Annotated in this window: 113 protein-coding genes and 10 pseudogenes (1 of these 123 running past the window's edge); 89 read left to right on the forward strand and 34 right to left on the reverse strand. The window is 38.3% G+C overall.

Translation table 11 applies throughout. From position 1 onward, the window contains the following. Nucleotides 1-163 (reverse strand): annotated as a pseudogene (locus EAL87_RS08410) (helicase); the annotation flags it as partial. 154 nt (nt 164-317) lie between these two features. On the opposite strand from EAL87_RS08410, the gene EAL87_RS03580 reads away from it, so the two are divergent. The 5 genes from EAL87_RS03580 to EAL87_RS03600 are packed head-to-tail and all read left to right on the forward strand — an operon-like array spanning nt 318 to nt 7,558. After that, the gene (locus EAL87_RS03580) at nt 318-1,355 is read left to right on the forward strand and encodes a hypothetical protein (RefSeq protein WP_120913015.1); all 1,038 of its coding nucleotides are present in this window, start codon (nt 318-320) and stop codon (nt 1,353-1,355) included. Next, complete coding sequence (locus EAL87_RS03585) at nt 1,356-2,750, forward strand: hypothetical protein (RefSeq protein WP_120913016.1); 1,395 nt, start codon at nt 1,356-1,358, stop codon at nt 2,748-2,750. Nucleotides 2,751-2,810: 60 nt separating this feature from the next. Further along, complete coding sequence (locus tag EAL87_RS03590) at nt 2,811-4,967, forward strand: competence protein (protein WP_120913017.1); 2,157 nt, start codon at nt 2,811-2,813, stop codon at nt 4,965-4,967. A gap of 3 nt (nt 4,968-4,970) precedes the next feature. Continuing rightward, complete coding sequence (locus tag EAL87_RS03595) at nt 4,971-6,356, forward strand: hypothetical protein (RefSeq protein ID WP_120913018.1); 1,386 nt, start codon at nt 4,971-4,973, stop codon at nt 6,354-6,356. Beyond that, nucleotides 6,356-7,558, forward strand: a complete 1,203-nt coding sequence (locus tag EAL87_RS03600) for a hypothetical protein (RefSeq protein ID WP_120913019.1) — start codon at nt 6,356-6,358, stop codon at nt 7,556-7,558. The genes EAL87_RS03595 and EAL87_RS03600 overlap by 1 nt, the downstream gene beginning before the upstream one ends. 63 nt (nt 7,559-7,621) lie before the next feature. Here EAL87_RS03600 and EAL87_RS03605 read toward each other — a convergent pair whose 3' ends face one another. The 3 genes from EAL87_RS03605 to EAL87_RS03620 all read right to left on the reverse strand — a co-directional run bounded on the left by EAL87_RS03605 (nt 7,622) and on the right by EAL87_RS03620 (nt 10,933). Then, the gene (locus EAL87_RS03605; RefSeq protein ID WP_120913020.1) at nt 7,622-8,698 is read right to left on the reverse strand and encodes a tyrosine-type recombinase/integrase; all 1,077 of its coding nucleotides are present in this window, start codon (nt 8,696-8,698) and stop codon (nt 7,622-7,624) included. A 508-nt stretch (nt 8,699-9,206) separates the two neighbouring features. Continuing rightward, entirely contained in the window at nt 9,207-10,085 is an 879-nt protein-coding gene (locus EAL87_RS03615) for a YihY/virulence factor BrkB family protein (protein WP_120913022.1), read from the reverse strand. After that, nucleotides 10,085-10,933 carry a biotin synthase gene (locus EAL87_RS03620; RefSeq protein ID WP_120913023.1) on the reverse strand — a complete coding sequence of 283 codons (849 nt, stop codon included), beginning with the start codon at nt 10,931-10,933 and terminating at the stop codon, nt 10,085-10,087. The genes EAL87_RS03615 and EAL87_RS03620 overlap by 1 nt, the downstream gene beginning before the upstream one ends. A 309-nt stretch (nt 10,934-11,242) precedes the next feature. Here EAL87_RS03620 and EAL87_RS03625 point away from each other — a divergent pair, with 309 nt between their 5' ends. From EAL87_RS03625 to EAL87_RS03635, 3 genes and pseudogenes are all read left to right on the forward strand, one after another. Next, on the forward strand, nt 11,243-13,681 hold the full coding sequence (locus EAL87_RS03625) for a DEAD/DEAH box helicase family protein (protein ID WP_240444238.1): 2,439 nt from the start codon (nt 11,243-11,245) through the stop codon (nt 13,679-13,681). After that, nucleotides 13,675-15,512, forward strand: a pseudogene (locus tag EAL87_RS03630) (DNA methyltransferase). The gene EAL87_RS03625 and the pseudogene EAL87_RS03630 overlap by 7 nt, the downstream one beginning before the upstream one ends. A gap of 166 nt (nt 15,513-15,678) precedes the next feature. Then, complete coding sequence (locus tag EAL87_RS03635; RefSeq protein ID WP_240444234.1) at nt 15,679-16,500, forward strand: DNA/RNA non-specific endonuclease; 822 nt, start codon at nt 15,679-15,681, stop codon at nt 16,498-16,500. A 462-nt stretch (nt 16,501-16,962) separates the two neighbouring features. Here the strand turns inward: EAL87_RS03635 and EAL87_RS03645 are convergent, their stop codons facing one another. From EAL87_RS03645 to EAL87_RS03655, 3 genes are read right to left on the reverse strand one after another with little or no spacing between them, the layout of a single operon-like run. After that, on the reverse strand, nt 16,963-17,790 hold the full coding sequence (locus tag EAL87_RS03645) for a prephenate dehydrogenase (protein ID WP_120913026.1): 828 nt from the start codon (nt 17,788-17,790) through the stop codon (nt 16,963-16,965). Nucleotides 17,791-17,798: 8 nt separating this feature from the next. Next, nucleotides 17,799-20,309: an endopeptidase La gene (gene lon, locus EAL87_RS03650; protein ID WP_120913027.1), complete on the reverse strand. Its 2,511-nt coding sequence runs from the start codon at nt 20,307-20,309 to the stop codon at nt 17,799-17,801. Nucleotides 20,310-20,350: 41 nt separating this feature from the next. Next, a complete protein-coding gene (locus EAL87_RS03655; RefSeq protein WP_120884274.1) occupies nt 20,351-21,013 on the reverse strand; it encodes an outer membrane protein assembly factor BamD in 663 nt (220 codons plus the stop codon). Between the two features lie 423 nt (nt 21,014-21,436). Here EAL87_RS03655 and fliW point away from each other — a divergent pair, with 423 nt between their 5' ends. Further along, nucleotides 21,437-21,826, forward strand: coding sequence for a flagellar assembly protein FliW (gene fliW, locus EAL87_RS03660; protein WP_120913208.1), 390 nt, complete (start codon nt 21,437-21,439; stop codon nt 21,824-21,826). On the opposite strand, the pseudogene EAL87_RS08380 reads toward fliW, so the two are convergent. Next, nucleotides 21,784-21,950, reverse strand: a pseudogene (locus tag EAL87_RS08380) (flavoprotein oxidoreductase). The gene fliW and the pseudogene EAL87_RS08380 overlap by 43 nt on opposite strands. A 47-nt stretch (nt 21,951-21,997) precedes the next feature. On the opposite strand from EAL87_RS08380, the gene fabZ reads away from it, so the two are divergent. Genes fabZ through mreC form a run of 5 tightly spaced genes read left to right on the forward strand, consistent with a single transcriptional unit; the run spans nt 21,998 to nt 26,476 of the window. Continuing rightward, nucleotides 21,998-22,477 carry a 3-hydroxyacyl-ACP dehydratase FabZ gene (fabZ, locus tag EAL87_RS03670; protein ID WP_120913028.1) on the forward strand — a complete coding sequence of 160 codons (480 nt, stop codon included), beginning with the start codon at nt 21,998-22,000 and terminating at the stop codon, nt 22,475-22,477. A gap of 2 nt (nt 22,478-22,479) precedes the next feature. Next, a complete protein-coding gene (lpxA, locus tag EAL87_RS03675) occupies nt 22,480-23,292 on the forward strand; it encodes an acyl-ACP--UDP-N-acetylglucosamine O-acyltransferase (RefSeq protein WP_120913029.1) in 813 nt (270 codons plus the stop codon). A 1-nt stretch (nt 23,293) separates the two neighbouring features. Beyond that, nucleotides 23,294-24,640, forward strand: coding sequence for an ATP-dependent protease ATP-binding subunit ClpX (gene clpX / locus EAL87_RS03680; protein WP_120913030.1), 1,347 nt, complete (start codon nt 23,294-23,296; stop codon nt 24,638-24,640). A gap of 42 nt (nt 24,641-24,682) precedes the next feature. After that, the gene (locus EAL87_RS03685; protein ID WP_120913031.1) at nt 24,683-25,726 is read left to right on the forward strand and encodes a rod shape-determining protein; all 1,044 of its coding nucleotides are present in this window, start codon (nt 24,683-24,685) and stop codon (nt 25,724-25,726) included. A gap of 3 nt (nt 25,727-25,729) precedes the next feature. After that, a complete protein-coding gene (mreC, locus tag EAL87_RS03690) occupies nt 25,730-26,476 on the forward strand; it encodes a rod shape-determining protein MreC (RefSeq protein ID WP_120913032.1) in 747 nt (248 codons plus the stop codon). 265 nt (nt 26,477-26,741) lie between these two features. Here mreC and EAL87_RS03700 read toward each other — a convergent pair whose 3' ends face one another. From EAL87_RS03700 to EAL87_RS08340, 3 genes are read right to left on the reverse strand one after another with little or no spacing between them, the layout of a single operon-like run. Continuing rightward, a complete protein-coding gene (locus tag EAL87_RS03700) occupies nt 26,742-29,594 on the reverse strand; it encodes a DEAD/DEAH box helicase family protein (protein ID WP_120913033.1) in 2,853 nt (950 codons plus the stop codon). 9 nt (nt 29,595-29,603) lie between these two features. Then, a complete protein-coding gene (locus EAL87_RS08335) occupies nt 29,604-30,629 on the reverse strand; it encodes a site-specific DNA-methyltransferase (RefSeq protein ID WP_341457615.1) in 1,026 nt (341 codons plus the stop codon). Between the two features lie 5 nt (nt 30,630-30,634). Further along, nucleotides 30,635-32,056: a DNA methyltransferase gene (locus EAL87_RS08340; protein WP_276205125.1), complete on the reverse strand. Its 1,422-nt coding sequence runs from the start codon at nt 32,054-32,056 to the stop codon at nt 30,635-30,637. 284 nt (nt 32,057-32,340) lie between these two features. Between EAL87_RS08340 and EAL87_RS03710 the strand changes: the two genes are divergently transcribed. From EAL87_RS03710 to ung, 19 genes and pseudogenes are all read left to right on the forward strand, one after another. Next, nucleotides 32,341-33,165: a DNA methyltransferase gene (locus tag EAL87_RS03710; protein WP_120913034.1), complete on the forward strand. Its 825-nt coding sequence runs from the start codon at nt 32,341-32,343 to the stop codon at nt 33,163-33,165. Continuing rightward, nucleotides 33,158-33,859: a DNA methyltransferase gene (locus tag EAL87_RS03715; protein WP_240444235.1), complete on the forward strand. Its 702-nt coding sequence runs from the start codon at nt 33,158-33,160 to the stop codon at nt 33,857-33,859. The genes EAL87_RS03710 and EAL87_RS03715 overlap by 8 nt, the downstream gene beginning before the upstream one ends. Beyond that, nucleotides 33,835-35,061: pseudogene (locus EAL87_RS03720) on the forward strand (restriction endonuclease subunit R). The gene EAL87_RS03715 and the pseudogene EAL87_RS03720 overlap by 25 nt, the downstream one beginning before the upstream one ends. Before the next feature lie 85 nt (nt 35,062-35,146). Beyond that, nucleotides 35,147-35,788, forward strand: coding sequence for a copper response regulator transcription factor CrdR (crdR, locus tag EAL87_RS03725; protein ID WP_120913036.1), 642 nt, complete (start codon nt 35,147-35,149; stop codon nt 35,786-35,788). Beyond that, nucleotides 35,754-36,956, forward strand: a complete 1,203-nt coding sequence (gene crdS, locus EAL87_RS03730; protein ID WP_120913037.1) for a copper-sensing histidine kinase CrdS — start codon at nt 35,754-35,756, stop codon at nt 36,954-36,956. The genes crdR and crdS overlap by 35 nt, the downstream gene beginning before the upstream one ends. Before the next feature lie 2 nt (nt 36,957-36,958). Further along, nucleotides 36,959-38,353: an NAD(P)H-hydrate dehydratase gene (locus EAL87_RS03735; RefSeq protein ID WP_120913038.1), complete on the forward strand. Its 1,395-nt coding sequence runs from the start codon at nt 36,959-36,961 to the stop codon at nt 38,351-38,353. An 11-nt stretch (nt 38,354-38,364) separates the two neighbouring features. Continuing rightward, nucleotides 38,365-39,831 carry a replicative DNA helicase gene (locus EAL87_RS03740; protein WP_120913040.1) on the forward strand — a complete coding sequence of 489 codons (1,467 nt, stop codon included), beginning with the start codon at nt 38,365-38,367 and terminating at the stop codon, nt 39,829-39,831. Beyond that, on the forward strand, nt 39,828-41,141 hold the full coding sequence (locus EAL87_RS03745; protein WP_162972579.1) for a ComEC/Rec2 family competence protein: 1,314 nt from the start codon (nt 39,828-39,830) through the stop codon (nt 41,139-41,141). Before EAL87_RS03740 ends, EAL87_RS03745 begins: the two co-directional genes overlap by 4 nt. 26 nt (nt 41,142-41,167) lie before the next feature. After that, nucleotides 41,168-42,052, forward strand: coding sequence for a menaquinone biosynthesis prenyltransferase MqnP (gene mqnP / locus EAL87_RS03750; RefSeq protein ID WP_120913042.1), 885 nt, complete (start codon nt 41,168-41,170; stop codon nt 42,050-42,052). After that, nucleotides 42,045-42,539, forward strand: coding sequence for a hypothetical protein (locus tag EAL87_RS03755; protein ID WP_162972581.1), 495 nt, complete (start codon nt 42,045-42,047; stop codon nt 42,537-42,539). The genes mqnP and EAL87_RS03755 overlap by 8 nt, the downstream gene beginning before the upstream one ends. Before the next feature lie 12 nt (nt 42,540-42,551). Further along, nucleotides 42,552-43,058, forward strand: coding sequence for a DUF6115 domain-containing protein (locus EAL87_RS03760; RefSeq protein WP_000953107.1), 507 nt, complete (start codon nt 42,552-42,554; stop codon nt 43,056-43,058). Beyond that, nucleotides 43,052-43,855, forward strand: coding sequence for a phosphatidylserine decarboxylase (locus EAL87_RS03765; RefSeq protein WP_120913046.1), 804 nt, complete (start codon nt 43,052-43,054; stop codon nt 43,853-43,855). Before EAL87_RS03760 ends, EAL87_RS03765 begins: the two co-directional genes overlap by 7 nt. Continuing rightward, a complete protein-coding gene (gene nadA, locus EAL87_RS03770; protein WP_120913048.1) occupies nt 43,845-44,855 on the forward strand; it encodes a quinolinate synthase NadA in 1,011 nt (336 codons plus the stop codon). The genes EAL87_RS03765 and nadA overlap by 11 nt, the downstream gene beginning before the upstream one ends. Further along, nucleotides 44,855-45,676: a carboxylating nicotinate-nucleotide diphosphorylase gene (nadC, locus tag EAL87_RS03775; RefSeq protein WP_120913050.1), complete on the forward strand. Its 822-nt coding sequence runs from the start codon at nt 44,855-44,857 to the stop codon at nt 45,674-45,676. The genes nadA and nadC overlap by 1 nt, the downstream gene beginning before the upstream one ends. Before the next feature lie 24 nt (nt 45,677-45,700). After that, nucleotides 45,701-49,313: pseudogene (locus tag EAL87_RS08345) on the forward strand (type ISP restriction/modification enzyme). 103 nt (nt 49,314-49,416) lie between these two features. Next, nucleotides 49,417-50,796, forward strand: a complete 1,380-nt coding sequence (locus tag EAL87_RS03785; RefSeq protein WP_162972586.1) for a S41 family peptidase — start codon at nt 49,417-49,419, stop codon at nt 50,794-50,796. Between the two features lie 6 nt (nt 50,797-50,802). After that, nucleotides 50,803-51,978, forward strand: coding sequence for an SH3 domain-containing protein (locus EAL87_RS03790; RefSeq protein ID WP_120913054.1), 1,176 nt, complete (start codon nt 50,803-50,805; stop codon nt 51,976-51,978). After that, the gene (locus EAL87_RS03795) at nt 51,965-52,678 is read left to right on the forward strand and encodes a 1-acyl-sn-glycerol-3-phosphate acyltransferase (protein ID WP_120913056.1); all 714 of its coding nucleotides are present in this window, start codon (nt 51,965-51,967) and stop codon (nt 52,676-52,678) included. The genes EAL87_RS03790 and EAL87_RS03795 overlap by 14 nt, the downstream gene beginning before the upstream one ends. Beyond that, the gene (gene ung / locus EAL87_RS03800) at nt 52,675-53,376 is read left to right on the forward strand and encodes a uracil-DNA glycosylase (protein WP_120913058.1); all 702 of its coding nucleotides are present in this window, start codon (nt 52,675-52,677) and stop codon (nt 53,374-53,376) included. The genes EAL87_RS03795 and ung overlap by 4 nt, the downstream gene beginning before the upstream one ends. Before the next feature lie 177 nt (nt 53,377-53,553). Here ung and EAL87_RS03805 read toward each other — a convergent pair whose 3' ends face one another. Both EAL87_RS03805 and EAL87_RS03810 read right to left on the reverse strand, forming a co-directional pair. After that, nucleotides 53,554-54,813: a hypothetical protein gene (locus EAL87_RS03805; RefSeq protein ID WP_120913060.1), complete on the reverse strand. Its 1,260-nt coding sequence runs from the start codon at nt 54,811-54,813 to the stop codon at nt 53,554-53,556. After that, nucleotides 54,810-55,520 (reverse strand): toll/interleukin-1 receptor domain-containing protein, encoded by a 711-nt coding sequence (locus EAL87_RS03810; RefSeq protein ID WP_120913062.1) that lies wholly within the window; start codon nt 55,518-55,520, stop codon nt 54,810-54,812. The genes EAL87_RS03805 and EAL87_RS03810 overlap by 4 nt, the downstream gene beginning before the upstream one ends. A 196-nt stretch (nt 55,521-55,716) precedes the next feature. Between EAL87_RS03810 and gap the strand changes: the two genes are divergently transcribed. From gap to EAL87_RS03830, 4 genes are read left to right on the forward strand one after another with little or no spacing between them, the layout of a single operon-like run. Beyond that, nucleotides 55,717-56,709, forward strand: a complete 993-nt coding sequence (gene gap / locus EAL87_RS03815) for a type I glyceraldehyde-3-phosphate dehydrogenase (RefSeq protein ID WP_120913064.1) — start codon at nt 55,717-55,719, stop codon at nt 56,707-56,709. A 15-nt stretch (nt 56,710-56,724) separates the two neighbouring features. Then, nucleotides 56,725-57,933: a phosphoglycerate kinase gene (locus EAL87_RS03820; protein WP_120913066.1), complete on the forward strand. Its 1,209-nt coding sequence runs from the start codon at nt 56,725-56,727 to the stop codon at nt 57,931-57,933. A 15-nt stretch (nt 57,934-57,948) separates the two neighbouring features. Continuing rightward, nucleotides 57,949-58,905: a magnesium/cobalt transporter CorA gene (corA, locus tag EAL87_RS03825; protein WP_000248519.1), complete on the forward strand. Its 957-nt coding sequence runs from the start codon at nt 57,949-57,951 to the stop codon at nt 58,903-58,905. 6 nt (nt 58,906-58,911) lie between these two features. After that, entirely contained in the window at nt 58,912-59,643 is a 732-nt protein-coding gene (locus tag EAL87_RS03830) for a TerC family protein (RefSeq protein WP_120913068.1), read from the forward strand. A gap of 137 nt (nt 59,644-59,780) precedes the next feature. Here EAL87_RS03830 and EAL87_RS03840 read toward each other — a convergent pair. From EAL87_RS03840 to exbB, 4 genes and pseudogenes are all read right to left on the reverse strand, one after another. Further along, nucleotides 59,781-60,257 (reverse strand): annotated as a pseudogene (locus EAL87_RS03840) (outer membrane protein); the annotation flags it as partial. Nucleotides 60,258-60,447: 190 nt separating this feature from the next. Then, on the reverse strand, nt 60,448-61,302 hold the full coding sequence (locus tag EAL87_RS03845; protein ID WP_120913072.1) for an energy transducer TonB family protein: 855 nt from the start codon (nt 61,300-61,302) through the stop codon (nt 60,448-60,450). After that, nucleotides 61,268-61,657: a TonB system transport protein ExbD gene (gene exbD, locus EAL87_RS03850; RefSeq protein ID WP_120913074.1), complete on the reverse strand. Its 390-nt coding sequence runs from the start codon at nt 61,655-61,657 to the stop codon at nt 61,268-61,270. The genes EAL87_RS03845 and exbD overlap by 35 nt, the downstream gene beginning before the upstream one ends. After that, nucleotides 61,654-62,091, reverse strand: coding sequence for a TonB-system energizer ExbB (gene exbB, locus EAL87_RS03855; RefSeq protein WP_120913076.1), 438 nt, complete (start codon nt 62,089-62,091; stop codon nt 61,654-61,656). The genes exbD and exbB overlap by 4 nt, the downstream gene beginning before the upstream one ends. A gap of 338 nt (nt 62,092-62,429) precedes the next feature. Here exbB and nikR point away from each other — a divergent pair, with 338 nt between their 5' ends. After that, nucleotides 62,430-62,876 (forward strand): nickel-responsive transcriptional regulator NikR, encoded by a 447-nt coding sequence (nikR, locus tag EAL87_RS03860; protein WP_120913078.1) that lies wholly within the window; start codon nt 62,430-62,432, stop codon nt 62,874-62,876. Beyond that, the gene (gene nadD, locus EAL87_RS03865) at nt 62,869-63,384 is read left to right on the forward strand and encodes a nicotinate (nicotinamide) nucleotide adenylyltransferase (RefSeq protein ID WP_162972599.1); all 516 of its coding nucleotides are present in this window, start codon (nt 62,869-62,871) and stop codon (nt 63,382-63,384) included. Before nikR ends, nadD begins: the two co-directional genes overlap by 8 nt. Here the strand turns inward: nadD and EAL87_RS03870 are convergent. Next, on the reverse strand, nt 63,381-64,142 hold the full coding sequence (locus EAL87_RS03870; RefSeq protein ID WP_120913083.1) for a J domain-containing protein: 762 nt from the start codon (nt 64,140-64,142) through the stop codon (nt 63,381-63,383). The two genes, nadD and EAL87_RS03870, sit on opposite strands and share 4 nt — an antisense overlap. 142 nt (nt 64,143-64,284) lie before the next feature. Between EAL87_RS03870 and mnmA the strand changes: the two genes are divergently transcribed. After that, on the forward strand, nt 64,285-65,313 hold the full coding sequence (mnmA, locus tag EAL87_RS03875) for a tRNA 2-thiouridine(34) synthase MnmA (protein WP_120913085.1): 1,029 nt from the start codon (nt 64,285-64,287) through the stop codon (nt 65,311-65,313). 41 nt (nt 65,314-65,354) lie between these two features. Here mnmA and EAL87_RS03880 read toward each other — a convergent pair whose 3' ends face one another. Next, nucleotides 65,355-66,485: a hypothetical protein gene (locus EAL87_RS03880; protein WP_120913087.1), complete on the reverse strand. Its 1,131-nt coding sequence runs from the start codon at nt 66,483-66,485 to the stop codon at nt 65,355-65,357. 124 nt (nt 66,486-66,609) lie between these two features. Here EAL87_RS03880 and dnaJ point away from each other — a divergent pair, with 124 nt between their 5' ends. Genes dnaJ through EAL87_RS03895 form a run of 3 tightly spaced genes read left to right on the forward strand, consistent with a single transcriptional unit; the run spans nt 66,610 to nt 68,757 of the window. After that, on the forward strand, nt 66,610-67,719 hold the full coding sequence (dnaJ, locus tag EAL87_RS03885) for a molecular chaperone DnaJ (protein ID WP_120913089.1): 1,110 nt from the start codon (nt 66,610-66,612) through the stop codon (nt 67,717-67,719). A 10-nt stretch (nt 67,720-67,729) separates the two neighbouring features. Then, nucleotides 67,730-68,416 (forward strand): azaleucine resistance protein AzlC, encoded by a 687-nt coding sequence (gene azlC, locus EAL87_RS03890; RefSeq protein WP_120913091.1) that lies wholly within the window; start codon nt 67,730-67,732, stop codon nt 68,414-68,416. Next, a complete protein-coding gene (locus EAL87_RS03895; RefSeq protein WP_120913093.1) occupies nt 68,410-68,757 on the forward strand; it encodes a branched-chain amino acid transporter permease in 348 nt (115 codons plus the stop codon). Before azlC ends, EAL87_RS03895 begins: the two co-directional genes overlap by 7 nt. A gap of 2 nt (nt 68,758-68,759) precedes the next feature. Here the strand turns inward: EAL87_RS03895 and EAL87_RS03900 are convergent, their stop codons facing one another. From EAL87_RS03900 to crdA, 4 genes are read right to left on the reverse strand one after another with little or no spacing between them, the layout of a single operon-like run. Beyond that, entirely contained in the window at nt 68,760-71,867 is a 3,108-nt protein-coding gene (locus tag EAL87_RS03900; RefSeq protein WP_120913095.1) for an efflux RND transporter permease subunit, read from the reverse strand. After that, nucleotides 71,868-72,866, reverse strand: coding sequence for an efflux RND transporter periplasmic adaptor subunit (locus tag EAL87_RS03905; RefSeq protein WP_120913097.1), 999 nt, complete (start codon nt 72,864-72,866; stop codon nt 71,868-71,870). Further along, nucleotides 72,863-74,101 (reverse strand): copper resistance outer membrane protein CrdB, encoded by a 1,239-nt coding sequence (gene crdB / locus EAL87_RS03910; RefSeq protein WP_120913099.1) that lies wholly within the window; start codon nt 74,099-74,101, stop codon nt 72,863-72,865. Before crdB ends, EAL87_RS03905 begins: the two co-directional genes overlap by 4 nt. A gap of 4 nt (nt 74,102-74,105) precedes the next feature. Continuing rightward, a complete protein-coding gene (gene crdA, locus EAL87_RS03915) occupies nt 74,106-74,483 on the reverse strand; it encodes a copper resistance determinant CrdA (protein ID WP_120913101.1) in 378 nt (125 codons plus the stop codon). A 175-nt stretch (nt 74,484-74,658) separates the two neighbouring features. On the opposite strand from crdA, the gene fumC reads away from it, so the two are divergent. The 3 genes from fumC to EAL87_RS03930 are packed head-to-tail and all read left to right on the forward strand — an operon-like array spanning nt 74,659 to nt 76,972. Then, nucleotides 74,659-76,050, forward strand: coding sequence for a class II fumarate hydratase (gene fumC / locus EAL87_RS03920; RefSeq protein WP_120913104.1), 1,392 nt, complete (start codon nt 74,659-74,661; stop codon nt 76,048-76,050). 22 nt (nt 76,051-76,072) lie between these two features. Beyond that, entirely contained in the window at nt 76,073-76,324 is a 252-nt protein-coding gene (locus EAL87_RS03925) for a hypothetical protein (RefSeq protein WP_120913106.1), read from the forward strand. A 30-nt stretch (nt 76,325-76,354) separates the two neighbouring features. Next, on the forward strand, nt 76,355-76,972 hold the full coding sequence (locus EAL87_RS03930; RefSeq protein ID WP_162972588.1) for a ribonuclease HII: 618 nt from the start codon (nt 76,355-76,357) through the stop codon (nt 76,970-76,972). On the opposite strand, the gene EAL87_RS03935 is transcribed toward EAL87_RS03930, so the two are convergent. Further along, complete coding sequence (locus tag EAL87_RS03935) at nt 76,946-77,524, reverse strand: hypothetical protein (RefSeq protein ID WP_162972590.1); 579 nt, start codon at nt 77,522-77,524, stop codon at nt 76,946-76,948. The genes EAL87_RS03930 and EAL87_RS03935 overlap by 27 nt on opposite strands. A gap of 296 nt (nt 77,525-77,820) precedes the next feature. Then, entirely contained in the window at nt 77,821-78,909 is a 1,089-nt protein-coding gene (locus EAL87_RS03940; RefSeq protein WP_162972591.1) for an ATP-binding protein, read from the reverse strand. A gap of 209 nt (nt 78,910-79,118) precedes the next feature. On the opposite strand from EAL87_RS03940, the gene rpsJ reads away from it, so the two are divergent. The 29 genes from rpsJ (at nt 79,119) to rplQ (ending at nt 92,960) form a co-directional block, all read left to right on the forward strand. Continuing rightward, nucleotides 79,119-79,433: a 30S ribosomal protein S10 gene (gene rpsJ / locus EAL87_RS03945; RefSeq protein WP_000411561.1), complete on the forward strand. Its 315-nt coding sequence runs from the start codon at nt 79,119-79,121 to the stop codon at nt 79,431-79,433. 36 nt (nt 79,434-79,469) lie between these two features. After that, a complete protein-coding gene (gene rplC / locus EAL87_RS03950; RefSeq protein ID WP_000395323.1) occupies nt 79,470-80,045 on the forward strand; it encodes a 50S ribosomal protein L3 in 576 nt (191 codons plus the stop codon). Nucleotides 80,046-80,079: 34 nt separating this feature from the next. Then, the gene (rplD, locus tag EAL87_RS03955) at nt 80,080-80,727 is read left to right on the forward strand and encodes a 50S ribosomal protein L4 (protein WP_000030143.1); all 648 of its coding nucleotides are present in this window, start codon (nt 80,080-80,082) and stop codon (nt 80,725-80,727) included. Between the two features lie 3 nt (nt 80,728-80,730). Then, nucleotides 80,731-81,012 (forward strand): 50S ribosomal protein L23, encoded by a 282-nt coding sequence (locus EAL87_RS03960; protein WP_000763611.1) that lies wholly within the window; start codon nt 80,731-80,733, stop codon nt 81,010-81,012. Nucleotides 81,013-81,027: 15 nt separating this feature from the next. Further along, entirely contained in the window at nt 81,028-81,858 is an 831-nt protein-coding gene (gene rplB, locus EAL87_RS03965; RefSeq protein WP_120913114.1) for a 50S ribosomal protein L2, read from the forward strand. 10 nt (nt 81,859-81,868) lie between these two features. Beyond that, nucleotides 81,869-82,150, forward strand: coding sequence for a 30S ribosomal protein S19 (gene rpsS / locus EAL87_RS03970; RefSeq protein WP_000091385.1), 282 nt, complete (start codon nt 81,869-81,871; stop codon nt 82,148-82,150). A 9-nt stretch (nt 82,151-82,159) separates the two neighbouring features. Beyond that, the gene (gene rplV / locus EAL87_RS03975) at nt 82,160-82,528 is read left to right on the forward strand and encodes a 50S ribosomal protein L22 (protein WP_000030375.1); all 369 of its coding nucleotides are present in this window, start codon (nt 82,160-82,162) and stop codon (nt 82,526-82,528) included. Nucleotides 82,529-82,531: 3 nt separating this feature from the next. Continuing rightward, nucleotides 82,532-83,236 (forward strand): 30S ribosomal protein S3, encoded by a 705-nt coding sequence (rpsC, locus tag EAL87_RS03980; RefSeq protein WP_000529972.1) that lies wholly within the window; start codon nt 82,532-82,534, stop codon nt 83,234-83,236. Nucleotides 83,237-83,238: 2 nt separating this feature from the next. Then, the gene (gene rplP, locus EAL87_RS03985; protein WP_000928961.1) at nt 83,239-83,664 is read left to right on the forward strand and encodes a 50S ribosomal protein L16; all 426 of its coding nucleotides are present in this window, start codon (nt 83,239-83,241) and stop codon (nt 83,662-83,664) included. Further along, nucleotides 83,651-83,851: a 50S ribosomal protein L29 gene (gene rpmC, locus EAL87_RS03990; protein WP_000877895.1), complete on the forward strand. Its 201-nt coding sequence runs from the start codon at nt 83,651-83,653 to the stop codon at nt 83,849-83,851. Before rplP ends, rpmC begins: the two co-directional genes overlap by 14 nt. Before the next feature lie 14 nt (nt 83,852-83,865). Then, complete coding sequence (gene rpsQ / locus EAL87_RS03995; RefSeq protein WP_001092746.1) at nt 83,866-84,126, forward strand: 30S ribosomal protein S17; 261 nt, start codon at nt 83,866-83,868, stop codon at nt 84,124-84,126. A 2-nt stretch (nt 84,127-84,128) separates the two neighbouring features. Further along, a complete protein-coding gene (gene rplN, locus EAL87_RS04000; RefSeq protein ID WP_000616110.1) occupies nt 84,129-84,497 on the forward strand; it encodes a 50S ribosomal protein L14 in 369 nt (122 codons plus the stop codon). Beyond that, complete coding sequence (gene rplX, locus EAL87_RS04005; protein ID WP_000834236.1) at nt 84,497-84,718, forward strand: 50S ribosomal protein L24; 222 nt, start codon at nt 84,497-84,499, stop codon at nt 84,716-84,718. The genes rplN and rplX overlap by 1 nt, the downstream gene beginning before the upstream one ends. A gap of 11 nt (nt 84,719-84,729) precedes the next feature. Then, nucleotides 84,730-85,275 carry a 50S ribosomal protein L5 gene (gene rplE / locus EAL87_RS04010; protein ID WP_120913116.1) on the forward strand — a complete coding sequence of 182 codons (546 nt, stop codon included), beginning with the start codon at nt 84,730-84,732 and terminating at the stop codon, nt 85,273-85,275. 9 nt (nt 85,276-85,284) lie between these two features. Beyond that, nucleotides 85,285-85,470: a type Z 30S ribosomal protein S14 gene (locus tag EAL87_RS04015; protein WP_001085694.1), complete on the forward strand. Its 186-nt coding sequence runs from the start codon at nt 85,285-85,287 to the stop codon at nt 85,468-85,470. 9 nt (nt 85,471-85,479) lie between these two features. Beyond that, on the forward strand, nt 85,480-85,875 hold the full coding sequence (rpsH, locus tag EAL87_RS04020; protein ID WP_000245802.1) for a 30S ribosomal protein S8: 396 nt from the start codon (nt 85,480-85,482) through the stop codon (nt 85,873-85,875). 10 nt (nt 85,876-85,885) lie between these two features. Further along, nucleotides 85,886-86,422, forward strand: coding sequence for a 50S ribosomal protein L6 (gene rplF / locus EAL87_RS04025; RefSeq protein ID WP_000086603.1), 537 nt, complete (start codon nt 85,886-85,888; stop codon nt 86,420-86,422). A gap of 13 nt (nt 86,423-86,435) precedes the next feature. Further along, a complete protein-coding gene (rplR, locus tag EAL87_RS04030; protein ID WP_120913118.1) occupies nt 86,436-86,792 on the forward strand; it encodes a 50S ribosomal protein L18 in 357 nt (118 codons plus the stop codon). A 14-nt stretch (nt 86,793-86,806) separates the two neighbouring features. Further along, the gene (gene rpsE / locus EAL87_RS04035) at nt 86,807-87,250 is read left to right on the forward strand and encodes a 30S ribosomal protein S5 (protein WP_001860543.1); all 444 of its coding nucleotides are present in this window, start codon (nt 86,807-86,809) and stop codon (nt 87,248-87,250) included. A gap of 16 nt (nt 87,251-87,266) precedes the next feature. Beyond that, complete coding sequence (gene rplO / locus EAL87_RS04040; protein ID WP_000522162.1) at nt 87,267-87,668, forward strand: 50S ribosomal protein L15; 402 nt, start codon at nt 87,267-87,269, stop codon at nt 87,666-87,668. A 42-nt stretch (nt 87,669-87,710) separates the two neighbouring features. After that, the gene (gene secY, locus EAL87_RS04045) at nt 87,711-88,973 is read left to right on the forward strand and encodes a preprotein translocase subunit SecY (protein ID WP_001030183.1); all 1,263 of its coding nucleotides are present in this window, start codon (nt 87,711-87,713) and stop codon (nt 88,971-88,973) included. Then, a complete protein-coding gene (gene map, locus EAL87_RS04050; protein ID WP_120913120.1) occupies nt 88,973-89,734 on the forward strand; it encodes a type I methionyl aminopeptidase in 762 nt (253 codons plus the stop codon). The genes secY and map overlap by 1 nt, the downstream gene beginning before the upstream one ends. Continuing rightward, complete coding sequence (gene infA, locus EAL87_RS04055; RefSeq protein ID WP_000090248.1) at nt 89,734-89,952, forward strand: translation initiation factor IF-1; 219 nt, start codon at nt 89,734-89,736, stop codon at nt 89,950-89,952. The genes map and infA overlap by 1 nt, the downstream gene beginning before the upstream one ends. A 78-nt stretch (nt 89,953-90,030) precedes the next feature. Next, complete coding sequence (gene rpmJ, locus EAL87_RS04060; RefSeq protein ID WP_000868340.1) at nt 90,031-90,144, forward strand: 50S ribosomal protein L36; 114 nt, start codon at nt 90,031-90,033, stop codon at nt 90,142-90,144. A 3-nt stretch (nt 90,145-90,147) separates the two neighbouring features. Beyond that, nucleotides 90,148-90,510, forward strand: coding sequence for a 30S ribosomal protein S13 (gene rpsM, locus EAL87_RS04065; protein WP_000090809.1), 363 nt, complete (start codon nt 90,148-90,150; stop codon nt 90,508-90,510). A 22-nt stretch (nt 90,511-90,532) separates the two neighbouring features. Next, complete coding sequence (rpsK, locus tag EAL87_RS04070) at nt 90,533-90,928, forward strand: 30S ribosomal protein S11 (protein WP_001129289.1); 396 nt, start codon at nt 90,533-90,535, stop codon at nt 90,926-90,928. A 9-nt stretch (nt 90,929-90,937) separates the two neighbouring features. Further along, complete coding sequence (gene rpsD / locus EAL87_RS04075; protein ID WP_000135247.1) at nt 90,938-91,564, forward strand: 30S ribosomal protein S4; 627 nt, start codon at nt 90,938-90,940, stop codon at nt 91,562-91,564. An 11-nt stretch (nt 91,565-91,575) separates the two neighbouring features. Then, complete coding sequence (locus tag EAL87_RS04080; RefSeq protein WP_120913122.1) at nt 91,576-92,610, forward strand: DNA-directed RNA polymerase subunit alpha; 1,035 nt, start codon at nt 91,576-91,578, stop codon at nt 92,608-92,610. Continuing rightward, nucleotides 92,610-92,960 (forward strand): 50S ribosomal protein L17, encoded by a 351-nt coding sequence (gene rplQ / locus EAL87_RS04085; RefSeq protein WP_001216111.1) that lies wholly within the window; start codon nt 92,610-92,612, stop codon nt 92,958-92,960. The genes EAL87_RS04080 and rplQ overlap by 1 nt, the downstream gene beginning before the upstream one ends. 601 nt (nt 92,961-93,561) lie before the next feature. Here rplQ and EAL87_RS04090 read toward each other — a convergent pair. The 4 genes from EAL87_RS04090 to EAL87_RS04105 form a co-directional block, all read right to left on the reverse strand. Beyond that, a complete protein-coding gene (locus EAL87_RS04090; RefSeq protein WP_120913124.1) occupies nt 93,562-94,176 on the reverse strand; it encodes a thiamine diphosphokinase in 615 nt (204 codons plus the stop codon). Then, complete coding sequence (pnuC, locus tag EAL87_RS04095) at nt 94,164-94,826, reverse strand: nicotinamide riboside transporter PnuC (protein ID WP_120913212.1); 663 nt, start codon at nt 94,824-94,826, stop codon at nt 94,164-94,166. The genes EAL87_RS04090 and pnuC overlap by 13 nt, the downstream gene beginning before the upstream one ends. A gap of 121 nt (nt 94,827-94,947) precedes the next feature. Then, nucleotides 94,948-95,604, reverse strand: a complete 657-nt coding sequence (gene tenA / locus EAL87_RS04100; RefSeq protein ID WP_120913126.1) for a thiaminase II — start codon at nt 95,602-95,604, stop codon at nt 94,948-94,950. Between the two features lie 601 nt (nt 95,605-96,205). Then, nucleotides 96,206-96,754 (reverse strand): YceI family protein, encoded by a 549-nt coding sequence (locus EAL87_RS04105; RefSeq protein ID WP_120913128.1) that lies wholly within the window; start codon nt 96,752-96,754, stop codon nt 96,206-96,208. A gap of 123 nt (nt 96,755-96,877) precedes the next feature. Here EAL87_RS04105 and EAL87_RS04110 point away from each other — a divergent pair, with 123 nt between their 5' ends. The 3 genes from EAL87_RS04110 (at nt 96,878) to EAL87_RS04120 (ending at nt 100,277) form a co-directional block, all read left to right on the forward strand. Continuing rightward, entirely contained in the window at nt 96,878-97,615 is a 738-nt protein-coding gene (locus tag EAL87_RS04110; protein ID WP_120913131.1) for a 5'-nucleotidase, lipoprotein e(P4) family, read from the forward strand. A gap of 67 nt (nt 97,616-97,682) precedes the next feature. After that, on the forward strand, nt 97,683-98,729 hold the full coding sequence (locus EAL87_RS04115) for a glycosyltransferase family 9 protein (RefSeq protein ID WP_120913133.1): 1,047 nt from the start codon (nt 97,683-97,685) through the stop codon (nt 98,727-98,729). Between the two features lie 90 nt (nt 98,730-98,819). Then, nucleotides 98,820-100,277: a glycosyltransferase family 9 protein gene (locus EAL87_RS04120; RefSeq protein ID WP_120913135.1), complete on the forward strand. Its 1,458-nt coding sequence runs from the start codon at nt 98,820-98,822 to the stop codon at nt 100,275-100,277. 35 nt (nt 100,278-100,312) lie between these two features. Here EAL87_RS04120 and EAL87_RS04125 read toward each other — a convergent pair whose 3' ends face one another. Then, complete coding sequence (locus EAL87_RS04125; RefSeq protein ID WP_240444236.1) at nt 100,313-100,570, reverse strand: DNA methyltransferase; 258 nt, start codon at nt 100,568-100,570, stop codon at nt 100,313-100,315. A gap of 24 nt (nt 100,571-100,594) precedes the next feature. Here EAL87_RS04125 and EAL87_RS08385 point away from each other — a divergent pair. From EAL87_RS08385 to EAL87_RS04140, 3 genes and pseudogenes are all read left to right on the forward strand, one after another. Next, nucleotides 100,595-101,056 (forward strand): annotated as a pseudogene (locus EAL87_RS08385) (DNA methyltransferase); the annotation flags it as partial. A gap of 176 nt (nt 101,057-101,232) precedes the next feature. Continuing rightward, nucleotides 101,233-101,568, forward strand: a complete 336-nt coding sequence (locus tag EAL87_RS04135; protein ID WP_240444237.1) for an EcoRV family type II restriction endonuclease — start codon at nt 101,233-101,235, stop codon at nt 101,566-101,568. Next, nucleotides 101,568-102,271: pseudogene (locus tag EAL87_RS04140) on the forward strand (Dam family site-specific DNA-(adenine-N6)-methyltransferase); the annotation flags it as partial. The gene EAL87_RS04135 and the pseudogene EAL87_RS04140, both read left to right, overlap by 1 nt. Nucleotides 102,272-102,349: 78 nt before the next feature. On the opposite strand, the gene EAL87_RS04145 reads toward EAL87_RS04140, so the two are convergent. Together EAL87_RS04145 and tnpA are read right to left on the reverse strand one after the other, a co-directional pair. Beyond that, nucleotides 102,350-103,498, reverse strand: coding sequence for an RNA-guided endonuclease InsQ/TnpB family protein (locus tag EAL87_RS04145; RefSeq protein WP_120913140.1), 1,149 nt, complete (start codon nt 103,496-103,498; stop codon nt 102,350-102,352). Then, on the reverse strand, nt 103,467-103,934 hold the full coding sequence (gene tnpA, locus EAL87_RS04150; RefSeq protein WP_120913142.1) for an IS200/IS605-like element ISHp608 family transposase: 468 nt from the start codon (nt 103,932-103,934) through the stop codon (nt 103,467-103,469). The genes EAL87_RS04145 and tnpA overlap by 32 nt, the downstream gene beginning before the upstream one ends. Before the next feature lie 171 nt (nt 103,935-104,105). Between tnpA and EAL87_RS08220 the strand changes: the two are divergent. Further along, nucleotides 104,106-104,309, forward strand: a pseudogene (locus EAL87_RS08220) (DNA adenine methylase); the annotation flags it as partial. Nucleotides 104,310-104,525: 216 nt separating this feature from the next. Here EAL87_RS08220 and EAL87_RS04160 read toward each other — a convergent pair. Beyond that, complete coding sequence (locus EAL87_RS04160; protein ID WP_120913144.1) at nt 104,526-105,788, reverse strand: glycosyltransferase family 9 protein; 1,263 nt, start codon at nt 105,786-105,788, stop codon at nt 104,526-104,528. Nucleotides 105,789-105,949: 161 nt separating this feature from the next. Here EAL87_RS04160 and EAL87_RS04165 point away from each other — a divergent pair. From EAL87_RS04165 to trpA, 7 genes and pseudogenes are all read left to right on the forward strand, one after another. Beyond that, nucleotides 105,950-106,723: pseudogene (locus EAL87_RS04165) on the forward strand (glycosyltransferase family 9 protein); the annotation flags it as partial. 250 nt (nt 106,724-106,973) lie between these two features. Next, complete coding sequence (gene trpE, locus EAL87_RS04170; RefSeq protein WP_120913146.1) at nt 106,974-108,476, forward strand: anthranilate synthase component I; 1,503 nt, start codon at nt 106,974-106,976, stop codon at nt 108,474-108,476. After that, the gene (locus EAL87_RS04175; protein WP_120913148.1) at nt 108,473-109,057 is read left to right on the forward strand and encodes an aminodeoxychorismate/anthranilate synthase component II; all 585 of its coding nucleotides are present in this window, start codon (nt 108,473-108,475) and stop codon (nt 109,055-109,057) included. Before trpE ends, EAL87_RS04175 begins: the two co-directional genes overlap by 4 nt. Further along, entirely contained in the window at nt 109,054-110,061 is a 1,008-nt protein-coding gene (trpD, locus tag EAL87_RS04180) for an anthranilate phosphoribosyltransferase (RefSeq protein WP_120913150.1), read from the forward strand. The genes EAL87_RS04175 and trpD overlap by 4 nt, the downstream gene beginning before the upstream one ends. Then, nucleotides 110,054-111,412, forward strand: coding sequence for a bifunctional indole-3-glycerol-phosphate synthase TrpC/phosphoribosylanthranilate isomerase TrpF (gene trpCF, locus EAL87_RS04185; protein ID WP_120913152.1), 1,359 nt, complete (start codon nt 110,054-110,056; stop codon nt 111,410-111,412). The genes trpD and trpCF overlap by 8 nt, the downstream gene beginning before the upstream one ends. 1 nt (nt 111,413) lies before the next feature. After that, nucleotides 111,414-112,595 carry a tryptophan synthase subunit beta gene (trpB, locus tag EAL87_RS04190; RefSeq protein WP_120913154.1) on the forward strand — a complete coding sequence of 394 codons (1,182 nt, stop codon included), beginning with the start codon at nt 111,414-111,416 and terminating at the stop codon, nt 112,593-112,595. After that, nucleotides 112,592-113,380 carry a tryptophan synthase subunit alpha gene (gene trpA / locus EAL87_RS04195; RefSeq protein ID WP_120913156.1) on the forward strand — a complete coding sequence of 263 codons (789 nt, stop codon included), beginning with the start codon at nt 112,592-112,594 and terminating at the stop codon, nt 113,378-113,380. The genes trpB and trpA overlap by 4 nt, the downstream gene beginning before the upstream one ends. A gap of 248 nt (nt 113,381-113,628) precedes the next feature. Here trpA and EAL87_RS04200 read toward each other — a convergent pair whose 3' ends face one another. After that, a protein-coding gene (locus EAL87_RS04200) for a hypothetical protein (protein WP_120913158.1) crosses the window boundary here: on the reverse strand, nt 113,629-113,666 show its end. The gene runs 241 nt beyond the window's last position; only the last 38 of its 279 coding nucleotides appear in the window; its start codon lies off the right edge, out of view — the gene reads right to left on this strand; the stop codon is at nt 113,629-113,631.

Consider the following 113,666-nt stretch of genomic DNA (forward strand, 5'->3'; position numbering starts at 1 on the left):
TCATGCTTGCTTTATTGATTTGCGTTTTCACGACATAAGGGAGTGGATCTTGTATTTCATTGATCTTGTCTGATTCTTTAGTAGGGTTGTTTGTTGTAATATTGCCATTATCTAAGATACTGAATAAATTCGGTTGTGGGTTTTTAGCTTTCTTTTTTTGCATGTGTAGTCCTTTAGAGTGGATTTTTACTATTAGGACATAAGTTCAGTAACTAAAACATACGGATTTTTAGAATAAAAATCTTTAAAAAACCCGTATTGTTTAGTTTTTAAAAATATGGTTATATTTAAAAAATTTTTATTTTTAGGGGTTTTATATAAACCAAAATACAGAGCAAGTATCACAAAACAAGGGGCTAAATGAGTTTGAAAGGGCTAAGGTGTATTACACAAAAAAAGTTGCAGACAATCTCTTGTATATAGCAAACCCAAGCAACAAAGTGGAAGCACCCTATAAAAGTGATGCTAAATTAGAAAAGATGGGTATTGGTAAAGATGATTACAAACAAAGCATAGCTCAAAATATCCGTAATTTTTGCGCTTACTCAGGCGCTCCTTATAACAATGTAAATGATTTTAACCTTGATTTAGAAAAGGCTATACACAACTATAATTCAAGCGCATGGATAGGGCTTAGTGATGCTGCAATTAAACTAGAAATAGGAAAACTTGCCAATGAAGAACCACAAAAAGCCAATGAACTTAGAAACGCTTTAAGAGAAATTAAAAACAATGAGCCTTGCGTGGAAGTTATGTTCATTAAACACTCAAAAGATAAAATTCTAAGAAATGAAAATAACGAAATTATTTATGCAAAAAACAATCAAGGCGAATACATTCTAAATGCTAAAGGCGAAAAAATCCCCTTGTATGAAACTCAAGAAAAAACTAACTCAATGGGTGAGACTTATTTTGAAAGGGTGCAAGAAAAATGCGAACCTTATGTAAAAATTGAAAAGTTATATAATTTAGAAGCGTTTTCTAAATATTTAAGCGAACAACAAATGGATAATTTCGTTGAGACCCTAAAACCCCTTAGTAACGCTCATTTTGAGAAATCTACAAACGCCATGATAAGGCTAGAACATGATAAAGATTATCCTATAGAAAAACGAGCCACTTCTAATCTTGTATTAAAAGATGTCAAAGATAGGATTTTAAACGATATAGATAAAAATAATGTTTTTAGTGATGAGCAAAAAAGCGCTTATAAAAACAATATTGATAAATTGTTTGAGACTATCAATGACTATTGCACGACTAAAAATGAAAAATACCAGCAAATCTTTTTTGAAAATCAAAAACAAAACCAAACACAAAAGCAAGTAGATCAATACTCTACAATGGAGTTTTAAATGTTATTTGATAGTTTATTTTCCATCAATGAGCAACAAAAAGCAAAAGCTTGGAGTGATTTTTTTAGAGAGTTAAAAAAAGATATGAAAGAAATTTATAATAAATTTGGAGGCAATGCAGAGTGGACAACTTTTTTAACTAGGTTTTCTAATGATTTAAGCCGTGCGTCTAATTATGCGGAATTTGAAACTTTACAATCTATCTATTCTAAAGAGTTCGAAGAGTTACAACAAACAATCGCAACAGACAAAACGCAACAGCAACTTTTAGAACAATATAATATTGATTTTGAATTACAAAGTGCTTTACAAAATGACTTAAAAGATTTAGATCATTTAAGCGACAATAAAAACAAAGACGATGAAGAACAAGCCATTCAAAAGTCTTTTGAACAAGATTTAGATGATTTACAAAATGATAAACTTAACTTGGAGATAAAAAAGTCTATCAACGAGCAAGACGATAAAGATTATCAAAATAAAGAACAATTAAACACAGAAATAAAGGAAAATATTAGGGAAAATTCTAAAAACTCTCATTTGATACCTATAACAAATTTAAAAAATTTTTTACATAATAGAAGAGAAAATTTTAAGATTTCACAACAAGATTTACCTAGTGAAAAACAAAAAAAATACTCTGATCAATTATTCAAAAAAGAGCTTTTAGAATACGCTAAACACAATATGAGTGCCAAGGAATTGCAAGTTTTAGCCATGCTGGTTAATAAAAAACCAAGCGCTATGAAGACAAAGCACAAAGAATTTTTACATGAAGTTTTAATGACAGCTCTAATCAATAATAAAAATTTAAAAGAAAATGACCCCATAAAACTTGCCCTAACTTATAATATTAAAAATTCAAAAACCAATCAAACTCCTTATAGCATTTTTAACAATCAAAAAGAAAATCATATTCCCCCACTCAATGAAGAGCAACATAAAATCTTACAAAATGCTATTGCTAATAACGAAGTGGATAAAAGAGCTTTGGGTGTTTGGAAGTTTAATAGCGAAAATAAAAATAATTTAACTCAAAATAATGCTAATGTTAATGAAATGGTTACAAATACTACTAATGATAATCTAATTAAGGACAATAATATTAAACAAAATAACATTATTGAAAATAATAATGTAAAAAATAACAATGATTTGTCTTTTTTAGATGATGAACCTGTTGATTTTAATCAAGGTAATCATTCTGTTGATTTTAATAGTAAAAAATCTGTAAAAAATAACACTGAGAAAAAGCTATTAAGTCCTAAACTACAAGCTTTTGAAAATAAATCAAAGCAAAACATACAAAACGCATTAACAAAGTCTAAAGAATTAAAAAATAATCAAAGATTAGCAAATGATGGCGTGTCTATACCTATGGAGATGAGTTTTTAAACACAAGTTAGTCAAGTGATTAAAGCTTTTGGTGGAATTGAAATAAAGGAGCAAAAACAAATGAAAACTTATCCATATAACCATTTTTTATTTTTCTGCTTTATTCTAGGAGCGTTTTTATTAGGTTTGCTCAGTCCAGCTTATGCTTTGAGTGTTATCACCACTAAAGAAATTGATGCTAATTTGCCTAATGGAGCGATAGAAAGCAGGGTGGTGTTAGGTAAGAGGGTGTTTAAAGTAGAAGCTCATGGGTTTTATTTTAGAAACAATGCAACTAACAGCATAGATATAGAAATCACCAGTCTTTTAAGAGACAATCAATCGTTTCCTTTGACTAGCAGCGCTAAAACCAGTTTAAAAATACCTCCTAACGCCAAAATTAAAAAATCCACTATCCTTGTTTTAAAAGGCGAGAACGCTGAAGAAGTGGCTAAGATTTTAGGTGTTAGCAAAGAAGAATACCAAAAGCTAGAAAACATCTCTCAAACCAAAGCGGTTAATGACCCTATGTATGCTAACACGCCTTTTAACAACAATCCTAATAGCCCTAGCAATAACGCTATCAATGGTAAAGATGGCGCAAATGGGAGTAACGGCTATGGGGTAAATGGAAATAATGGAAATAATTCAAATAATAATGCAATAGGCAGTGGTATTGATGCAGATGGCGTGTTAGGGGTGGATGGAGTGAATGGCTCTAGCTCTTCAAGTGGCGGCTCTGTAGGGGGTTATGAGAACAATTTCACTAACCATGGCTCTATTAACAATAACACAGGAGGGTATGACAATTTTAATAATGGCAGCTCAAGTGGTGGGGGGTTAGGGAATGGGGGGCTTTTCCCTATTCCTTTTGGTAATAGCGACACAAACAATTCCAATAATCCCACTAACACCACTAGCCCAACTAATGGCAGTAGTTCTAATAACGCCACTAATCCTAACTCGCAAGAAAACAATTACTCTAGCCAGTATTGTAAAGCGCCCAAATTAAGCCCCAACAACACAATGAAACTAGATGTTATCGCTAAAGATGGTTCTTGTATTTCTATGAACGCTTTAAGAGATGACACTAAATGCGCTTATAGATACGATTTTGAAGCCGGCAAGGCTATCAAGCAAACGCAATACTACTATGTAGATAGGGAGAATAAAACGCAAAATATCGGTGGTTGTGTGGATTTACAAGGCGCTCAATACGCCATGCAACTTTACAAAGATGACAGCAAATGCGCCTTACAAACCACGAGCGATAAAGGTTATGGTATGGGGAAAACTCAAACCTTCCAAACTGAAATCGTGTTTCGTGGGATGGATAATCTAATCCATGTCGCTGTGCCTTGCAGCGATTATGCAAGGGTGCAAGACAAGATTGTTAGGTATGAAAAAAATGATAAAACCCAAACCTTAACGCCTATCGTGGATCAGTATTACAATGATCCCAGTAACCCTAACAAACAACAGATTTTAAATCGTGGGATTGCTACCCAATTAAGCTCGCAATATCAAGAATTTGCATGCGGTCAATGGGAATACAATGACGCTAAATTAGAAGCCAAAAGACCTACAATGTTAAAAAGCTATAACAAGCTTAATGGCGAATGGGTAGAAGTTACGCCTTGTAATTTTGAAGCAGGGATTAAAAGCGGTGCGGTTGTTAGCCCTTATGTGATGGGCGTGTCTAGCTCTAAAGTCTTAAGCGATATTACTACAAGCCATTATTTTAAGATAGAAAGGAAAAATTATGGTGAGAGAGAACAATGCCAAAAACCTTATGGAGTCAATCGTTGCCAACCGCAATATTTCCATACTAATCCTAGTATCACCGATTGGAGCGCCACTTACAAAACCACTACCACTCAAACCACTCAACCTTATTTGCGCCCAGCCCAAGATAATGAAAGCCCCACAACCTATAATCTTATCACCACTCAAACCACCATCAACAGGACTCAAAGCGTTTTAAAAAACGAATTGAATTTGAGTAATGATTATTTGAAGTATGTAGAAATCCATCAAGGCTATTACAAGGATAATGATCTTAAACAATCGCAAGGCTATATTGATTGGTCTAATTACTATCTCAATCAGAATGAAGGCTTTTGCTCTCAATACAGCATTTGGAGTGAAAACACAAAGATTGGTAAGAATTGGTATCGTTGGCATGATAATAAAATTTCTTGCACTCAAAGACTGATTTATAGACCCTTTCAAGGATAAGGCATGAAAGCGTTGAAGACTTTTTTAAAAAAATCCTTTATTTTGTTACTAGTAATTGCTTTAAACCACTTAAACGCTGTAGCTATGATTGTGGATAATCCTACGCAGAATATCTGGCAACAAGCAAAAGACGCTATAGACAAGTCTCGCTTTGTTCAACAGGTCAATCACTGGGCTGACCAAATCAAAAAATACCAAGATATGATAGAAAAAGCTCAATCAACCATTAACCAACTAAATAAAGTGAATGATATTTTACTGAAAACCAATCAGTTTATGAATGGCTCTATCTTAAATATCCCTAACCCTATGGGTTTAGTAGAAAATGCAACTCAAATTGCCAAGAATGTAAAATCAAACGCTCTCGCCCTACAAGAAAGCGCTAAAAACTACAATCTGGCCGAAAAATTTTTATTACGAAATATTGCTAGCAAATGCCCTGAATTAGATATGAATAAAATTAACCCAAAAACAAAAGAGATTTTTTTCTCTGATAAGGGAAAAGAAAAGAGTATCGCTAGACAAGCTTTAGAAAATTTAGCTAATGCGCTTGGAAATACACAAATTACAACCACCCAAGATATAACAACAAGTTTAAGTGGTAGGGTCTTAGCAGACTTTATTTGCAAAACAAAAGAGCGAGAACTTTTAGGGATAAAAAAGCAGCAATACCTAGCTCAAGCACAAACTTGTCTAATATCAAAAAATTTTCAGTGCTATGGAGATTTTTTATCTCAATCAAAACAAATTGATTTAAAAATATTCAAAGAAGCTCAAGCTAGAACCTTTAAACTTTTTTCATCTTTACAGAATAGGGGTGCAAGTTTCACACAAGAGCTTTCCGTTAAAAATCCTATTTATGCGAAAGAAGGGTATTGCTCTAAACAAAATATTGATGGTAAGGATTATTGTTTTAGTAATACACTTGAAATTGAGCGATTGATAAACACTTTTGAGAAAGACAATAGCTCATATATAGAAAGGCTTAAAGGAGCAACAAATCAAGAAACTAAAGCAAAAGTCTATGCAGACTTTAAACAAAAATTTGAAATGTTAAACACGCAAATTCTACTTAATATTGCTAATAACCTAAACTTTATGAATCAAACCCTGTCTCTTATGGCAAGTGCCTATTCAGACACTTATTATAAACAACAAAATATCATTATGCCATCATTTTTAAACCCTCCTGAAAGCGTTAAAAAAGAGTTTTTAGAAATAAATAAAAAGACAAGTCAAGCTTTTAAAGCAAATTTAAATAAATTTGGACTACCCACTTCACAATTGCCTGATGTTGAAAAATCTTTTATGATGACACAAGGTGGGAATATAGCAACAGAAAGTTTTGAACAAATGAAAAACAATATTACACAAGGATGGGATGAATAATGCCTTATTTGGTTTGGGGTGGTATTTCTCTTGCTATTGGTATTATTTCTTATTTCATACCAGCTGATAATCTCAATGTGGCTACTGATGGGCTTTATAGTAGTATTATAGGCGTATTTCAAAATTTCACCAATGAATTTAAAGACAAATACAACAATATTGCAAAAACAATCGCACCTACTATGGTTTCTATAGGAACAATACTTATTTTTGCATATTCTGTAAAAAAATACAAAAATAATGAATTTTTTGAAATAAAAACTTTCACGCAATTTGCTTTTTTTCTTGCTCTTCTATCCTTGATGCACTTTGCTTTGAGTAGTCCTAAAAAATTCCATTCATATGTAGAGTTTTTTGTAGAAGCGCCTGCAGTCATTCTTAATAACGCCATTGAAGAAACAACAAAAACTTTTTACAAAAAAGCTCAACAACAATCAAATCAATCCCAAAATAAAACAAATCAAAGTTTTATAAGTTTTAATGGGAATATACAAGGAATCATAAAAAATCAAACTAAGCAACTTTTTGCTTTTTATGAAAGCTTTAGAGAAAATAACGCAGGTTTTAGCAAACCATTTGTTTTCATTATGCAGTCTCTATCTTTTGTGGCTATTGTGTTTTTTCAAATCTTACTTATATTTAAAACAATTTACCTTATTTGTATTATTTTTATAGAAAAAACTTTTTATTTACTATGCTTTATTTTTATGACGCCTTGTTTATTTTTTAAACAAACTCAAGGATTTTTCTTTTCTTACATTAAAAAAGTCTTTTCTCTAACCTTTTATGCGCCTCTTGTGTTTTTATTTGCCATGCTAAACTCTATTGGGTTAGAATTATTTAACCCTACTCAAAATATCATAGAAACTATCGGCATTATTATCATTTCAGCGATTACTTCAGCTTTAATTAGCAATATTCCAAATATTATCAATACCATTTTTGGCACACAAGGTGGCTCGGTTGATTTAGCTAACTTCTTAAAAGCTGGATCGCAAAGTTTTTTAAGCTTTGCTAGTAATGTAGGTAGTGCAGTAAGCGGTGGCGTTAAAGGCGCCTCTGTAGGAACTAGCAATTTTCTTGTAAAAACAGAAGGTGCAATAGGCAATGCTGTAAATAACATCAAAAACAGAGCCTCTCAGCCTGAAAATATAAGAACTTCGGTTGGTTTTGTTAATGTTGGTTCTAAAGCAACGAGATAAGCTACAAAAAAACATCAAAAAACAACCCTTTAAAGAACTTTTAAATAAGGGATCAATCATCTTTCACTCACTCAACAAATTATCAAAAATGCTTGCTACTTGTTTATTATATTCTTGTGCGGTGTGAATGTAGATTTTTGTGGAGCTTAAGGACTGATGCCCTAATGCTCTTGAAGTCAAAACAATATCCCTACTCTCAGCATAGACTAAAGTGGCAAAACTATGCCTAAATAGGTGCAATCCTGTGCCATATTGTTTAAAATTTTCAATACCACTCAACATAAAAATCTTCAACACAAAATTACTGATTGAACAATGCTTTTGAGTATAGTTAGACAGAGACTTCTTAAATACAAAACGCCCATTAAAACTACTCAATCGTTTGCTATCGCTCAACCACTCATCTAAAGATTTTTCTAGCATTTCTCGTTTAATGAACGCTTTTCGCTCTTTATTGTTTTTGCCTTTTATAAGCAAGATATAATGCTCTTTCTCTAAAACAATATTTCTCAATTCTAAATTAAAAACCTCAGATTTTCTCAAACCACCCAAAATAATTAAGAGCAAAATACACTTATTTCTCTTTTCATAACTGCTTCTAGTTCTATAGTTTATAAGAATATATATAAAAGATTTTAAATCTTTTGAATTTAGATGTTTAGGCAAATTATCCTTGTGTTTAGCAAAGGCTATATTTTTAAGACTAAAATAAAATTCATAATGTTTAGTCCTATCCAAGTAATCAAAAAATTGCCTAATATACATCACATATTTCGCCATTGAATTAATCTTTCTTTGTTTAGCTAACTCAAATAAAAAATTCACCAGCATTTCTTCATTGAATAATCTCAATCGCTTAACTTTCAAATGCTTGCAAAAATAGTCAAAGAACAAAAACAATACACGCATCATCAAAATATGCTTTGTGCCTTGATTATAAATTGTATGACATAATTTTTCCAAATCTTTAATATTTTCGCATTTTTCTAATTCTATTGACAAAAATCTCATTTTTGTAAAATCCCTTACCCCATTAAAAACAACCATACGCTTAAATTTGAAAACAACAAAATCCCTAATCCCTACAAATAACTCCCTTTGACTTCTAGCGAGTGCGTTATTGTCATTTGATTTTTTCATAAAAGTCCTCTTAATATTAAATTTTTTAATAGAAATTAAAAAGAATGTAATTTATAAAAAATCAAAAACAAGGAGCCTATTTATAAAAAAATAATAAAAAGATATATATAATATAGTAATTGCAATTATATAAATATCTCTCCCCTATTAATAATAAAATTGTAAAGAAAAATTTTTCCGATTTTATTTTATAAACAAAATTTCAAAATTTATGGTAGAATACAGAAATAGTTTTAAAAAGTCAGCATTAGAAAATTAAGAAGCTTAGAGCTAGCTAAATAATTACATTCTTTATTCTTTAAAAAGTTATCGCTTTATAACCAAGCTCTTTAGTTTGATTGTAAAAAACGCTTTTAGCGTTTTAGATTTTTATTCTTTTATTTTGCTGGTGTTGCTTTTTATTTCTTTTGTTCTTAACTTTTTTAGTTGGGGTTGGTATGGGGTTGTGTTTGAATGGTTTTATGTGTTTTTAGATTTTTAGAACCGATCTAAAAGAAAACTTTTTTCATCAAGTTTCTTTTTTAAAAAAGCCTAAAAATTTCTTAAACACTTCTTTAGGATCGAATGTGTCGCACACCTTGCACCCATACATGCCAATTAAAATCACAAGCCAGCTCACATACACCCAGCTCATCAAAAACCACAAAATAGAAACGCTCCCATAAAGCTCATGGTAAGTGCGGTTATACAGCACATAATAAGTGAAAGCCCATTTTAACACATGCCAAGAAACGCTCGTAAAAAACACCCATAAAAACACCCAAAAATAATGTTTAAACACCTTATTCGTGGGAATGGTAAAAAGGATCAAAAAAAACGCGTAAGTGCCTATCCATCTTAAAACATGCAACAAATTTGAATTTTTATCTTCAAAAAACACTTGGATCTTAATATCAAAAAACACCACCAAAGGCAGAGCGAATAAAAACACTAAAGTCGTGCCAAAACCCCAAAATAAAAAGATTTCTTTACCCTTAAAGTGCGCATAATCTCTGGGCTTTGCTTGAAAAATTTTTGACGCGATGGAGCGGTAGTTTTCACAAAACAATACCAACGCCACCACAATAGAAACCTCTTCAAGCGTGCCTAAGGTCATGTCTGTTTTTTTAAAATTTTCTAAAAAATCCTTAATCGCGCCAATGAGCTTAGGAGCGTTAGGGAAAATCAAGGCTTCCATTTCACCGCTGTGCGCTTGCATGTAATGAGACACAAAAAGACTGAACACAAACAACAAAATAGGCGATAAAGACAAAATCGTATAAAAACTCAAGCTGGAAGCGTAGTAAAACAATTCGCTCAAGCCCAAAAAGGCGTTTTTCAGACGCTCGGGGAAAATCATTCTAAGAAGGCGCAAAAACCCTCTAACGCTTTTAAAAAGTTCTCTCATTAATGACAGCTTGTCGCCATTTTTAAGCCATAAGAGAGCAGTTTTTCTATATCTTTTTTAGGGGCTTTGCCTTTGGTGGTCAAATAATCCCCCAACACCACCGCATTGATGCCGTATTCAAAAAGCTTGGCTTCCTTTTTATCGTTATCTTTAAACACCACTTCACGCCCCCCAGCCACCATAAGCCTAGCGTTAGGCAAAAATTCCTTAGCTAAAAGCACGCATTCTAGGGCTTCATCCGTGCTTAAAGTCTCTGCATCAATGGGCAATACCGGGTTTTTAATGAAAAAATTAATCGGCGTGGTGTGCGGGGAGAGTGAAGCTAGCGCCCTAAGCATTTCAATCCTGTCTTCCCAGCTCTCATTAAGCCCAAAAATCCCCCCACTGCACAAGCCTAATCCCGCCCTTAAAGCGTTTTCGCATGTGATAAACCTTTCTTCCCATGTGTGCGTGGAACAAATCTTAGGGAAGAAATTTTGCGAAGTTTCTAAATTATGGTTATAGCTGTGAATGCCCGCCTCTCTTAAAAACTCTAATTGCTCCAAATCCGCGCGCCCGCAGCATGCGATTAAATGCAAGCCCAATTCTTCTTTGTTGATGGCTTTAGCTAATTTAGCGATGTATTCGCATTTTTCATCGTCTAATTCGCGCCCTGAAGTAACCAGACAAAACCCTAAAGCCCCTAATTCCCTTAACGCTCTAGCCTCTTGTAAAACCACTTTTTCATCTTTAAATTTATAGCGCTTGATCGCTCCTTGGTGGTGCGAGCTTTGCGTGCAATAAGCGCAATCTTCCTTACAATCCCCACTGCGCACATTGGAAATAGAACATAAAAAAATCTCTTGCATAATCATTCCTTTGTTTTAAAAAAGTTGGTTTTTTGAGACTGATTATAGCAAAGAAAAAGAAGCGCTTTTTGATTTTAAGGGCTTTATTCCATTAAATATTAAAACTAAAACTTTGTTTGATTTTAATTCAATCGTTCGCTTACGCCCTTAAAATTAATCTCAAAACTTTACGCTATAATTTCTTCACTTTTTCATTAAGGGATTTCATGCAAGATTCATCCATTCAAAGTTACCCCCCCCCAATCAGCGATAAAAGATCGCACGCCAAATAACGCGCCCAATAATGAAGAAATAGAGCTACCCACCCACATCACCAGTAATTTAAAAAAAGAGCTTAGAGATTATCAAAAGCAAGCGATAGATAATTATTTAGAAAAACGCCAATTTAACCCAGCTCAAAAGCATTTCATGTTTGAAATGGCGACCGGTAGCGGCAAAACCCTAGTGATGGCGGGTTTGATTTTAGAATGTTATAAGCAAGGCTATCAAAACTTTATCTTTTTTGTGAATAGCACCAGCATTTTAGAAAAAACGAAATTGAATTTTACAGACAGCGTTTCATCAAAATACCTTTTTAGTGAGAATATCAATATCAATGACAAAAACACAGAAATTAAAAGCATCAATAATTTAAACGAGAGCCATAACAACGCTATCAACATTTATTTTAGCACCATTCAAGGCTTGTTTTCATTATTCACTAGAGCTAAAGAAAATGCTATCACCCTAGAGGATTTAAAAGATCAAAAATTAGTTTTTTTAGCGGATGAAGCGCACCACTTAAACACAGAAACTAAAAAGAAATTAAATGATAGTGAGGCTAGCGAAAAACGCAACTGGGAAAGCGTGGTGAAATTAGCCTTAGAACAAAATAAAGACAATTTATTGCTGGAATTTAGCGCCACTATCCCTAAAGAAAAAAGCGTTAAAGAAAAATATGAAAATTTAAAGGTGGTAACTTACACCTTAAAAGAATTTAGCGAGGATAAATTTTGCAAAAACATCTACTCCCTTTCCTATGAAAATAAAGCATTAGAAACGCGCTTTTTAGGGGCATGCGTTTCCAGTTTGTATAAAGAATTACTAGCCCAACACCACAATATTGAGAACTTTAAACCCTGTATTTTGTTTAAAAGCGAAAGGATTGAAGAGAGTAAAAAAAATCAAGAGCGCTTCAATACCTTTTTAGAAAATTTAAGCCCTTTAGATTTAGAAAATTTTTTCCATTACAGCCGCAACGCTTTTTTTAAAGCCGCTAAAAACTTTTTTGATGAGAAAAATTACACCCCCAACCTTGTAGCATTCTTGCAAACGAAATTCAAAAAAAGCACCCAGATTAACACCAATAACGAAAAAGAATTAGAAAAAGGCATGCTTTTACTAAACTCCCTAGAAGACAGAGACAACCCTAAAAGAGTGATTTTTAGCGTGGATAAGCTCAATGAGGGTTGGGATGTGTTGAATTTGTTTGACATTGTCAGGCTTAAAAATAAAGCCAATCAAAAAGATACTATTAAAGACGCCCAGCTCATAGGGCGAGGAGCGAGATACTACCCCTTTAGCTATAACGATTTCAAGCCAAGCCGCATAGAGTTTTACCAACGCAAGTTTGATCTTCCTAACCCCTTAAGCACGCTAGAAAGATTAGACTACCATGCCGTTTATGACAGCGAGTTTATCGCTGAATTAAAAAAGGAGTTACAAGATTTAGGATTAGGATTAATTGAAAAGGAAAAAACAACTATCCCCTTAACGCCCACCAAGCGTTTCAAATGTTACTATGCGAGCAATACAAAAGACAAAAAGAAAAACTTATTCAATATGGATTATTCAGACTCCATTGAAGTCAAACTCCAAAGTTTGCATGTCCCCCTATTTGCTTTTGATGTGCGTGAAAAGAAAGTGGATTTTAAAGAAGAAAATAAAGGCGATACAACTTATTTTAAGCCCCATACCTTAGATAAAATCCCCCTAAACTATTTTTTAAAAGCCCTTAATTTAAAAAACCTAAATTTCAAAACGCTTAAAAAAGCCTTTAAAAAACATGCCTTTAACAATAAAGTGGGATTTATAGAGCAATATATTTCGCCATTAAAAACAAACTTCCATAAAAGCCAAAAGTTTGATAACAACGAAATCCTTTTAAAACTCGCTGTTTATATCATTGAAAACTTAAAAGACACGCTTTTAAAAGAGCAAGATAAACCTAGCGTGAGCGCGTTAGAATTGAAAGAATTTGAAACGCATAATAAAAGCCTTAGCGCTAGCGAATGGGAAAAAGACATTCCCTTTTATGAATGGCTGCTTTTTAAAGACATGAGAAAACTAGACAGCGATTTAGAAAGGGATTTTTTAGATTTCATCAACGACCATAAAGAGATTTTAGACAAGAAATTCAAAGAATGGTGCGTTTTAAGGAATGATTATTTCGCTGAATTAAAAGTTTTTTGCAATATAGAAGGCCCTTTTTACGCACAAGGTTTTGAGCCGGATTTTATCCTTTTTGCCCAAACGCATGAAGATGAATTTTTAGGCTTCACTTGTTACATGGAAGCTAAAGGCGAACATTTAGAGCCTTCTAACGCTTGGAAAAAAGAATTTTTAGAAATGCTAGAAAACGCCACGCTTAAAAGCCATAACAAAAAACTCCATTTAAAAGGCTTGCCTTTTTTCACGCTCCATAATAGCGTAGTCAATGGCGAATTTCAAACCGCTTTCCATCAAACTTTTAAGGACAAAGAATGTTAAAAACCCCACTCAAAACCCTAGTAGATATTTTAATTAATCATTTCACTAAAGAACGCTTAGAAACTTTAATCCTAACAGCTGATGAAAAGCTTTTAATTTTCATGCTTGAGCATGAAAACGCTAATGACTACAAAAACGCTTTTTTTAAAACGATCGCTAATTCGCTTGTATTTAATGAAAAAGCGCTATTAGAATGTTTAGAAACAAAAGAATTAGAAAAATCTTTCACAAGATTTAAAAATAAAATAGGCTTATTTTCGCAAGAGGGTTTGATAAAATCCAGCGAATTAGTCGTTTTGAATTTCCCTTTTAAAGACAATGTTTTACTCGGTAACGCTAAAGATAACAACACCAAATCTAACGAGCTTTTTTACCATGAAATATTGCATAAAAAAGAAATTGACACGCTTTTAAGCCCGAAAGTGTTGTGCCGTTTTGAAATGCATGGAGAAGGCGATTTAGAAAGCGCTTTAAAAGATAAAAACACGAACTACCTTATCAAAGGCAATAATTTGATCGCTCTTCATTCTTTAAAAAAGAAATTCGCTAAACAGGTGAAATGCATCTACATTGACCCCCCTTATAATACCGGTAATGACAGCTTTAACTACAACGATAATTTTAACCACAGCTCTTGGCTAGTGTTTATGAAAAACAGGCTTGAAGCGGCTAGGGAATTTTTAAGCGATGATGGCGTGATTTTTGTGCAATGCGATGACAACGAACAAGCCTATTTAAAGGTTTTAATGGATGAGATTTTTGGGAAGGATAATTTTGTAAATACGATTATTTGGGAAAAAAAATATTCTCCACAAAATCATACGAAATGGTTCTCTGATAACCACGATTTTATTTTACTATATGCTAAAGATAAAGAAATTTGGCGGCCTATTTTATTACCACGCACAAGCGAGATGGACGCACGCTATAAAAATTTAGATAACGATAAAAGGGGTGTGTGGAAGTCCTCCGATTTATCAGTTGGATCGGCTGTTGAGCGTAATATTTACCCTATTTTTAACCCCTACACCAAGCAAGAAATATACCCTCCGCATGGTCGCTCATGGGTTTATTCACAAGAAAAATTACAAGAATTGATCGCTGATAATCGTATCTTTTTCCCTACAAGCGGTAGTGGTGTGCCATGCTACAAACGCTTTTTGAATGAAGTCAAGCAAGGCGCAACACCTTTAACAATATGGAAATATACAGAAGTAGGACACACTCAAGACGCTAAAAGAGAAATCAAAGAGCTTTTTGAAGGGCAAGCCCTTTTTGACACCCCCAAACCCGAAGCCCTAATTTCAAGAATTTTAGAAATTTCCACCAACGAAAACGATCTCGTGTTAGATTTTTTTGCCGGGAGCGGTACGACTTGCGCAGTGGCGCACAAAATGAAACGCCGCTACATCGGCATCGAGCAAATGGACTATATAGAAACGATCACTAAAGAAAGGTTAAAAAAGTCATAGAGGGCGAGCAAGGGGGCATTTCTAAAAAATGCGGTTTTAAAGGGGGCGGGAGTTTTGTCTATGCTGAATTAAAAGAAGTGAATTTAGAAATTAAAAAACAAATCCTTAACGCTAAAAGCGCGAGCGAGTGCCTAAAAATCTTTAACGATCTTAACGAGCGTTTTTTAAAACGCGCCGATTGCAAGATTGATGAAATTGATAGCGAAGAGTTCCACAATTTAGACTTAAACGAGCAAAAAAGGATTTGTTGCGCTTCTTTAGACTCTAACGAAGACTATTTAAACTTGGGCGATATTGACGAAGACGCATGGGGGATAGATGGGATCACTAAAAAATACAATGAAATTTTTTATTCTTAAGTTTGTTCGTTCAATGCACTCCGCTTAACGCATCAAAACGCCATACACTAGGCTATTTAGCGGGTAAAAATAAACGATTAAAAATATTGTTGTAGTATTCAAGCCAACCAACAAGGAGCAAAACATGAAAACCTTTAAAAACCTACTCTGTTTTAGCCTGATCGCTATGAGTTGGCTCCAAGCGGACATGTTGGATAATTTCACTAAGGCTATTAACAGCTACACCGCTAAAAAGCTTAATGAAATCAAGGATCAAGTCAATAGCGCTAACCCCACTAAAAATCGCAATACCGCTCATAACGCTAATGGCATGCTCACTGACATTGATTGTAAGGTCTTAAAAAATAACTTCTATTCGGTGTGTTATTCTAGCGAATTGAAAAACCCTATTTATGGCGTGAGCGTGCTGTTTGGGGATTTAGTGGATAAAAACAATATTGAAAAACGCTATGAGTTTAAAACGGACACACGATTAGCCGAATACCAACAAGCCACGACAAAAGATTACACAAGAAGCGGTTTTGACAGGGGGCATTTTGTGGCGAATGACGCTTCTTTTGATTTTGCGTCTAACCCTTTAAGAGAGACTTACAGAATGACTAATATCACCCCTGAAGCCAAAAACACTAACAGGCATTCTGTTTTATTAGTAGAAAAAGAGGGGCGTAATTTGGCCAGGAAATACCATCAAGTTTTAGTCGAAGAACTCACCATCATCAAACAAGGCTATAAAACCTTTAGCCCTAAAAACATCGCTATCCCTAGCGGCTTTTGGTACCACTATGATATAAGCCTAACGGATAGCTATGATAACGCTAAAAGCGAATGTTTTTACATCCCTAATGACAACCAAAACTATCCCTTACAAGAAATGAGAAGAGATTGTAAAGAATATGAGCGGGTTGAAAAGCAAGTGGTTTTTAAGAACAATAAAAACACTGAGTTGAATGAATTGCCCAAGTATCTTAACAACGCTAAGAAGTATTAAAACCGCTCTTAAAATGCCCGCAAAAACACCGGTATTTTGGATAAAAAGGTTTAAGAAATCAAATCCCTAAACGGCTTAAAATTGGTTTTTGTTGGAAGCGATAAGGGTTTTATAGGCGTTGGAGGAATGGGATAAAAATGATTATTGCAATTATGGCAAACACAACAATAGATCCGGGTTTAAGATAATCTCTTAGGGTTGTTTGCTGGTTTGTCAGATCGATCCATGCTATCTATATGAAACAGCCTATAATCCATAAAAACAATCCAAATACCCCATTCTACAATACTTCTCGCAAACCCCACTATAACATCTGCTAAGTTAAGAATACCAGCAAACAATTCGGTGTTTAAGATCAATAACTATAAGAGTTTATTCCTCATGTTTTACTTCTCATTACGGAATTTATATTATTTTTTCCGTATTACCCTAAAAACAACAATATACAAATTTTAAATTATTTTACATGAACTCCTGGAGTTTGTTCGCTTGCGCCATCCATTCTGCAAGGCTTTCATAATCGTTATTTTCTATCCAAGCCTTAGCTTGCACGATTTCTTTTTCGCATTTTTCAATCGCTTCTAAGACATTGTCTCGGTTTTGTTTGAAAATATCCTTCCACATTAAAGGCGAGCTTTTAGACAAACGGCTCATGTCCCTAAAACCCCCACCCGCTAAAGATAGAATCATCTCTGGGTCGTTTTGCTTTAAAACGCTGTTAGCTAGAGCGTAGCTCAAAACATGGGGTAAGTGGCTGATATAAGCCACATGGGTGTCATGCTCGTTGGATTTCATCTTGATCAAGCGCGCCTTAATGCCTAAAAAGATTTCTTTAGCGATCTCTACTTGCTCAGTCCCTGAATCTTCTAAATCGCACAATATCACCAAAGCGTTTTCATACAGCCCCTTAACGCTCGCTTTAGGGCCATAAAACTCTGTCCCGCACATGGGGTGTGCAGCGATGAAATTCTTACGAATGCTTTTAGGGATATTGCGGATGATTTGCGCTTTTGCCCCCCCTAAATCAATAATCGTTGCGCTTTTTTTAACGGGAGTCATTTTTTTCAAACATTCAATGATGCCCTCAACCGGAATGGCTAAAAAAATCACATCGCATTCTAAAATCTTTTCAAATCCCACGCATTCATCTACAAGTCCCAAAGTCAAAGCCAATTTAGCATGCAAAGCGTTATGATCATAGCCTGTAACGCTTTTAAAACGCCCCCATTCTTGCAAGGCTAGCCCTAAACTGCCCCCCATAAGCCCTAAACCAATAATGCCTGCTTTCATGTCAAATTCTAAAGCAAAGTTTTTTCTAACACTTCAGCGATGTTTTTCACCGCAACGATGTTTAAACTCTCTCGCACTTCAGTAGGGATTTCGTCTAAATCCCTTTCGTAATTTTTGACAGGAATGAGAGCGGTTTTAATGCCGGCTTTAAAAGCGGCGATCAATTTTTCTTTCAACCCTCCTATGGGTAAAACTTCCCCGCTCAAAGTCAGTTCGCCCGTCATTGCCACTTCGCTTCTTGTGGCTCTGTCGCACAAAATGCTCGCCATCACGCTCGCCATAGCGATCCCAGCACTCGGGCCGTCTTTAGGCGTAGCCCCCTCAGGGACATGCAAATGCAAATCGTAAGCGTTATAAACTTTCAGCGCTTTTTTCTTTTTCTTGCCCTCTGTGTCTTTAAGAGGCTCGCTAGGGATTTTGGGGGCTTTTAATTTTTCTTCATCTAGCAAGACTTTAACGACAGAAAAAGCGATGATAGCGGATTCTTTCATCACATCGCCTAAGCTCCCGGTGAGTTTCAATTCCCCCTTGCCCCTGATCTTAACCGCTTCAATTTTAAGCACATCACCGCCTACTGGCGTCCATGCCAAGCCATTGATAATACCGATTTTATTTTCTTCATCTATGGGGTCAATTTCAAACACCATGCGTTCTAAATACTCTTTGAGGTTATTAGGCGTGATAGAGATGCAAAAATCTTTATTTCCATCTCTTTTTTCGTTTTCTTTATTTCCGTCTTTTTGATCTTCGCCTTTTTGATCTTCGCCTTTTTTAATTCGCCCTTTTTTGTGCGGGTTATCTTCTAGGTATTTTAAAGCCACTTTGCGCATAATCGTTGCGATCTGTCTTCGTAAATCCCTAACGCCCGCTTCTCTGGTGTATTTTTCAATAATGAGTTTCAAACACTCATGGCTAATATCCACTTCGCTAGGCTTTAAGGCGTGCTTTTCTAATTCTTGGGGGATGAGGTAGTTTTTAGCGATTTCTTCTTTTTCGCTAGGCGTGTAGCTGGACACGCTGATAAATTCCATTCTGTCTCTTAAAGGAGCTGGGATTCTGTCAATATTATTAGCGGTAGCGATAAAAATCACTTGCGACAAATCAATACTAAAATTCGCATAATGATCCCTAAAAGCGATATTTTGCTCAGGGTCTAAGATCTCTAATAAAGCGCTCGCTGGATCGCCTCTAACGCTCCTATCCACCTTATCAATTTCATCTAAAACCATGACCGGATTCATCTTTTTGGCTTCAATAAGCCCTTGGACAATGCGCCCAGGCATTGAGCCTATATAAGTGCGTCTGTGTCCTCTCAATTCATTCACGTCTTCTAAGCCCCCTAAAGCGATCCGAACTAAAGGGCGCTCTATCGCTTTAGCAATGGAATTAGCTAGGCTCGTTTTACCCACGCCAGGAGGCCCATAAAAGCATAAAATCGTGCCTTTCGTTTTGTCTTTTTTTTCTGGCTTTTTCTTGTGGCGCATTTCTAAAAGCTGCATGGTGGCAAAGTATTCTACAATGCGCTCTTTAGGCCTTTTTAAGGAATAATGATCGTTGTCTAGTTGTTCTCTCACTCGCTTAATATCAAGCGCTTTTTTCCCGTATTGCCCAAAAGGCACATCCAGCATGGTTTCAATATAATTTTGTAAAGTTGCGCTATCTGAGCTGTCCGCATGGGTTCGGCTCAGCCGGTCAATTTGTTTTTTGATTTCCTTAAACGCTTCTTCTTTTAAAAAAGGCTTGATGCTTTCTAGTTTTTGGTAGTATTGGTTTAAATCTTCATCTCGCTGTTTGTCTGTGCCAAGCTCTTTTTGGATTTGTTTGAGTTGCTCTTTTAAGAAATATTCCTTATTGGTTTGCTCCATTTTTTGATGGACTTTGGATTTGATTTCTTTTTGGAGTTTTTGGGTTTTAGTTTCTTCTATCACAATATCAATCAAATCCAACAAGCGCTGTTCGGTGTTGTTGTTGGCAAAAAGAGAATACGCCTGCTCTTTTTTTAAATGCAAGGCCGCTGCGATTAAATCAGCGATGCGGTTAGGATCGTCATTGTCTTCTAAGGCTTTGATCAGATCTGGGGGGAAGAGCGAGCTGACATTGGCTAGAGTGATCACTTTTTCTTTTAGCACTTCCACGATCGCTTGAATGTTTTCTTTATCGTATTCTAAATATTCAATAGGGCTTATTTGGGCTTCCAAAAAGCCTTGCTCGTTTTCTTTGGCAGGCTCTAAAATGCGCCCTTTAGCGATACCATTAAAGAGCAATTTCACGCGCCCATTAGGCATGTTGGCTTCACGCATGACAGAGCCTATCACCCCCACATCATAATAAGGGGCTTCATTATCGTTCAATTTGTCTTTTTGGCATGCAATAAAGACTAATGATTTGTTGTTTTTAGCGTAAGCCACCGCCTTGATGCTCGCGTTATTTTGTAAGAAAATAGGGGCTATCATAAAGGGGTATAAAAAAGTGTCTTCTTCTACCAATAAAGGCAGAATTTTAGGAAAATCTTCAGTCATTTTTCATCTCTCTGTTGTAATTTGTATGGTTTTGAAATATCCTACCAATCAAAAATTAACACATACCAAGGCATGTGCGATGGTTTGGGTTTAGTCTCTTTTTCTAAAGTCTCATCTATCCTTTCTAAATAGCGTTTCACGCCCTCAGGTTTGTGGCGTTTTTTATAGACATTTGCGATCGCACGATTGAGCTCGTTTTGCCCTAAAATGAATTTGATTTGCATGTATTCCACATAGGGGCGGTAACGGCTGTTAGGGTATTTTTCTATAAATTCGCCCAAACTCACAATAGAATTAGAGATAAATTCCTGGTCTTTAGAATGGTTTTTAAAAGCATAATAATGCGATTGCAATTTCAAAAAGGTCAAATAATCCACATTGTCTTTTGTCCCAAAGCGCTTGATGTATTCATCAAAGTAAAAAGACGCTAAAACATACTCTTTCTTTTTCATGTGTGCTTGCCCTAAAGCCAGCATCGCCTCTGGGACAAGGGGGGAATTGATGTGTTCGCTTTGTAAAGAAGAATAGTAATTGTCCGCTGTTTCTAAGTTAGCAAAAAGGATTTCTCTCAAAATCCCTTGATACCAAAAAATCGCCGGTTTGTTGTATTCGTCTTTTTTTTTCTTTTTGTTTGCGCAACCGGTGCCTATAACAAGAATTGCCATTGTGATCAAGAAAAATGTTTTAAAATGTTTTAAACGCATGCCACCTATCTTGTAAAGGTTAAATTTTTTAAAAATAACTTTCATCACGCTCAAATTTATTTTTTCTTCGCTTTCTTAATTCCGTTGTATATTTTAAAGACCATTTCTCCAATCACACACACCGGGCACCACCCATTACTATAATTAGAACTATAATTAGATTTGCTGGGATTATTTTTCTTGATTTGTGGTTTTATCTTGCTCATTTCTTGCTCCTTGTTGTATTTTATAATGATTCAGTTAAACTTCCATCATGGTTAAATTTTTGAGATTATACCCAAAACTAGCAAAAATTGATTTTACCAAAATTGTTTGATATAATACAGCGTTTTAATTTAGAAATCATTGAGCGCTGGTTTTAAGGCGGTCTTTTATTCTTTAAGGAGAAGATTTTGTGCTTTTTTAAAGGGAATGCAATCGCCTATGATTTTTGATGTGAAAGCGCCTATCTTAGGGTTTGAAACCATTCATAAAATGCGTTTGCAAAAGATTGATGAAATCTTTTTGCGTTTGAATAGCACAGAAGAAAATTCTGTCGTGTCTTTTACGCTCGTTAATCCCTTTGCTTTAAGAAAATACGAATTTGAAGTGCCTACCCCCTTAAAAATCCTTTTAGAATTAGAGAAAGCCAAGAGCGTTCTAGTCGCTAATATCATGGTGGTTCAAACCCCCATTGAGCTTTCCACCGTGAATTATTTAGCCCCTTTAATTTTCAATTTGGACAAGCAGCTCATGGGGCAAGTGGTTTTGGATTCTAACAAATACCCACACTACCATTTAAGAGAGAATATTCTAAGCCACACGCATGAATAATGCATGGGCAGTGTTTATGTAAAGCGTTTCTTTAAGCTTATGGCGCAATGCACCGGCGTTTTTGCAAAAGACAAGCGAGCGGTTTTCTTGTGGTATAATAGCGGTTATTTTTTAGAATAACCAACGCTAAAAATAGTGCTTTAGTCCAATTCAAAACAAGGAGTTTATTTTATGGAACAAAACCATCCAAACTTACAATCTCAATTTTTTATAGAGCATATCTTACAGATTTTACCTCACCGCTATCCCATGCTATTAGTGGATAGAATTATAGAGTTACAAGCCAATCAAAAAATTGTCGCTTATAAGAATATCACTTTTAATGAAGATGTGTTTAATGGGCATTTCCCTGATAAGCCCATTTTCCCGGGCGTTTTGATCGTAGAGGGCATGGCGCAAACGGGAGGGTTTTTAGCCTTCACTAGCTTGTGGGGGTTTGACCCTGAAATAGCCAAAACAAAAATCGTGTATTTCATGACGATTGATAAGGTTAAATTCCGCATTCCTGTAACCCCAGGCGACAGATTAGAATACCATTTAGAAGTCTTAAAGCATAAGGGCATGATCTGGCAGGTGGGCGGCACGGCTCAAGTGGATGGCAAAGTGGTCGCTGAAGCCGAATTGAAAGCCATGATCGCAGAGAGAGAATAAAAATGAGTAAGATTGCAAAAACAGCCATCATCTCTCCTAAAGCAGAGATTAATAAGGGCGTAGAGATTGGGGAATTTTGCGTGATTGGAGATGGCGTCAAACTAGATGAAGGCGTGAAACTCCACAACAATGTAACCTTACAAGGGCATACTTTCATTGGGAAAAACACCGAAATTTTCCCTTTTGCCGTGCTAGGCACACAGCCTCAAGATTTAAAATACAAGGGCGAATACAGCGAACTGATTATTGGAGAAGACAACCTTATTCGTGAATTTTGCATGATAAACCCTGGCACTGAAGGGGGGATTAAAAAAACCCTTATTGGGGATAAAAACCTGCTCATGGCTTATGTGCATGTCGCCCATGATTGCGTGATTGGAAGCCATTGTATTTTGGCTAATGGCGTAACTTTAGCAGGGCATATTGAAATAGGCGATTATGTCAATATTGGCGGTCTTACTGCAATCCATCAGTTTGTGCGTATCGCTAAAGGGTGCATGATAGCCGGTAAGAGCGCTTTAGGCAAAGATGTGCCGCCTTATTGCACCGTAGAGGGCAATCGCGCTTTTATTAGGGGGTTAAACCGCCACAGGATGCGCCAATTGTTAGAGAGCAAGGACATTGATTTCATCCATGCGCTTTATAAAAGGCTGTTTCGTCCTGTCCCCTCCTTAAGAGAGAGCGCTAAATTAGAGTTAGAAGAGCATGCCAATAACCCTTTTGTAAAAGAGATTTGCTCTTTTATTTTAGAGAGTTCTAGGGGCGTGGCGTATAAGTCAAGCGAATATTCTAGCGAAGAAAAACAAGAGGATTAACATGAACGAAACGCTTTATTGCAGTTTTTGCAAAAAACCAGAATCCAGAGATCCCAAAAAACGCCGCATTGTCTTTGCGAGCAATCTCAATAAAGACGTGTGCGTGTGCGAATATTGCATAGATGTGATGCATGGGGAATTGCACAAATACGACAGAACGGATTCTTTATTAGCGCTCAAAAGAGATAGACTAAGGAGAATGGAATCCGGTGCTTATGAAGAAGAGTTTTTGCTCTCTCGCATTCCAGCCCCTAAAGAGCTTAAGGCGGTTTTAGATAATTATGTGATAGGGCAAGAGCAGGCCAAAAAGGTTTTTTCGGTAGCTGTGTATAACCATTACAAGCGCTTATCTTTTAAAGAAAAACTCAAAAAACAAGACAACCAAGACAGCGATTTAGAGTTAGAGCATTTAGAAGAAGTGGAGTTGAGCAAGTCTAATATTTTACTGATCGGCCCTACAGGTTCAGGCAAAACTTTAATGGCGCAAACTCTCGCCAAGCATTTGGATATTCCTATCGCTATTAGCGATGCGACTAGCTTGACTGAAGCGGGTTATGTGGGCGAAGATGTGGAAAATATCCTTACAAGATTGTTGCAAGCGAGCGATTGGAATGTCCAAAAAGCCCAAAAAGGCATTGTGTTCATTGATGAAATTGATAAAATCAGCCGTTTGTCAGAAAACCGCTCCATTACCAGAGACGTTTCTGGCGAGGGCGTTCAGCAAGCGTTATTGAAAATCGTTGAAGGCTCTTTAGTGAATATCCCCCCCAAAGGCGGCAGAAAGCACCCTGAGGGCAATTTCATTCAAATTGACACGAGCGACATTTTATTCATTTGCGCCGGAGCGTTTGATGGGTTAGCTGAAATCATTAAAAAACGCACCACGCAAAATGTGTTGGGTTTCACTCAAGAAAAAATGAGCAAAAAAGAACAAGAAGCGATCTTGCATTTAGTCCAAACCCATGACTTAGTAACTTATGGGCTTATCCCTGAGCTTATTGGCCGTTTGCCGGTTTTAAGCACGCTAGATAGTATCAGTTTAGAAGCGATGGTGGATATTTTACAAAAACCCAAAAACGCCCTCATCAAGCAATACCAGCAGCTTTTCAAAATGGATGAAGTGGATTTGATTTTTGAAGAAGAAGCCATTAAAGAAATCGCTCAACTCGCATTAGAAAGAAAAACTGGGGCTAGGGGCTTAAGGGCGATCATTGAAGATTTTTGTTTGGATATTATGTTTGATTTACCCAAGCTTAAAGGATCGGAAGTGCGTATCACTAAAGATTGTGTTTTAAAACAGGCTGAACCTTTGATCATTGCTAAAACGCATTCTAAAATGCTTCCTTAAGGGACACGCTTATAAATTTAACGATAAAGGATTAGAAAGGGCATGATTTTTAGCAAATTGATCGGTTTGTTTTCGCATGATATTGCCATAGATTTAGGCACGGCTAACACGATCGTGTTGGTCAAAGGGCAGGGCATTATTATCAATGAGCCTTCTATTGTGGCGGTGCGCATGGGATTGTTTGATTCTAAAGCTTATGATATTTTGGCAGTGGGGAGCGAGGCTAAGGAAATGCTAGGCAAAACCCCTAACAGCATCAGAGCGATTCGCCCCATGAAAGATGGCGTGATTGCCGATTATGACATTACCGCTAAAATGATCCGCTACTTTATTGAAAAAGCGCACAAACGAAAAACATGGATCCGCCCGCGCATCATGGTGTGTGTGCCTTATGGGCTGACAAGCGTGGAAAGGAATGCGGTTAAAGAAAGCGCTTTGAGCGCTGGGGCTAGAGAAGTCTTTTTGATTGAAGAGCCTATGGCGGCCGCGATCGGGGCAGGCTTGCCGGTGAAAGAGCCTCAAGGGAGTTTGATTGTGGATATTGGCGGCGGCACGACTGAAATTGGCGTGATCAGTCTTGGGGGGCTAGTCATCTCTAAAAGCATTAGAGTGGCTGGGGATAAATTGGATCAAAGCATCGTGGAATACATCCGCAAGAAATTCAATCTATTGATAGGCGAGCGCACCGGCGAAGAGATTAAGATTGGAATCGGTTGCGCGATCAAATTGGATCCGCCCCTAACGATGGAAGTGTCAGGGAGGGATCAAGTGAGCGGGCTGTTGCACACGATTGAATTGAGCTCTGATGATGTGTTTGAAGCCATTAAAGATCAAGTGAGGGAGATCTCTAGCGCTTTAAGGAGCGTGCTTGAAGAAGTGAAGCCGGATTTAGCGAAAGACATTGTGCAAAATGGCGTGGTGCTTACCGGCGGTGGGGCTTTGATTAAGGGCTTAGACAAGTATTTAAGCGATATGGTTAAACTCCCTGTGTATGTGGGCGAAGAGCCTTTGTTGGCGGTAGCTAAAGGCACAGGAGAAGCCATACAAGATTTGGATTTACTCAGCCGTGTGGGTTTTAGCGAATAATGCATGCGTTTTTATTTTAAATTCCTTTGGCTTTTAGGGATTTTTCTTATTTTTTATTTTTTAGATATTAAAGGCAGTTCTTCTTATATCAGCGACCGGATTAAAAACGCCTTGATGAGCGCTAAAAGCAGCTTACTAGACAACATTCAAGCGTATTTTTTTCAAGCCCAAAACATTAAGGAATTTCAAAAAGAACGCTTGATTTTAGAAGCTTTAAAACTAGAAAACGCCGATTTGAAAGAGCGTTTGAATAGTATTTATCCTTTAGAAAATCCAAAAATGACTTATACCCCCACTTTTATGACTTCATTCATCAGTTTAGAAGACACGCGCAGCGTTTCTCTCAACCCTATTGCGGATTTAGAAGAAAATAAGATTTATGGTCTTGTCTCTCACAATCAAGCCATAGGCATTGCCGTGCTGGAAAAAGGGCGCTTGAACGGGTTTTTGAACGCTCACAAGCGGTGCGCTTATAGCGTGATGGTAGGCAAAAATCAGGTTTTAGGCTTTATAGGATCTAATTTCAAGCAAGAATTAGTCGTGGATTTCATTGTCCCAAGCGCTGAAATCAACATAGGCGATCAGGTGCTAACGAGCGGGCTGGATGGGATTTTTGGAGCGGGGGTGTTTGTGGGCGAAGTTTCAAGCATTGAAGATCATTACACTTATAAAAGCGCGGTGTTGAAAAACGCTTTTTTAAGCGAAGCCAAACTTTTAAGGCATGTGTTTTTAAGCGATGTGAAGAACTAGCACTCTATTCAAGGCTAATTCAAGCGGATTTTTAACCCCTTTCAGTGAAACCACCCCTTTAAACAAGGAGCTTCCTAACTAAAGCATTCCATTGAATGCTAACACGAAAGGCTTTGTTCTTTAGAGTCTGCATGGATATTTCCTACCCCAAAAAGACTGGATATATTTTAACCTATTTTAGCTTTAAATATAGCTTAACGGCTAAACGCTTACATCTTGCGCCCTAAAGGACGGAGTTTTTCGCGCTAGTGGGATAAAACTTAGGCTATAAGGTTAGAAAAAAATCTTCTAGTTTCCCTTTTTCAATCCAAAGATCCCTATAACGCTCCCCCACACCATCCTTATTTCCATAAAATTTTAAAACCACTTGGATTTTGAGATTGGGATCGTTTTTAGGGTTAAAAATTTTATCTTTAAAAAGTTGATACGCATCTGCCTTATGCTCGTAATCAGTGTGTTTGCTCCCTTTAGGATCAATGAAGCAAATGATCTGCGTGCCGCCTTTTTGCAGCCAAAAGATAAAATCAGGGAAAAATTTCCTTTCTGTAGCGCCGTTGTCTATATAAGGGATAAACAAATTGTCTAAATGCTCATCAATCTTGCTGAACGCCCAAAAATCATAGTTTTCTTGCAGCGTTTCGGTAATCTTTAACAACTCTTCTAAAAAATCGCTCTCGCTCTTTATTTTAACCACATGCTTAAGCCAATCGCAGCTTTTGGCTTTAATTAAAGGGGTGTAGTAATGCTCTTTGAGTTTTAACAGCTCTGCTTCATCAACTTTGAATGTTCTGTCTTGTTTGTGTTTATCTTTATCCAAAGGCGCATACTCTTTCACTTCTTGGATGGTTTGAATCAGTTTTTCTTTTTTATCCGCCCTAACTTTAACCCTTTTAAAATGCACGATTTTCTCATTATCTAGGGTGTTAAACTCGTCTTTAGGCACTTTTTGATTGAGATATAGTCTCTTTTTAAGGATAGAAATCAAGTCATCTAAATCTTTATAATGCCAAGTTGATACCTTTTTAAAATGCGCTGTTTGTATCATTTCTTTTAACAGCGTGTAATCTTTAGGGTTATAAATTTCATGCTTTAAAATAAAATGCTTTTCACTCATTAAATGAAAATACTCTTTTAAATCCTTAAAATTTTTTTCGCTCATTTTAAACGAAGCGCTTGGAGAAATTTTAAGAGCGTTGGTTTGTTCTTTTCGGTAGCAAGGCACGAATAAGGCGTGTTTTATGCGCGTTTTTTCTAATTTGATTTCACGCCAAGAACCTCTATTCTCACCCCCATTTTCGCTCTCTTTTTGGAACTTTAAAATCGCTTCAAGGCTTGCATGGTTAGTGGGTATCACAAAAAGCGTTTCTAACATTGCAGCGTTTGGTTTCAAGCGGTCTTTAATAGCTTCATCTATCTCTAAATACGCTAACCTTTGGCGTTGGTTTTTGACGCTTTCAATCCTCACACCCCTGCCAAAAGATTGTTTCACCAATTTTTTAGCGTCATCATCAAGCCCTATATTTAAAAATAAAATCACGCTAGGCCTTGTGCTATCCCACCCAGTGTCAAAAGTGCGAGACCCCACTAAGATATTGATACTGCTCTTATCAATCTGGCTGAAATAGCTCTCTTCTTTAAAGCTCAAATTCTTGCTCACCACTTTCACGCTCTTTAATTTTTCACAAATCCATTCTGTAATATCGCCAATTTTAATCAAGCAAAAGACTTTATCGCTTGTGTTGAGCTTGAAAGCGATTTCTTGATTGTTTTTAGGGTTAATAATGACTTCAATATGCCCGTTGCTGGCATAAAAAATCTCTTCTTTTAAGCCTTTAAAATCCATGCTTTTTAAACTCTCTTTAAAAACCTCAATCTTATAGTCTTGATCTTTGTTGTCGCTAAAAAGAAATTCCGGATCCTTTAATTCCTCTAATAAATCCTCTTTGGCTTTTAAAAAATCGCCCTCATCGTCGTTTTCAATCACGCGCGCTAAAGTTTTAAAAAAGATTTCCGCATCGCTGTTTTCCACATTCACAGAATGCGTGAACACGAGCATTAAAGGGTCGTAAAAATAGCCTTCTACTTTATAGCGTTTTTGCATGCCTAAAAGCAATAACGCCTTTAAAAGCGCGATTTCTTTTTCCCTATCGTTTAAATCTTTCAATTCCTTAAAAGCGTTTAAATTGTTTTTCTTCAATAAAACAGACTCTTTACCATAGCCAAGCTTCACCCACTCGCCCACGCTCAAATTATACACCACAGTGATGAGATCGCTTTCTTCGGTGAAAGTGGCGCTGAAATTGAATAAAAACCCCTTTAAAGACAGCAGACTAAAAATCGCCTGCCTTTTGCTCTCAGTCTTGTTCCCCTTATGCGCTTCATCTAAAATCACATAGTTTTCCCCATTATCCCAACAATCCTTATAATTTAAAAGGTTTTCCTTGCTTTCTTCATCATTCATTAAATCCGCGCGGTAATAAAAAAGAGCGATTTTTTCCATTAAAAAATCTTTTGAAGCGTGGTAAAAATCCTTATTCTTAACGCCTTTAAGGTTTTTGAAATCAATTTGTTTGGAATAGTCCTTATTGCGGTTGTATTTTTCAATTTCTTTTTCAAATTGCTTGATCAAATGCTCGTTCGCGCTAAAAAACATGATATTTTTCTTAGGGATCAAACCCATTCCCATAGCCACGCTTAAAAGCTCTACCAGTTTGATAATGACAATCGTTTTACCGCTCCCTGTGGCCATGTAAAAGGCTAGGCGGTTGATAAAGTTTTCAAACTTCACGCAATTATTTTCTACCTTAAAAGAGTTCTTTAACAAATGGTTGAGTTTCTTTTTAGCGAAATCGCAATTAGCGAATGAATAATGTTTTTGATAAAATGCGTAAAATTCTTTTTTATCTTCTTTGAAATCCCTAAAATAAGCGACAAGCACTCTAAAGGCGTTGATCAAAGCTTGCTGTTGGTAATCTAAAAGCTCCTTATTATTATCAAAGCTTTTAAAGTCTAGCATTTCTAACGGCTCGTTAATCTCGTTAATATTCAATTCCTCTTCAGCGAGTTTTTGAGCGACAAAAATTTCATTATGGGTGGTTAAATCTTTTTTCTTTGCCATTATTTTTCCTTACCAAATGAGCGCTTCTTTTAAGGCTTTTAAAATCTCTACTTCTTTATCATTCCCTTTAAATTTCACCACCTTTTCATTGAAAAACTCCACTCCAACGCCGTGTAAATTTTCCAAAGTCTCTTTAATATCCACGCCCATTTTTTCTAGCGCTTCTATATTGAGCGTATAAGATTCGTTTTTACGCTCCACTAAATCGCTGTATTGTTCATCATACGCTAGGGGTTTGTCGTTGTCTTCATACTTGATTTTTCTTAAAATCTCTTCATAGCTTTCTAGTTCATAAACTTTCACCACCCCACCTCCATTAAATTCTTTAAGCGCACCGCTTTTAAAACCGCCTATAACCTTTTTAAGGCGAGGCAAAATCACGCTATCAAAATGCTCCCCCATTTCAATACCGATATACTTCCTTTTCATTTTGTGCGCCACCGTGCAAGTCGTCCCGCTCCCAGCGAAAAAATCTAACACGAGATCGTTTTCTTTGGTGGAAATTTCTAAAATGCGTTGGAGTAGGGCTTCGGGTTTGGGGGTGTCAAAAAGTTTTACATTATTAAAGAGAGCTAGCAATTGTTTTGTGGCATCTTGATTATGTCCTACTTCTGTATATTTCCATATTGTTAAAGGTGTTGTGCCTTGCTTGACTTCACTTAAAAAGCGTTTCAAACTAGGAACATTGTCTCCATTTCTTCCAAAATAAATACGATTATCATCTACAAGTTTTTGAAAATTTTCTTTTGAAGTCATCCAACACCGCCCTTTTGGTGGCGTTACAACTTTTCCACTTGGTGTAGTGATAGGATAATCATAGCTCGCCATATAAGTTTTTACCAAACAATCACTAGGTTTCCACGCACCCCTTTCATCGTTATCTAAATTTTTATAGTGCGCATCCATCTCGCTTGTGCGTGGTAATAAATTAGGTCGCCAAATTCCTTTATCTTTGGCATATAGTAAAATAAAATCGTGATTATCAGAGAACCATTTCGCATCATTTTGTGGAGAATACTTTTTTTCCCAAATAATCGTGTTTACAAAGTTATCACCCCCCCCCCCCCATTAAACACTTCGTCCATGAGCGCCTTACAATAAGCCTGTTCGTTGTCATCAATGCTCACAAACATCACGCCTTTATCGTTCAATAAGGCATGCGCAAGCTCTAGGCGGTTTTCCATCATGGCGAGCCAACTGGAGCGTTTGAAATTATCCGCATAAACAAATTCATTGTTTTGCGTGTTATAAGGCGGATCAATATAAATGCAATCAATGGCTTCTTTATAGCGGTTTTTAAGGGAGTTTAGGGCTTGGTAGTTTTCGCTTTTAATGAGCGTGCCGTTGATTTCATTCTCACTAAATAGGCTTTTAACCTCTTCTTCTAAATCTTTAAAATAGAGAGTGTCTAGGGGCAAAAACTCGTTTTCTTTGTCTGTGATTTTTAAATTCAAATCTTGCCATTCTTGGACTTGTTTGGGGTAGTTTGGATGGTTTGTGATTTTATTCAAATCGTAGTTTTTGGCTTTGAGTTTGTCTAAGCTTACGATGAAATGCGAGTTTAACACAAAGCGGGGTTTGTTCCAAATCTTACAAAGTTCGTTTTCAAATTCGCTCACTAATGAAATCACTTCTAAAGCCACTTCTTTAATAATGTTGATTCCATTCAGGCGTTTTAAATCAAATGCAGTCATTTCTTTAAAAAGGTATTCAAACAGATACAAATCCAACTGCTCTTTTAAAAACCCTAGCGCGTTTTTATGGATGAAATAATCCATACTGCCTTGCTTTTTGAATTTGACCAACGCTTTTTTTAACATTTCTTCATCAAGTTTGACGCCTTGATTGAAGCATTTTTTTAGGATTTCATTCGTTTTTGTTTGAGTCCCCTTGCTGCTAAGAGTAACGCTAAAATTTAAGGTGTTAGTTTTTGTGTCTGTATCTTTTAAAGTAAAGACTAAATCCACTTTTTCATTATACTTTTTGCTTTCTAGTAAAGAAGTATCAAAGTTAAAAAGAATACCCTCTAATTCAAAGCAAAAATCCTTATAAATCGTTTCGCTTTTCACATAATAAAGATCTTTGGTTTTATAAAATAAAGCGGTGTCTTTTTTAAGGGAGCATTTTTCATAATCGCTTTTGGTATAAAGATTATCGTAAAGGGGCGTGTCGTTGAAATAAATCCCTCCATTAGCGCTGAAATAACGCTTGAAAAAGCTATAGAGTTTGTCAAACAATTCTTCTTTGAGATCGTTGTTATCTTGGCATTTTAAATCAATGAGTTTTTTTAATTCTTGTTTTTTATGGTGGTAATACTGGCTTTTAGCCTTCATGAGATTGATCATGCCACTTCTTAGTGCTTTAGGGCTAGGATCTAAAAGGCTTTCTTGCTTGTCTTCAATCTTAACGCCTATGAAAAGGTTTTCTAAAACTTCATAAAATTGCGCTTCATTCGTTTTCATTATCACGCTCCTTAAAAAACATGGAAAGTATTATAACAAAGCCCACCCATTAAGCGTTGCAATACCCCCCATGCAAAAAAAGATTTTTTACTAGAAGACAATTACCTTTTAAGCGAGAGCGTTAGGGAGATTGATTCATTGAAATTTTAGATTACCTTGACTGACTCATTTTTTAAAATACCCCTATTTCATTGTAAAATTATCTCTGTGAAACCCATTGGAGTTTAATAAAAGGTAAAAATAAGATTGAATATCAATAAAGTGTTTTATCATAGCGCACCAACATGCATGAAGCGCCAGATAATAGCGTAGATTTGATCATCACAAGCCCACCTTATTTCAACATCAAAGATTACGCAAAAAATGGCACACAAGATTTACAACATTCAACTCAACATGTTGAAGATTTGGGGGCGTTAGAAAAATATGAAGATTATCTTTTAGGTCTTTTAAAAGTTTGGCTTGAGTGTTATAGAACGCTAAAACCCAATGGTAAGCTCTGCATTAATGTGCCTTTAATGCCCATGCTTAAAAAGGTTTTAAACACGCACTATAACCGCCATATCTTTGATTTGCATGCTGATATTCAACACTCCATTTTGCATGATTTAAACAACATGCTAAAAAACAAGCCTAAAATGTTCTTACTGGATGTCTATATTTGGAAACGCGCAAATCCTACTAAAAGATTGATGTTTGGGAGCTACCCTTATCCTAGAAATTTTTATGCGCAAAACACTATAGAATTTATCGGCGTATTTGTCAAAGACGGCAAGCCCAAACAACCCACAGAGGAGCAAAAAGAACAAAGCCAATTGACTCAAGAGGAATGGGTGGAATTTACTAAACAAATTTGGGAAATCCCAATCCCTAATAAAAACGATATTGCTTTTGGCAAGCATGCGGCTTTAATGCCGGCTGAATTAGCAAGGCGTTTGATTAGATTGTATAGTTGCGTGGGCGATGTGGTTCTAGATCCATTTAGCGGGAGCGGGACAACCTTAAGAGAAGCAAAACTTTTAAAAAGAAATTTTATAGGTTATGAACTCTATGAAAATTATAAGCCCTTGATTGAGCAAAAATTAGGAAACTTGTTTGATTTTGAATAAGATTTATATAGAAGATGTTTTCACATTTTTAGACAAATTAGAAGATAAAAGCGTTGATTTAGCCATTATTGATCCTCCTTACAATCTTAAAATTGCTTCATGGGATAGTTTTAAAAATGATGAAGAGTTTTTAACATTTTCTTACGCTTGGATTGATAAAGTACTACCCAAAATCAAAGATACGGGGAGTTTTTATATCTTTAATACCCCCTTTAATTGCGCTTTATTTTTAGCGTATTTGCACCATAAAAAAGCGCATTTTTTAAATTTTATCACTTGGGTTAAAAAAGATGGGTTTGCCAACGCCAAAAAGCGTTATAACCACGCGCAAGAAAGCATTTTATTTTATAGCATGCACAAGAAAAACTACACCTTTAATGCCGATGAAGTCCGCATTGCTTATGAATCCACCGAACGCATCAAACATGCTCAAAGTAAGGGGATTTTAAAAAATAACAAACGCTGGTTCCCTAACCCTAAGGGCAAATTATGCCTTGATGTGTGGGAAATCACTTCACAAAGGCATGTTGAAAAAGAGAAGGGTAAAATCCTTAAGCCAAAACACCCCAGCATCAAACCTAAAGCGCTCATTGAACGCATGATAAAGGCTAGCTCTCACAAAAACGATTTGATTTTAGATTTGTTTAGTGGCAGTGGCATGAATAGCTTATTGACCCCAGTAAAGAGTGTTTGAAATTCTTAGCTAATCGCATAAAAAGCTCTGATTATAGGGGCTTACACTTATCCCAACACAATCGTTACGATCAAAATAAAATTAAAACCATTATTCAAGCTATTTTTAATGAAGTGGGAGAGAATTTTTTACAAATCCGCACCACCGATATGAGCAAACGCCCTAGCAATATCATAGGCGAAGAGGTTTATGCAAAAGTGGTGGATAATATCTCTGAAATGCCTCAAGATAATTTAGGAAAAAAGAATCAAGTAACCCAAGACAGCTTGAGAAAAAATCTTTTTGTAGATATGCATAGAATGGGGTTGATTGAGCGCTACAATAAAAATAAAGAACCTACAAACCCCTACATTCAAAGCAATATTAAATATATCAGTTTAACTCCCTTAGCTATAGAATTTTTAAACGCGCAAGATTTGTTAAGAAAAAATTTTTGTTACACGCAAGCTTTAGAAAATCTTTTAAAAGGTTTTGGAGCAGAATGCAGAGAGGTAATGATAGGGCTTGACAATCATTATTTAGACATTGAAGAAATGATGTTTTTTGTTACATTTTTAAATATTGAAAATTTTACTAGAAGTGAAATTATAGAATACGTTAGAGAATATAGGAGTTTAAGCCGCATCCAAAAAGAAAAATTAAAAGAGTTAGCACAAGATTATTGCAACCCTAACCATTTTAACGGGAATAAGCTAGAAAAGAGAGATTATCATAATTGGAAAAATCAAGCCCAACAAATTTTTAGCTTGCTAGAACAAAGCGTGTTTTTTGAAACCAATAAAGAGAGGCTTATTTTAAAAACGCTCAATGAAGAAAACAAACAAAACGATAAAAAGCTCAAACGCTCTATTAAAGAAAAAGCCCTTTATTTTGAAAAACATGGCGTTAAAAAAGAAAAGGGCTTTGAATTGCACCATATTGTGCCTTTATGCTTGGCTCGCTCTATAGAAGAATTTGATCTTTTGGATAAATGGGAAAACTTGATCTATATTGACGCTTTTAACCATGCGAAAATATCTCAAACGCAAAATAAACATATTTGTTTGTATTTTAAAAATTGCGATGCGATTTTATCTAAAGGTTTCAAAGAATAACAAGAAAGCCTTTATTTGACTTACATTGAAAAGGTGTTATATAAACTTGATTTGCAAAATGTCATGCTAGAATACAATAAAGATTTATTGCATTCTAAAAACGGCTGATAAAATAAGGCGGTGTCTTTTTTAAGGGAGCGTTTTCATAACCGCTTTTAGTTAAAGGCTATAGAATTAGCGCTACAATACCCCCATGCAAAAAAAGATTTTTTTACTAGAAGACGATTACCTTTTAAGCGAGAGCGTTAGGGAGTTTTTGGAGCATTTGGGCTATGAAGTGTTTTGCGCTTTTAACGGGAAAGAAGCTTATGAAAGACTCTCTGTTGAGCGCTTCAACCTCTTGCTTTTAGATGTGCAAGTGCCTGAAATGAATAGCTTGGAATTGTTTAAGCGCATCAAAAACGATTTCTTAATCTCTACGCCTGTGATTTTTATCACCGCCTTACAGGATAACGCTACCTTAAAAAACGCTTTTAATTTAGGAGCGAGCGATTATTTGAAAAAGCCTTTTGATTTGGATGAATTAGAAGCGCGCATTAAAAGGTTTTTCAATGATAATCCCATAGAAATTATGCCTAACATTTTTTATCACCAAAATTGCTTGAGTGTTGGGGGCAAAAAAGAGATCTTGCCGCCCAAAACCGCACAACTTTTAGAATACTTTTTGGAGCATAAAGGGCAAATCATTAGCTCTCAAGCGTTAGAAAATAATTTATGGGAGCAAGCGATTGATGATTCCACCTTACGCACTTACATTAAAGTGTTGCGCAAGCTTTTGGGTAAAAATTGTATAGAAACGCATAAGGGGGTGGGCTATCGCTTTAACCCACTATGAAAAAAAATCCCTCAAACTTTTTTTAGGGACTTATTTAGGCTCTTCGTTTGTGTTAATGCTAGTGATTAGCGTTTTAGCGTTCAACTATGAAAAAAACGAAAAAATCAAAATGATACGCATGGACATGGATAAAATGGCTTCTAAGATCGCTAGCGAAGTGATTGCCTTGCACATGCAAACGCATGGGGATTACCACAACGCTTTAAACACTCTGATTTCACGCTATAAAGACGCTTCCATAGCCCTTTTTGATAGCAAAAAGCGTGTTTTGTATTCTAATATCCCTGAAAGCGCGGATTTGATTAAAACCCATAAAGAGACGGGCTTTTTTAGTTTTAAGGGGGAATATTACTTATTTAGCGATGAAAGTTTCGCCCATTTAGGCGTGGCTAAAATGCTTTTTAAAAATTCTAAACCTATTCATTTTTCTTCTTTGTATCGTAATATCGTTTTAGTGTTTGTCGTAGCGTTTTTATGCGTGATAGGGGTTTCTGTGTTTTTAGGGCGTTTGTTTTTAAAGCCCATTAGGAATGAAATCACCCGCATCGATCATTTTTTAAAAAACACCACGCATGAATTAAACACTCCCATGAGCGCTTTAGTCTTGTCTTTAAAAACCCTAGAAGACAGCCAACAACACCGCCGCATTAAAATCGCTATCCAGCGCATGAGTTTTTTATACCGCTCGCTCTCGTATTTAGTGATGCAAGATATTGAGTGCGAATCCTTTGTGCTTTTGGATTTAAAAGCCCTGATTATCAAAGAAAACACGCTTTTTAGCGAGATGATAGACTACCACAAGCTAGAATTTAAAAGCGATTTAGCGGGAGTGGAGTTGAAGGCTAAAGAGCAGGATTTCCTTTCGCTTTATAGTAATTTGCTCATGAATGCAATCAAATACAGCGTCATGCATGGGTATATCCACATAGAGCTAACGCATGAGTTTTTGAAAGTGAAAAATTTAGGGTATGAAATCCCTAAAGACAAGATCACAGAATTAAGCGTCCGTTATGCGCGTTTCAATTCTAGCGTGTTGGGTTATGGTATAGGGTTAGATTTGGTGAAAAAAGTGTGCGAAAAGTATAAAATGCGTTTAGAAATCCATAGCGAACCCTCTTTAAAAGGAACATTTTACGAAAATTCGTTTTGCATTCATTTTCAAGGATAAAGATGCTTTCAGTGTATGAAAAAGTAAATGCCCTAGACAAAAGGGCGATTGAAGAATTGTTTTTAAGCGAAGACGTTTTAATGGAAAACGCCGCGATGGCTTTAGAAAGGGCGGTTTTACAAAACGCTTCTTTAGGCGCTAAAGTCATTATCCTTTGTGGGAGCGGGGATAATGGGGGCGATGGCTATGCTCTAGCCAGGCGTTTAGTGGGGCGTTTTAAAACACTGGTCTTTGAAATGAAATTAGCCAAAAGCCCCATGTGCCAATTGCAAAAAGAAAGGGCTAAAAAAGTGGGGGTAGTCATCAAAGCATGGGAAGAAAAAAATGAAGATTTAGAATGCGATGTTTTAGTGGATTGCGTGATAGGGAGCGCTTTTAAGGGCGGATTAGAGCCGTCTTTAAACTTTGAAAGCCTTTCTCAAAAAGCGCGCTTTAAAATCGCTTGCGACATTCCTAGCGGGATCGATTCTAAAGGGAGGGTGGATAAGGGAGCGTTTAAAGCGGATACGACTATCAGCATGGGCGCTATCAAATCATGCTTATTGAGCGATAGGGCTAAAGACTATGTAGGGGAATTGGAAGTGGGGCATTTGGGGGTTTTTAATCAAATCTATGAGATCCCAACAGACATTTTTTTACTGGAAAAAAGCGATCTCAAACTGCCTTTAAGGGATAAAAAAAACGCTCATAAGGGCGATTACGGGCATGCGCATGTTCTTTTGGGTAAGCATAGCGGGGCGGGGTTATTGAGCGCTTTAAGCGCGTTAAGTTTTGGATCTGGGGTGGTGAGCGTTCAAGCGTTAGAATGCGAGATAACTTCTAATAACAAGCCTTTAGAATTGGTTTTTTGTGAAAATTTCCCTAACCCCTTAAGCGCGTTCGCTCTTGGCATGGGGTTAGAAAATATCCCAAAGGATTTTAACAAGTGGCTTGGATTAGCCCCATGCGTTTTAGATGCGGGCGTTTTTTACCATAAAGAGGTGTTGCAAGCTTTAGAAAAAGAAGTGATCTTAACCCCTCACCCTAAAGAGTTTTTATCGTTATTGAAATTAGTGGGGATCAACATGAGCATGCTAGAATTACTAGACAATAAACTAGAAATCGCAAGGGATTTTTCTCAAAAATACCCCAAGGTGGTTTTGCTTTTAAAGGGGGCTAATACCCTAATCGCTCACCAAGGGCGAACTTTTATCAACACTTTAGGGAGCGTGGCTTTAGCCAAAGCAGGGAGTGGCGATGTGTTAGCGGGGCTTATTTTAAGCTTGCTTTCTCAAAACTACACGCCTTTAGACGCTGCCATTAACGCAAGTTTAGCGCACGCCCTAGCGGGTTTGGAATTGAAGAATAATTACGCTTTAACTCCCCTGGATTTGATAGAAAAGATCAAATTATTATAAAAGGATAAATCATGAACAATATAGAACAGTCGCAACGATTGCTAGAAATTGAACGGATCGTGCTTTCAGGCATTGTGTTTGCTAACCATAAGATTGAAGAGATCCATAGCGTTTTAGAGCCTAGCGATTTTTACTACCCGCCTAACGGCTTGTTTTTTGAAATCGCTTTAAAACTCCATGAAGAAAATTACCCTGTTGATGAGAACTTTATCCGCCAAAAAATGCCCAAAAACAAGCAGATCAAAGAAGAAGATCTAGTCGCTATTTTTGCAGCAAGCCCTATAGATAATATTGAAGCCTATGTGGAAGAGATTAAAAACGCTTCCATTAAACGAAAGCTTCTCACTTTAGCCAACACCCTTAGAGAGCAATCCCTAGAAAACTCGCAAAAATCCAGCGATATTTTGAACGCTATAGAGCGAGAAGTCTATACGCTTTTAAATGGCAGCACCATAGAGGGCTTTAGAGACATTAAAGAAGTGCTTGCAAGCGCGATGGATCTCATTACGGAAAACCAAAGAAAGGGGAGTTTGGAAGTTACCGGCATACCGACTGGTTTTGTGCAATTGGATAATTACACGAGCGGTTTCAATCAGGGGAGTTTAGTCATTATAGGGGCAAGGCCGTCTATGGGTAAGACCAGTTTGATGATGAACATGGTCTTAAGCGCGCTTAATGACGACAGGGGGGTAGCGGTTTTTAGTTTGGAAATGTCTGCAGAGCAACTCGCCTTAAGGGCGTTATCAGGTCTCACTGCTATTAATATGCATGATTTAGAGAGCGGGAGGCTTGATGATGATCAATGGGAAAATTTAGCCAAATGTTTTGATGATATTTCTAGGAAAAAACTCTTTTTCTACGATAAAAGTTATTTAGGAATCAATCAAGTCCGCTTGCAACTGCGAAAGCTTAAATCCCAACACAAGGAATTAGGCATCGCTTTTATTGACTATTTGCAACTCATGTCAGGGAGCAAAGCCGCTAAAGAACGCCATGAGCAAATCGCTGAAATTTCAAGGGAGCTTAAAACTTTAGCCAGAGAATTAGAAATCCCTATCATAGCGTTAGTGCAACTCAATCGCAGCTTAGAAAACCGAGACGATAAACGGCCCATTCTTTCGGATATTAAAGACAGCGGAGGGATTGAACAAGACGCTGATATTGTTTTATTTTTGTATAGAGGCTACATCTATCAAATGAGGGCTGAAGACAACAAAATAGACAAACTCAAAAAAGAAGGCAAGATTGAAGAGGCGCAAGAGTTGCATTTAAAAGTTAATGAAGAAAGGCGTATCCACAAGCAAAATGGCAGTATTGAAGAGGCTGAAATCATTGTGGCTAAAAACAGGAATGGGGCTACAGGAACGGTTTATACGCGCTTTAACGCTCCTTTCACGCGCTATGAAGACATGCCCATAGATTCTCATTTAGAAGAGGGGCAAGAAACTAAAGTGGATTATGATATAATTACAACTTGAAAGACAAAACTTTTCAGGGGGCGTTTGAACTTCTTGCAACCCCCAAAGAATACTTATGGTGCGGGGTTGTTTTAAGCCTTTTGTTGGCGATTAACCTTTATTTAGAATACTTGAATTACCAAAAGCTTGATTTTTCAAAACCGACAAGCCTGAACGCTCAAATTCTATTACAATACCCTAAAACGAAAGATCAAAAAACCTATTTTGTTTTAAAGCTCCAATCAAAAAACATGATCTTTTACACCACCATTAAAGAGCCTTTAAAAAACCTCCAATACCGCCACGCGCAATTTTTTGGTAGGATCAAACCCTGCTCGTTCTTAGAGTCTCTAAAATCATGCTTTTTCCAAACTTATTCTTTTTCTTTAACACGCAAACAAGATTTCAAATCGCATTTGCGCCATTTCATTGACAGCGCTCATTCTAACGCTTTAGTGGGCAATTTGTATCGCGCGTTATTCATAGGGGATAGCTTGAATAAAGACTTAAGAGACAGGGCTAACGCGTTAGGGATCAACCACTTACTAGCCATCAGCGGGTTCCATTTAGGGATTTTAAGCATGAGCGTGTATTTTCTTTTTTCGCTTTTTTATACCCCCTTACAAAAACGCTATTTCCCTTATAGGAACGCTTTTTATGATATAGGGGTTTTGGTGTGGGTTTTTTTGCTAGGGTATTTATTGCTATTAGACTTTTTACCCTCTTTTTTCAGGGCGTTTTTAATGGGCTTACTAGGGTTTTTGGCATGCTTTTTTGGGGTAAGAATCTTAAGTTTTAAACTTTTGATTTTAGCGTGCTGTATCGCCATAGCGTTACTCCCTAAATTGCTTTTTAGCGTGGGGTTTTTGCTTTCTGTTTGTGGGGTGTGGTATATTTTTTTGTTTTTAAAACACACTCAAAATTTTTTTAAAACCTCTTCTTTTTTAAGGCGATCGTTTCAAGTCATAAGCTTAAGCGCGCTGGTGTTTTTGAACATGCTCATTATTGCGCATGCCTTTTTCCCTATGTTTTCGCCCTACCAGCTCTTTAGCATTCCTTTAGGCTTGATTTTTATCGTGTTCTTCCCTTTGAGTTTGTTCTTGCATGCGGTGGGTTTGGGATCTTTATTGGATCGTCTTTTAAGCATGCCCTTAACAATCCCTACGATTTCAATCTCTTCGCCTTTATGGCTTTTAGGGGCGCATTTATGTTTAACGATTCTAAGCGCGCGTTTTTTTAAGGTTTATTTAAGCATGAATGTTTTGAGTGCGGGCTTTTTCTTGTATTGTTGCTATCAATATATTATAATGCCTAGTTCAATTGTAGGTTAGAAAAGTCATTTTTAGGGATCAAATAATTGCTTAAAAAAATCACGCATAAAATCAAAGCTTTAAGCGAATTGGTCGCTTTGGAGCATACGATATTTTCTAGCATGTTTTTACTCATGGCTATGGTCATAAGCTCCTATCAAAAAAATCAAACGCTCTTTTTTGGGTTAGAAACCTTAATCCTTTGTTTTTTAGCCTTACTAGGGGCGAGAAACTTCGCTATGGGGTTTAACCGCTTGGTGGATAGGGATATTGATAAGGATAACCCAAGGACCAAAAACCGCCCGAGCGTGGATGGTAGGATCAGCGTTAAAGGCATGGTGGTTTTTAGCGCTTTAAACGCCCTTTTATTCGTGGGGGTGAGCTATTTCATTAACCCTTTAGCGTTCAAACTCTCGTTACCTTTTTTAATCATTTTAGGGGGGTATTCGTATTTCAAGCGCTTTTCTTCTTTGGCACATTTCATCGTGGGTTTGGCTTTGGGTTTGGCCCCCATTGCGGGAAGCGTGGCGGTTTTAGGAGCGATCCCTTTATGGAATGTCTTTTTGGCTTTAGGGGTGATGTTATGGGTGGCTGGGTTTGATTTGCTCTATTCTTTACAGGATATGGAGTTTGATAAAGAAAGAGGCTTGTTTTCCATTCCTAGCCAATTAGGGGAAAAATGGTGCTTGAATCTTTCAAGGCTCTCACACTTTGTGGCGCTGATCTGCTGGCTTTTTTTTATAAAGTGCTACCATGGGGGGCTTTTTGCGTATTTAGGCTTAGGGGTTTCAGCCTTGATTTTACTCTATGAGCAGATCTTAGTGGCCAGAGATTATAAAAACATCCCGAAAGCCTTTTTTGTGAGTAATGGCTATTTGGGGGTGGTGTTTTTTATTTTCATCGTCCTTGATGTGGGGTTCAAACATGCATGAGTTGGTTTTAAGATCCCAAGCTTTAGGGTTTGAAACGCGCTTAGTCCAGTGCGATTTATCGTTCTCTTATGAAAGGTTTATTTCTAAAAGTAAACGCTCTTTAGCGGTGTTAGAAGAATTTGATTGGTTAAATTCTGGCTTTGATTTTTCACGCTTGAATGTTGAAAACGACACTTTGGAATTATTCAAAGCGTTGTATTTTAAATTAGAAAAATTAGAGAGCCTGCTTTTAAAAGAAAACCTGCTTGAATTGGAGCAAAATGATCGTATCACTGCTTTAGGGCATGGGCTAGTTTGCTTAAAAAAACAAAGCCTGATAGCGCCTCAAACTTACTATGGGCGTTGCGTGTTAGAGGGGAAAATCCTAGCCTTTTTTGGCGTGGCAAGGGATAAAGATTTTTTAGAAATCACGCGCATGCACGCCTTAGATATCAAGCGTTATGATTCTTTCATTGTCCATAGCGAAAGAAAAGGCTTGAAATTATGAACGGGAGCGGTAATGTTATCTTCTAATGATTTGTTTATGGTCGTTTTGGGGGCGATTTTATTGGTGTTGGTGTGCTTGGTGGGGTATTTGTATCTTAAAGAAAAAGAGTTTTACCATAAAATGAGGCGTTTAGAAAAAACCTTAGACGAATCCTATCAAGAAAATTATATTTATTCTAAGCGTTTGAAAGAATTAGAGGGGCGTTTGGAAGGCCTTTCTTTAGAAAAGAGCGCTAAAGAGGATAGCTCATTAAGAACGACTCTTTCACACCTTTATAACCAGTTGCAAGAAATCCAAAAATCCATGGACAAAGAGCGCGATTACTTAGAAGAAAAAATCATTACTTTAGAAAACAAATTCAAAGACATGGGGCATTATGCCGCTAGCGATGAAATCAACGAAAAACAGGTTTTGAAAATGTATCAAGAAGGCTATAGCGTGGATTCTATTTCTAAAGAGTTTAAAGTGAGTAAGGGCGAGGTGGAATTTATATTGAACATGGCAGGGTTAAAATGGTAGCTTTAAGCAACGCTCTTTCAAGGGTTTTTGGCTCTGTGGCTGGCTATAAATTCCCTTCTTTTATCCAAAAAGGCATCAACGCCCTTTATGTTAAGATCTTTAAAATTGATTTGAGCGAGTTTGAGCCTTTAGAAAATTACAAGAGTTTGAACGCTCTTTTCACGCGCTCCTTAAAAAAAGAACGCCCCTTTGACAAAGCCCCTAATATTTGCATTGCGCCTTGCGATGCTTTGATCACGGAATGCGCTTTTTTAGACAACGATACCGCTTTGCAGATTAAAGGCATGCCCTATAAAGCGCATGAATTAGTGGGCGAAATCAACCCCTTAAGCCCTTCTTTTTTCTATGCGAATTTTTACCTTTCGCCCAAAGATTACCACCACTACCACGCCCCTTGCGATTTGGAAATTTTAGAGGCCCGTTATTTTGCGGGGAAATTACTGCCGGTCAATAAACCATCGCTTTACAAAAACAAAAATCTGTTTGTGGGCAATGAAAGAGTCACACTTGTTGCAAAAGACATTCAAGGCAATCAATTGTATTTTGTAGCGGTGGGAGCGTTAAATGTGGGTAAAATGCGTTTTAATTTTGATAAGAATATCCAAACTAACGCTAAAGCCCGTTTCATGCAAACCTACTCTTACAACCCTCCGATTAAGGTGAAAAAGGGGGATAATTTAGGGAATTTTGAAATGGGCTCTACTATCGTTTTATTCATTCAAAACACCGCTTTTAAGGATTTGAAAGAAAAAAGCGTGAAGTTTGGGGAAAGTATAGGGGAATTTCATGCCAACTGATAACGATTTAAAAACTTCTATTGTGGAATTGTTGAACGATTTGGACGCGCTTTTAGTGGCTCATTTTTATCAAAAAGATGAGGTTGTAGAGTTAGCCCACCACACAGGCGATAGCTTGGAATTGGCTAAAATCGCAAGCCAAAGCGATAAAAACCTCATCGTGTTTTGCGGGGTGCATTTCATGGGCGAGAGCGTGAAAGCCCTAGCCTTTGACAAGCAAGTGATCATGCCCAAACTCTCATGCTGTTCTATGGCGAGAATGATAGACAGCCATTACTACGATAGAAGCGTTCATTTATTGAAAGAATGCGGCGTTAAAGAATTTTACCCTATCACTTATATCAATTCTAACGCTGAAGTGAAAGCCAAAGTCGCTAAAGATAACGGCGTGGTTTGCACGAGCCGCAACGCTTCTAAGATCTTTAATCACGCCCTAAAACAAAATAAAAAAATCTTTTTTTTACCGGATAAATGCTTGGGGGAAAATCTAGCCCTAGAAAACGGCTTAAAAAGCGCGATTTTAGGCGTAAACAGCCAAGAAGAAATCAAAAACGCTGATGTGGTTTGTTATAACGGATTTTGTTCGGTGCATCAGCTTTTCAAGTTAGAAGACATTGAATTTTACCGCCAAAAATACCCGGATATTTTAATCGCTGTCCATCCAGAATGCGAGCCTAGCGTGGTCCAAAATGCTGATTTTAGCGGATCAACGAGTCAAATCATAGAATTTGTAGAAAAGCTAAGCCCCGATCAAAAAGTCGCCATAGGCACTGAAAGCAATTTGGTTAACCGCTTGAAAGCTAAGCGAAATCATCAAAACACTTTCATTCTTTCTAGCACGCTCGCGCTTTGTCCTACCATGAATGAAACGACTTTAAAAGATTTGTTTGAAGTCTTAAAAGCCTATAAAAACCACAGGGCTTACAATACGATTGAATTAAAAGATGAGGTGGCGCGTTTGGCCAAACTCGCTTTAACTAAAATGATGGAGTTATCCTAATGGAGGTAAGAACCTTTTTAGAACGCGCTTTAAAAGAAGATTTAGGGCATGGGGATTTGTTTGAAAGGGTGTTAGAAAAGGATTTTAAAGCCACAGCGTTTGTTAGGGCTAAACAAGAGGGCGTGTTTTCAGGCGAAAAATACGCTTTAGAGTTGCTTCAAATGACCGGCATTGAATGCGTTCAAACGATTAAAGATAAAGAACGCTTCAAACCTAAAGACACCCTAATGGAAATTAGGGGGGATTTTAGCATGCTTTTAAAGATTGAGCGCACCCTTTTAAATCTGTTGCAACACAGCAGCGGGATCGCTACTTTAACGAGCCATTTTGTAGAGGCTTTACATTCTCACAAGGTGCGTTTGTTGGACACGAGAAAAACCAGACCCCTTTTAAGGATCTTTGAAAAATATTCCGTGCTTAATGGGGGAGCGAGCAACCACCGCTTAGGGCTAGATGACGCTTTAATGCTTAAGGACACGCATTTAAAGCATGTGAAAGATCTCAAAAGCTTTTTAACGCATGCCAGAAAAAACTTGCCTTTCACGGCTAAAATTGAAATTGAATGCGAGAGCTTTGAAGAGGCTAAAAACGCCATGAATGCTGGAGCGGATATTGTGATGTGCGATAACATGAGCGTTGGAGAAACGAAAGAAATTGCCGCTTACAGAGAGACGCATTACCCCTTTGTTTTACTAGAAGCGAGCGGGAACATCTCGCTAGAGAGCATCAACGCTTACGCCAAAAGCGGCGTGGATGCCATTAGCGTAGGGGCTTTAATCCATCAAGCCACTTTTATTGACATGCACATGAAAATGGCTTAAAAACCTTAGAAAGGGGTTATTGGCATGCTAAAAGAATATTTAGAAAGCATTAAAGATCTTACGCCTGAAAGTAATGAGCTCACGCACCGCCCTTCTTTATACAACTTGCTTAAAAATTTAAAAAACGATTTTAATAAAGAATTTAAGATTGAACATGAGCCTAAAAAAGACAAACAAGGGGGTCAGCCTGATTTTCGCATCTCTTATCAAGGGCTAAACATCGGCTATATAGAAAATAAAAGAGTGGGGACCGATCTTAGAAAGATTGTAGAAAGCGAAAAAAGCAAACAAATCCTTAAATATTTAGAATTAAACCCTAATCTCATGCTCACGGATTACCTTAATTTCGTGTGGGTAGGGAAAGATGAAGAGAATAAGCCTTTAATTAAAAGAGAAATTTCTGTCGCTAGCCTTGATGAACTCTCTAAACCCCTAAAACCCAACCCGCAAACTGAGCGTAATCTGATTGAATTTTTTAGAGGCTTTTTCAATTACGAAGCAGCCCCTATTACTAACGCTAAAGATTTCGCAACGCATTTAAGCGCACCCACCAGGTATTTAAAAGACGCTTTAATCACATACCAAAAAGACACGCAAGTTTCTAGCATTTTTAACAATTTTAAAGAATATCTTTATGAAGAATTGAGTTTTGAAGACTTTAGCGATGCGTTCGCTCAAACGCTCACTTACAGCCTTTTTATAGCCAAGCTCAACCACCCTTTTGAAAAAATTAATTTGGATAATGTGAGAAGCTCCATTCCTAAAAATTTTGCTGTGATCAGAGAAATGGCGGATTTTTTAAAGAAGCTTGATGCAATCAAAGAAATCCAATGGCTTTTAAATGAAATTTTAAGCTTAATCAATCATGTTGATATGGACTCTATCATTAAAGATTTGAATGACGATAAAGACCCTTATTTGCACTTTTATGAAACCTTTTTAAGCGCTTATGACCCTAAATTGCGAGAGAATAAGGGCGTGTATTACACTCCGGATTCTGTGGTGGAATTCATCATTAACGCTTTGGATAGCCTGCTTAAAACGCGTTTCAAAGACGCTCCCTTAGGCTTAAAAAGCGCTTTAGATAACGAAAACATCAAGCTCTTAGATTTTGCCACCGGCACCGGCACTTTTTTATTGGAAGCGTTCAGGAAAGCGCTAGAAACGAGAAAAACAAGCGATGGAGGCATCTCCACTAAAGAGGACAAATACCAAAACCTCTTGAAGCAATTTTATGGGTTTGAATACTTGATCGCTCCTTACGCGATCGCTCATTTGAACCTCAGCCAAGCCTTTAAAGAGGAATTTAAAAAACCTCTCAAAGAAAACGACGCGCTTCAAATCATTTTAACCAACACCCTCATACAGCCTAGTGAGATCGCCGCTTATCGTGGGCTACAACCGATTTTTGAAAAAGAGCTTAAAAGCGCTCAAGAAATTAAAAAAGATGAAAAGATTCTTATTATCACCGGCAACCCCCCTTATAGCGGGGCGAGCAGTAATGAGGGCTTGTTTGAATGGGAAGTGAAAGCCACTTACGGCATAGAGCCTGAATTTCAAACCATAGAGATTGAAAAAAATGCTAAGCTTACCGACAAAATCCAAAAGCTTCTAAAAAACATTCAAACCCAAAAAGAAAGCGGCAGCCAAAATGCCCTAAAGGAACTTAAAAATCTCCATTCTAAATACAAACTGCAAAAGGAGAAAAACCCTAAATGGCTCTTAGACGATTATGTGAAATTCATGCGTTTCGCTCAAAACAAGATCGAATCATTAGGGCATGGCCTTTTTGGCTTTATCTCTAACAACGCCTTTTTAGACAACCCGACTTTTAGGGGGTTAAGGCGCTCTCTTTTAGAATGCTACGATGAGCTTTATATCTTAAATTTGCATGGAAATGCGAGGAAAAAGGAGAAAACCCCACAAGGCACAAAAGATGAAAACGTTTTCAATATCATGCAAGGCGTGTCCATTAACCTCTTTGTCAAAAAGGCGCAAGTAGTAAAGCAAAAAATCTATTATTATGATGTTTATGGCCAAAGGGCTGAAAAATACGCTTTTTTAGCCCAAAACGATTTGAATAGTATCAATTGGCTTGAGCTTGCCCCAAGAGAGCCTTTTTACTCACTCATACCCCAAAAAACGCCCTTGTTAGAGGAATACGAGCAAGGCTTTAGCGTTCAGGAGATGTTTCAAGTTGGAAGTGTGGGGATTGTTACAGGAAGAGACCATGTCGTTTTCCACAAGGACAAAGAAAGCTTATTAAAGCTTTTAAAAGATTTTTCAACCTTAGAACCCAGCGAGTTACGCAGAATTTATAAAATCAAAAAAGATAGCAGAGATTGGCGTTTAGAATATGCTATTAGAGATGTTAGGGCAAATGTTGATAACTTAGAAGAATACATCGTTTTGTGCCAATACCGCCCTTTTGATTTTTACTACACTTATTATACCGGTAAATCAAAGTCTTTTATCGCTTATCCACGAGGCGAAGTTTTCAAGCACATGTTACCCCCCCCAACAAAACCCTAAAACACCCCATCAAACGCGCAAGAATGTCGCGCTAAACACCCCACGACAACTAAAAAACAACGATAAAAGTTGGACGCAATGCTTTATAAGCTCTAGCATTAACGATCAGGGGTTAAGCTCTGGGGGCAATGGAGCTGGGGTCAATTACCCCCTCTATCAATTCAAACACCCAAACTACACCGAAAATTTTACGCCAGAGTTTAGAAGCTTCATAGACAAGCATTATAGCCATTCTTTTGAGCCGCTAGAGGTTTTAGGCTATATCTATGCGTTATTGTATTCCCCAAATTACCGCAAGCGTTATGAAGACTTTCTCAAAGCCGATTACCCTAAAATCCTTTTCACAAACAATAAAGATTTGTTTAGGGCTTTAAGCTTTTTAGGGATTGAACTAATCGGCTTGCATGTCTTAAATCAAGAAAGCTTGAATTACAGCTTTGAAAAATTAAAAGACGCTACCATAGGCGAATTCGTCTATAAAGAAGTGCATGATCGTAACCCCATCATCAAAAAACCCTCTTATAACGAGCCAGAAAAACGGCTTTATATCAACCATAGCGCTTATTTTAGGGGGGTGAGTCAAGAAATTCATGATTACATGATAGGGGGGTATGGCGTTTTAGACAAATATTTAACAAGCCATAAAGACGAGTCTTGTAAATTTGATCATGTAAGCAACATCATTAAAGTCATCGCGTGCACGATTGAAATCCAAAAAACGCTTGGATTTTTGACGAGCGATTTGCCCCATTTAAAAGGGAATGACAGCCAAGCGTTAATGCAAGAAATCTTGCAAAATCCACCCCCCCCCCATTTAATACCAATATCGCCCTTATCTTATCGCGCCAAGCCAAAGCCATCGGAGATTTTGACTTTGATGCCGCATTCATCAGCAAAGAAGCGAGCGACAACAACATCTACCGCAGAGGCGGAGGCTCGGCTTTCCCCTTATTCTGTATTACCTAATCTCGCTCTCATTTGCGATAGAGGCTCTAAAGTAAGCCCCATTTCTAATGTTTTTGTAACGAGCATGCTTTGCGATTTGCATGTGAATGGATCGGGGAGTTATGCGTTTTTGTTGTTTAGGCTCAAAATGAGTGAATGAATGGGGCATGTTATCTAAATTTTAGATAGAATAAACGCAAGAAATTGAATAAAACCTTAAAGGTGATTCTTTCTAATCTCAAAAATGGGTGGTGCTATTAACAATGACAAAACGACTTTTTAAAGGGTTGTTAGCGGTTTCTCTTGCTGTGAGTTTGCATGGTGGTGAAGTTAAGGAAAAAAAGCCGGTCAAGCCGGTTAAAGAAGATCCGCAAGAATTAGCGGCTAAAAGGGTGGAAGCGTTCAATCGTTTCACGAATGTGGTTACAGAAATTGAAAAAAAGTATGTGGATAAAATCAGCATTTCTGAGATCATGACTAAAGCGATTGAAGGCTTGCTCTCTAATCTGGATGCGCATTCAGCGTATTTGAATGAAAAGAAGTTTAAGGAGTTTCAAGCCCAAACCGAGGGCGAATTTGGGGGGCTTGGGATCACGGTGGGCATGCGCGATGGGGTTTTGACCGTGATCGCTCCTTTAGAAAGCACTCCTGCTTACAAGGCTGGGGTTAAATCAGGCGATAACATTTTAAAAATCAATAACGAAAGCACGCTGAACATGAGCATTGATGATGCGATCAATCTCATGCGCGGCAAGCCAAAGACCCCTATTCAGATCACCATTGTGAGAAAAAACGAGCTAAAACCTTTAGTGTTTAACATTATTAGAGACATCATTAAAGTTCCGTCTGTCTATGTGAAAAAGATTGAAAAAACCCCCTATTTGTATGTGAGAGTCAATTCTTTTGATAAAAATGTTACCAAATCGGTTTTAGACGGCTTGAAAGCCAACCCTAAGACTAAGGGGATCGTGTTGGATTTAAGGGGCAATCCTGGAGGGCTGTTAAACCAAGCGGTGGGCTTGTCTAATCTCTTCATTAAAGAGGGGGTTTTAGTCTCTCAAAAAGGCAAAAATAAAGAAGAAAATTTAGAATACAAGGCTAATGGCAGAGCCCCTTATACCAATTTGCCTATTGCGGTGTTAGTCAATGGCGGTTCAGCGAGTGCGAGCGAGATTGTTGCAGGGGCGCTGCAAGATCACAAACGGGCCGTGATTGTCGGTGAAAAAACCTTTGGTAAAGGAAGCGTGCAGATGCTGCTCCCTGTCAATAAAGACGAAGCCATTAAAATCACGACCGCGCGCTACTATTTGCCGAGCGGGCGCACCATTCAAGCTAAGGGGATCACGCCTGATATTGTGATTTATCCGGGTAAAGCGCCAGAAAATGAAAACAAATTCAGCTTGAAAGAAGCGGATCTGAAACACCATTTAGAGCAAGAGCTTAAAAAACTTGATGATACCAATAAAGATTCTGCCTCTAAAAATACGGATAAAAACAAAAAAAGCGAAAAAAGCGAAGAGGAAAAAGAGGTTACTCCTAAAATGATTAATGATGACATTCAGCTAAAAACCGCTATTGACAGCTTGAAAACCTGGTCTATCGTGGATGAGAAAATGGATGAAAAAGCGCCCAAGAAGAAATAAAAACTCATGGGGTTTTTATTTGAAAAATCGTTAATGGGTTTTTTGGCCCATTCAATCAAAATCGTTAAAACCATCAGTTTGATTTTAAGCTTTTTAGCCACTTTTTTGGTTGCTGATTTGGTTGCTGAAAACACTCATGAGCCAGAAGAAATCAAAGCTAAAGTGGCTTATGTGAAAATCCCCCAATTAGAAGATTTGGAAAACAACCCAGTTTATATCGGTCAAATTATAGGCGTAACTTATGATTTATTATTATTTGACGCTGAGTTTTTGGAAGCCAAAATCAAAGACGGGTGGGATAAAACCCAAATTGAGCTTTTAAATAAGATGCCTAAATGGAAAAAGGTGGAGAAAGAGCTTTTCAGAGCGACTTATTATTACAAGATTAAGGGCGTAAAAGCGAGCATCCCGTCTTTAGAAGTGAGCGCGTTTTCCAATAAAGACAAATACATAGATCATTCCATAGCCCCAAAAGTTACTCTGCAAGTAACGGATTTGTCCAAAAACCCTCGTTACGCGAATGTCATGGCTAAAGATTTGCAAGTTGTGCAATACAAAACCAAAGACTATGACGATAAAAACAATATTTTGGTGGTGGAAATAGCGTTTAAAGAAGCCACTTGGGAAGATTTTCACATCAAAGAAGCGATCAAACAAGGGTTTGATAACGCCTCTTTAAACCAGATCAAGGCTAAAGAAGGGAGCGTTTTTTATTATTGCGTGTTGCCTAAAACCCTTCAAAACCTTTCTTTTGATTACTTTTCGCTTTCTAACAGGCAGTTTAAAACGCTGTCTTTTTCCGTCATTCCCACTCAAGACACTACCGGTATCCAAAGCGATCTCATCCCTAAAAACAATTTTTTAGTCTTTTCTAATGTGGCGTTGCTCGCTTTGTGCGTGTTTTTCTTGGTGTTGTTTTTCATTTTTGGGCGCAAACTCATTTTTTTAGGGCTTGGGATTTTGTGCTTAGGGTTTGTTTTGTACCACCTTTTATTCACGCAAAAATCAGCCGTTTTGCTCGCTCATAAAAAAATCCGCATTCTGCCCACGCAAAATTCCACCATTTTAGGGCTTTCTAAAAATGAAATGCCGATTAAAATCTTAGGCTCGCATGATGATTATTATAAAATCCTAACGCCGCATGAACAAATAGGATGGGTCAAAAAAGATGAAATCAAATAAAAAATCCAATCATTTAAGAGCGATTTATAGGGCTTTAGTGATCGCTATAGGACTAGCCGTTATCATTGTTTTCAATTATTTTAATCGTAAGAACAATAACGCGCGTTCCAGCCGTAAAACTTGCGCGTGTTTTTTCACGCTCACCGGGGTTCATTTAGAAAAAATAGGCGCTTTTGATACGGACGCTAAACTCGTTGTTTTAAACCACCAAAGCTTATTGGATATTATTTATTTAGAAGCCTACCACCCTAGCAATATTTGCTGGATCGCTAAAAAAGAGCTGGGCGAAATCCCTTTTTATGGGCATGCCCTAACGGATACCGGAATGATTTTAATTGACAGAGAGGATAAAAAGGGGATCGTGAGTCTTTTGAAAGCGTGTAAGGAAAAGCTGGATCAAAACCGCCCTTTAGTGATTTTCCCTGAAGGTACTAGAGGCAGGGGAGGAGAAAAATTCCTCCCTTTCAAGCAAGGGGCTAAAATCATCGCCGAAAAATTCCAGCTCAAAATCCAGCCGATGGTGTTAATCAATTCCATTAAAATCTTTAATTCCAAGCCCCTAGAAGCCTATAAAGCCCGCACCCGTTTGGTCATGCTAGAAAGTTATACGCCTGATTTTAGCTCGCCCACTTGGTATGAAGAATTACAAGAACGCATGCAAAAAGAGTATTTAAAACACTACCATGAATTAAACGCATGAAGCTTTTTGACTACGCTCCTTTGAGTTTGGCTTGGCGGGAGTTTTTGCAAAGCGAATTGAAAAAGCCTTATTTCTTAGAAATAGAAAAACGCTATTTAGAAGCCCTAAAAAGCCCTAAAACCATTTTCCCCAAAAGCTCTAATCTGTTTTATGCATTCAATCTAACGCCCCCTTATGCGGTTAAAATCATTCTTTTAGGGCAAGATCCCTACCATTCCACCTACCTAGACAATGAGCAAGAATTGCCTGTGGCGATGGGCTTAAGCTTTAGCGTGGAAAAAAACGCCCCCATCCCCCCAAGCTTGAAAAATATTTTTAAAGAATTGCATGCAAATTTAGGCGTGCCTGTGCCTTGTTGTGGGGATTTGAGCGCATGGGCTAAAAGGGGCATGCTGTTATTGAACGCCATTTTAAGCGTGGAAAAAAATAAGGCCGCTTCGCACCAATATATTGGCTGGGAAGCTTTTAGCGATCAAATACTGATACGCCTTTTTGAAACGACCGCCCCTTTAATCGTGGTGCTATTAGGGAAAGTCGCCCAAAAAAAGATCGCTTTAATCCCTAAAAACAAACACATCATCATCACAGCCCCTCACCCTAGCCCGTTATCTAGGGGGTTTTTAGGGAGTGGGGTTTTTTCAAGCGTTCAAAAAGCTTATAGAGAGGTTTATCGCAAGGATTTTGATTTCAGTTTGTGAATAAAAAACTCTGCTTTAATCAAATATTAAAACTCAAACCTTAATTTTATTTTTTAAGGGATAGGGGGATATTTTGAAATAACTCTCACCCTACAACCCTCAACTAAAACCCCCTAACCCCCAAGACCGCCTTAATAAATTATCGTTTGATTAAAGCTCTTTTGTTTTAAAAAATGATTAAAAGCTGAAAGTATAAGCGCCTTTGTTGGTTTTTATCTTAGCTTCTTTAAGGTTGCTACAAGCTCTGGTTTTAAAGACTTCGCCAAATTTTAAGGGGATTTCTATGGTATTGCCTTGTTCTTTCATTCTTTTGATTTTTTGTTCCACTTGAGCGAGTTTTTGAGTGAGTTCTTTTTGCTCTTTTAGACTTTCTTGTTGTTTTTGTTGGATTTTTTGTTGGTGTTCTTTTTGGTATTTTTGCTGTTCTTGCTGGTATATTTTGCGGAGTTTAGAAAGTTCTGTTCGTGCCTCTTTAAGAATTGCATTTGATTGATTTAAAGTGAAATCTTTATATTCTTGAAGATAGGCTGTCAGTATTTTTTTCTGTATTTTTTGATATAAAGGATCCGAATCTTGCTTGAATTTATCTATTTCTTCTTTTGACCATTCTTTTGTTTCCCAAAATTCCCGACTAGTAAGCTTGTTGTAATCCTCATCTCCCACAACGCTTTTGACATAATCATCAAGGTAGTATTTGTCTGTGCAACCTTCTGAAACGGAGGAAAGAGAGATGTATATATTTGTGTTGCTACAAATATACCCTTTTTCCGTTCCTACAGGTTTTATCCTGCTTGTTATATCGTTTATAAATTCACGCCCCCCTTTATCGTCGCTAAAATCCCCTGCAAAAAAATATTTTAGATGTTCTTCAAAAAGTCTCAAGGAATAAATTTTTTTATCTTCAGGCCCTTTAGGCCCGTTACCATCATAATCATTAGTAGAATCCGTACCAGAGTCCAAATCAAGATCTGGAAAACGAGGGCTAGCGGTGTCATTGTTTATTCTATCTACCAATTCATCAAAAGTATTGATAGCACTGAGTTGTTTTTGGAAATTTTCGTTGGTTTTAATAGTATCTTTCGTTTGTTGCATATACATTCTTATCTCTGAACCGTCGTATGTTTGCGTCTCTTCTCTTTTCATCTTTTCTTTCATGTTTTCAATTTGTAGCACAATATTCTTTCTTTTACTTTCATAGCTTTTTAAACTCGTGTTGCTATGCATCTCGCTTTTGCAATTCCCTCTATTAAGCTCAATATTTTGGATAACAATATCATCTACATTAGACGAGATTTTAAGATAGGTTTGTTCTTCAATATTATAAGTGTATTTATCAAAATGACTATCTATTTGTTTATGCACATCAATAGGTGCACCTCCAAATAAAGGCGATAACGCTAGGCTTAACACCCCCAATGCTTTAAAGCTTATTTTCATGCTTGCTCCTTTGTGTAGTTTGGTTCGTAAGCTATAAATGGCTTGTAATTGGGCGAGCATTCTAATAGAGTGGTCTCTTCATAACCATTATTAAATGGAGTTATAAGGTTTTTTAAAGCCTTTTTTAAATTTTGCATGTTGTGGTAGGTTTCCAGTTTTTCTAGTTCGCTTTCATATAACAAAACCTTTTCACTACTTTTTGATTCAAAAGAAGCGACAAGCTTGGGAAGTAATGTTTTTATCATCTCCAATTCATAATAAATCCAATTAGACTCAATTTTGTTATTTTGGGTCATACTATTGTCCTTGATTACAATATAGATACGGCATTGTTGGATAATTTCTACTAAACAAATTGCCATAAGAGAAGACAAGTGTCTTTCTAGCTCTTGCTCGCTTATCTTATCTTTAAAAATCTCTAAAATACTTTCTTTAACATCTTTAAGAGTGACACTCCAAAACAGGTTATCTGCAAACACCTTAAAATCATTGTCCTTTTCTAGCTCTTCTTTAAGATCTAAAACAATTTGATTATCTTTGTGGGAATGAGAGATGAAAATCCAAGGCTTATCTTTACTTAAAGAAGTGTTAAAACACTCTTCTTTTAAGATTTTAGCATTGATAGTATTATCATCATTAAGAGATTTTTTTAGAATTTCACGCATTCTTTGTTTGTTGTCGCTATGTTTGTTATCGCTCTTTTCCATTTACTTTTCTCCAAAAACATTATCAAATACAAATTTTTAAGTTTCCTCTCAAATGACTTTAGTTCAGTAGACTTAGACTTAGCTTAAGCAGAACTCTAAAAAATTTTAGGGCTTATTCATATTTGATTAACAGAGCCAAATATCTTTATTTAAGAGCATTTGTGATAAAATGCTAATTTTTAAATAAAGGGAAAACATGCCAATTAGAATCGCTATCAATGGGACCGGGCGCATCGGTTTGTGCACTATAAGAGTTGCTAGCCAAAGAAAAGATATAGAGATTGTAGCCATCAATTCCACCGCTGAATTAGAAACTCTTTTGCATTTGATCCGCCATGACAGCGTGCATGGGCATTTTGAAGCCCAATTAAACGCTAATAGAACCCTAAATATCGGGCATAGTAAAAAGATTTTAGTGTTGAATGAGCGAGACATTAACAAGCTTGATTTTTCTGTCGCTAACGCAGAAATTGTCATAGAGTGCACGGGGAAATTCAATTCCTTAGAAGCTTCAAGTGCTCATCTTAAAAACAGCGTGAAAAAAGTCATCATCTCCGCTCCCGCGCAAAATACGCCCACCTTTGTCTATGGGGTGAACCACAAGAATTACCATAACGAAAGCGTGATCTCTAACGCCTCTTGCACGACTAACGCTACCGCTCCTTTATTAAAAATCTTAGATGAAGCCTTTAAAGTAGAAAACGCGCTTTTAACCACCATCCACAGCTACACTAACGATCAAAACCTTTTAGACACCAAGCACAAAGACATCCGCCGCGCTAGAGCAGCTGGCTTAAATCTTATCCCTACAAGCACCGGCGTGAGCAAAGCCATTTCGCTAGTCTTGCCGCATTTAGGCCCTAAAGTTACAGGACTTGCCATTAGAGTGCCTACCCCTAATGTGAGTTTAGTGGATCTTTCTTTAAGTTTTAAAAAAGTTGTGAGTAAAGCGAGCGTTCAGCATGCGCTTAAAGACGCTTGTAAGCATGCCTTTAAAGGGGTTGTGAGTATTGATGAAGAAAGGCTTGTTTCAAGCGATTTTATTTCTTCGCCTTTTAGCGCGATTGTGATTGATGATCAAATCATGACAATAGGCGAAAAAAATGCTAAAGTATTGGCATGGTATGATAATGAGATGGGTTATAGTGAGCGCTTGATAGACATGGCGCAATATATAGCGCAAAATTAAAAGAAAGGATTTTTCATGTTAGCTAAAATGTCGTTTATGCAAAACGTTAAAAACATTCAAGAAGTGGATGTCAATCATAAAAAAGTGCTTATTAGAGTGGATTTTAATGTGCCTTTAGATGAAAATTTGAATATCACTGATGATACGCGCATTAGAGAGAGCTTGCCTACCATCCAATATTGTATTGACAACAAGGCTAAAGATATTATTTTAGTGAGCCACTTGGGCCGCCCTAAAGGGGTTGAAGAAAAATTGAGCTTGAAACCCTTTTTAAAACGCCTTGAAAGACTTTTAAATCATGAAGTGGTTTTTTCTCAAAATATCGCGCAATTAAAACAAGCCTTAAACGAAAACGCGCCCACAAGGATTTTTCTTTTAGAAAACATCCGCTTTTTAAAAGGCGAAGAAGAAAATGATGAAAACTTGGCTAAAGATTTAGCGAGCTTGTGCGATGTGTTTGTGAATGACGCTTTTGGCACGAGCCACAGAAAGCATGCCAGCACTTACGGCACGGCACAATTTGCCCCCGTTAAAGTGAGCGGGTTTTTACTCAAAAAAGAAATTGATTCGTTTTATCAAGCGTTTAACCACCCTTTACGCCCTTTATTGTTGATTGTGGGGGGGGCTAAGGTCAGCTCCAAACTCACCTTATTAAAAAACATTTTAGATCTCATTGACAAGCTCATCATTGCAGGAGCGATGAGCAACACTTTCTTAAAAGCCTTAGGCTATGATGTGCAAGATTCTTCTGTAGAAGACGCTCTAATCAATGACGCCCTAGAATTATTAAAAAGCGCGAAAGAAAAAAAAGTCAAAGTCTATTTGCCCATAGACGCTGTAACCACTGATGATATTCTCAACCCCAAGCACATTAAAATTTCGCCTGTCCAAGACATTGAGCCTAAACACAAGATCGCTGACATAGGGCCTGCGAGCATGAAATTGTTTTCTGAAGTCATAGAGAGCGCGCCCACCATTTTATGGAATGGCCCTTTAGGCGTGCATGAAAAACAAGAATTTGCCAGAGGTACAACCTTTTTAGCCCACAAGATCGCTGACACTTACGCTTTTTCGCTCGTTGGGGGGGGCGATACCATTGATGCGATCAACCGCGCGGGCGAAAAGGATAACATGAGCTTCATTTCTACCGGTGGGGGAGCGAGCTTGGAATTATTAGAGGGCAAAATTTTACCTTGTTTTGAGGTTTTGGATAAACGCCATTAACTCTAAGGATCGCTTATGGTGAACGTGTTTTTCAAACAGCAAAAATTTGTCATTAAAAAACGCTTTAATGATTTCAATGGCTTTGATATAGAAGAAAATGAAGTCCTATGGTTTGAGTTAATCAACCCAACACCCAATGAATTGGCCACTCTGAGCCAAGAATACGCTATCCACTACAACACAGACCATTCCCAACGAGTTTCATCAGTAACCAAATATTGGGAAGACAGCTCCAGCGTTACGATCAACGCTTTTTTCACTAACCAGGATGAAAATGAGACTTTCCACACGGAAATGGCGACCTTTATTTTGTCTAATAACATTCTTTTCACGATTTATTACGGGACTTTAGAAATCTTTGATTCTATCCAAAAAAAGGTTTTGGCTAGCCCTAAAAAATTTGAAGACGGGTTTGATATTCTAACCAAAATCTTTGAAGTGTATTTTGAAAAAGGCGTGGAATGTTTAGAGTGGATCAACAAACAAACGAGCCTGTTGCGCAAAAACATCATTTTCAAAGAAACTTCTACGCATGATGATATTTTAGTACGCTTGTCCAATTTACAAGAATTTAATGTGGCTTTAAGGGATTCCTTTTTTGACAAACGGCGCATTATCACCGCTTTATTAAGGAGCAATAAAGTGGATAGCGATACTAAAAATAATTTAAATATCATTTTAACCGATTTTAGCTCTTTAGTGGAGTCTACAACGGTCAATCTCAACTCCCTAGACAACATTCAAAACCTGTTCGCTTCTCAAGTCAATGTGGAGCAAAATAAAACCATCAAGCTATTCACGGTGGCGACCATGGCGATGATGCCCCCCACATTGATTGGCACGATTTATGGCATGAATTTTAAATTCATGCCAGAATTAGAGTGGCAATACGGGTATCTTTTCGCATTGATTGTCATGGCGATTTCTACGATTCTCCCGGTGATTTATTTCAAAAAGAAAGGCTGGTTGTAGCCTTTTATGGAATTTTTATCCTCACTCTTAGACGCTCTTTCTACAACGCATGGCATAGTCTCCTTGACTACGCTCACGCTTTTAGAGATCATTTTAGGGATTGATAATATTATTTTTATCACGGTGATGGTTTATAAACTCCCTAAACACCAGCAAAATAAAGCCATGATTTTAGGTTTGGGCTTAGCGATGATCGCTCGTATAGGGCTTTTAGGGAGCTTGTTTTTCATCAGCCATTTGCAAAAGCCTTTATTCACTATAGCGGGCATGAGCTTTTCATGGCGTGATGTGGTGCTGCTTGTAGGGGGGGCGTTTTTGGCTTTTAAAGCGTTAGTGGAACTAAAAGATCAGATTTATCCTAAAGGAGAAAAGCGCCAAGAAAAAGCGTTTGGCTTTTTCATCACTTTAATAGAAATCACATTTTTAGACATTGTCTTTTCTTTGGACTCCGTGATCACGGCTATTGGGATCGCTAAACACTTAGAAGTCATGGTGCTTGCTATTATTTTGTCTGTAATCGTGATGATGTTTTTTTCCAAAATCGTTGGCGATTTTATTGAAAGACACTACCGTGTTAAAACTTTGGCCTTTGTGTTTTTGCTCGTTGTGGGCGTGTTCTTGTTTTTAGAGGGCTTGCATTTGCATGTCAATAAAAATTATTTGTATGCGGGTATTGGTTTTGCCTTACTCATAGAATGCTTGAATATTTTCATAGAAAAGAGAATGAAAAAAAATTAAAAAGCGTTTTCTTAAAAACAAAATCAAAGAAATTGTTTGTAAAAGGCTTTCATGCTTTTGCGAATAACCAAATTTTAATCAAAACTCATAAGTGCATAGGGGCATTTCGCAATGAAACCCCCTTTTTAAAGAGGGTTTTAATAAGCAAACACATAATTCAAATACACGCTATAGAGTCTTCTGTATTTGAGTTCAGCCCCCATGAAAGAATAATAATTGGTGTTAATGGTAGGGATTTTAAGCCCTAGTTCAATCCCATGCTGAGCGGTATGATCGCTGTCTTTTTTCTTGGGCCTAGCGAGGTTCATTCTCAAGCCTAAATTGAATAAGAATTGGAAGTTAGCCACATTCATCTTAGCGCTATAGATATTACCCACCATGTTCAGATTCACGAATTCAGAATTAAGCCACGAAGTCCCAGCTAGCGCAAAGCCTCCAAAAAGCCCCACAGAAAGCTTGTTGTTCTTGCCTAAAAAGTTGGTGTTTTTATCGTTGATGAAGTTATAAAGAGCGTCCATACCCGCGCCATAAGTCCACACATCAGAAGCGGAGTTGAAAAAGTTGGATTTAATATAAGCATGGTTGTAATCAAAAAAGCCGTAATACCTTAACCCACACCTGAATAGATTTTTCTTTATAAAAAGAAACTTCGTATTATAAGCAATAAATGGAATTTTATGGCTAATTTTAGCTCTAAATTTTAGAGATTTTGTTTTTTTTTTTTTTTTTTTTTGTAAATTGCGAAAAATAGGGGTTTTGACCCAGCTTTTAAGGCTTAAAAACCGCCTTTAAAAGAAAGACTAATCAGTCTTCTTTCAAGCTATAAGCGATAGGGATTTTTAGATGCACGGTTTCTTCTGGTTTAGGGAATAGATGCGCCGCGCTTTTAATGGCCTCTAAAGCCGCATGGTTTAAAATATCCGTCGTGTTGCTCTTGATCACTTTAATATCTGTAACGCTCCCATCAGGATTGATCGCAAAGCTCACCAACACTTCGCCCTCAATGCCCCTAATTTGTGCCATTTTAGGGTAGCGGTTTTTAGAAGAAATGGCGGTTTGGATCTTCATTAAAAATTCGTTGCTCACCCCTGGGTTATAAGCTTGAGCTTCAGAAGTGGCCCCCTCAGAGGTTTTGTTGGATTCTTCTTGCTTGTCTTTTTCTTTGACTATGTCTTTAGTCGTTACTTGTTTAGGAGCGCTTTTTTCTTTAGCTTCCTCTTTAACTTCTTCTTTTTTGGGTTCTTCTTTAGGCTCTTCTTTTTTAACCTCTTCAACTTTAGGTTCAGGCTTAGGCTCAGGTTTGGGTTCAGGCTTTGGCTTAGGCTCAGGTTTGGGTTTAGGCTCAGGTTTGGGTTTAGGCTTAGGCTTGGGTTTAGGCTTGGGCTTTGTGACCTCTTTTTTAGGCTCTTCTTTCTTGGGTTCTTCTTTAGGCTCTTCTTTGGGTTTAGCCGACTCGGCATTGGTCTTTGTATTGGAATTAGTGTTAATGCTAGCTAAACTCATGGTAACCTTAGTGGTGCCCGCTTGCGCTAAAGGCGTTGGGGCCTCTTCGTGCAGTAAAAAATAGCCAAACCCTATAGCGTATAGGGCAAAAGAGATTAAAAAGCTAACACTCGTTGAGACTTTACTTAACTTCTGTGGAGATGGAGAAATTTTCATGATTATGCTCTTTTAAAATATCCATAATGCTGATAAAAGTTTCAAAACGAGAGCCTTTGTCGCTTTTTAAGTCTATAAGGGTTTTAGGATCTGTTTGTTTGACTATAGCGCTCAAAGCTTCTAAATTCGTCGGTTTGTCATCTACGAAAATATTGTCATGCTCATCTACAGAGATGACCACCACTTTTTGATCGTTTGGCTGGGATTTTTCCGCATTTTTAGCGTTAGGGAGACTGACTTTAATCTTACCTTGCGCGATAAAAGTAGAAATGCTCAACACAATCGCTAGCAAAACGAGCATAATATCAATAAAAGGGACAACATTCAGCCCATCGCCTCTTCTGATGCTTTTCATTTTTTCATGATCCTAAATTTTTCACTCAAAACATCGGATTTTCTCAACAAGCTATTATAAGCGATCAAAGTGGGAATCGCCACAGCAAGCCCTAGAGCGGTCGCTTTTAAAGCCAAAGACAAACCTACCATGATCGTTTTAGCGTCCATCCCGCCACTCACGCCCATGTCATAGAAAATCACCATGATCCCTAAAACCGTCCCTAATAAGCCCACGTAAGGCGCGTTAGAATAAATCACATAAAGAATGGTTAGATTCTTGGTTAAATCCAAATTCAGGGCGTCTATATCATCATAAGCCTTCAAATTGATTTTGGAATAAAAAATAATCCTTTCAATCACAAACCACAAAGCTAAAAAACTAGACACGCCAAGCACCGCAAAAACAAACACATCCACATAATCTTTCAACATTGCCATTGAAAAACCGCCCATAAAAACTCCTTGTTACAATAAAATAATCCCCCTAAAACTAAAGCCGCATGCGATACAGCCGCATTCTAAAAAGCAAGCGCTCTATAAGAAGTGCTTTTTCGCATAAATGCTCTAAAATGATAAAAGAACATTGGATTGTTGATTATATTGTTTTAATAATAACAAGTCAATGATGATTAAGCTAATAATTACAATCAAATCCAAACGCTAAAATTACCTTATAACCAACCATTCCAATACTAACCGAGTTTATACTATAATCGTTAATTTTAAATTAATTCAATCATACTAGCATGAGCGACTCTTAATAGAACTCATGCCAAAAAGGATTTTCTCAAATGGATACACACAATAAAGACGATTCAATCATCCGCTTTTCGGTTTCTTTACAACAAAATTTATTAGACGAATTAGACAACCGCATCATTAAAAACGGCTATTCTTCTCGCTCAGAATTGGTGCGCGACATGATCAGAGAAAAATTAGTAGAAGACAATTGGGCAGAAGATAACCCTAATGATGGGAGCAAGATCGCCGTGCTGGTGGTGATTTATGATCACCACCAAAGGGAATTAAACCAGCGCATGATAGACATCCAGCATGCCAGCACAACGCATGTTTTATGCACCACGCACATTCATATGGATGCGCATAATTGCTTGGAGACGATTGTTTTACAAGGCAATTCGCTTGAAATCCAACGCTTGCAATTAGAAATCGGGGGGCTTAGGGGGGTTAAATTCGCTAAATTGACTAAGGCGTCTAGCTTTGAACACAATGAATAGCGTCTTAGAATACAAAGAATTAGCGCTCTATGGAGGGAGTTTTGATCCCTTACACAAGGCTCATTTAGCCATTATTGAGCAAACTTTAGAATTATTGCCATTCGCCAAGCTCATTGTCTTGCCCGCTTATCAAAACCCTTTCAAAAAGCCATGTTTTTTGGACGCGCAAAGTCGTTTTAAAGAATTAGAAAGAGCTTTAAAGGGAATGCCTAGGGCGCTGTTGAGCGATTTTGAAATCAAGCAAGAAAGGGCTGTGCCTATGATAGAAAGCGCGATTCATTTCCAAAAACTCTACCGCCCTAAAACGCTGTATTTAGTCATAGGAGCGGATTGTTTGAGGCATCTTTCTTCTTGGACTAACGCTAAAGAGCTTTTAAAAAGGGTGGAATTAGTGGTTTTTGAAAGGATTGGCTATGAAGAAATCCAGTTTAAGGGACACTACCACCCTTTAAAAGGCATTGACGCGCCGATTTCTTCTAGTGCAATTAGGGCTAGTTTAGGGGTTTAAGCGTGCTTTTTAATGTGGCGGTAGGCTTCTTGAATGATCGCAAAACGCTTGGCATAAAGAGCCTTTTTTTCTTTCAGATCGCACAAATCAGGGTGGTAGGTTTTAGCCAACTCCAAATAGCGCTTTTTGACTTCGCTGAAATTTTCATGCTTGATAAACCCTAGCGTTTTATAGCATTCTTTTAATTTGCGTTCAGCCATAGTGGTGTAGCTGTCCTTGCCAAAGCCATTAGGGTAGATGAAATCTAAGCATGCGTTATGGACGATTCTATTTTCATGGAGCGTTACCATGAGTTCCCAAAAACGCCCTGAATCGCCTCTTATATGCAATTCGTCTTGGGTTTCTAAAAACACATAGCCGCTGAATTTCTGGCGTAAAAAGCGCTTAGCGATAGGGTGCTTGGTGATAAAAAGCGCGTATTCTGCCCCAAAGGTTAAAACTTTCACCTCTATTTTTTCTAAAAGCGTGTTTTGAGCCATGATTTTGATGCGTATGGGCAGGTGGCTTTTTTGTAAAACCTCTTCTAAAGAATGTTGGCTAATGTCTTTCTCATGCGCGCATTCAAGGGCATGATAGACCCAATTAAGCAAGTAATTTTTCTTAAAGCATTCCGTGTCGTTTAAAATGAGTAACGATGAAGAGAGCATGTGGCACTGGCTGAAATGTTTTTTAGCGTAGTTTAAAACTTTTTTCAATAAAGGGTGGCTGTTAGGGAGCGCGATTTGCGTGAATTTGGCTAACAATTCAATTTTGGCCATTGCCCTTATTTTCTCCATGCGTTTTGATGCGATTTTTAAAAATCTTTGGCATATTTTAGCATGCCAATGGTTAAAAAAAGGTGGTCATGAATGGTTTTTGCGCTAGACTACGAGCCATAATCCATTGAATGAAAGATTAAAAATGAAAATAGCGGTATTACTCAGTGGGGGGGTGGATAGCTCTTATAGCGCTTATAGCTTAAAAGAGCAAGGGCATGAATTAGTGGGGATTTATTTAAAACTCCATGCGAGTGAAAAAAAGCATGATTTATACATTAAAAACGCTCAAAAAGCGTGCGAGTTTTTAGGCATTCCTTTAGAAGTGTTGGATTTTCAAAAGGATTTCAAAAGCGCGGTTTATGATGAATTTATCAGTGCTTATGAAGAGGGGCAAACCCCTAACCCATGCGCGTTGTGCAACCCTTTAATGAAGTTTGGGTTGGCTTTAGATCACGCTTTACAATTAGGGTGTGAAAAGATCGCTACCGGGCATTATGCGAGAGTCAAAGAAATTGACAAGGTAAGTTATATTCAAGAGGCTTTGGATAAAACTAAAGATCAGAGCTATTTTTTATACGCTTTAGAGCATGAAGTTATCGCTAAATTGGTGTTCCCTTTAGGGGATTTGTTAAAAAAGGATATTAAGCCTTTAGCCTTGAGTGCGATGCCTTTTTTAGGCACTTTAGAGACTTATAAGGAATCTCAAGAAATTTGCTTTGTGGAAAAAAGCTACATTGACACTTTAAAAAAGCATGTTGAAGTGGAAAAAGAGGGCGTGGTGAAAAACTTACAAGGCGAAATCATTGGCACGCATAAGGGCTATATGCAATACACGATTGGCAAACGCAAAGGCTTTAGTATTAAAGGCGCGTTAGAGCCGCATTTTGTGGTGGGGATTGACGCTAAAAAGAACGAGTTAGTTGTGGGTAAAAAAGAAGATCTCGCCACGCATTCCCTTAAGGCTCAAAACAAATCTTTAATGAAAGATTTTAAAAGCGGCGAATATTTTATCAAGGCTCGTTACAGGAGCGTGCCTGCTAAAGCGTTTGTGAGTTTGAGAGACGAGGTGATTGAAGTGGAATTTAAAGAGCCTTTTTACGGCGTGGCTAAAGGGCAAGCTTTGGTCGTTTATCAAAATGACATCGTGCTAGGGGGAGGCGTGATTGTTTAAGGCTTTTTGCGTTTATGGTCTAACTGGTTGCTTTTTAAAACTCATTTTTGCTTAAAATTTTCAAAGCTAGGGAATCCATGCGGATCTAAGCGGATATTTTTAATAAGAGCCTTTTCATTGCTCAAATCACCGCTCAAATTTAGGGGCTTTTTAGTCGGTTGTTTGGCTAAAAGGGCTAAAACTCGTGCGTTTAGTGCCATGGTTTCATTCAAAAATGCCATTTGCTTATTTAATTCGCTTAAAAATTCTATATTCAAGGTTTTTAAAGTATGCTCGTAATTGGCTAAGATTAAAGCATGCTTTTCTTTGTTGTTTTTAGCGTTTTTTAATTCTTTGTCTCGCTCTATTAGGGCGTTTTGGTAGCGTTGGCGCAATTCTTTAGCGCATGATTTGAGATTTTCTTTGTCGCATAAAAAATGCGTTTTTAAAGTTTCTAGGCGTTTTTCTAAGGGTAAAAAGGTTTTTAGAGCGTCTTCTTTAGCTTGGATTTGGCTTTGAATCTTGTTTTTAAATTTTTTTAAACGCATGGCTTTATAGGCTTGAAAATCATGGTTTATAAGGGCGTTGTATTCTAGGGTTTTGTTATGGGATTGTTGGTTATGGGCTTGGTTTTCTAAAACTTGATCGCATAAGGCGTTTAAAGCGCTCATCAAATCCAATTGCGAGAGCAAATGAAAGAGTTTAGGCTCTTTGAGTAAGAAAAGGGCGTTGTTTTGCTCTTGGACTTCTAAAGCGTTTGAAGCCTCTTCTAAATTCTTAACGCCGCTCAAATAAGGGCAATGTTCTTGTAAAAAAAGCGTTTGGGATTCTTTGATTAAGCGTTCTTGCTCCATGCCCTTTTTTATGTGTTTTTCTAAAGCTTGTAATTTTTCTAATTCCAAAGCGCTTTGTTTCAATAACGCATCAGTGTCCATAAGGCGGATCTGGCTGGCGTTAAAAAAACGCCTCTGGCTATTTAGGGTGCTGTTAGCCTTTTTGATTTCTTTAAGCTGATCCTGGTTATTGGAAAGCACGCTTTGATAGATTCTCAAACTTTCATTGAGTTTATAGAGCATGTCAGAAAGCTGTTCGTTAGAACGCGAGAGTTTGGCGTTAGTTTGAGAATCAAAAGTCATCATTATCTGCGCGTTTGAAAAAGTTAGAAAAAATAACAAAAAGCAAAAAAATCTCATGGGGTTATCTTTATTACTATAGTTTCATCGTGTTATTTTATCTAAGTTTTGGCATGCGCCAAAACACGCAAAATTATCGCTTTTAAGATAAAATAAGCGTTTTGATGCCATTTTTGGAGCGATCGTGGAATTGAGTTATTATGAAATTTTAGAAGTGGAAAAACACAGCAACCAAGAGACCATTAAAAAGTCTTACAGAAAGCTGGCTTTAAAATACCACCCGGACCGAAACGCCGGCGATAAAGAAGCCGAAGAAAAATTCAAGCTCATCAATGAAGCCTATGGGGTGCTAAGCGATGAAAAGAAGCGGGCCTTATACGACAGGTATGGTAAAAAAGGCTTAAACCAAGCCGGCGCGAGCCAGAGCGATTTTTCTGATTTTTTTGAAGATTTAGGCTCGTTTTTTGAAGACGCTTTTGGGTTTGGCGCTAGGGGGAGTAAAAGGCAAAAAAGCTCTATTGTGCCGGATTATTTGCAAACCCTTGAATTGAGTTTCAAAGAAGCGGTTTTTGGCTGTAAGAAAACCATTAAAGTCCAATACCAGAGCGTTTGTGAAAGTTGCGATGGCACGGGCGCTAAAGATAAAGCCCTAGAGGCTTGCAAGCAATGCAGTGGGCAGGGGCAGGTGTTTATGCGCCAAGGTTTTATGAGTTTTGCGCAAACTTGCGGGGCGTGTCAAGGCAAGGGCAAGATCATTAAAACCCCATGCCAAGCGTGTAAGGGTAAAACCTACATTCTTAAAGATGAAGAAATTGATGCGATAATCCCTGAGGGCATTGATGATCAAAACCGCATGGTGCTTAAACATAAAGGCAATGAATACGAGAAGGGGAAAAGAGGGGATTTGTATTTAGAAGCGCGAGTCAAAGAAGATGAGCATTTCAAGCGCGAAGGCTGTGATTTGTTCATTGAAGCGCCGGTGTTTTTCACCACTATCGCTTTGGGGCATACGATTAAAGTGCCGTCTTTAAAGGGAGGCGAATTGGAATTAAAAATCCCTAGAAACGCCAAAGACAGGCAAACTTTTGCGTTTAGAAACGAGGGCGTGAAGCACCCTGAAAGCTCTTATAGGGGGAGTTTGATTGTGGTGTTGCAAGTGATTTATCCTAAAAGCTTGAATAAAGAACAACAAGGGTTGTTGGAAAAATTGCATGCGAGTTTTGGCTATGAGAGCGAACCGCATAAGGGCGTTTTAGAAACCTGTATTTCTAAATTTAAAGATTGGTTTAAATAAAGGGTTGTTGATGCATGAGTTTCTAAAAGCCTTTAAAGACGCTTTCCCTCACACCATTTCTATTTTGTTAGGGTATTTGCTTATGGGAATGACTTTTGGAATGCTTTTAGTCCAGCATGGCTATGATTATAAAGTCGCTTTGTTCATGTCGTTATTCATCTATGCTGGGGCGGTGCAATTTATAGCGATCGCGCTTTTAAGTGCACAAGCGAGCTTGATGAATGTCGTTATTGTGAGCTTGTTAGTGAACGCGAGACAGACTTGTTATGCGCTTTCCATGCTAGATAGATTTAAAAACACCCAATGGCGTTTGCCCTATTTAGCGCATGCGCTCACGGATGAAACCTTTGCGCTATTGAATTTATACGCTCCTAAAGAGGGGGTGAGTGAAAAAGACTTTATTTTTAGCATTTCCTTACTCAACCACTCTTATTGGATTTTTGGCTCGTTGGTGGGTTCGTTGGTGGGTTCGCATTTTTCCTTTGACACTCAAGGCATGGAATTTGTGATGACAGCGATTTTTATCGTGCTGTTTATGGAGCAATACAAACGAAACACAAACCACAAAAACGCATGGCTTGGGATCGTTATTGCGGTCGTTTGTTTAGCGCTCTTTGGGACTGAATACTTTTTGCTCATCGCTTTAGTTTTAATGGTGCTTGCCCTCATTGTTTTTAGAAAGCAGTTAGAATGTTAATGCATTCTATACTCATTATTTTAGTTATTATAATAACGACTTACTTCACGCGCATTTGGCCTTTTATGGTGTTTAACGCAAAAAACCCGCCCAACGACTTTGTGCGTTATTTAGGCAAGGCTTTGTCATGCTCAGTGATAGGCATGCTCGTGGTCTATTGTTTCAAAGACATTCACATTTTAAAACCCCCTTATGGGATCAATGAAATCACCGCTTTTTTAGCCGTTATTTTTTTGCACCGCATTTTTAAGGCGTTTGTTTTAAGCATCACGCTCCCTACCATTCTTTACATGGTTTTAGTCCAAAGCCATGCACTAGAAAAGGCTTTTTTTAATCCCTAAAATCATGTTTGATTGCTTTTAACCCTAGTGCTTTTAATCACAAAATACGCCGTAGGGATGATAAAAAGCGTTAAAACAACGCTGCTTACCATGCCCCCTAGCATTGGCGCGGCAATGGATTTCATGATTTCACTACCCGTGCCATGGCTATACATGATCGGAATGAGTGAAGCTAAAATGCTAAAAAAGGTCATCAGCTTGGGCCTTACTCTAAGCACCGCCCCATGCATGATGGCTTCTTTTAAGGCGGTGGTCGTCTGTCCTTTTAAAGGGGTTTTGATGAACTTTTGAAACGCGTCTTCTAAATAAATAATCATCACAATAGCCGTTTCGCTCGCTACCCCTAAAAGGGCTAAAAAGCCCACTAGCGCTGCCACGCTCATGTTAAAGCCCATGAGATTCATAAAAATCAACCCCCCCAAAAACGCAAACGGCAGAGTGAAAAAGCATAGCAAGGAGTTAGTGAAATTCTTTAAAGCAAAGACAATTAAAATAAAAATGATAAACACGCTCACCGGCACGATGTATTGTAAGGTTTTAAACGCTTCTTCTAAATACTGGCTTTCGCCGCTAAATTCGTAATAATACCCACTGGGCAATTGGATTTTTTCTAGCGCTTTTTTAGCTAGTTGTCTGTAAGTATCAGAGCTTATACCATTTTGCGGCACAATATAAATAAAATTCACGTTCAAGCCCTTTTCGCTCTTTAACACCGCCGGCGAGTTGTCGTAATACACATGGGCTAATTCTCTTAAGGGCATGTAATTGTAAGCGGTTTTGATGTAGAGGTTTTTTAATTTTTCAATGGTGTTTCTTTCGGTGTCTTCTAAGCGTAAAGAAATAGGGTAACTTTCTACGCCTTTAATCATGGTAGTGAGCGTGGCTCCTCCCAGAGCGAATTTGATCGCATCTAGCACGGCGTTTTTATTGATGCCATAACGAGCCAGATTTTCATCGTTCAAATCCATCGTGATGTAGTAGCCGTTATTCGATCGCTCCGCAAAAACGGATAAACTCTCTTTTAGGGTTTTGAGCTGTTGCTCCATAAGGATCGCTAACTCTTGTAATTTATCCGTGTCGTTACCATAAAGCTTGATGCCTAGGGGCGTTCTAATGCCGGTTAAGAGCATGTCCGTTCTGCCACGAATGGGGTAAGTCCATGAATTGGTCAAGCCTTTTAATTGCAGGGTTTTTTCTAATTTGTCCCTAACTTCTTTGTAACTGAGCTTTTCTTTCCATTCGTTTTGCGGCTTTAATTCAATGTAGGTTTCTATCATGCTCAAGCCGGCAGCATCGGTGCTGGTGTTAGCGCGCCCCACTTTACCAAAAACCTGTTTGACAAAATCCAATCGCTTGATAGCGGCATTACTTTTTTTCAAGTATTCTAAAGCGGTATCAATGCCCACGCCATTAATGGTTACAGGCATATACATGATTACCCCTTCATTGATTTGGGGGATAAATTCCCAGTTGAGTTTTTTATACGCTACATACAACCCCCCTAAACCTAAGACGCTCGCTATTAAAAAAGCGTATCTGAACTTAAGCACAACCTTCAAACTCGTGCCATAAATTTTAATGAAAAAAGCGTTAATGGGGTTTTTAGACTCTTCTAATATCCGCCCTTTAATGAGCCATACCATTAAAATAGGGACTATGGTGATAGAGAGCAATGCTCCTACTAGCATGGCAAAGGTTTTGGTGTAAGCTAAAGGGGCAAAAAGCTTTTCTTCTTGGCCGGTGAGAGCAAAAATTGGCAAGAAAGAAACCACGATGATCATTAAAGCAAAAAATATCGCGCCCCCCACATGCTTAACCCCTTGCATGATAGCATTAACCCTTTGAGTGTTGTCTTTCGTATCAATGTGTTGCAAATGCTTGTGAGCGTTCTCCACCATCACAATCGCCGCATCCACCATCGCCCCTATAGCGATCGCAATGCCCCCTAAACTCATGATGCTCGCTTCAATATTGAAATAACGCATGAGCAAAAAACTGATGCACACGCTTAAAGGCAGAGTGATAATCACCACTAAAGCGCTCCTGAAATGCAGTAAAAAAATCGCAATAATGACTAGCACAATCACGCTTTCTTCTATGAGCGTGTGGATCAAATTGTCAATGCCTTTTTCAATCAATTCGCTCCTGTCATACACGCTGGTGATTTTCACATCAGGGTTACTCGCTTGTAGGGTAGCGATTTTTTCTTTAATGGCTTTAAGCACCTTATAAGTGTCAGCGTGATAGCGCACCATCACAATCCCCCCCACCACTTCCTTATCGCCATTCAGGTTAGCAGCCCCTCTGCGCGGTTTTGGCGTTAGCCTAACGCTGGCTATATCTTTGATTTTTAAAGGGATAGCCCCTTCTTTTTTAAGGACAATTTCTTCTAAATCCTTCAAAGATTGGATATACCCATGGGATCGCACAATTTTTTCAAACCCGTTTTCTAAAATAACCCCCCCACCGGTATCGTTATTGGAATTTTTAATCGCGTTAGCGACTTGCTCCAAACTCAAGTTATAACGGATCAGAGAATCGTTTTGAAGCGTTACTTCATAATCCTTCACAAAGCCCCCCACGCTTGCGACCTCACTCACCCCATCAACCCCTAAAAGCGCATAGCGGTAATAAAAATCTTGCAAGACTTTCAAATCGCTTAAATTCTTGCTGCCGCTAGATAGAGCGTATTGATACGCCCAGCCAATAGAAGTGGAATCGCTCCCTATTTCTACTTTAGCGTCCTTGGGGAGGTTATTCACTCGGTTTAATTGCTCTAAAACCCTATCCCTAGCCCAGTATAGATCCACGCCGTCTTTAAAAATGATGTAAATCAAGCCGCTTTCATAGCTAGAAATCCCCCTAACCGTGTCAATGTTGGCGATGCTCATGAAAGTAGAGACCAACGGGTAAGTAACCTGCTCTTGCACGATTTTAGGGCTTTGATTGGGGTAAGTGATTTGCACGACCACTTGAGCGGGGCTTAAATCTGGCAAAGCATCCAAACGAACGCTTTTTATCGCCCACAAAGAGGCTAAAAAAATGAGTAGGGTGATTAAAGTGGTAAGGAGTTTGTTTTTAACGCTTAAATCAATGATTTTTTCTATCATTCAATAATCTCCATTGTTTTGAGCGTCAGCGTCTAGCACGAATAAAGCGTTATTAGCCACTTCTTCGCCCGCTTCTAAACCCTCTAAAATTTCATAACTCCCATCGCTCAAGCGGACGGCTTTAATTTCTAATGGGCTTAAACCAAAATCATCTTTTTTAAACACGATAGCTTTCCCCCCCTTAATCAAAACCGCTTCTTTAGGCAAGATCTTCATTTTTTGTGGTTTTTGAAAGATTTCTACTTGAGCGAACATGTTAGGGTAATAAAGCTGTTTAACATTAGGCACATTGAAGCGCGCTTCTAACATTTTATCTTGCGGGTTTATGATAGGGTTAATGTTTTCAAGCATGATTTCTTGCTCGCCTTTAATCCCTTCTACGAACAAGATCGCTTTATGCGTGTTTTTTAAAAACTCTAAATCCTCTTGATTGACTTTAACAAGCGCCCACAATTGGCTTAAATCTATGATCTGAAAAAGCTCTTGCCCTTTTTTAATGAAGCTCCCCTCATTTAAATCCGGGCTTTTTTTAAAAATAACGCCACTGAAGCGAGAGTAAATAGTGATTGCATTTTGGACTTTATGGGTGCTGATGGTTTTTTCAATGCTGGAGTCTTCTAACCCTAATAGTTTTAGTTTTTCTTTAATTGCTCCCACTTGTTGGTTGAATTTCAATGATGATAACAGCTCGCTTTGAACGCCCACTAATTCAGGGGAATACACGCTCAATAGTCTATCGCCCTTTTTAATGGGGGTATAGGTTTTATTCGCATAAAGCTTTTCCACATAGCCATCAAAACGCAGGGTTTGGGAAAAAATCAGCGCTTCATTGGGCTCTAAAAGCGCATAATAGCGCCGGCTTTGAGAAAATTCTTTTTCTATGACTTTAGTGGTGGAAATATTAAAACGGATTTGGCTTTTCATTTCTTTCACCTTTTGATCGTTAGCGCATAAGGGGCTAAAAAATAGAATCAATCCTAACAATAAAAGCCGTTTCATTCCAATCCTTTAAGGTTTTGTAAAGACAAATAAGCGCTATTTAGAGCGCTCAAGGTTTCAAGCTGGGTGATTTGGATAGTGATTTTGTCGTTAAAAGCGTTGTAATAAGCGTTGTAATCGCCATTAGATTTCAAATCAAGCGCATAAATTTGCGCGATTTTTTCATTTTGCTTTATGATTTTATTGATCGATTCCAGGTTTTTTTGCAAGGTTTCTAATTTTTTAAGGAGTTTTAGGGCCAAGTGGCGCGTTTTGTTTTTGGTGTTTTCCACTTCGCTTTTAAACGCCAAGCTTTCTTTTTTCTTTTGCTCCACTAATTTAGCCTGCTTGCCATAAAGGGGTAAGGGGATAGACAAAGCGATACTAAACATATCGTAGTTATAGTATTGTTTGGAGCGGAAATAATACACCCCGGTAACATTCACGTCTTCTAAAAAGCTTTTTTTAGCCAGAGTGATGTCTTTTTGCGCTTTTTCTTCATCAAGCCTAGCGATCGCAATATCGTAATTAGTGGCACTGATGTTATATAACTCTTGCTCATGATTAAATTCAAAATTTTTAGGGGCAATGCTTAAAAGCTCGTTTTCTTTAAAAGTCAATTCACCCATGGAATAATGGCTGCTAGAGAGCGCTTCTTCTAAATTGTTTTTTTTGATTTCTAATTGCGATTTTAAAATTTCTAGCTTGGCGATCGCTATTAAATTGGGCGAACTGGAATGGTTGGCTTGATAAAGGGTGTTTTCTAAATTTTTAATCGCTGTGTTTAAAAGCTCTATTTCTTGTTGGTTTTTATAATTTTCAATGCCATTTATCATTAAACTAATCGCTAATTGTTGTTTGGTTTTTTTAAGCTCTAATATCTTTTTTTGCTTTTCTAAATCGATCATTTGAGATTGCGTGAGTCTTTTACCATTTAAATCCACTTTTTGAGACAAACCCAAGCTCATGTTTTGCATTAAGGTGCTATCCAGCCTGAAAAAATCGCTCACATTAGCGTTGTTGTAGCCTAAATATAAAATAGGGTTATCCCATTTGCTAACGGCTTTTTCTTGAGAATTTAAGGCGTCAATTTGCTCTTGTAAGGCTTGTATTTTTTGATTTTTAGAAAGGTATTTAGCCACAAAAGATTGGATCTCTAAATCTTTAGCCAAACCCAAACTAAAAAGCAGTAACAAGGCTGTTAAAAGGCGTATTAAAACGCCCCCCTTATAAAACGCGCTCATAAAAGACAGCATGCGCTTATAAATCCAGACTGGTTTTAGCACGATAAACCTGGCCCTCTTTAGATTTAATATCCACCCTAACCTGCCATGTCCCGTTCATAGAAAGATTGGTTTTCGCTTCATAAATGCCGTTTTTTTCGCTCACTTGCGCCATTTCTTTCATCGCTGGCATGCCAGGCATTTCAGGCATCATAAACTGCACCCTAACGATAGCTTTTTCTAAAGCCTTACCTTTTAAAGTGGGGCTGAGTATGAAAGTGTTATCGCCTTTAATGGGGTTACCCACGGATTTGATTTTCACTTCCAAGTCATTGGCTTTTAGGGTTTGCTCCCATGCGTTCAAGCTCATAACCCCCAACGTGCTTACTAAAAATAAAGCGGCTAACTTTTTCATCGTTTTGACCTTTAAATTAAGATAACAAGAAAATTCTTGTTGCGAATGGATGATAACCCTCTTTTGTGTAAAAATTGTGGAAGTTGTTTTTAAAAAAATTAGGGTTTTTAAGTAGAAGGTATAAGAGTTTATGCTATTTTTTTAAGGTTTTAAAATCAAATTTCAAAGGATTAGCATGCAATTTAGAATCGAACATGACACGATGGGCGAAATCAAAGTAGATGATAGCCAATACTGGGGGGCTCAAACGCAACGCAGTCTTGAAAACTTTAAAATCGGCACTGAAAAAATGCCTAAAGAACTCATTGGCGCGTTTGCCAAACTCAAAAGGAGTCTGGCGGTAGTCAACCACCAGTTAGGGAAATTAAGCCCAGAAAAATCGCAAGCCATTATCAAGGCGTGCGATTGCATTTTAAAAGGCGAGTTGTGCGGCGAATTCCCGTTAGCGATATGGCAAACAGGGAGCGGGACTCAAACGAACATGAACCTCAATGAGGTCATTGCCAATAAGGCTACCGAAATTTTAGGGGGTAATTTCAGGGAGAAAAAACTCATCCACCCTAACGATGACGTGAACATGTCTCAAAGCTCCAACGACACTTTCCCTACCGCAATGCACATTGTGAGCGTGCTAGAAATCACGCATAAACTGCTCCCTAGTTTGGAGAATCTGTTAAAAACCTTTAAAGACAAAAGCCAACAATTTAAAGAGATTGTCAAAATCGGGCGCACGCATTTGCAAGACGCCACGCCTTTAACTTTGGGGCAAGAATTTAGCGGGTATGCGAGCATGCTAGAGCATTCTAAACAACAAATTTTAGAGAGTTTGGAGCATTTAAGAGAATTAGCCATAGGCGGGACGGCCGTAGGCACCGGGCTAAACGCTCATAAAGAATTGAGTGAAAAAGTGGCTGAAGAATTGAGCCAGTTTAGTGGCGTGAAATTCGTCTCTGCGCCCAATAAATTCCACGCGCTCACTAGCCATGACGCTATCGCTTATGCGCATGGGGCTTTTAAGGCTTTAGCGGCGAATTTAATGAAAATCGCTAACGATATTAGATGGCTTGCGAGCGGGCCGCGCTGTGGTCTGGGCGAGCTTAATATCCCTGAAAACGAGCCGGGCAGTTCTATTATGCCCGGTAAAGTCAACCCCACGCAATGCGAAGCGATGACAATGGTGGCCGTGCAAGTGATGGGGAATGATACCGCTATTGGCATTGCGGCCAGTCAGGGTAATTTTGAATTGAACGTGTTCAAGCCGGTAATTATTTATAATTTCTTGCAAAGTTTGAGGCTCTTAAGCGATAGCATGGAAAGTTTTAATATCCATTGCGCAAGCGGTATTGAGCCTAACAGAGAAAAAATTGATTATTACTTGCACCATTCTTTAATGCTAGTAACCGCCCTAAACCCGCATGTAGGCTATGAAAACGCCGCTAAAATCGCTAAAAACGCCCACAAAAAAGGCATTTCTTTAAAAGAAAGCGCGCTGGAATTGAAACTCTTGAGCGCTGAAGATTTTGACAAATTCGTGGTGCCTGAAAAGATGATCGGGCCTAAGGCTTGAAAACCTTGGGTGGGCGCGTGAGATGAATCCTGAAAAAGCCACTCATTGCAAAGAGATTCGTAAGATCTTAAAAGAGGCATTGCATGACAATAAAGATTTGAATCTTTATTTGGAATCTGGAAGCAAGCATGCCAAGCTAACCGGTGGAGCGCATCATTTGACTATCCCTTCATCGCCAAGCGACAGAAAAAGCGTGAAAAACTTTGAAAAAGAATTAACAGAGTTTATTAAGAAGCTAAGAGAAAACAGGATAACGCATGGAGCGTGTGAGTAGGAATTTTGATACCGGTTGGGTTGCGTATCAATGATTTTAGGCATTGATGAAGCGGGTAGGGGGTGTTTGGCTGGTTCGCTTTTTGTGGCTGGGGTGGTGTGTAATGAAAAAACAGCCTTAGAGTTTTTGAGCATGGGTTTAAAAGACAGCAAGAAGCTCAGCCAAAAAAAGCGCTTTTTCTTAGAAGATAAAATCAAAACGCATGGTGAGGTGGGGTTTTGCGTGATTAAAAAAAGCGCGAATGAAATTGATAAATTAGGCTTAGGGGTGTGTTTGAAACTCGCTATTGAAGAGATTGTAGAAAATGGTTGCTCTTTAGCCAATGAAATAAAAATAGACGGCAACACGGCGTTTGGCTTGGATAAACGATACCCTAATATACAAACCATCATCAAGGGCGATGACAAAGTCGCTCAAATCGCTATGGCGTCTGTTTTAGCGAAAGCTGCTAAGGACAGAGAAATGCTAAAATTGCACGCTTTATTTAAAGAATACGGCTGGGATAAGAATTGCGGGTATGGGACTAAACAACATATAGAAGCGATCATTAAGCTAGGGGCTACGCCCTTTCATCGGCATAGCTTCACGCTTAAAAACCGCTCGTTATTTCAAGCCAAACCCCTAGATGTGGAACAACGCCTTATTTAAAAGGGTGCTGAGATGGGTAGCGCTCGTTAAAGAAAGGTTGATGCGTTTGGCTTTAAAGTAAGCGATTAAGTCTTCAGGCTGAATGAAAGGGAATTGCACCATAACATACACACGATGGTTGGTGGTATCCACGAACCTTTTGGCTAAAATGGATTTAGACGCTAAAAAATCAACAAGCCCAAATAAACAGCTGATAACATTATTTTTAACTTGAAGCGCTTTAACAATGCGATGGTGCAATTTAGTGATTAAAACGCTTTCTAACGAGCTGTAAGCGTTCATTTTGGCCCTTAAAAAAGCCACTTTTTCAGCGTTTGCTTCAGGGGGCAATTTGTCATCATAGGGGATGTAGTTGGAATAAAAATCGTTTCTTTTACCAGAAATTGAAGCCGATCCGACATATTGATTGGGCGGGTTCTTTTCGTTAAAAAGATTGACTTTAAGCCAACTAGGATAGTCTGCGATGTCTTGAAAACTCTTGGCATGCACTGTTTGAGTGAAAAGGCCTAAGGATAACAAGGTGCAGAAACTTAACTTTTTCAATGCGTTCATTGTAGCTTCCTCTCTATAAAAAAATATTAAAAATGCCCTACGCTTTTAGGGTAGGTGGTATTTCTCAAAAAAGCGAAATACTAGGATAGCTTATAGTGGGTTAGCTTAAGAAAAAATAAAAAATATTAAATAATCAATTAAAAATTTTATTAATAATATTAAATACATAAATACATAAATACATAAATACATAAATACATAAATACATAAATACATAAATACATAAATACATAAATACATAAATACATAAATACATAAATACATAAATACATAAATACATAAATACATAATAACTATTATACCAAAATAGATTGAATATCCAAAGAAAAATCAATGAAATTAAGGTGTTTGTAGGGGGGATTAGTTGCTGAAATGGGGGCGTTAATAGAAACCACCACGATATTAAAAAACCCATGTTTATGGCACCATAAAAGCTGTTTTTCTAAAAAATGGGGCGTGGGGAAAGCGTGGGCGATGAGGGCGAGCTTGTCGGTAGAATTTTTGCGCAAGATAAAAATCCCATTATCATGGGAGTAAAGCTTGAAGCTAGGGAATTGCTTGTAAAGCTCTAAAAAAACCATGTTTTCAAAAACGCTTAAAAGCGAGGGGTTAGGAGTCAGGCTATAAGGTAAGGCAAAATCGCACAGATACAATTTGGTTTTATGGCTTTCAAAACTAGGGACTAAAAAAAGGATGCGTTGTTTTTCTAGCGCGTGTAACAATTTATAAAGGGTGTCTTTGGAGACCTTAAGCTCTTTTTTGAGTTGCGTATAAAGATAAAAAGCGCTCACAAACTTAGACTGATACGAGCAGATTTTAGCCATTAAGGGGGCGTAAGTTTGAAAGGCTAGTTTGATATTTTCTTGTTTTTTTAGGATTTTTTCTTGCTCGTTTTCTGCAAAAAGCGAATCTAAAGCGTTGCCGTCTCTTAAAAAGCGGTTAAACAGGGTGTTTTTAGGGGTGTTGGGCTTGAAAAAGCTACCATATTCCTTAAAATTCAACCCTAACGCATAGCATAAGCAAAAATTAGGTGCTGTTATGGGGCTTAAATAATTAGGGATAAGAACGATTTTAGGAAGCTTAGGCAGGCTGAAATCCAAGTGCTCAATACGATCTAAAATGAGCAAATCCATTTTCTTTTCTAAATGCCATTTTAAAAGCCATGAGCCTAAGATATTTTTATTCAAACGCATGTCGTTGTAATTGATATACACAGGGTTTTTAAAATCCTTCGCTAGTTTCATGGCGAAAGTGGTTTTACCGGATTTCATCGGCCCTAAAAGACAGATTTTATCGCTTGAAGGCGTCTTTAAAAGCGGGTTGTTTAAAGCCGGCTCTTTAGGGGTTTCAAAAGGCCCAAAAGGGTGCAAGCAAGAAAGGGGCATAAACTTCCTTACAAATGGGATTGGATTAAGATAATCGTAGCGCATTTTTTTATATTTCCTTATAAAAAGGAAGTAAAAATCTCTAAAAAGCCCTAAAAATAGCAAAAGTTATTGACTAAAGGGCGCATTTTGAGTAGTATTTCAGTTTTTATTTTATTGTTTTATTCTGTTTTGAGTAACGAATGAAACGAGTTCTTTTAGGAGAGTTTATGGAAAAAATCAGGTTGAAGCTCAAAGCTTATGACCATAGAGTGTTGGATCGCTCTGTTGTGGCTATCGTGGAAGCCGTAAAGCGCTCAGGTTCTGAAATTAGAGGGCCTATTCCTTTACCGACTAAGAATAAGCGTTACACCGTTTTACGCTCCCCGCATGTCAATAAGGATTCAAGAGAGCAGTTTGAGATTAGGGTTTATAGCCGATTGATTGATATTATCTCGGCCACCCCAGAAACCGTGGATAGCTTGATGAAGTTGGATTTAGCTCCTGAGGTGGATGTAGAAGTAACTTCTATGGAAACGAAGTAGTCCTAACGCATTGAGATAATAAAATAAGGGTTAGATATGGAATTTTTAGTTCAAAAGATAGGCATGAGCCGCACGATTGATGCTAACAGCACGCCTGTAACCTTGCTTAAAGTCTTGCAAGCGAAAGTGTGCCAGCTAGAAAACGGGAAAGCTTTGGTGGCCTATGCGATGCATAAAAAACACAATAAGGCGATTGAAGGCCAGCAAAAGAAATACCAACTCAGCAAAGAGTTCAACCATTTCGCTACCTTAAAAGCTTCCCAACAACAAGAGTTGGGCGATTTGGATTTGAGCGCTTTAGAAACGCTTAAAAGGGTTAAAGCGAGCTTTAAAACTAAGGGAAGAGGCTTTGCGGGGGTGATGAAGCGTTGGAATTTCCAAGGCGGGCCTGCAGCGCATGGGAGCCGTTTCCATCGCCGCCCTGGTTCTATTGGTAACAGAGAATGGCCAGGAAGAGTGCAAAAGGGTAGGAAAATGGCAGGGCATTATGGCAATGAGCTAGTTACTTGCCAAAACGAGGTGCTCTCTTTTGATAAAGAAAGTATGGTGTTAGTGCTAAAGGGTTCAGTGGCCGGCTTTTCTGGGGCTTATGGACGCATTAGAGCGGTATAAAACCATACATTGAATATAATATAAAGGGTTTGATATGAGTAAGGCCATCGTTTTAGACAGCCATTTGAAAGAAAAGGGTAGCGTGGAGTTACCTAAAAGATATGAGGGCATTAACAGCCATAATCTCTATCTTTATGTGAAACATTATTTATCTTCTGCGCGCGCTAATACCGCTAAAAGTAAAAACCGTGCTGAAGTGAGCGGAGGCGGTAGGAAGCCTTGGGCGCAAAAAGGGGGCGGAAGAGCCAGAGCAGGGAGCATCACTTCGCCTGTGTTTGTGGGTGGGGGTGTCTCTCATGGGGCTACGAATAAGCGCAACTACAACCTTAAAATTAACAAAAAACAAAAACGCTTGGCTTTAGAATACGCTTTAGAAGAAAAAGCGCAAGCGAATAAGCTTTTTGTGGTGGAAAAAATCGCTATAAAAGGCGTGGTTGAAGACAATAAAAGAAAGCATTTGACTAAAGAAGCCAACCAAATGTTCCAGGCTTTGGAGCAACGAGACACTTTGTTTGTGTGCATGAACATGGACGAATACACCGAGTTAGCCTTTAGTAACCTTAAAAAATGCCTTATTGTTGATGTGAGCGAGTTAAACGCTTATCTTTTGGCGGCGTTTAGCTCTGTGGTGATGGAAGAAGCAGCGTTTCAGCATGTGGTGCAAGATAAGACAGAGGAGTAAAAAATGGCAGACATCATGGATATAAAGTCAATTCTTTACACTGAAAAGTCATTAGGATTGCAAGAAAAAGGTGTTTTAGTGGTCCAAACGGCTCAACATGTAACTAAAAACCAGCTCAAAGAAGTGTTTAAAACTTACTTTGGCTTTGAGCCTTTGAAAATCAATTCTTTGAAACAAGAGGGTAAGGTGAAACGCTTTAGAGGGAAGCTTGGACAAAGAAAGTCGTTTAAGAAATTTTATGTGAAAGTTCCAGAGGGCGCTAGTATTGCCGCCCTTGGCGCGTAGAAAGGAGAAAGCGTTATGACGATTAAAACTTATAAGCCCTACACCCCAAGCAGACGCTTCATGTCGGTGTTGGACTCTAAAGACATTACCGCAAAAAGCAGTGTCAAAGGCTTACTCACTAAGCTTAAAGCGACAGCAGGGAGAAACAATAATGGGCGCATCACCAGCCGCCACAAAGAGAGAGGGGCTAAAAAACTCTATCGCATTATTGATTTCAAGCGCAACAAATACAATATTGAAGGGAAAGTGGCTGCGATTGAGTATGATCCTTACAGAAACGCGCGCATCGCTCTTGTAGTCTATCCTGATGGGGACAAACGCTATATTTTACAGCCAAGCGGTTTGAAAGTGGGCGATAGCGTTATCGCTGCTGAAGGCGGTTTGGATATTAAAGTGGGCTTTGCGATGAAGTTGAAAAATATCCCTATAGGAACGGTGGTGCATAACATTGAAATGCATCCAGGGGCTGGCGGGCAATTAGCCAGAAGTGCTGGGATGAGCGCTCAAATCATGGGCAGGGAAAATAAATACACCATTCTTAGGATGCCAAGCTCTGAAATGCGCTACATTTTGAGCGAATGCATGGCGAGTGTTGGCGTGGTAGGGAATGAGGATTTTATCAATGTCTCTATCGGTAAGGCAGGGCGTAACCGCCACAGAGGTATCCGCCCACAAACTCGTGGTAGCGCGATGAACCCAGTGGATCACCCGCATGGTGGGGGTGAGGGTAAAACAGGGACAAGCGGTCATCCTGTATCGCCTTGGGGTACTCCGGCTAAGGGCTATAAAACGAGAAAGAAAAAAGCTAGCGACAAGCTCATCATTTCCAGAAAGAAACATAAATAAAGGGTTAAGAATGTCTAGGTCAATTAAAAAGGGTCCTTTTATAGACGACCACTTGATGAAAAAAACGCTCAAGGCAAAAGAGGGCAAGGATAACCGCCCGATTAAAACATGGTCTAGAAGAAGCACCATTTTGCCTGAAATGATTGGTTTTACTTATAATGTGCATAACGGAAGGGTTTTTGTCCCTGTGTATATCACAGAAAACCATGTGGGTTATAAGTTAGGGGAATTCGCTCCTACAAGAACTTTTAAAGGGCACAAAGGCAGTGTCCAAAAAAAGATTGGCAAGTAAGGGGGTAGAATGAGTAAAGCATTATTAAGATTTGTGCGGTTATCTCCTACTAAAGCCAGATTGATTGCAAGACAGATCCAAGGCATGAACGCTGAATTAGCGATCGCTAGTTTGGAATTTACGCCCAATAAAGCGGCTAGAGTGCTTTCAAAAGTGGTGGCTTCTGCGGTCGCTAACGGCTCTTTAGACGCCAAAAGCGCTCTGATTGTTTCTTGCAGAGTGGATGCAGGTCCTGTGCTTAGGCGCTCCATTCCAAGGGCTAAAGGCAGAGCCACAGCCATTAGAAAGCCAACATCTCATGTATTCGTAGAAGTAGCAGAAGGGAAAGAAATGAAATCTTCTAAAAGCCATAAAAAAAATCAAGCAGAAGGTAAGTAGGGCATGGGACAAAAAGTTAATCCGGTAGGTTTAAGATTAGGTATTAATAGGAATTGGACTTCCAGATGGTTCCCCAGCGCTCGCACCGCTCCAAGCAATATTGATGAAGACAATAAGATTAGGAAATTCCTTAAAAAAGAGCTTTATTATGCCGGCGTGAGCGAGATTGTGATTGAAAGAGCGGCTAAAAAACTGCGCGTTACGGTCGTAGCGGCTCGCCCAGGGCTTATCATTGGTAAAAAAGGCGTGGATATTGAAAAAGTCAAAGAAGGCTTAAAAACGCTCATCAAAAAAGAAGTCTCCATTAATATTAAAGAAGTCAAACGCCCCCAAGCTGACGCCCAATTAGCCGCAGAAAATGTAGCCACCCAGCTAGAAAAAAGGGTCGCTTTCCGCCGCGCGATGAAAAAAGTCATGCAAGCGGCGTTAAAATCCGGCGCTAAAGGGATCAAGGTGCGCGTTTCTGGTCGTTTAGCAGGGGCTGAAATCGCTCGCACCGAATGGTATATGGAAGGGCGCGTGCCTTTACACACTTTAAGGGCTAAGATTGATTATGGCTTTGCTGAAGCGATGACGGTATATGGTATTATTGGCGTGAAAGTGTGGATTTTCAAAGGGGAAGTTTTGCAAAAAGGCATCCAATTTGAGAAAAAAGAAGAGGCTAAAGAAGAAAGAGAGCCTAGAAGAAGCAGAAGAGGGAGGCAATAATCATGTTAATGCCAAAAAGAACAAAATACAGAAAGCAAATGAAAGGGCGCAATCGTGGGAAAGCCCATCGTGGTAACTCTATTGCGTTTGGGGATATTGCGATTAAAGCCATAGAGCATGGGAGGATTGATTCACGCCAGATTGAATCCGCAAGGGTGGCCATGACAAGGCACATTAAAAGAGCGGGTAAGGTGTGGATTAGAGTATTTCCCGATAAGCCTTTGACCGCTAAGCCTTTAGAAACCAGGATGGGTAAAGGTAAAGGCTCTGTGGAAAAATGGGTGATGAATATCAAGCCGGGCAGAATCGTTTATGAAATGCTAGGCATTGAAGAAGGACTAGCGAGAGAAGCTTTAGCGTTAGCTCAGAGCAAACTTCCTTTTAAAACCAAAATTGTAACTTGTGAGAGCGAAAATGAAATATACTGAATTGAAAGATAAGAGTATCAAGGAATTAGAAGAGTTGTTGCATGCTAAGAAAGCGGAGCTTTTTGAGTTGCGCGTTAAGTTAAAGACCATGCAATTGAGTAATCCTAACGAGATTAAGAAAGCCAGAAGAAATATCGCTCGCATTAACACGGCCATTAATGCGTATTATTCTTCTAGCGTTGAGTAAAAAAAGGGTAAGCAATGAATACGAAAGAGCCGCATAAAAGGCTGGTGCAAGGCAAGGTGATCAGCAAATTTGCTGAAAAAAGTGCTGTGATTCTTGTGGAAAGGAAAGTGGTGCATGAAAAATACCGCAAGATTGTTAAAAAGTTCAAAAAATACACCATTCATGATGAAAACAATCAAGTGAAAGTAGGGGATTTTGTGAGCGCGATTGAGTGCAGACCGCTTTCTAAAACCAAGTCCTTCACGCTTAAAGAAATTTTAGTAGTGGGAGTATAAGCATGATACAGAGTTTTACAAGATTGAATGTCGCTGATAATAGCGGCGCGAAAGAAATCATGTGCATTAAGGTGTTAGGAGGCAGCCACAAACGCTATGCGAGCGTGGGTAGCGTGATTGTGGCTTCCGTGAAAAAAGCTATCCCTAATGGCAAGGTGAAACGAGGCCAGGTGGTGAAAGCCGTTGTGGTGCGAACGAAAAAAGAAATTCAAAGGAAAAATGGTTCTCTGGTGCGTTTTGATGACAATGCAGCAGTGATTTTGGACGCTAAAAAAGATCCTGTTGGCACAAGGATTTTTGGGCCAGTGAGCCGAGAAGTGCGTTACGCTAATTTTATGAAAATCATTTCTCTAGCGCCGGAGGTTGTATAATGAAAAGCGAAATCAAAAAAAATGACATGGTGAAAGTCATTGCAGGAGACGATAAGGGTAAGGTCGCTAAGGTTTTAGCGGTGTTGCCTAAGACTTCTCAAGTCATTGTTGAAGGGTGTAAGGTGGTGAAAAAAGCGATTAAACCCACTGATGATAACCCTAAAGGGGGCTTTATCCATAAAGAAAAGCCCATGCACATTTCTAATGTGAAAAAAGCTTAAGGAGTTAGGTAGTGTTTGGTTTGAAACAATTTTATCAAAATGAAGTGAAAATAAAACTCGCTCAAGAATTAGACATCAAAAACCCCATGCTTTTACCCAAGCTAGAAAAAATCGTTATCAGCGTGGGCGCTGGGGCTCATGCAAAAGACATTAAAATCATGCAAAATATTGCACAAACGATTTCTTTGATTGCAGGGCAAAAAGCGGTTATCACTAAAGCGAAAAAATCCGTTGCGGGTTTTAAGATCAGAGAAGGCATGGCGGTAGGGGCGAAAGTTACCTTAAGGAATAAACGCATGTATAATTTCTTAGAAAAGCTGATTGTGATTTCGTTACCCAGAGTGAAAGACTTTAGAGGGATTTCACGGAATGGGTTTGACGGGCGTGGGAATTACACCTTTGGGATCAATGAGCAGTTGATTTTCCCGGAAGTGGTTTATGATGATATTATGGTCAGTCATGGCATGAACATCACGATGGTAACTTCTACGGACAACGATAAAGAAGCGTTCAAGTTGTTAGAATTGCTTGGATTGCCTTTTGCAAAAGTGAGATAAGGGGTTAATATGGCTAAAAAATCAATGATAGCAAAGGCTCAAAGGAAACCAAAATTCCAAGTAAGGGCTTATACCAGATGCCGCATTTGCGGGAGACCTCATTCGGTTTATAGGGATTTTGGACTTTGTAGGGTGTGCCTGAGAAAAATGGGCAGTGAGGGACTCATCCCAGGCTTGAGAAAAGCCAGTTGGTAAGGATAAGATATGGTAAATGATATAATTGCAGATTCATTAACTCGTTTGAGAAACGCTTCTATGCGCCGCTTAGAATTCACACAGCTTTATTACGCAAAGATCGTGGTTTCTATTTTAGAGATTTTTAAAGAAAAAGGTTTCATTAAAGATTTCAATATCAAAGATAAAGACAAGAAACAATCGGTTTATGTGCAATTGGCTTATGATGAAAAAGGGCATTCAAAGATCAGCGAAGTGAAGCGCTTGAGCAAGCCCGGTCGTCGTGTGTATAAGCAAAAAAACGAGTTGAAGCGCTTTAAAAATGGCTATGGCGTGATTGTGGTAAGCACTTCTAAAGGGGTGATCACCAACGAAGAAGCTTACAGACAAAATGTCGGTGGCGAAGTGCTTTGCAGCATTTGGTAAAGGATTGAAAATGTCAAGAATCGGGAAAAGAATCATTGAAATTCCAAGCTCTGTGCAAGCGAGCGTTGAAGGGAGCAAGCTTCTTTTTAAAAACAGCAAAGAAAAGCATGAGTTAGAAACTCACAACCGAGTGAAAATCACGCTTGAAAACAACCAATTGAGCTTCCAGCCTGTGGGCGAAGACGCGCAGTCTAGGGCTTATTGGGGGACTTATGGGGCGTTAGCCAATAACATTGTAACAGGCTTAAGCACCGGTTTCAGTAAGACTTTAGAAGTCAATGGCGTGGGCTATAAGGTGGCTTTGGGCAATAAAACTTTGGATTTGAGTTTGGGTTTTAGCCACCCAGTGAAATACCCCATTCCAGCGGGGATTGAAATGGTGGTGGAAAAAAACACGATCACGATCAAAGGGAGCGATAAGCAAAAAGTAGGGCAAGTCGCCGCTGAAATCAGGAGCTTCAGACCCCCAGAGCCATACAAGGGCAAGGGCGTGAAATACAGCGATGAAGTCATTATTAGAAAAGCTGGTAAAACAGCTAAAAAATAAATAAGGTGGAGTGATGAACGCAAAAGCATTGTATAAAAAGAAAGCCTTAAGAGATCGCCGGAAATTAAGGATTAAAAGCAAACTCTTAGGCGATGCATTAAGGCCTAGGGTGAGCGTTTTTCGTTCGAATCGCTATTTCTATGTGCAAGCGATTGATGACGTGAAACAAAGCACTATAACGCATATTGACGGCAGGAAAATGGGCTTTAAAAACACGCAAGAAGACGCTAAAAAATTAGGCGCTCTCTTTGCTGAAGAATTGAAAAAAGCAGGGATTGAGCGGGTGGTTTATGACAGGAATGGTTACCTCTATCATGGCGTGGTGGCAGCGTTTGCTGAAAGCTTGAGAGAGAACGGGATCGCTCTATGACAGAAAGGAAAGGTATGGAAGAGATTAACAGAGAAGAGTTTCAAGAAGTCGTCGTGAATATTGGCCGTGTAACCAAAGTGGTTAAGGGCGGTAGGCGGTTTCGTTTTAACGCTTTAGTGGTTGTGGGCAATAAAAACGGGCTTGTAGGTTTTGGTTTAGGCAAGGCTAAGGAAGTCCCTGATGCGATTAAAAAAGCGGTAGATGATGCGTTTAAAAATCTCATTCATGTAACCATTAAAGGCACGACTATCGCTCATGATATTGAACATAAATACAACGCAAGCCGTATTTTGCTCAAACCGGCAAGTGAGGGAACGGGAGTGATTGCTGGGGGTTCAACGCGCCCTATCGTGGAATTAGCAGGCATTAAGGATATTCTAACCAAATCTTTAGGCTCCAACAACCCCTATAATGTGGTGCGTGCGACTTTTGACGCTTTAGCGAAAATCAAGGCGTAGTTAAAAGGATATGACAATGGGATTAGAAAATTTAAAACCGGCTAAAGGTAGCGTTAAGAAAATCAAACGAGTGGGCCGTGGTCAAGGAAGCGGCATGGGAAAGACGGCCACAAGAGGCGGTAAAGGCCAAACCGCAAGGACAGGCTATAAGGCTAAAAGAGGCTTTGAAGGAGGGCAACAACCCTTACAACGCCGTTTGCCTAAAATAGGTTTTAGGACTAAAGATTCTCATATCTATTCTATCAATGTAGAAAAGAATGAAGCGATCAAGCATTTAGAAGAAATCACTTTTTCAAGCTTGCGCGCTTTGCACCATTTCCCCCTTTATATTGAAGGCGTGAAATTGATCGGTAAAGACGCTAAAAACTTGGCTTCTAAAATTAAAGATGAGAGAATCAAAACAAGCGGGCAGAAGTAATGCCCCTGTTGTATCAGCTTGATTTAAGAGGAATAAGTTATTATGAATAAAGCTATTGCTAGTAAGATACTCATCACTTTGGGTTTTTTATTTCTCTACAGAGTCTTAGCTTATATCCCCATTCCTGGCGTAGATTTAGCAGCGATCAAGGCTTTTTTTGACAGCAACTCCAACAACGCTTTGGGGTTGTTTAACATGTTTAGCGGGAATGCGGTTTCTCGCTTGAGCATCATCTCTTTGGGTATCATGCCCTACATCACTTCTTCCATTATCATGGAGCTTTTGAGCGCGACTTTCCCCAACTTGGCTAAAATGAAAAAAGAGCGAGACGGCATGCAAAAGTACATGCAAATCGTGCGCTATTTGACCATTTTAATCACCCTAATCCAAGCGGTGAGCGTTTCAGTGGGCTTAAGGAGCATTAGTGGAGGAGCCAATGGGGCGATCATGATTGATATGCAAGTCTTTATGATCGTTTCAGCGTTTTCTATGCTTACAGGGACGATGCTGCTCATGTGGATAGGGGAGCAAATCACGCAAAGGGGCGTGGGGAATGGGATTAGTCTCATTATTTTTGCTGGGATTGTTTCAGGGATTCCGTCGGCTATTTCAGGCACATTCAATTTGGTCAATACGGGCGTGATCAATATCTTAATGCTCATTGGTATTGTGCTGATTGTTTTAGCGACTATTTTTGCGATTATCTATGTGGAATTAGCTGAGCGTAGGATCCCTATTTCTTATGCACGTAAAGTGGTGATGCAAAACCAAAACAAGCGCATCATGAACTACATTCCTATTAAGTTGAATTTAAGCGGGGTGATCCCCCCCATTTTCGCTTCAGCTTTGCTCGTGTTCCCTTCTACGATTTTACAGCAAGCCACAAGCAACAAAACCTTGCAAGCGATTGCAGATTTTTTAAGCCCGCAAGGATATGCGTATAATATTTTGATGTTCTTGCTCATCATCTTTTTCGCTTACTTTTATTCTTCTATCGTGTTCAATTCTAAGGATATTGCGGATAATTTGAGGCGTAATGGTGGGTATATTCCAGGGCTTAGGCCTGGAGAGGGGACTTCATCGTTTTTAAATTCTGTAGCGAGTAAGCTCACTTTGTGGGGTTCGTTGTATTTAGCGCTCATTTCTACCGTGCCTTGGATTTTGGTTAAGGCTATGGGCGTGCCTTTTTACTTTGGAGGCACGGCGGTGCTGATTGTGGTTCAAGTCGCTATTGATACCATGAAAAAGATTGAAGCGCAAATTTATATGAGCAAGTATAAAACTTTAAGCGCGGTAGGCTTTTAATGGCAATCTCTATTAAAAGCCCAAAAGAAATCAAAGCTCTAAGAAAAGCCGGGGAATTAACCGCTCAAGCGTTAGCCCTTTTAGAGCGAGAAGTAAGGCCTGGAGTTTCACTTTTAGAGCTGGATAAAATGGCTGAAGATTTTATCCAATCTCTTGGGGCTAGACCCGCTTTTAAGGGGCTCTATGGTTTCCCTAATTCTGTGTGCATGTCCTTAAATGAGGTGGTCATTCATGGCATTCCTACGGATTATGTTTTACAAGAGGGGGATATTATAGGCTTGGATTTGGGGGTGGAGGTGGATGGTTATTATGGCGATTCAGCTCTCACGCTTCCCATAGGCGCGATAAGCCCGCAAGATGAAAAATTGCTCGCTTGCTCTGAAGAGAGCTTGATGCATGCCATTAGCTCCATTAGAGTGGGCATGCATTTTAAAGAGTTGAGTCAGATTTTAGAGAGTGCTATTGTAGAAAGGGGCTTTGTGCCTTTGAAAGGATTTTGTGGGCATGGCATTGGTAAAAAACCCCATGAAGAGCCAGAAATCCCCAACTACCTAGAAAAAGGCGTCAAAGCTAATAGCGGCCCTAAAATCAAAGAGGGCATGGTATTTTGCTTAGAGCCTATGGTGTGTCAAAAACAGGGCGAGCCTAAAATACTAGCGGATAAGTGGAGCGTGGTTTCAGTGGATGGGCTTAACACAAGCCACCATGAGCATACTATCGCCATAGTTGGCAATAAAGCAGTGATTCTTACGGAGCGTTAATGGCAAGAGATGATGTTATAGAAGTGGATGGGAAAGTGATTGAGGCGTTGCCTAACGCCACTTTTAAGGTGGAATTAGACAACAAGCATGTGGTGTTGTGCCGTATTTCTGGAAAGATGCGCATGCACTATATTAGGATTGCTTTAGGCGATAGGGTCAAGCTAGAGCTTACGCCCTATAGCTTAGACAAGGGTCGGATAACTTTTAGATATAAATGAATTTAAGGGTTATTTCAATGAAAATATGTTAGTATAAAAGTTTTTAGTAGTGCCTAATTTTTTCAAAGGAGAAAAATCATGAAAGTCAGGCCATCAGTGAAAAAGATGTGCGATAAGTGCAAAATCATTAAAAGAAGGGGCGTTATTAGAGTGATCTGCACTACCCCTAAACACAAACAAAGACAAGGATAAAGCATGGCAAGGATTGCTGGTGTGGATTTACCAAAAAAGAAGAGAGTAGAGTATGCCCTTACCTATATTTATGGGATTGGGCTTAAGAGTTCTAGAGAGATTTTAGAAGCGGTGGGCATTTCTTTTGACAAGCGCGTGCATGAATTGAGCGAAGATGAAGTGTCTAGTATCGCTAAAAAAATCCAGCAAAGCTACTTGGTAGAGGGCGATTTGCGTAAAAAAGTTCAAATGGATATTAAATCTTTAATGGACTTAGGGAATTATCGTGGGATCAGGCATCGTAAAGGTCTTCCTGTGAGAGGCCAAACCACTAAAAATAACGCTAGGACTCGTAAGGGTAAGAAAAAAACCGTGGGTAGCAAGTAGCGGATAAGGAGATGATGATTTAATGGCTAAGAGAAATGTAACGGCTAAAAAGAAAGTAGTCAAAAAGAATATTGCTAGAGGGGTTGTTTATATTTCAGCGACCTTTAATAATACCAACATCACTATCACTGATGAAATGGGTAATGTGATTTGCTGGAGCACAGCGGGCGGTTTAGGGTTTAAAGGCTCTAAAAAATCCACCCCTTATGCGGCCCAACAAGCTGTAGAAAGCGCTCTAAGCAAGGCTAAAGAGCATGGCGTTAAAGAAGTGGGCATTAAGGTTCAAGGGCCAGGCAGTGGGCGTGAGACCGCTATTAAGAGCGTGGGTGCGACAGAGGGCGTTAAAGTGCTTTGGATTAAAGACATCACCCCGCTCCCTCATAATGGTTGCAGACCCCCTAAAAGAAGAAGAGTGTAAGGAGGCTTTATGGCAAGATATAGAGGCGCAGTAGAAAGACTAGAAAGGCGTTTTGGGGTTTCTTTAGCCTTAAAAGGTGAAAGGCGATTGAGCGGGAAGAGCGCGCTAGATAAAAGGGCTTATGGGCCAGGCCAGCATGGGCAAAGACGCGCTAAGACTTCTGATTACGGGTTGCAATTGAAAGAAAAGCAAAAAGCTAAAATGATGTATGGCATTTCTGAAAAGCAATTCAGGAGTATTTTCGTGGAAGCCAATCGCTTGGACGGCAATACGGGTGAAAACCTTATCCGCTTGATTGAGAGAAGATTGGATAATGTTGTCTATCGCATGGGGTTTGCGACCACTAGAAGCTCTGCTAGGCAATTGGTAACGCATGGGCATGTGCTTGTGGATGGTAAGCGTTTGGATATTCCCTCTTATTTTGTGCGTTCAGGGCAAAAAATTGAGATCAAAGAAAAAACCAAGAGCAACCCCCAAGTGGTACGCGCGATGGAATTGACAGCTCAAACAGGGATTGTGCCATGGATTGATGTGGAAAAAGATAAAAAATACGGCATCTTCACCCGCTACCCTGAAAGAGAAGAAGTGGTTGTCCCTATTGAAGAAAGACTCATTGTAGAATTGTATTCTAAGTAAGGGGTTAGAGCATGAAAGTTATCAAAACAGCACCTTTGATCCCATCAGAAATTAAGGTTCTAGAGAAAGAGGGCAATCGGGTTAAGATTTCTCTGGCTCCATTTGAGTTTGGTTACGCTGTTACGCTCGCTCATCCTATTAGAAGGCTCTTGCTTTTAAGCTCTGTGGGGTATGCTCCTGTAGGTTTAAAGATTGAAGGCGTCTATCATGAGTTTGACTCATTAAGGGGGGTTACTGAAGATGTGTCGCTTTTTATCATGAATTTAAAAAATATCCGCTTTATAGCCAAGGCGTTAGTGGGGCAGGATAGTTCTTTAGAAAACCAATCGGTTGTGGTGGATTATTCTTTTAAAGGGCCTATGGAGCTTAGGGCTAGGGATTTGAATTCTGAACATATAGAAATCGTCAATCCGGAAATGCCCCTAGCCACAATCAACGAAGACGCTCAATTGAATTTTTCGCTCATTATCTATAAAGGAATGGGGTATGTCCCAAGCGAAACTACAAGAGAATTGATGCCTGAGGGCTACATGCCGCTAGACGGCTCTTTCACGCCGATTAAAAAGGTCGTTTATGAGATTGAAAACGTTTTGGTTGAGGGCGATCCTAACTATGAAAAAATCATTTTTGATATTGAAACAGACGGGCAGATTGACCCTTATAAAGCGTTTTTATCAGCGGTGAAAGTGATGAGTAAGCAACTGGGCGTTTTTGGTGAAAAACCCATTGCCAACACGGAGTATTCAGGCGATTACGCTCAAAGAGATGACGCTAAAGACTTGAGCGCTAAGATTGAAAGCATGAATTTGAGCGCTAGGTGTTTTAACTGCTTGGATAAAATCGGTATCAAGTATGTGGGCGAATTGGTTTTGATGAGCGAAGAAGAGCTTAAAAGCGTGAAAAACATGGGCAAAAAATCCTATGATGAAATCGCTGAAAAATTGAATGATTTGGGCTATCCGGTAGGCACAGAATTAAGCCCTGAACAAAGAGAAAGTTTAAAGAAAAGATTAGAAAAATTAGAAGATAAAGGAGGTAACGACTGATGAGACACAAACACGGATACCGCAAGCTTGGGAGAACCAGCTCGCACAGAAAGGCGTTATTAAAGAATTTGGCGATCGCTTTGATTGAGCATAACAAAATTGAAACAGGGATTTATAAAGCTAAGGAGTTGTGCAGTTACATTGAGAAATTAACGACAGCGGCTCGTGTGGGCGATTTTAACGCGCACCGCCATGTTTTTGCGTATTTGCAAAACAAAGAAGCCACCCACAAGCTTGTAACTGAAATCGCACCCAAATACGCGCAAAGGAATGGCGGATACACAAGGATCCAACGCACCACTTTTAGAAGAGGGGACGCTTCCACTCTAGCCACCATTGAATTTGTGTGAAATGTGATGGACTGCTAGCCAAGATTTTAGTCTTGGTTGGTATTATCGCTTTGATTTTATCTTTTTAAAAGAAGCGCTTAAAAGCTTTGATTTTGTTTTATTGAGCGTTAATTATAAAATTTAAAAAATGCTAAAAGCGTTTTCTGTAATCAAAATATAAAAGAGCTTAGTTAAGCGATAATCTCCAAACGGCAAAAATAAAGTAACTAAAACCCCATTTTTAAAAAATTAAAATAAACTCAAAACTCGCTTCTATCCCACCCTTTAATTGAGCGGTATTTCTTGCATTTTTATTGAGATTTCCAATTGGTTTGATGATTTTAAGAAATCCAACTGCTGAAAATTGAGCTAGATTGACTCAAGCATGTTTTTAGACACGCTATAGATATTGGTTATTTTCCTTTTACATTAAACTGCTTTGGATTTTAGCCGATGTGGGTAGTAGGTTGGTTTAGTGGCTTTGTGGTGGTTTCGTTAAAAAAATTATGAGTTCCTACATTGTGTCCGCCACACAATGCATAATAAAAACGCTAAAACCGACCACCTACCACACAAAGCGAGACTGAATCAATCTTTCTATACTTGCTCTAACAAAACCCACTCATAAAAACTTTTGATACACCAGCACCACCGATTTAGGTTCAGAGCTAAGGCTAAAAAAACTATCTGTGACTTCATTGAGCGAGCCAGAAAAGAGCGTTTTTAAACGCAAGTTGTTTAAGGGGTATTTGAGGTTTTTGGAAGTGAATCGGGCTTTAAGATCCAAACTAAAAAGCGAGATTTGCTCCCCTTTAAAACTGGGCAAAGTCAAAGGGGTTTCTAACACCCTAAACAGACCATAATCGCTTATGGCTTGGATTTTTTGGCAAAATTTAAAATACTCCAACAATAAAAAAGTGTTCGCTAAAGCATGATCTTCTCGCTTGCCATTCAACCCTAAAAAAATAAAATCATCAAAGCCCCTATTCAAAGCATAAAAAAAGGCTTTGGATAAATCGTTGCTGTTTTGTTCGCTCACGCGTATAGGGTTATACAAGGCTTTCAAATGCGAATCAATGCTGTCTAGATCGCCTATAACAACGCTGGGCTTGAAATTGAATGCATGCAAAGACGCAACAGCCCCATCGCATGCGATTAAAAAAGGAGCGTTTTTTAAAATGTCTAAGCATTTTTGAGATTTAGGAAACTCCCCATTGGCTAAAATCACTGCTTGCATGACTTATTCCACCGGTTAAAATAATACAAGCCAATAAAAAGGTATAAAATCGTTGTGAAGAGCTGCACCAAGCTTTCTGTAGAAATTTGGAAAATACAAAACCACACGATAACAGACACGATATTCCCCAAAGTCATTAAAACATAACTCTCCATATAACGCAAAACCTGTAAAATAAAAGCAATAATAAAGATGATGAAATTAAAACTCTCTGCCCATAAAAAATTCGTTTTGATCTCTTTAAAAAACAAAGCGCTCACACAAGTTAAAACCCCTACGCCTAAAACGAGAATAAAACGCCACTTTTTGGAAAGCTTTTGAGCCTTGATAGCGCCTTCATGCTGCTCTGTCTTTTTCCACGCAAATAGCCCATAAATCGTTACTGGCATATACAAAAAAAGGCATAAAATCACATCAGCGTTTAATTTCCACTGATAAGCGACATAAGCGTAACTCAAATTATAAATAAGACCAAACACAAAGCAAATTGTTTGCCTCTCCCCAGCAAAAAACGCATATAAAACCCCACTAAGCCCTGCTAAAAGGTTCATGAACGAGCCTTTGACAAGGATATTAGTGGTAATTAAAAACACGCAAGCAAGAATGAGTGTGGCGTAAAATCGTTTGGGTAGTTGGGTGGTTATTAACATGCTATTTCCTTACGCAAGAATTACCTTGACAAGTTCTACGGGTTTGATCTCAGCCTTTTAAAAACTTGAATATTTTAAAAAGCACCCCTTTGGTTTTGATTGTAGCATAAATCAATGGGGATTAGCTTTTTTGATACGCCATATCCCAAAACAAATACTCGTATTCGCTTGTAGTGGTAAAAATATCCTTTAATTTTTCAATTTCTTGTTTGGAAGAAGCGAGAGTTAGGGAATCAAGCAAATTGATATTCCAATTTACACACGCTTGAAATTCTTTGGAGCTATAGCCCTTAATCCAATACCCATAAAAGGCATGTTCTAAAGCGTTGGGGATTTGGCTTAAATTTTGCGCGATCACTAAATAGCTCCAACCACAGGATAGAACAGCCGCCGTAACTTCTTTGATAGAGCCTTTAAACCCTTCAGCGAGCATGTAGCTTGTGTAGGATTTATTCGCTAGAGTGGGGCGCGCGTTTTGCAATTCCATTGGAGTGATTTGAAGTTCTCTAATGTAATGGTTATGGATACTCATTTCGTTATTCAAAATATCTTGTATAGCGTTAGAAAACTCTCTCATCAGCGCTTCATCATAAGCTTTAACTATGCCTAGAGCAAACACCTTAGCGTATTCTAAAAGGAACAAATAATCCTGAATGATATAAAAACGGAATTTATCCCTTTCTAAAGTCCCACGCCCTATGCCTTGAACAAACGGATGGGAAATGCAATCCTCCCAAATAGATTGCGCGTTTTCATACAGGTATTGCGAAACTTGCATTTTACACTCCTAAAATCCATTCAACGCATTCTAACACGAAAGCTCGTAATATGGTATAAAAATTTGTTTTTGAGAAAGCCCCTTATTATTCAAAAATTGAACGCTGTATTAAAATATCTGTGATTTTGAGTGGCGATTAATGGTATTGCAAGGCTTATATTATCTTCATATTGTTTAAGACTGGCTATCCTTTGTGGCAGTAAAAAGGTTGGTTTCATCTCGCTCTGCAGGTTTTGATTTTAGAAGTTTTTATTATGGAAACTTGTAGTATGGCACTTACAAGATAGGAGTCAATCTTAGATGCATGGTTTCAAACCTGTTACAGAGCGAGATGGAATCAACCTTACTATTTATGATTGGTTTAATCTCCGTATCAAGTCATATCGGCTGAAACTCAAAATAGTTTAGCATAAAAATAGAAAAATGTTTAATATATTCAAAATAGGCGTTCAATTTTTTAAACGATTGGTGTAAAAACGCTATTAAAGGCTTTGATGTTTTGAGGTATTGGGCAAGATAAAGACTATCAAATAAAGATTATTACTAGAAAAGAAAACCACAAAAAGCCACAAGAAACAAAAATTTGTTTCTTGCAAAAAGTTTATTGGGCGTAAGCTTCTAGTTTGAGCTCAATCTTTACTTCATCCCCGACAACAGCATCGTTAAATGTTTTACCGATACCAAAATCCTTGCGGTTGATTTTGCCTTCAGCTTGTAGCACCATGAATTCTTTTTTGTTCATGGGGTTTTGTAAAGGGGCTTCGATCTTGGCTTCCAATACGACAGGTTTGGTTACGCCATGAAGGGTCAAATCCCCATGGATTTTACCATCTTCATATTTGGTCATTTTAAAGCTCCCTTTGGGGTATTTCATGGCATCAAAAAACTCTGCTGTCCTTAAGTGGTCATCTCTTTTTTTGTTCCTGGTGTTAATGCTTTTAATATCAATTTTACCCTCAAAAACATTGAGAGCTTTGGTATTAGGATCGGCATCAATTTTGCCATCAAAACTATCAAACACGCCTCTTGTTTCATTGAATTTGAAGTGTTTGACCTCAAACCACACGCTAGAGTTTGCCTTATCAATCGTATAAGGTTTTGCAAACGCCAAACTAACGCCCAAAAGGGTGAACGCTAACATTTTTTTCATTGTTTCCTCGCTTCATTTTGAATTAAAAACGCCAACTATACAACAAATTGGTTAATGGTAAAATACTCCTAATCATCTGTTTTAAGGTATAATACAAAAAATCCCCATTAGGTAGGTGTTGTTATGATAAAAAAGACCCTTGCATCAGTTTTATTAGGATTGAGTTTGATGAGTGTGTTAAATGCTAAAGAATGCGTTTCGCCCATAACAAGAAGCGTTAAGTATCATCAGCAAAGCGCTGAAATTAGAGCCTTGCAATTGCAAAGTTACAAAATGGCGAAAATGGCGCTAGACAATAACCTCAAGCTCGTTAAAGACAAAAAGCCAGCCGTCATCTTGGATTTAGATGAAACCGTTTTAAACACTTTTGATTATGCGGGCTATTTAGTCAAAAATTGCATTAAATACACCCCAGAAACTTGGGATAAATTTGAAAAAGAAGGCTCTCTTACGCTCATTCCTGGAGCGCTAGACTTTTTAGAATACGCTAATTCTAAGGGCGTTAAGATTTTTTACATTTCTAACCGCACGCAAAAAAATAAGGCATTCACTTTAAAAACGCTCAAAAGTTTCAAACTCCCCCAAGTGAGTGAAGAATCCGTTTTATTGAAAGAAAAAGGCAAGTCTAAAGCCGTTAGGCGAGAATCAGTCGCTAAGGATTATGCGATTGTTTTACAAGTGGGCGACACTTTGCATGATTTTGACGCTATTTTTGCTAAAGACGCTAAAAACAGCCAAGAACAACGAGCTAAAGTCTTGCAAAACGCTCAAAAATTTGGCACTGAGTGGATCATTTTACCCAACTCTCTCTATGGCACATGGGAAGATGAACCCATAAAAGCATGGCAGAATAAAAAATAAAATTTATCCATCGCATAAGAACAATTTTTGCTAACATGACAAAAAATTTGATCTCTTAGGCGGAGTCGTGGATTTTGTAGGGTTTGAAGATTTAAAATGTAAAGATAAAGAAAACTCTCAAAAAGTTTTTGTGATCCGTAACGATAAATTAGGCGATTTTATTTTAGCCATTCCGGCTTTAATCGCTCTAAAGCATGCCTTTTTAGAAAAAGGCAAGGAAGTGTATTTGGGCGTGGTTGTGCCTAGCTATACCACCCCAATAGCCTTAGAATTCCCTTTCATTGATGAAGTCATCATAGAAGATCATCATTTGAGCGCCACTCTCAAAAGTAAACCCATTGACGCTCTTATTTTTTTATTTTCTAATTTTAAAAACGCTAAACTCGCTTTTAGTTTGAGGAAATTTATTCCTTACATCCTAGCCCCTAAGACCAAAATCTATTCTTGGTTCTATAAAAAGAGCGTGCGCCAAAACCGCTCTTTATGCTTAAAAACCGAATACGAATACAATTTGGATCTCATCCATGTTTTTTGTAAAGATCATGATCTCCCTAACGCTTCAATCAAAAAAATCGCATGGAAACTTAAAGACAAATCCAAAGAGCGCTCCCTCATCGCTTCAAAACTCAACGCTAATGTTGGTTTGTTATGGATTGGTGTGCATATGCATAGCGGAGGCAGTTCGCCCGTATTGCCCATTTCACACTTTATCAAACTGATTGATTTTTTACACAAGAATTTGAGTTGCGAGATCATTCTTATTTGCGGGCCAAGCGAAAGGAATGCCACAGAAGAGCTTCTTAAAAAAGTCCCTTTCGCCCATCTCTATGATACGAGCCATAGTTTAGTGGATTTGGCCAAATTGTGCGCGAATTTATCCGTCTATATTGGGAACGCTTCAGGCCCTTTGCATGTGAACGCTTTGTTTGACAACCAATCTATTGGGTTTTACCCTAACGAACTTACTGCTTCTATTGCCCGATGGCGGCCTTTTAATGAGCGATTTTTGGGCATCACCCCGCCTGATGGCTCAAACGATATGGGTTTGATTGACATTGAAAAAGAGGGTGAGAATATTGTTAGTTTTATCAATTACCGCAAGATGCAGCTTTGATAAGATATTTTTGCTATAATTACATCTTTGTTTATTCTTAATGTTTGCGTGGATTTTACATGATTGAACGCTAAAAAATAGGAGCTATTTTTGAAATTTTTACTCTCTTTGTTTTTAAAATCAAAATTATCTTATCTTTATTATTACCCTTATATAGCTTTCGTTTTGGTGGTTGGAACCATCGCAAGAATTTCTCTTATTCAAAAGATTCCAATTGTTAGGAGGTTCTTTAAAAGTCGTTATACCTTTCAAAAAGACAGTCTTATTCGCATCCAAAACCAACTAGACAGATTGCTCACCCTTACAAAGCCTACTCCTCCACCCATTCGTAAAAAAACCTTATGTTTTATCCGCTTGGATCTTATTGGAGATTATATACTCTATCGCAATTTTTTACCTCTTTTTAAAAAATATTTTGAAGATTATGAAATCACTTTTATTGGAAACACCGCTATTAAGGACATAGCGACCCATTGCGATTCCAAATATATAGATAAGTTTATCTTTTTAGATAACATTTACTGGGAAAAATACTTGCGGATTGGTGCTAATGGCTCACGCCTTTCAAAACTAAAAGAATTGTTATTTTTTCTCCCAAAATTCATGAGAAAACGCTATGAAGATGTTTCTCATTTGAGAAAAGAAAGCTATGAGATATGCATTAATAGTTCTATGTTTTATTTTTCAACTAAAGAAGACGCTATTATAAAGCACTTGATTGCCGAAAATAAAGTTGGGGTTTTTTGCACCCACCCAATAGAATCTTTCTTTAGGACCGATTATAGAAAGAGAGGGGAAATTAGAAAAAGTTTTTACACGCATTTGTTCTATCCTAAAGAAGTGCCGCAATTCCTCTATGATTCCAATCAAGATTTTTTTCAGTCTTTTTTTAAGCATTTTAAGGGCGTGGATATAGGGTTTGTTGAACTTGAATTAAAACTCCCCATCGCTTTTGAATATGAAAAGTTTAAGAATATTCTAAAACCACCTTATGGCGTGTTGAATCTCGGAGCTAGCGATGATTTTAGAGTGTATAGGTGCTTTGATGAGATGATTGCTTTCTTAAATCCTGACTACCAACTCGTTCTTTGCGGAAACTCTAAAGAAGACGAAAAGCTTGCCAATTCCATTCTAAAACGCCACAAAAATGCCATTTCTTTAGTCAATCAAACCAGTTTGATAGAATACCTCCATCTTTTAAAGAACGCTAGTTTTGCGATGGGCAATGAGTCTTCCATCATGCATTTGAGCGCTTGTTTGAAAATCCCTTACGCGTTCATAGTCTCTTCGGGTTTATCAAGCCCAAGATTCCACCCCTACCCAAAGAAAATTGGCCCTAATGTCCACATGATCTATCCAAGGGATTTTCAAAAAATAATTTCTAGGTCTAGCAACTGGATGTTTAAAGCCATGACTATGTCGCACCCACCAGTGGATTTTGTGAACCCGCAAGATGTTATTGATACCATTAAACATTTTGCACCCCATCTCTTGAAAGAAGATGTGCCATCCAATTCTAAAGAAATGACTTATTTTGAACGAGTTTGATTGCGTTACAAATTTTTAGAATATAACTTCAGCATTTAAATGGAGTAAATGGTTGATTTATGAGTGGTTTTTGCTATTCTAAACGATACAACAAAAACGCATAACCCCCCCGATCCATTCACATGCAAATCACAAAGCATGTTCGTTACAAAAACATTAGAAATGGGGCTTACTTTAGAGCCTCTATCGCAAACTAAAACAAGATTAGATAAGGCAGAATAAAGGGAATACTGAACCCCCACCTCTGCGGTAGATGTTGTTATCGCTTGCTTCTTTGCTGATGAATGCGGCATCAAAGTCAAGGTCTCCGATTTACCCTTGAACGCACAAGCGAGATGAATGCGCGCTATAAAAATTTAGATAACGATGAAAGGGGTGTGTGGAAGTCCTCCGATTTATCAGTTGGATCGGCTGTTGAGCGTAATATTTACCCTATTTTTAACCCCTACACCAAGCAAGAAATATACCCTCCGCATGGTTATTCATGGCGTTTTTCACAAGAAAAATTACAAGAATTGATCGCTGATAATCGTATTTTTTTCCCACAAGCGGTTTTAGACTTTTTCGCTGGGAGCGGGACGACTTGTGCGGTGGAGCACAAGTTGAAGAGGAAGTATATCGGTATTGAAATGGGGGAGCATTTTGAGCGCGTGATTTTGCCTCGCCTTAAAAAGGTCATCGGCGGTTTTAAAAGCGGTGCGCTTAAATAATTTGATGGAGGTGGGGCAATCAAAGTCTATGCGTTAGAAAGTTATGAAGAGATTTTAAAAGCCTTAAAAGAAGCGCTCATTTGGTGAGGAGAAGCAAATTTTTACAACATTAAAAGCGATAATTTTCGTGTTATAATCAGTTGTATATATTTGGTAGCAATTGAGTGTTTGAAAGGTAGTTATGGAGTCAGTCAAATAAAATTTTATTGAAAAACTTAAGGTTTTTGCAACAGAATTAACTGACCATGTTACAACCCAGTTGGGAGATTGGAAAATCAAAGGATTTTATATTTTTTGCTGAAGAGAAATGGAAAATCGCTAGCGATAAGGGCGGGAGTGGTAATACGGCTAATATTGGCAGCATTCAATATATTGATGATATTTTGCAAGGGAATGGCGTGTTTAAAAATCTTGGCGAACAAATTTTTGATGAATATTGGATCAATCAAGGCGTGTTAATGATACCTGATTTAAAAAATCAAGGTAGTTTTAAAAAATTGACAAAATTAGCTGATTTCCTTGAATTTAAAGGAATTGATATTCAAAAAATCAATCTTATAAAAAATAGGAGCAAGTCTTAATGATGAAAACACTGATCCCACCCATAAAATCCCAAGGTATTAAGGCCAAATTAGTAGATTGGATTAAGGGGGTTTCAAAAAAGGTTGCATTTGAGCGTTGGGTTGAGCCGTTTATGGGGACAGGCGTTGTGCTTTTAATATCCAGCCTAAAAGAGCGTTGTTGTGCGATAGCAATCCGCATTTAATCCATTTCTATCAAGCCATTCAAGATGAAAAGATCACTCCAAATATTGTGAGAGAATTTCTCAACGAAGAAGGTTTGAAATTATTGCAAAGCAATGGAGAATATTACTATGAAGTGAGAGAACGATTCAATAAAGATTGTGATCCTCTTGATTTTCTATTCTTAAATCGCGCGTGTTTTAATGGCATGATACGCTTCAATCAAAAAGGGAAATTCAATGTGCCGTTTTGTAAAAAACCGCAGCGTTTCTCCCAAAGCTTGGTTACTAAGATTGTCAATCAAGTAGAAAATACAGCAAAAATGATTAAAAGCAATCATTATGAATTCAAGTGTCAAGATTTCCAACAAACTATTTTAGAAACGAACAAAAGCGATTTAATTTATGCTGATCCCCCTTATATTGGAAGAAATGCAGATTATTTTGATTGCTGGAATGAAGAAAATGAAGTTGCATTGCAACAAGTGTTGTCAAAATCCAGGTGCAATTTCATTCTTTCTACATGGTTTAGCAATAAATATCTTGACATACTCCCCATAGCTAAAGCTAGGGGATTCTAGCTAGCATAAGGAAAATTGGGATCAAGCAAACTCAGCCTACTAGGTAGGTCTTACAAATTCTACCCCAAGGATTGATGCCCCAACCCTATGAATATTGATAGCTGCATTTAAATCCCTGTCTAGTTCCAATCCGCAATATTTGCAGTGGTATTCTCTTTCTTTATCTGTTTTGCCTAATTTTTTAATGTCTTTATTAAAGTTTTCATCAACAGATAAACAATTAGAACAAGTCTTAGAGCTAGGATAAAATCTATCAATCTTAACGACATGAGCCTTGTTTTCAAGGATTTTCACAAACTCGCTAAAAGCTATATCGCTCACTTTCCTGCCCCAAAGTTTTTGCATAGCTTTCATGTTCAAGTCTTCAATGAAAATGCTTTGGTATTTTTTGCTTAATTTCAAAGCCAATTTATAAAAGAAATCGGTTCTTAAGTGTTTGATTTTTTGGTGCAGTTGGGCTAGTTTCTTTTTAGCTTTTTTAAAGTTATTAGAACCCTTAACTTTCTTGCTAAGGTTTTTACTAAGTCGTTTAATCAAAGGCAAGTATTGAGAGAAAAATAAAGGCGATTCTATCTTAGTATTGTCAGATCCGGTTAAAAAAGTCCTTAACCCAAAGTCAAAGCCCACGCTTTTAGTGCATGCGGTTTGCTTGTTAGGGTTATTTTCTAATTCACAGACTAGACACAAGAAATAATCGCCCATATTATCTCTTTTAATGGTTAGAGTTTTTACTTTCCCTATCAAAGCATAAGTTTTAATGAACTTGTAGCTATAACCATTAAAAGAAACAACATTGTCTTTTATCTCAAACCCCACTCCCTTATTCAACCCTGTCTTTTTATCAACTTGGCTTTTGAAAGTGAAAGATTTGTAGTTGGCTACTTTTTTAAATCGTGGCAATTTGGCTTGTTTCTTAAAGAATTTTTTAAACGCTTTATCTATCCTTTCAGTTAAATCTTGCAGGGTTTGTGAGCCCAGTGTTTTTAAAAAAGCATAACGATGGGTCTTTTTCAATTTGGTGGTGTGTTTTTGCAAATCGTTAAGCTTTAAATACTTTTTGAAAAGTCTATAATAGCGTTTGTGCAAGGCAATGCAATGATTATAAAACACGCCATAACGCCTTAATAGTGTGTCTATACGCCTATTCTTATCGTTCTTATAGAGCTTTTGTTTGTAGGTTATCAACATAATTTTTCCATTTTTCTTTTTGCTTAGGGCGGTTGCTGTTTTGTTGGTTTTCAATGTATTGTTTGACAACATTCAAAGGTGCACCCCCCACTGTTGAAATGAAACAGGAATTGGTCCATAAAGTAGGTAGTTTTGTTTTTAAGTGATTAAATTCTTGTCTTAATATCCTACTGCTACGACCTTTAGCGGTTTTAATGAACTTCATCACTCCAAAGCTTGGATCAACATCAGCTAAAATGTGGATATGGTCTTTATCGGTTTGCATCTCTATAATCTCTACTCTTAATTCTTTAGCCACTTCTTGAATGATTTCTTTCAATCTCATTTCTACAGCTCCCACTAAGACCTTACGCCTGTATTTAGGACACCACACGATATGGTATTTGCAAGAATAGACAACATTATGATTGCTTTTGTATAAAACAGCGTTACTCATATTTGTAGTATATACAAAAAAAATAACTAATACAAGATATTCATAACATTACCCCTATTTTTGTGCATGATATTGACTCTAATACCCCTATTCCACATTGGTATTTAACGCCTAAAGGCGTTTCGCCTTGTATCCCCATAGCTAAAAGCTAGGGGCTTTAAGGCGTTAGTTTTTAGTAAAAATGATTATATTTTTTCTATTTGGAAAAGTTACCCTATCGTAACTAAAGAGCATTTTTATCATGTTGGAGCTAAAGAAAATAATCGCAATATGATTTATGAAGCATTATTATCCAATATACAGATGAGCGATATAGATTTAAATAGGGGCATTAAAGATGCATTGACGCACAGATTAGAGATTAGCACTCTATAACATGCATGCTAAACTTCTAATAAGGCAATCATCGTTATAATACTTTCTCATGTTTTTTAAGGAGCGTTATAATGAAAACGAACGAAGCGTAATTTTATTTGGAACAGACATAATTACATAATTACAACCTCTATTTACGCCCCTTATCTAGTCAGCCACTCTAAAAGCAAGGATGAAACAACGGCGTTAGAATATAAAACGGCGTTGCTTAGGCTACTACACTTCTTCTATGAAGTAATCTTTATCAATATCATCAGGAGTGTTCTCTTTTAATAAATGCGGGGCGTGCTCTTTGATGCTTGCTATCACGGCACTAGGTTTTATCGTATTCACATCTCGTTGTTCCCAAATTTTCTTTGATTCTCTAAGATTTGCAAACTCAGTGGGATAAATCACATGATGGGTAGCACAAAGCGTTTTAGGATAAGGGTGAAAGGTTGCATAAGAACTGCCATTGCTTAAAATAAAAATGTAAGGCACTTTAAGAGCCGCTGCAAAATGAGCGATACTGGATTCATTCCCTAATGCAAATTCAGCGCCCTTAATGATATAGGCGTATTCCAATAAGCTAGTTTTCCCTACTAACGATATGGCATTTTTATGAGCTTTTACCAACTTAGCAGCTTCTTTTGCTTCTGTGGGCGTTGTCCCGCAAATCACTAGCTGAATGTCTTCATTCAAATAACGCACAATCCTATTAAAATACCTATAACACCTAAAAAAATCGCTTGATCCCAAATTCAACACGCCATAGCGAGAACTCAAACCATTGAGTAAATTTTGCGAACTTTCTTTAAGAACCGAAGATGGCGGCAATTCCATGCCAAAAGGCACAGGAGCTAAATCCACTCCTTTAAAAGTTTTGAAAAAAGCAGAAAATAAATCCTGATGGAATTCAAATAAGAATTTGCTCACCTTAGGGATATTGAAAAGATGGGTGTAAAAATGGCTGATTTTCCCTTCGCTAACATAGACACTATGATGGCCCCTATCCACAAAAGGTTCATGCCTTACGCTAACCTTAAAAGAAGCGTCTAAGTGTTTCATCACTATATCATCTCTTAAAATGTCACCCCAAGGCAAAACGGGGTTAATGGCAATCTCGTAATGCGTTTTTTTAAGCATCAACAATTCATTGTAGCGCTTGATGAAAAATTTGAGCAAATAACGCAGAAATCTAAAGGCATGTTGCCTGCTGTGAATGTATCCATTATATTGATTCCAAATGGAATGATCTAAAAAAATAAATTCATCAATATAAGGGCTATCTGCAATGACGCTCAAATCTTTGATGATTGAATTGCCAATAAAAACAATTTTATAATCTTTGTAATGCTCTTTGAAGGGAGCAAAAAAATTGCGCGTTAAGATATAATCGCCCACAACATCCAGTCTCACAATACACAAGGCTTTTTCTGTGGCGTTTTGGCGTTTAATGGGGGCGATAGAAAGCAGCTTGTCAATCAGGCGTTGCGTCATTTCAAAGAGCCTAAGAGACCAATCAGAAGTCTTCCGGTTAAAATAACCATATACCAACACAATAGGCAATAGTAGTATTGTAATAGGCAATAGTAGTATTGTAATAGGCAATAGTAATTTGAGAATATTCATAAGAATCCTACCGTGAAATTTTATCTTGAATTATAGCTTTATTTTCTAATTTTAAAAACGCTAAACTCGCTTTTAGTTTGAGGAAATTTATTCCTTACATCCTAGCCCCTAAGACCAAAATCTATTCTTGGTTCTATAAAAAGAGCGTGCGCCAAAACCGCTCTTTATGCTTAAAAACCGAATACGAATACAATTTGGATCTCATCCATGTTTTTTGTAAAGATCATGATCTCCCTAACGCTTCAATCAAAAAAATCGCATGGAAACTTAAAGACAAATCCAAAGAGCGCTCCCTCATCGCTTCAAAACTCAACGCTAATGTTGGTTTGTTATGGATTGGTGTGCATATGCATAGCGGAGGCAGTTCGCCCGTATTGCCCATTTCACACTTTATCAAACTGATTGATTTTTTACACAAGAATTTGAGTTGCGAGATCATTCTTATTTGCGGGCCAAGCGAAAGGAATGCCACAGAAGAGCTTCTTAAAAAAGTCCCTTTCGCCCATCTCTATGATACGAGCCATAGTTTAGTGGATTTGGCCAAATTGTGCGCGAATTTATCCGTCTATATTGGGAACGCTTCAGGCCCTTTGCATGTGAACGCTTTGTTTGACAACCAATCTATTGGGTTTTACCCTAACGAACTTACTGCTTCTATTGCCCGATGGCGGCCTTTTAATGAGCGATTTTTGGGCATCACCCCGCCTGATGGCTCAAACGATATGGGTTTGATTGACATTGAAAAAGAAAGTGAAATGATCCTTGAATTTATCGCACCAAATCTTTCTTGCCACACGCAATGAAAGATAACGACAACAAGTATTACACAAACAACCTTAACAACGCTCAAAAAGTTTAATCTGATTAAAGTGGTTTTTTACATTCTCATTAAAATTTCTAATTTTCTTTAAATTTAACCTTGAGAAATCCAACTTGATAACAGCTTGAGTTGTTAGTTTTCGCACCAACTAGGCTTTATAATGGTCATTAATTTAACCGCTCATTTATCTATTTCTTGTAAAATACGAGTTTATTTTTAGCGTGAAGAAATTGATGGTTAGTCTTATAGAAAAAGCCCCTTACATTCCCTATCCCCTAGCTCTTTATGAACAATTAGAGCAACCACACACCTTGCTTTTTGAAAGCGCTGAGATTGAGAGCAAAGCGCACACCAAATCCCTTTTAATAGCCAAAGCCTGTTTGAAACTGATTTGCAACCACAATATCGTAACCATCACTAGCCTAACGCCTAATGGCGAGGCGTTTTTGCAAAAATTGAGCGCGTTTTTTAAAACGCCTATACAAGACAATGCCCTAACCTTAACCTACACCAAAAATAAAAAAACGCAAGATGAGTTTTTAAAACTCTTTGAGCCTAGCCCTTTTGACGCTTTAAGGGGGCTTTTTAAAAGCGTCAAAACAAAACCCAAACACCCTTTTATGCTTTTTAGCGCGGGCGTTTTTTCTTTTGAAATGCTCAATTTTTTTGAAGATTTACCACACTTAAAAGCAAAAGACAACACAGCGCATGACTTTATTTTTTATGTCGCGCAAAATTTGATCATCATAGACCATAAAGAAAAAAGCGCTGAAATCTTGGGGGCGTGCTTTGATGAACGCTTTAAAACAGAGATAGCCCAGGAATTACAAAATTTAAAAGAGTTGGCTAAAAGCATCAAAAGCGACTTTGTCCCTAAAAAATCCAAGCAAAGTAGAGAAGTTAGCGTTAGTTGTGATGATAGCGAGTTTGAAAAAAGAGCGCTATCCTTACAAGAAGAAATCAAAAAGGGCGAGATCTTTCAAGCGGTGTTGTCGCGCAGCTTTTATATGGAGTGCTTGGAGGGTTTGAGCGCGTATTATCATTTAAAGCTCTCTAACCCTAGCCCTTATATGTTCTATATCAAAGACAGCGATTTTATTCTTTTTGGGGCAAGCCCTGAGAGCGCCTTAAAATACAACGCTTTAATGAATACGGCTGAAATTTATCCCATTGCTGGCACCCGTTTAAGAGGTAAGGACAAACAAGGCAATATTGATTACGACTTGGATAGTAAAATGGAATTTGATTTGCAACACGACTATAAAGAAAGGGCTGAACACATCATGCTAGTGGATTTAGCCAGAAACGACATGGCCAGAGTTTCAAAAAAACGCTATTGCGACAAGCTTTTAAAAGTGGATAAGTATTCCAATGTCATGCATTTAGTCTCAAGGGTTGTGGGGGAATTGAAAAAAGGGTGCGATAGTTTGCATGCTTACAGGAGTTTTATGAACGCCGGCACGCTCAGCGGAGCGCCTAAAATCTCTGCGATCAGGCTCATTTACCAACTAGAAAAGCAAAGGAGAGGCTCTTATGGGGGGAGTGTGGGGTATTTAAACAGCGAGGGTTCTATGGATTCTTGCATCACTATCCGTTCATGTTTTGTTAAAAACAACAAAGCCGTGATCCAAGCAGGAGCCGGTATCGTATTAGACAGCGTGCCGCAAAACGAAGCGAATGAAACAAGAGCCAAAGCGCAAGCCCTTATTGATGCGATCAGGAAAACAAGCTTATGAAAATCTTTTTTATAGATAATTTTGATTCTTTCTCTTATAATTTGGTGTATGAATTAGAGTGTTTGGGTTATGAAGTGGCTGTTTATCAAAACGATATTGATCCGAGTTATCTCATGGGCTTAATGCATGAAGAATCAAAAACCCCTTTATTGTTCATCTCGCCCGGGCCTGGTAATCCTAGCAATTCAGGCAATCTTTTAAAAATCATTGAAATGGCTAAAAAGAAATTCCCCATTTTAGGGGTTTGTTTAGGCTTGCAAGCTTTAGCGCAAAGCTATGGGGCTAAAATTATAAGGAGTAAAGAAATCGTGCATGGCAAAGCGACCACTATCGCGCTCAAAAAGCATGCCGTTTTTAAAGGTTTAGGGGAGAGCATGGTGGTGGGGCGTTACCATTCTTTAATGGCGAGCGGATTGCCTAACAATTTAGAAGTGATCGCTGAGCATGACAATATCCCTATGGCTATTATCAATGAAGAAGATAAAATTTTAGCCTATCAATTCCACCCTGAAAGCATCATGACTTTACAAGGGAGGGCGTTGTTAGAGCAAAGTGTGGGGTTTTTAAGAGGGTTGTCATGAAAGAGATTTTAAACGCCTTGTATCATCAAAAAGACTTGAACGATGAAGAAGTCCAAAAATTATTCACTCTCATTATCAACGAAAAAGTAAGCCCGGCACAACTTGGGGCCATTTTGTGCGCTTTAAAAATCAAGGGCGAGAGCTTTAAAGAGATTAGCGTTGCTGCAACCACGCTTTTAGAGCATGCCCCTAAGCCTTTTAACAGCGGCTTGGATCTAATAGACAATTGCGGCACAGGGGGCGATGGGTTAAAAACGATCAATATCAGCACGATTGCTGCGCTCATTGCCAGCTCTATGGGATTGCCTATGGCTAAACACGGATCAAGGAGCGTTTCCAGTCATAGCGGGAGCGCGGATTTGTTGGAAAATTTAGGCGTGAATATTGCAATGAATCCCACGCAATTAGAGAATTGCTTCAAACAAACGCATTTTGGGTTTTTGTTCGCGCCTTTATACCATCAAAGTTTTAAAAAATCCGCCCCTTTAAGAAAAGAGCTTTTCACTAAAACGATTTTCAATTGCTTAGGGCCTTTAATCAACCCCTTAAGACCCAAAATCCAGCTTTTAGGCGTGTATGACAAATCCTTGTGCAAGACCATGGCGCTAGCATTAAAGGCTTTAGGTGTTAAAAGGGCGATGGTAATTAATGGAGGGGGGACAGATGAAATCGTGTTGCACGATATTACGCATGCGTGTGAATTGAAAAATAACGAAATTTTAGAGTATGACTTGAGCGCTAAAGATTTTGACTTACCCCCCTATGATTTGAAAGAATTACAGATTGAAAACGCACAAGAAAGCGTTCAAGCGTGTTTAGATATTTTAGAAAATAAAGGAAAGGATTCGCACACGATGGTGGTTGTGGCGAATGTGGCGAGTTTGTTGTATTTAAGCCATAAGGCTAAAAATTTAAAAGAGGGCGTGGGCATGACTTTAGAGCATTTAAAAACCAAAGCGCCCTATACGCATTTACAAAAAATCATAAGATTAAGCCATGCCTAGCGTGTTAGAAAACATCCTTAAAGACAAACTTTTAGAAGTCTCTTTGCTCAAAAAAAATTACGCCTTGCCCGCAAACATAAACCCAAGCGATAGGGATTTTAAAAAGGCGCTATTAGAAAAAAAAACAAGTTTTATTTTAGAATGCAAAAAAGCATCGCCCTCTAAAGGCCTGATCAGAAAAGATTTTGATTTGCTGAAAATAGCCAAGACTTATGAAAAATTTGCCTCTTGTGTTTCAGTTTTAGCCGATGCTAAATATTTTTTAGGCTCTTATGAAAACATTAAGATCGTTTCGCAACATTCCACCAAGCCCATTTTATGCAAAGATTTTATCATTGACGCTTTTCAGATCAAACTTGCTAGAATGATGGGAGCTGATGCGGTGCTTTTAATGTTAAGCGCGTTAGATGATAAAAATTATTTAGAGCTTTTTAACCTCGCCAAATCCTTAAACATGAGCGTGTTAACTGAAGTTTCCAACCAGCAAGAAATCAAACGCTTGCTCAAACTCCAATACGACATTATAGGCATCAATAACAGGGATTTGCACACCTTAAAAACCGATATTAACCACACGCTAGAATTACGCCCCTTATTGCCTAAAGATGCGCTCATTATCAGTGAGTCCGGTATTTATTCGCATGCGCAAATCAAAGCCCTAGCCCCTTATGTGAATGGCTTTTTAGTGGGCAGCTCTTTAATGGCACAAAAAGATTTGAAAAAAGCATGCATTAAATTGATTTTAGGCGAAAATAAAGTGTGCGGGCTTACAAGGATTAAAGACGCTCAAGCCGTTTATAAAAACCATTTCATTTATGGGGGTTTGATTTTTGAAAAATCTTCGCCCAGATACATCAAGCCTAAAGAAGCTTTAAAAATCACAAAAGCGGTTAAAAAACTGGATTTTGTGGGCGTGTTTGTGAAAGATAAAATTAAAAAAATTCAAAAAATCGTTAAAAAGCTTGATTTAAAAGCGGTGCAGCTTTATAACTATTCGCCTAAAGAAATCGCTCAATTGAAAAAATCGCTCCCTAAAACTTGTGCGATCTGGCAAGTAGTGAGCGTGATGAACGCTAAAGATTTAGCACCTAAAATTCAAGAAGCCTCTCTGATTTTATACGACACTAAAGGGGATAAAATGGGAGGCAATGGCGTGAGTTTTGATTGGGAAATTTTAGAAAATGTCAAAACGCCTTTCATGCTAGCTGGTGGGCTTAATTTGGATAATATTCAAAAAGCCTTGAAAGTTAAAGCGTTGGGTTTGGATTTCAATTCGGGTTTAGAAATAAGCCCCGGGATTAAAAATAAGGGTAAAATCAAGCGGTTAGCCCGCATTTTAAGAGAGTATTAAAATGAATAAAAAAGCGTATTTTGGGGAGTTTGGAGGGAGTTTTGTTTCGGAGTTGTTAGTGCCTGCATTAAGAGAGTTAGAACAGGCGTTTGATGCGTGTTTGAAAGATGAAAAATTCCAAAAAGAATATTTTCGTCTTTTAAAGGATTTTGTGGGCCGTCCTAGCCCTTTAACCTTGTGTCAAAATATCGTTTCTAACCCTAAAGTCAAGCTTTATTTAAAACGAGAGGATTTAATCCATGGCGGGGCGCACAAGACTAATCAGGCTTTAGGGCAGGCTCTTTTAGCGAAAAAAATGGGTAAAACAAGGATCATCGCTGAAACAGGCGCCGGACAGCATGGCGTGGCGACGGCTATCGCTTGCGCGTTATTGGGTTTAAAATGCGTGATTTTTATGGGAGAAAAAGACATCAAGCGCCAGGAAATGAATGTTTTTAGAATGCGCTTATTAGGCGCTGAAGTGAGAGAAGTTAATTCAGGGAGTGCGACGCTTAAAGACGCTGTGAATGAGGCCTTAAGAGATTGGGCGAGCAGTTACAAGGACACGCATTATTTGCTAGGCACAGCCGCCGGGCCGCACCCTTACCCTACGATGGTTAAAACCTTTCAAAAAATGATAGGCGATGAGGTTAAAAGCCAAATTTTAGAAAAAGAAAACCGCTTGCCTGATTACATGATCGCATGCGTTGGAGGGGGGTCTAACGCTATAGGGATATTCAGCGCGTTTTTAAACGATCAAGAGGTCAAACTCATAGGCGTAGAGCCAGCCGGATTAGGGCTAGAAACCAATAAGCATGGGGCGACTTTGAATAAGGGGCGTGTGGGGATTTTGCATGGGAATAAAACCTATCTTTTACAAGATGATGAAGGCCAGATTGCAGAAAGCCATAGCATTAGCGCTGGGCTTGATTATCCAGGAGTGGGGCCAGAACACAGCTATTTAAAAGAGAGTAAGCGCGCGGTTTATGAAAGTGCAAGCGATGCTGAAGCGCTAGAAGCCTTCAGGTTGTTGTGCCAAAAAGAAGGCATTATCCCGGCTTTAGAAAGCTCGCACGCCTTAGCGTATGCCTTAAAACTCGCTCAAAAATGCGAAGAAGAAAGTATCATCGTGGTGAATTTAAGCGGCAGAGGGGATAAGGATTTAAGCACCGTTTATAACGCTTTAAAAGGAGGTTTGAAATGAGGTATCAAAACATGTTTGAAACCTTAAAAAAACAAGACAAAATGGCGTTTATCCCGTTTGTAACCTTGGGCGATCCCAATTATGAATGGAGTTTTGAAATCATTAAAACCCTAATGGCTAGCGGGGTGAGCGCTTTAGAATTGGGCTTTGCTTTCTCAGACCCTGTAGCGGATGGCGTTACCATACAAGCGAGCCATTTAAGGGCGTTAAAACATGCTAGCATGGCTAAAAATTTCCAGCTTTTAAAAAAGATTAGAGACTACAACCATGATATTCCCATAGGGCTTTTAGCGTATGCGAATTTGATTTTTTCTTATGGCGTTGATGGCTTTTACGCTCAAATCAAAGAATGCGGTGTGGATAGCGTTTTAATAGCAGACATGCCCCTAATAGAAAAAGAATTAGTCATCAAATCCGCTCAAAAACACCACATTAAACAAATCTTTATCGCCAGCCCTAATGCGAGCGTTAAGGATTTAGAACAAGCCGCTATGCATTCGCAAGGCTATATCTACACTTTAGCCAGGAGTGGGGTTACAGGGATAAGCCATGCTCTAGAGAACGATGCAAGCGCGATCATCAAAACTCTAAAGACTTTTAGCCCCACCCCCACCTTACTGGGCTTTGGCATTTCTCAAAAAGAACACATCAAAAACGCTAAAGGCATGGGCGCTGATGGCGTGATCTGCGGCTCAGCGTTAGTTAAAATCATAGAAGAAAATTTAAGCAATGAAAACGCCATGCTAGAAAAAATGAAAGGGTTTGTGGGAGGAATGATTTTTTAAGGTTTTTAGGCTTTTGTTGCGTCAAAAATTAAAGATCACAGATTAACAATCATCAAGCTTTATTGCATGTGCCTGATTATGGCGTTAGTGCAGAAAATACCGCCATAAGCCTAACAAATATAAAGGCAGCCTTGTAGTGTGGTTGATAGCGACTTAAAATCGCAGGTATTTTGATAATAAAAAAGGCTGATTTTCATATACCAAGCCATAAACTTTTTATAATGCTTTTAAAAAGAACTATTGATTGTTTAGTCCTTTTCATCTTCGGGTTCTAAGCCTATTATGT

Origin of the sequence: Helicobacter pylori, assembly GCF_003636935.1 — a bacterium.
In the GTDB taxonomy this organism is placed as follows: Bacteria; Campylobacterota; Campylobacteria; order Campylobacterales; family Helicobacteraceae; genus Helicobacter; species Helicobacter pylori_CH.

What these genes read in the sequence shown, in the direction of transcription:
- EAL87_RS03635 (WP_240444234.1), top strand. Translation starts at nt 15,679, where the DNA reads ATGAGTTGGCTCCAAGCGGACATGTTGGATAATTTCACTAAGGCTATT.
- EAL87_RS03820 (WP_120913066.1), top strand. Translation starts at nt 56,725, where the DNA reads ATGTTAGCTAAAATGTCGTTTATGCAAAACGTTAAAAACATTCAAGAA.
- trpCF (WP_120913152.1), top strand. Translation starts at nt 110,054, where the DNA reads ATGCCTAGCGTGTTAGAAAACATCCTTAAAGACAAACTTTTAGAAGTC.
- EAL87_RS03830 (WP_120913068.1), top strand. Translation starts at nt 58,912, where the DNA reads ATGGAATTTTTATCCTCACTCTTAGACGCTCTTTCTACAACGCATGGC.
- tenA (WP_120913126.1), bottom strand. Translation starts at nt 95,604, where the DNA reads ATGCAAGTTTCGCAATACCTGTATGAAAACGCGCAATCTATTTGGGAG.
- EAL87_RS03880 (WP_120913087.1), bottom strand. Translation starts at nt 66,485, where the DNA reads ATGAGATTTTTTTGCTTTTTGTTATTTTTTCTAACTTTTTCAAACGCG.
- EAL87_RS03700 (WP_120913033.1), bottom strand. Translation starts at nt 29,594, where the DNA reads ATGGCAAAGAAAAAAGATTTAACCACCCATAATGAAATTTTTGTCGCT.
- rplQ (WP_001216111.1), top strand. Translation starts at nt 92,610, where the DNA reads ATGAGACACAAACACGGATACCGCAAGCTTGGGAGAACCAGCTCGCAC.
- rpsH (WP_000245802.1), top strand. Translation starts at nt 85,480, where the DNA reads ATGGTAAATGATATAATTGCAGATTCATTAACTCGTTTGAGAAACGCT.
- EAL87_RS04175 (WP_120913148.1), top strand. Translation starts at nt 108,473, where the DNA reads ATGAAAATCTTTTTTATAGATAATTTTGATTCTTTCTCTTATAATTTG.
- EAL87_RS04135 (WP_240444237.1), top strand. Translation starts at nt 101,233, where the DNA reads ATGTTACAACCCAGTTGGGAGATTGGAAAATCAAAGGATTTTATATTT.
- rpmC (WP_000877895.1), top strand. Translation starts at nt 83,651, where the DNA reads ATGAAATATACTGAATTGAAAGATAAGAGTATCAAGGAATTAGAAGAG.
- trpD (WP_120913150.1), top strand. Translation starts at nt 109,054, where the DNA reads ATGAAAGAGATTTTAAACGCCTTGTATCATCAAAAAGACTTGAACGAT.
- rplX (WP_000834236.1), top strand. Translation starts at nt 84,497, where the DNA reads ATGAAAAGCGAAATCAAAAAAAATGACATGGTGAAAGTCATTGCAGGA.
- EAL87_RS03755 (WP_162972581.1), top strand. Translation starts at nt 42,045, where the DNA reads ATGCATGAGTTGGTTTTAAGATCCCAAGCTTTAGGGTTTGAAACGCGC.
- EAL87_RS03765 (WP_120913046.1), top strand. Translation starts at nt 43,052, where the DNA reads ATGGTAGCTTTAAGCAACGCTCTTTCAAGGGTTTTTGGCTCTGTGGCT.
- trpB (WP_120913154.1), top strand. Translation starts at nt 111,414, where the DNA reads ATGAATAAAAAAGCGTATTTTGGGGAGTTTGGAGGGAGTTTTGTTTCG.
- EAL87_RS03795 (WP_120913056.1), top strand. Translation starts at nt 51,965, where the DNA reads ATGAAATCAAATAAAAAATCCAATCATTTAAGAGCGATTTATAGGGCT.
- EAL87_RS03960 (WP_000763611.1), top strand. Translation starts at nt 80,731, where the DNA reads ATGGCAGACATCATGGATATAAAGTCAATTCTTTACACTGAAAAGTCA.
- rpmJ (WP_000868340.1), top strand. Translation starts at nt 90,031, where the DNA reads ATGAAAGTCAGGCCATCAGTGAAAAAGATGTGCGATAAGTGCAAAATC.
- EAL87_RS03600 (WP_120913019.1), top strand. Translation starts at nt 6,356, where the DNA reads ATGCCTTATTTGGTTTGGGGTGGTATTTCTCTTGCTATTGGTATTATT.
- rpsK (WP_001129289.1), top strand. Translation starts at nt 90,533, where the DNA reads ATGGCTAAGAGAAATGTAACGGCTAAAAAGAAAGTAGTCAAAAAGAAT.
- rplF (WP_000086603.1), top strand. Translation starts at nt 85,886, where the DNA reads ATGTCAAGAATCGGGAAAAGAATCATTGAAATTCCAAGCTCTGTGCAA.
- nadA (WP_120913048.1), top strand. Translation starts at nt 43,845, where the DNA reads ATGCCAACTGATAACGATTTAAAAACTTCTATTGTGGAATTGTTGAAC.
- EAL87_RS03810 (WP_120913062.1), bottom strand. Translation starts at nt 55,520, where the DNA reads ATGGAAAAGAGCGATAACAAACATAGCGACAACAAACAAAGAATGCGT.
- EAL87_RS03925 (WP_120913106.1), top strand. Translation starts at nt 76,073, where the DNA reads ATGAATCCTGAAAAAGCCACTCATTGCAAAGAGATTCGTAAGATCTTA.
- EAL87_RS03935 (WP_162972590.1), bottom strand. Translation starts at nt 77,524, where the DNA reads ATGAACGCATTGAAAAAGTTAAGTTTCTGCACCTTGTTATCCTTAGGC.
- mnmA (WP_120913085.1), top strand. Translation starts at nt 64,285, where the DNA reads ATGAAAATAGCGGTATTACTCAGTGGGGGGGTGGATAGCTCTTATAGC.
- rplN (WP_000616110.1), top strand. Translation starts at nt 84,129, where the DNA reads ATGATACAGAGTTTTACAAGATTGAATGTCGCTGATAATAGCGGCGCG.
- EAL87_RS03845 (WP_120913072.1), bottom strand. Translation starts at nt 61,302, where the DNA reads ATGAAAATTTCTCCATCTCCACAGAAGTTAAGTAAAGTCTCAACGAGT.
- tnpA (WP_120913142.1), bottom strand. Translation starts at nt 103,934, where the DNA reads ATGAGTAACGCTGTTTTATACAAAAGCAATCATAATGTTGTCTATTCT.
- lpxA (WP_120913029.1), top strand. Translation starts at nt 22,480, where the DNA reads ATGAGTAAGATTGCAAAAACAGCCATCATCTCTCCTAAAGCAGAGATT.
- EAL87_RS04105 (WP_120913128.1), bottom strand. Translation starts at nt 96,754, where the DNA reads ATGAAAAAAATGTTAGCGTTCACCCTTTTGGGCGTTAGTTTGGCGTTT.
- rpsD (WP_000135247.1), top strand. Translation starts at nt 90,938, where the DNA reads ATGGCAAGATATAGAGGCGCAGTAGAAAGACTAGAAAGGCGTTTTGGG.
- crdB (WP_120913099.1), bottom strand. Translation starts at nt 74,101, where the DNA reads ATGCTGTCTTTTATGAGCGCGTTTTATAAGGGGGGCGTTTTAATACGC.
- rpsM (WP_000090809.1), top strand. Translation starts at nt 90,148, where the DNA reads ATGGCAAGGATTGCTGGTGTGGATTTACCAAAAAAGAAGAGAGTAGAG.
- mreC (WP_120913032.1), top strand. Translation starts at nt 25,730, where the DNA reads ATGCGTTTTTATTTTAAATTCCTTTGGCTTTTAGGGATTTTTCTTATT.
- EAL87_RS03595 (WP_120913018.1), top strand. Translation starts at nt 4,971, where the DNA reads ATGAAAGCGTTGAAGACTTTTTTAAAAAAATCCTTTATTTTGTTACTA.
- rplB (WP_120913114.1), top strand. Translation starts at nt 81,028, where the DNA reads ATGACGATTAAAACTTATAAGCCCTACACCCCAAGCAGACGCTTCATG.
- EAL87_RS04160 (WP_120913144.1), bottom strand. Translation starts at nt 105,788, where the DNA reads ATGACGCAACGCCTGATTGACAAGCTGCTTTCTATCGCCCCCATTAAA.
- rplV (WP_000030375.1), top strand. Translation starts at nt 82,160, where the DNA reads ATGAGTAAAGCATTATTAAGATTTGTGCGGTTATCTCCTACTAAAGCC.
- fumC (WP_120913104.1), top strand. Translation starts at nt 74,659, where the DNA reads ATGCAATTTAGAATCGAACATGACACGATGGGCGAAATCAAAGTAGAT.
- EAL87_RS03905 (WP_120913097.1), bottom strand. Translation starts at nt 72,866, where the DNA reads ATGAAACGGCTTTTATTGTTAGGATTGATTCTATTTTTTAGCCCCTTA.
- EAL87_RS03870 (WP_120913083.1), bottom strand. Translation starts at nt 64,142, where the DNA reads ATGGCCAAAATTGAATTGTTAGCCAAATTCACGCAAATCGCGCTCCCT.
- pnuC (WP_120913212.1), bottom strand. Translation starts at nt 94,826, where the DNA reads ATGTTAATAACCACCCAACTACCCAAACGATTTTACGCCACACTCATT.
- lon (WP_120913027.1), bottom strand. Translation starts at nt 20,309, where the DNA reads ATGACTGAAGATTTTCCTAAAATTCTGCCTTTATTGGTAGAAGAAGAC.
- rplC (WP_000395323.1), top strand. Translation starts at nt 79,470, where the DNA reads ATGGAATTTTTAGTTCAAAAGATAGGCATGAGCCGCACGATTGATGCT.
- EAL87_RS03735 (WP_120913038.1), top strand. Translation starts at nt 36,959, where the DNA reads ATGCTTTCAGTGTATGAAAAAGTAAATGCCCTAGACAAAAGGGCGATT.
- EAL87_RS04145 (WP_120913140.1), bottom strand. Translation starts at nt 103,498, where the DNA reads ATGTTGATAACCTACAAACAAAAGCTCTATAAGAACGATAAGAATAGG.
- EAL87_RS03620 (WP_120913023.1), bottom strand. Translation starts at nt 10,933, where the DNA reads ATGCAAGAGATTTTTTTATGTTCTATTTCCAATGTGCGCAGTGGGGAT.
- EAL87_RS03645 (WP_120913026.1), bottom strand. Translation starts at nt 17,790, where the DNA reads ATGAAAGCAGGCATTATTGGTTTAGGGCTTATGGGGGGCAGTTTAGGG.
- rpsE (WP_001860543.1), top strand. Translation starts at nt 86,807, where the DNA reads ATGGAAGAGATTAACAGAGAAGAGTTTCAAGAAGTCGTCGTGAATATT.
- exbD (WP_120913074.1), bottom strand. Translation starts at nt 61,657, where the DNA reads ATGAAAAGCATCAGAAGAGGCGATGGGCTGAATGTTGTCCCTTTTATT.
- EAL87_RS04110 (WP_120913131.1), top strand. Translation starts at nt 96,878, where the DNA reads ATGATAAAAAAGACCCTTGCATCAGTTTTATTAGGATTGAGTTTGATG.
- gap (WP_120913064.1), top strand. Translation starts at nt 55,717, where the DNA reads ATGCCAATTAGAATCGCTATCAATGGGACCGGGCGCATCGGTTTGTGC.
- EAL87_RS03790 (WP_120913054.1), top strand. Translation starts at nt 50,803, where the DNA reads ATGGGGTTTTTATTTGAAAAATCGTTAATGGGTTTTTTGGCCCATTCA.
- EAL87_RS03900 (WP_120913095.1), bottom strand. Translation starts at nt 71,867, where the DNA reads ATGATAGAAAAAATCATTGATTTAAGCGTTAAAAACAAACTCCTTACC.
- EAL87_RS04015 (WP_001085694.1), top strand. Translation starts at nt 85,285, where the DNA reads ATGGCTAAAAAATCAATGATAGCAAAGGCTCAAAGGAAACCAAAATTC.
- nadD (WP_162972599.1), top strand. Translation starts at nt 62,869, where the DNA reads ATGAATAGCGTCTTAGAATACAAAGAATTAGCGCTCTATGGAGGGAGT.
- trpA (WP_120913156.1), top strand. Translation starts at nt 112,592, where the DNA reads ATGAGGTATCAAAACATGTTTGAAACCTTAAAAAAACAAGACAAAATG.
- nikR (WP_120913078.1), top strand. Translation starts at nt 62,430, where the DNA reads ATGGATACACACAATAAAGACGATTCAATCATCCGCTTTTCGGTTTCT.
- rpsQ (WP_001092746.1), top strand. Translation starts at nt 83,866, where the DNA reads ATGAATACGAAAGAGCCGCATAAAAGGCTGGTGCAAGGCAAGGTGATC.
- rpsS (WP_000091385.1), top strand. Translation starts at nt 81,869, where the DNA reads ATGTCTAGGTCAATTAAAAAGGGTCCTTTTATAGACGACCACTTGATG.
- EAL87_RS03710 (WP_120913034.1), top strand. Translation starts at nt 32,341, where the DNA reads ATGCATGAAGCGCCAGATAATAGCGTAGATTTGATCATCACAAGCCCA.
- EAL87_RS04080 (WP_120913122.1), top strand. Translation starts at nt 91,576, where the DNA reads ATGAAAGTTATCAAAACAGCACCTTTGATCCCATCAGAAATTAAGGTT.
- fabZ (WP_120913028.1), top strand. Translation starts at nt 21,998, where the DNA reads ATGGAACAAAACCATCCAAACTTACAATCTCAATTTTTTATAGAGCAT.
- crdR (WP_120913036.1), top strand. Translation starts at nt 35,147, where the DNA reads ATGCAAAAAAAGATTTTTTTACTAGAAGACGATTACCTTTTAAGCGAG.
- clpX (WP_120913030.1), top strand. Translation starts at nt 23,294, where the DNA reads ATGAACGAAACGCTTTATTGCAGTTTTTGCAAAAAACCAGAATCCAGA.
- EAL87_RS03685 (WP_120913031.1), top strand. Translation starts at nt 24,683, where the DNA reads ATGATTTTTAGCAAATTGATCGGTTTGTTTTCGCATGATATTGCCATA.
- corA (WP_000248519.1), top strand. Translation starts at nt 57,949, where the DNA reads ATGGTGAACGTGTTTTTCAAACAGCAAAAATTTGTCATTAAAAAACGC.
- rplD (WP_000030143.1), top strand. Translation starts at nt 80,080, where the DNA reads ATGAGTAAGGCCATCGTTTTAGACAGCCATTTGAAAGAAAAGGGTAGC.
- rplO (WP_000522162.1), top strand. Translation starts at nt 87,267, where the DNA reads ATGGGATTAGAAAATTTAAAACCGGCTAAAGGTAGCGTTAAGAAAATC.
- EAL87_RS03895 (WP_120913093.1), top strand. Translation starts at nt 68,410, where the DNA reads ATGTTAATGCATTCTATACTCATTATTTTAGTTATTATAATAACGACT.
- trpE (WP_120913146.1), top strand. Translation starts at nt 106,974, where the DNA reads ATGGTTAGTCTTATAGAAAAAGCCCCTTACATTCCCTATCCCCTAGCT.
- EAL87_RS03760 (WP_000953107.1), top strand. Translation starts at nt 42,552, where the DNA reads ATGTTATCTTCTAATGATTTGTTTATGGTCGTTTTGGGGGCGATTTTA.
- EAL87_RS03615 (WP_120913022.1), bottom strand. Translation starts at nt 10,085, where the DNA reads ATGAGAGAACTTTTTAAAAGCGTTAGAGGGTTTTTGCGCCTTCTTAGA.
- EAL87_RS03785 (WP_162972586.1), top strand. Translation starts at nt 49,417, where the DNA reads ATGACAAAACGACTTTTTAAAGGGTTGTTAGCGGTTTCTCTTGCTGTG.
- EAL87_RS08340 (WP_276205125.1), bottom strand. Translation starts at nt 32,056, where the DNA reads ATGAAAACGAATGAAGCGCAATTTTATGAAGTTTTAGAAAACCTTTTC.
- crdA (WP_120913101.1), bottom strand. Translation starts at nt 74,483, where the DNA reads ATGAAAAAGTTAGCCGCTTTATTTTTAGTAAGCACGTTGGGGGTTATG.
- exbB (WP_120913076.1), bottom strand. Translation starts at nt 62,091, where the DNA reads ATGGGCGGTTTTTCAATGGCAATGTTGAAAGATTATGTGGATGTGTTT.
- secY (WP_001030183.1), top strand. Translation starts at nt 87,711, where the DNA reads ATGAATAAAGCTATTGCTAGTAAGATACTCATCACTTTGGGTTTTTTA.
- EAL87_RS04090 (WP_120913124.1), bottom strand. Translation starts at nt 94,176, where the DNA reads ATGCAAGCAGTGATTTTAGCCAATGGGGAGTTTCCTAAATCTCAAAAA.
- EAL87_RS03940 (WP_162972591.1), bottom strand. Translation starts at nt 78,909, where the DNA reads ATGCCCCTTTCTTGCTTGCACCCTTTTGGGCCTTTTGAAACCCCTAAA.
- ung (WP_120913058.1), top strand. Translation starts at nt 52,675, where the DNA reads ATGAAGCTTTTTGACTACGCTCCTTTGAGTTTGGCTTGGCGGGAGTTT.
- fliW (WP_120913208.1), top strand. Translation starts at nt 21,437, where the DNA reads ATGATTTTTGATGTGAAAGCGCCTATCTTAGGGTTTGAAACCATTCAT.
- EAL87_RS03585 (WP_120913016.1), top strand. Translation starts at nt 1,356, where the DNA reads ATGTTATTTGATAGTTTATTTTCCATCAATGAGCAACAAAAAGCAAAA.
- EAL87_RS03605 (WP_120913020.1), bottom strand. Translation starts at nt 8,698, where the DNA reads ATGAAAAAATCAAATGACAATAACGCACTCGCTAGAAGTCAAAGGGAG.
- nadC (WP_120913050.1), top strand. Translation starts at nt 44,855, where the DNA reads ATGGAGGTAAGAACCTTTTTAGAACGCGCTTTAAAAGAAGATTTAGGG.
- EAL87_RS04125 (WP_240444236.1), bottom strand. Translation starts at nt 100,570, where the DNA reads ATGCCGCATTCATCAGCAAAGAAGCAAGCGATAACAACATCTACCGCA.
- rpsC (WP_000529972.1), top strand. Translation starts at nt 82,532, where the DNA reads ATGGGACAAAAAGTTAATCCGGTAGGTTTAAGATTAGGTATTAATAGG.
- EAL87_RS03930 (WP_162972588.1), top strand. Translation starts at nt 76,355, where the DNA reads ATGATTTTAGGCATTGATGAAGCGGGTAGGGGGTGTTTGGCTGGTTCG.
- EAL87_RS03590 (WP_120913017.1), top strand. Translation starts at nt 2,811, where the DNA reads ATGAAAACTTATCCATATAACCATTTTTTATTTTTCTGCTTTATTCTA.
- rpsJ (WP_000411561.1), top strand. Translation starts at nt 79,119, where the DNA reads ATGGAAAAAATCAGGTTGAAGCTCAAAGCTTATGACCATAGAGTGTTG.
- infA (WP_000090248.1), top strand. Translation starts at nt 89,734, where the DNA reads ATGGCAAGAGATGATGTTATAGAAGTGGATGGGAAAGTGATTGAGGCG.
- map (WP_120913120.1), top strand. Translation starts at nt 88,973, where the DNA reads ATGGCAATCTCTATTAAAAGCCCAAAAGAAATCAAAGCTCTAAGAAAA.
- EAL87_RS03805 (WP_120913060.1), bottom strand. Translation starts at nt 54,813, where the DNA reads ATGAAAATAAGCTTTAAAGCATTGGGGGTGTTAAGCCTAGCGTTATCG.
- rplR (WP_120913118.1), top strand. Translation starts at nt 86,436, where the DNA reads ATGAACGCAAAAGCATTGTATAAAAAGAAAGCCTTAAGAGATCGCCGG.
- EAL87_RS03740 (WP_120913040.1), top strand. Translation starts at nt 38,365, where the DNA reads ATGAACAATATAGAACAGTCGCAACGATTGCTAGAAATTGAACGGATC.
- rplP (WP_000928961.1), top strand. Translation starts at nt 83,239, where the DNA reads ATGTTAATGCCAAAAAGAACAAAATACAGAAAGCAAATGAAAGGGCGC.
- EAL87_RS03655 (WP_120884274.1), bottom strand. Translation starts at nt 21,013, where the DNA reads ATGCGTTTAAAACATTTTAAAACATTTTTCTTGATCACAATGGCAATT.
- azlC (WP_120913091.1), top strand. Translation starts at nt 67,730, where the DNA reads ATGCATGAGTTTCTAAAAGCCTTTAAAGACGCTTTCCCTCACACCATT.